Origin of the sequence: Flavobacterium sp. Root420 (assembly GCF_001427905.1) — a bacterium.
In the GTDB taxonomy this organism is placed as follows: domain Bacteria; phylum Bacteroidota; class Bacteroidia; order Flavobacteriales; family Flavobacteriaceae; genus Flavobacterium.
In genome coordinates this window covers 1-115,343 of sequence record NZ_LMEF01000002.1, presented here as the reverse complement: position 1 = coordinate 115,343, position 115,343 = coordinate 1, and the positions used below count along the sequence as shown (strand labels likewise).

Below are 115,343 nucleotides of genomic sequence, written 5' to 3'. Positions count from 1 at the left end.
GAAGAGCTGACCGTCACCTTGAAAAAGGAAGAATTGTAATTTTTGGAGCCGGAACCGGAAATCCATATTTCACAACTGATACTGCTGCTGTTTTAAGAGGAATCGAAATCAATGCTGATGTTATCCTGAAAGGAACCCGTGTTGATGGTGTTTACGACTGCGATCCTGAGAAAAACGCTTCTGCAGTAAAATTTGATTTCATTTCGTTTGATGATGTTCTTAAAAAAGGATTAAACGTTATGGATACTACAGCTTTCACATTAAGCCAGGAAAATAAATTACCAATCGTTGTTTTTGATATGAACAAAATTGGAAACTTACTGAAAATCTGTGAAGGTGAAAACATAGGAACCGTTGTAAATATATAGTCCTCAGTCACAGTTTACAGTCACATCGACTGAACAAACTGAAAACTGAGATTGCAAACTGAAAACTTAAAAAAATGAGTGAAGAAATAGATTTTATATTAGAAAGTACTGAAGAATCAATGAATGGCTCAATTGCGCATTTAGAGAAAGAATTTCTAAATATTCGCGCAGGAAAAGCCTCTCCGGCCATGTTAGGAAGTGTTTTTGTAGATTATTACGGATCTGCAACTCCTCTTTCGCAAGTGTCAAAAATTAGTGTTCCGGATGCAAGAACAATTACATTGCAGCCTTTTGAAAAAAACATGCTTCATGTTATTGAAAAAGCGATTATGATCGCTAACATCGGTTTTAATCCGATGAATAACGGAGATATGATTATTATCAGCGTTCCGCCTTTGACAGAAGATCGTCGTAGAGATTTAGCAAAACAGGCAAAATCTGAAGCGGAAGATGCAAAAATTGGAGTTCGTAACGTTCGTAAAGACGCTAACACTGATATCAAAAAATTAGAAAAAGAAGGTACTTCGGAAGATGTTTGCAAATCTGCAGAAGAAGAAGTTCAAAATTTGACAAATACGTACATCAGAAAAATCGATGAATTATTGGCTGCGAAAGAAGCTGAAATCATGAAGGTGTAATCTGATTCAACACAAAATAAAAATCCGTTTGGTTAATTGTACCAGACGGATTTTTTTATTCTTATTTTTGCATACCAAAATCACATTCTTTTCGTTTTTGAAACTATAACACTCTGTATGAAGCTATTTTGTTTTTTGACTTTGTTTTTTACGCTTACTATTCAGGCGCAATTTCAAATAAACGGAATTGTAACCGATTCAAACAGAAAACCCCTTCCGTTTGCCACAATAACGACTTCAGACAACAACAATACTATTACTGATGTTGATGGGAAATTTGATCTTAAAATTAGTTCAAAAATCAACAATATTACAGTTTCTTATATTGGGTTTCAAACTAAAATTATTGCTTTAGCAGACAATAAAAAGTTTTATTTGATTTCACTTTCTCAAAAAACAGATGATTTAAAAGAAGTTGTCGTTTCTAATGAAAATCCGGCTTTAACCATTATAAAGAAAGTTATTGCGAATAAAAACCTGAACAATCCACAGAAGAAGCTTAGTAGTTTTGAATACAAAACCTACAACAAACTTATTGTAACTGCCAATCCTGATTCTATCGACGGAAGAATTGATTCTTCTGCAGCTTATAAAGATTTCAATAAAAAACAAATCAATATTGATTCATCGGATTATAAATTCAAAGAAATCATCAGCAAACAGCATTTATTTCAGACTGAAAAAGTTTCACAATATCAGTTTGGCAATAATAAGCTCAAAGAAACTATTCTCGGAACTAAAATGGCAGGTTTCAAACAGCCCGTTTACGAAATCATTGCATTTAACTTACAATCTATTTCGATTTACGATTCGAAATACGAATTGTTCGAAACCAAACACCAGAGTCCGATTGCCGATAATGCATTTTCTGATTACAACTATAAATTATTGGACACAGTTCCGATAAAAGGACGAAACACCTATATGATTTACTTTAAAAACAAGAAAAAAAGAAAATCAAATGGTCTCGAAGGAGTTTTGTACATCGATCAGGAAAACTTCGCTGTTGCAAAAGCGGTAATGCGTATAAAAGGTGTTTTGGATATCAGCGGAATTCACGAATTTGAATATGTCCCGAGTCAAAAAATCTGGTTTCAAAGCAATACCACTTTCAAAATTGTAAAAGGGAAAAATGACGATGCTATCAAAATTTTAGGCGGAACAATTCAGTTTGACGGAGATGTAGAAGACAACTTCGAACAAAGGAAAAAATCAGCTTCAGATTTCACCTATTTACTTTCAGAAAGTAATAATTTCGATATTCACTACAACACAAATCCAATAATAAAGAATTCATCACTTTACATTGAAATTAAAGACGATGCCAGCAAAAAAACAGAAGAATTCTGGGACACGTACAGAAAAGAAAGTTTAGACTTAAAAAGCCAGAAAACCTATCAATTATTAGACAGTATCTCGATAAGCAAAAGAATCGAAAAACGTTTAGGTTTAGGACGAAAAATCATAAACGGTTATTTACCACTTGGCCCGATAGATCTTGACTTAAAAAAAATTATCAGTTACAATAATTATGAAGGATTTCGTTTAGGTGTTGGCGGAATTACAAATGATCGTTTTTCTAAAAATTTTAGAATCGAAGGTTACACCGCATATGGAACAAAAGATGGTAATTTTAAGTATAGCTTAGGTTCCGGAGTTTTATTGGATAAATCTACCAACACCTGGTTAAATGGTTCTTATACTGATGATGTTCGAGAAATCGCAAGTACGGTTTTCGCCGTTGACAAACGCGTTTTTAAAATTTACGATCCACGTCCCATCAATATTAGTACTTTTTACAAATACATTAGCTGGAAAGCCAATGTACAAACGAAAATTATCCCAAAAACAGAAGCTGTTTTTGAATTATCACGAACGGACGTTGAACCAAAATTTGATTATCTTTTTAATTTAAACGGGCAATTATATTCGAGTTATATCATGACTACGGCAATGGCCTCAATAGTTTGGGCGCCCTTTAGCGATTTCATGCAAACACCAACCGGAAGAACAGAATCAGACAAAAGATTTCCGAGATTTACTTTTCAGTATACACAATCGCTTCCAAATGTTTTAGAAAACGATTTTACTTTCAGCAAAATAGATTTCAAAACAGAGTATGAAAAAAAGTACTTAAACGGGCAAAAAACAAGTTTGCTTTTACAAGGAGGTGTTGCAATGGGAGATGTTCCTATTACACATTTGTATAACACAATGCCTAATAACCTGACTAAAGAAACCGTAATCCAGCGTATTACTTTTGCCGGAAGAAACAGTTTTGAAACCATGTATTTTAATGAGTTTTTCTCTAGTCAATATGTATTTTTTCAAGTTAAACATGGTTTTGACCGAATTAAAATCATGAAAAAAGTTCGCCCATCACTGGTATTAGTTACAAGAATGGCCTGGGGAAATATGGAAAAACCGGAACAGCATGTTGGACCTGCTTACAAAACTTTAGACAAAGGTTTTTTTGAGTCAGGAATAGAATTAAACCGCATCTTCAAAGGTTTCGGCTTAGGCGGATTTTATCGCTATGGTCCAAATCAATTGCCGAAATTTGATGATAATATTGCGGTTAAGATTTCTTATGTACTTGATTTGGGATTGTAAATCAAATTCCAATTTTTAAATCCCAAATCTCAAGGCTTTTCATTTCGACCTAGGAATGACAAACAATACGTAATCATATAAAAGAGAGAAAAACAAAATCCCAAATTCCAATCGATAAAATTGGAATTTGGGATTTTTTATATTGGATTTTTAAAACCCTTATGGTTTAAGAATCAAAACCGAAGGCGTATTATTCAACCAGGTGCTTTGAGATTCAATCAGTTTTTTCCAGCTGTCTAAACTTATAATCATTAAGTTCTGGCTTTCTAAAAACTCTTTTTTGATCGTTCTGTCATGCATAATCATAATATGATTTGGCGCAATTTGTTCGATAGAACGAATACTTTCCTGAATATCGCGAGTGTTTTTTACTTCACCGCTGGCGTCCAGAACTGTTATTTGCGATCCGTTATTATTGATTAATTTCTTGGCGTATTCAATTAAAAAAGCATCTTCTTTACTAAAAATCGGCATAAAAATCTGATTGACTTCTTCTAAATCTTTATCAATAAAAATTCCCACCGGCATTTTACTTTTTGCAATAATATGACGTGTTCTTTCATCAAAAGGAGAATTTTCAAACAAACCTTCTTTTCCTGTAAACTTATCAATCAAACGATCCGGATTTACGATTCGCGTTGTGAAACCAAGAATCTTTCCAAGTAAAGTTCCATCAAAAATAGATTGTCCTAAACCAACTAATAATAAATCGTACTCGCCTTGATTTGCTGTATCAATAATATCGGTATCGATATCATTTGTCACCTTAAAAACACTTATCATATTTTGATTCAGTCGCTGTGATTCTTCAATCACCGGAACTAACATTTTACGTTCATGATCTTTAACATCAAACGAATGTATCTCAGTACTTAAAGACAAATGCATCGCCGTTACAATCGAATTGTCACCTTGTTTTTTAACTAAGCTGTTCGCAATTTGCAATAGTTTTTTTCCTTTTTCCGGAGTTGCAAACGAAAGTAAAATCTTGTATTTGCTTTTATTTCCAATTTCCTGAGGAATAGCTGTAATTTTATCTTTAAAAATAAAACCGATAAAATCTAAAGCCGGACCGGTCATAAATGTCGTTACCAAAGCCATAATTACCATCATTGTAAAGATTTCAGTTGAAAGAACTCCTAAATCGTAACCGATATTTAAAACTACCAATTCCATTAAACCACGTGTATTCATCAAGGCTCCAATGGCTAAACTGTCTTTCCAGTTTTGTCCCACAAATTTTGCTGCCAACGCACTTCCAAAGAATTTTCCGGTTACGGCAACTGCAATAATTACAGCTGTCACTTTCCATAAATAAGGATCATTCAGCAATCCAATTTGTGTACGCAAACCTGTAAACACAAAGAATAATGGCAATAAAACGATAATGGAAACATCTTCTACTTTTTCAATAAAAATATTTCTGAATTTGTTGTTTTCCGGCATAATAGCTCCAGCTAAAAAAGCACCAAACAAAGCATGAATTCCGATTAATTCCGAAGCATAAGCAGAAAACAAAAGAGTCAAAAAGAAAATGGCAACAACTGGTTTATTCAAACTTTCGCGGGTTGAATTTAAATCACCAACACGTTTTAAGAATGGGCGAACTATCTTCAGCATCACAATTACATACAAAATAGCCAAACCAATAACATATAAAGCGCTCGTAAACGAACCTGCTTTTACGATCGCAATTACAACGGCTAAAATACACCAAGCCGTAATATCATCTGCCGCCGCGCATGTTATAGCAATAGTTCCGAGTTTAGTTTTTTGCATTCCGCGTTCCTGAACAATTCTGGCCAAAACCGGAAAAGCAGTAATACTCATGGCGATTCCCATAAATAATCCGAAAGAAGAAAAAGCTACTCCAACCGGTGCAAAAGTTGCGTATATAAAATAAGCAAGAGTCAAACCTAATGCGAATGGAATTACAATACTGGCGTGGCTGATTACCACTGATTCGTGCGCTTTATTTTTAAGGACTTTTAAATCCAATTCCATTCCGATAACGAACATGAAAAGTATCAAACCAATCTGACTCAAAAATTGCAAGTTTCCTAAAGATTCTTTTGGAAATAAAGCTGCTGAGAATTCCGGAAAATACATTCCGACCAAAGAGGGCCCAAGAACAATTCCTGCAATCATTTCACCAATTACAGATGGCTGTCCAATTTTCCTAAAAACCCATCCAAACAAACGGGCTACTAAAATAATTGTCACAATCTGAGCTAGTAAAATAGCTAATGGATGCTGTAAATTTTCGACCATAGAATGCAGAAAATCATTCCAGTGATTACTTTCTATTTTTTTCTGAACAATTCCGCGACCCACTTCAAGCGAAGCTCCTTTTGAGATTACCCAATATATTAATGCAGTGAAACCACCAATTACAGTAACATAAAATAAAGAGTTTTTAATATTATTCATAACTCGTTTTTTTGATTTATTGCCGCAAATATCAGCACTGAAAACGTAGTGAAAAAGTAAATTTACACCTAATTTTCAATCTATGTAACAAGTCCGAAAAACTTTGTAATAAGTTAGATTTTGACCTTTTTCAAAAAGTCAGAACGATAGGTTTCGCTCAAAATTAAGGTGGTGTTTTTATGATTTTCCTCTAAATGATGCAATACAATTTCGTTGTGATTGAAGAATTTTATTGCCTTTACTGCCACTATCTCTTTTTTATTGATTCGGCAGAAATCGGCTTCAGGCAATTCTTGTAAAAGTGTATCAAATTTGACGTTTTTTAAATTCAGAAAACTGCCGTCAGAAAGCAACACGGTTTTGTCACGACTATCGCTCACTGCTGTTTTGATGTATTGAATTTCATTGAAGTACAACAAGGTTTTTCCTTTATCAGTATTCAATTGAATGAATTTCTTGGCTGTTTCGGGTTTATTAAAACGCTCATAAGCTTTTAAGATTGCTTTTTGTAAACGCTCCAGTTTTACCGGTTTTGTAATATAATCAACGGCATCAATATTAAAAGCCTCCGCAGCGTATTCTTTATAAGCCGTGCAGAAAATCACTAATTTATTGTCTAACATTTCAGCTAGATGCAAGCCGTCAATTCCTGGCATTTCGATATCTGAGATTAATAAATCAAAATCGAGATTCGGAATTTCGGCCAAAAGTTTTTCCGGATTATTAAACGTTTTTACAATTTCTACCTCGGGAATTTGTTCACAAAGCATTTTCAGGTAAGTTAATCCAGGCAACTCATCGTCCAGAAGCAAGCATTTCAGTTTTGTATTCAAGTAAGTCTATTTTAAGATGCGCTATATAAATGTCGTTTTCAACGAATCGGTCAAGTTTGAAATTATTCTTGTAAATAATACGCAAGCGATGTTCTAAAGTCGCGTGGCCAAAACCGCTTCGCTCTTTTTTCAATACTTTTTTATCGGATATTTTATTCGAAACCGTCATAAAAAAAGCATTGTCTTTGAACTCAAAAACAACCGAAATAAAGGCATCTGCACTTTGCAAATCGGCATGTTTAAAAGCATTTTCAATTAAATCTATCGAAATCAGCGGTGCCAATAAAGGCTGTTCATATAATTTGTCTTCTTTATTGATATTGGTTTTTATCTTCAATTCAAAAAGCGGACTGATTTTGATTTTATTGATTTCAATTAAATTCAGTGCAAAATCAATTTCTTCTTTGGCAGTGACGAATTTCTTTTTGCTTTCATATAAAATATAATCCAGAACATTGGCCAGTTTATCTAAAGCAAAATAAGTTTGATAAGCATGCGACTGAATCGAATTTAAAATATTCTTAAACAAATGCGGATTCAGTTTTGATTCTAAAGTCTCTAATTGCAAGTCGTTTACTTTTCTTTCCAGTGCATAAAAACTCTTTTCGGCATCTTCTTTTGATTTTTTTACCTGCATTAATTGATACACCATAAAACAAATGATGATTACCAATAATAAAATTATGGCTAAAAAAATAAACGTGATGGTGTTGTTTTCTTGCATTGATAATTATTTATATGAATAGCTATTTTTTTTTGCCCACGGATTACACGGATGAAACGGGTTCACACAGATTTTTTCATTGAGAATTCATACTTAATAATAAACAGCGGACATCCGTTTAATCCGCGTTATCAGCGTGCCATCACTTTAATGACTAGAAACAAACTTCAACCCAATAATGGAAGCAATTAATGTTGAAAGAAAAAATATTCTCCAAAAAGTTGCCGGTTCTTTAAAAATGAATATTCCAACCAAAACGGTTCCAACAGCTCCAATTCCAGTCCAAACGGCGTATGCGGTTCCGATTGGTAATTCTTGTGTGGCTTTATATAATAAAATCATACTGATCGAAAGACAGACAAAAAAACCTGCCATCCAATATGTTGAAATAATTCCTGTTGTTTCTTTGGCTTTGCCTAAACATGACGCAAACCCTACTTCAAAAAGGCCCGCGATGATTAATAAAATCCAATTCATTTCCGTTTCATTTTTAAATTAAGTACAAATATGGGAAAAAGCTACTGACTAAACAGCAAAAAGCAGGAATTTATCACAAATCCAGCACTTTCAAATTTGTGTTAACATTAAGTAAAATACAATCGATTGTTTATGATTTCGAGCACTTTTCATTACATTTGCATCCATTTTAAAGATTTTATGAAAAACGCTATTTACGTTGGTTTTTGGGAAAAAGTAGCCCGAATTATTCTTAAAAACAGAATAACAATTTTGGTTTTGGTTGCTGCCCTGACAATTTTCCTTGGTTTTCAATGGAAAAACCTTGCTATGACTTATACTGAAGCCAATTTACTTCCTAAAAATCATATCGCAAATAAAGAGTATCAAAAATTCCTGAACAAATTTGGCGAAGAAGGAAATCTGATTGTAATTGGTTTTCAGGATAAAAACTTCTTCACTCCCAAAAATTATGCGGCCTGGAATGAGCTGATGACTGGTTTAAAAAAATCGAAAGAAGTTGATTTAGTCGTTTCTCTAAATGATTTAAAAAAATTAGAAAAAGATACTGTAAACGAAAAATTCGTTCTTAGTCCATTCATTGATCAGAGCAAAACGGTTGATCCGGCTTATTTGAAAACGGTTCAGCACGATTTATTTAACAACTTGCCTTTTTACGAAGGATTGCTTTTTAATAAAGAAAGCGGAAGTGTGCGTTCAGCTATTTACATGAACAAAGCAATTGTAAATACAGCAGAAAGAAAGACTTTTATTTTGGAAAATTTAGTTCCGAAGATCGATAAATTCGAAAAAACAACCGGAATCGATTTGAAAGTTTCGGGAATGCCATACATCAGAACGATCAACGCTGCGGATATGAAAGGCGAAATCGGATTGTTTATCGGCGCGGCTTTATTTACCGTTTCCCTGATTTTCTTTTTCTTTTTCCGTTCGTTCAGAGCAACATTTATTTCAATCTGTATTTTAATTGTCGGTGTAATCTGGTCGTTTGGAACGCTTGGGTTATTTCATTATAAAATCACGATTTTAACAGCTATTATTCCGCCATTGATTATTGTAATCGGAATTACGAATTGTATTTTCCTGATCAATAAATACCAGCAGGAAATTAAACTACATAATAATCAGGCAAAGGCTTTACAGCGTATTATTTCTAAAATTGGGGTTTCGACTTTAATGACGAATTTAACGACGGCGATTGGTTTTGCCACGTTTATGATTACCGGAAATGATTTGCTTTTTGAATTTGGATTGGTGACTTCTATCAATGTGATTTCTGTGTATTTATTGACACTTTTAATTGTACCAATTGTCTACAGTTTCATGCCTGTTCCGGGAGAAAAACACTTATACCATTTAACGAAAACCTATATCTCGACTTTATTGGATTTTGTTGAAAATGTGGTAAGAAATAAACGAAAAGTAATTTATACGATTTACGGATTACTTTTGGTTTTCAGCGTTATTGGAGTGTCGCAAATGAAAGTTTCAGGAAGTTTGATTGGCGAAATGCCAAAAAGTGCTTCTTTCTTTAAAGATATTTTGTTCTACGAAAAAGAATTCAACGGGGTAATGCCGCTTGAAATCATGATTGACACCAAACACAAAAAAGGTGTTATGAAGGCGTCGACTATTCGTAAAATGGATGAGTTGCAGAATACAATTGCCGAAATGCCTGAATTGGCAAAACCAGTTTCTATTGTGAATTTGGTTAAATATTCAAAACAGGCTTTCTATAACGGAAACCCGGAATATTACCAATTGCCGACTTCGCAAGAGCAGACCTTTATTTTGGGTTATGCTAAAAATGCGACAAAAAACAGCAAAGAAAATTTAATGAAAGCTTACGTAGATTCAACCGGACAATATGCCCGAATCACGACTTTCATGAAAGATATTGGTACCCACGAAATGGCAAAAGTCGAGAAAAAATTACATTCAAAAATTGATGAAATTTTTCCGAAAGATCGTTACGAAGTTACCGTTACCGGAAAAGCACTGGTTTTTCAGAAAGGAACATCATACCTGGTTGACAATTTAATTGAATCGTTGATTTTCGCGATTTTGGTAATAGCGATTTTGATGCTTTATTTATTCAGATCATTCAAAATGGTTTTTGCGTCGGTGATTACGAATATTTTGCCACTTTGTATTACATCTGGATTGATGGGTTATTTCGGAATTCCGCTTAAGCCTTCAACGATTTTAGTATTCAGTATTGCGTTTGGAATCTCGGTCGATAATGCGATTCAGTTCATGGCGAAGTACAAACACGATTTAATACAAAGCAACGGAAAAGTAAAAAAATCTGTTTTCAGTGCTTTGAGAGAAACCGGAATCAGTACTTTTTATACATCAGTAGTTTTAATTTTAGGATTTGCTACTTTCACACTTTCCAGCTTTAGCGGAACAATCGCGCTTGGTGGATTAATATCCTGTACATTGGCGTTTGCGATGTTTGCGAATTTATTGGTTTTACCGGCTTTGGTTTTGACTTTTGAAAAGAAAAAAGCTAAGAAAGAGGATTTGGAAGGATTGGAGAATTAGATTTTTTTTCGTCACGAATTCACGAATTAAGCATATCATCTTTGTCAAAGTTTAAAACTTTGACAAAGATAGAAACACAAGCATAGTCTTTGCGAGGAACGAAGCAATCTCATTTGCTAAATCTACACTAATAGTGCGGTTGCTTCGTTCCTCGCAATGACAAAAGAGGACTTTTGAAAACGAGTCCCTAGCCCTGATAGCAGCGGTATCCTTTTTAGGCAATCGGAACTATCTTGTTTACCGTAAATGATCTGCCTAAAAAGATATAGCGGATAGCAGGAAACAGCTTCAAAAATTAATTATTATCGTTTATATTTGCAATTCGATATAAAAACACTGATTTTTATTTTAATCTAAAATCAGAAATCTAAAATCTAAAATTAAAATGAAACACACAAAAGTTAAAGACTTATTAAACAGTACGACGACGCTACAGGAAGTAAATGCAAAAGGATGGGTGAGAACTTTTAGAAATAATCAGTTCATCGCTCTTAATGACGGTTCTACCATTAATAATATACAATGTGTTGTTGATTTTGAAAATACACCGGAAGAAACTTTAAAAAGAATCACGACCGGAGCTGCGGTTTCTGTAACGGGAACTTTGGTAGAAAGTAAAGGTGCTGGTCAGAAATATGAAATTCAGGTGAAACAACTTGAAATTCTTGGAGATTCTGATGCAGAGAAATTCCCAATGCAGCCTAAAAAACACTCTTTAGAATTTTTAAGAGAAAATGCACATTTACGTGTTCGTACTAATGCTTTTGGAGCAATTATGCGTGTGCGTTCGGTATTGTCGTTTGCGGTTCACAACTATTTTCAGCAAAAAGGATTTGTGTATGTAAATACACCAATCATTACGGGTTCTGATGCTGAAGGTGCAGGAGAAATGTTTAAAGTTACCGCTTTGTCTTTTGACAATACACCAAGAACTGAAGACGGAAAAGTAAATTATAAAGAAGATTTCTTCGGAAAAGAAACAAACTTAACGGTTTCGGGACAATTAGAAGGAGAAACTTTTGCGATGGCTTTGGGTCAGATTTATACTTTTGGACCAACTTTTAGAGCTGAGAATTCAAATACTTCCCGTCACCTGGCAGAATTTTGGATGATCGAACCGGAAGTTGCTTTCAACGACCTTGATGACAATATGGATTTGGCTGAAGATTTTATTCAGTACGTAATTAAATACGCTTTAGATAACTGTAAGGATGATTTGAAATTCCTGGAAGGAAGACTTTTAGAAGAAGAAAAATCAAAACCTCAGGCAGACAGAAGCGAAATGGCTTTGTTAGAGAAATTGAATTTCGTTTTGGAGAACAACTTCAAACGTGTTTCTTATACAGAAGCAATTGACATTTTAAGAGATTCAACTCCAAATAAAAAGAAAAAATTCAGCTACATCATTGAAGAATGGGGAGCTGACTTACAATCTGAACATGAGCGTTATTTAGTAGAGAAACACTTTAAATGTCCGGTAATTTTATACGATTACCCGGCAAACATCAAAGCGTTTTACATGCGTTTGAACGATAACACAGAACCAGGAAGAGAAACAGTTCGTGCCATGGATATCCTTTTCCCTGGAATTGGAGAAATCGTTGGAGGTTCTGAAAGAGAAGAGCGTTACGATGTTTTGGTAGAGAAAATGAAAGCCTTAGATATCGATGAAGAAGAATTATACTGGTATTTAGACACCAGAAGATTTGGTTCTGCAACGCACGCAGGTTTCGGTTTAGGATTTGAGCGCTTGGTATTGTTTGTAACCGGAATGACAAACATCAGAGACGTAATTCCTTTCCCGAGAACTCCAGGAAATGCAGAGTTCTAAGAAAAGATTCTAAGGTTCTGAGATACTGAGGTTCTAAGTTTTTTAGAATAGAAATAAAAAAATAATTTTAATCCGAATTTAATTCGTCAATAAAAAGATACTTAGGCTCTTAGTGCCTTAGTATCTTAGCAACTTTTTTTATGCTAAAGCAATTTTTAAATTTAAAATTATCACAAAAATTATCTCCACAGCAAATTCAGCTGATGAAGTTAATTCAATTGCCTACGCAAGCTTTTGAGCAACGTTTATTGGAAGAAATGAACGAAAATCCGGCTTTGGAAGCTGGTAAAGAAGATGAATACGAAGCTGATGAATTCGCTAATGAAGAATACGACGATTATGATGATGCTGAATCTGACAGAATCGAAGCAGACGACATTAATATCGACGAATATCTAAGCGACGACGATACTCCGGATTACAAGACTCAGGTTAATAATTACAGTGAAGACGAAGAACGCGAAACGCCTTTTGCTTCGCCGATTAGTTTTCATCAGGATTTGATCAATCAGTTGAATACTTTTATTCTGAATGATGAAGAGCGTGAAATCGCTGAATTCCTTGTTGGAAGTATTGATGATATGGGTTATATCCGCAGAAGTGTTGCCGATATGGTTGACGACATGGCCTTTACTCAGGGAATTTATACTGATGAAGCAAAGGTCGAAAGAATGTTGCATGTCATTCACGAACTGGAACCTTCGGGAGTTGGCGCGCGTGACTTACAGGAATGTTTATTATTGCAGCTAAAGCACAAAACACCAACCGAATATGTTGATTTAGCGATTGACATTATTGAAAATCAGTTTGATGCTTTTACCAAAAAACATTACGATAAATTATTGCAGAAATATGCAGTTTCGAACGAACAGCTTAAAAAAGCCATTCACGAAATCGAAAGATTAAATCCAAAACCGGGCGGATCGTACACTGGAAATAATAAAGTAACGGAGAATGTAGTTCCAGATTTCGCGATCAGAATTGTGGATGGTGAATTGGAATTGACTTTAAACGGAAGAAATGCTCCGTCGCTGCACGTTTCTAAAGATTATCAGGAAATGATGCAGACGTACAAAGATTCCCGTGATAAATCATCTGCTCAGAAAGATGCGGTTCAGTTTATCAAACAAAAGCTGGATTCGGCCAAATGGTTTATCGATGCGATAAGACAACGCCAGGAAACACTTTTTGTAACGATGAATGCGATTATGCATTATCAGGAAGAATTCTTTTTAGATGGCGATGAAACCAAACTAAAGCCAATGATCTTAAAAGACATTGCTGATATGGTTGGTTTGGATATTTCGACAATTTCGCGCGTAGCCAACAGCAAATATGTAGAAACACCATACGGAACAAAACTAATCAAGGAATTTTTCTCTGAAGCCATGAAAAATGATCAGGGAGAAGATGTTTCGACTTTAGAAATCAAAAAGATTTTAAAAAATACAATTGAAGAAGAAGACAAAAAGAAACCTTTGCCAGACGATCAATTGGCAGAAATCTTAAAAGAAAAAGGTTATCCGATTGCAAGAAGAACGATTGCAAAATACCGTGAACAACTTGATATTCCGGTTGCGAGAATGAGGAAGAAGATATAATCAGACTTTTATAAAATAATAAAACCCGACAGATTTTGAAATCTATCGGGTTTTATTATTTATAAAGAAGCAAGAAATTCCGAAGGAGTCATTGTTGGAATCTCTGAGTTTTTAAAATCTTTTTTATTCCGGGTTAGGATAATCTCAGCTTTATGATGTAAAGCACTAAAATATTGAACTGCATCTTCAAAATCATTAAAGTTTGAAATTAAACTTTTGTCAATCACAATTTCATCAATATTTGAAACATTACATATAATTCTAAACTTTTTTAAAGCTTCTAAAACCAATTTCTCTTCAACATTTCTGGAAACTACATAAACTGCATTTACAAAAGACAAAGATGAAGCCACTAATTTAAACTCTTTATTTTCAGCCCTTGAAGCAATTACAGCGATATCATTATAAAAAGGTTCTCTCTTATCAATCAAATCGATTAATACATTTGTATCTAAAAATAAATTCATATTACTTATATTTTTGAGACAAATAATCCTGACGATCTTTTTTATAATCGAAATCCACTGGAACTTCCCCCTTACCTATACTCAGGCTTTTTATAAAGGAACTTATTTCTTTTGTATTTTCTTTTTTTTCAGATTCAGTTATTGCTTTCAAATAATTTTCGACCAAAAGTGATAAACTATGCTTGTGTTCTGCTGCATATATTTTGGCTTTTTCAATAACACTTTTATCTAATTTCAATGTTAATTTCGCATCCATAACTTTAATATTTAATACGTACAAATATAACAATTTTGTCCGTACAAATAACAAAACCCGACAAATTCAAAATCTGTCGGGTTATATTTTATATAAGAATCTCAAATTATTTATATTGATCCGGTAATATTTTTACTTCAAACAAAAAAACATTCTTTTTGTCTTTGTAACTATAAATCAAAGTATAATCATTGTCACGAAAAACCTGAAGCCGCGGATTTGCTTTAGCCGTACTTATCAGACTTTTTCCGATTTCGTTTCGTATTACATTAACCTCTGCAGTTTGTTTGTCTACATTCAGTAATGTCAAATTATACTGAACTGCTTTTTCCTCCGGTAAATTAGGTAAGCTTACACTATCTAACTGAATTCCTTCCTGAATTTTAAGCAGGCAATTTTTATTATATTTTGCAACCAATTCTGTTATTTCGGTCTTTACTTCTCCTCTACTTTCAGAAAGAAAAAACTGAAAGTAAACCGCTAAAATCACCGCAATTCCAATTACGAGTAATAATAAGATATTCTGCTTTCTTTTATTTTTCTTGTCTTGCATTATTTATGGCTTAAATGGGAATTTAAATCTATTTCTCCTGATTTTTTTTCATTGCATTATAATACGCAGCACGACTCAGCGGTTCATATTCTTCCGTTTCGCCAAGCATTACCAATTTATCATTATCCGTTTTACGGAAACTGTAATTGGCCAGATTTCCGGTTCTAGTACAAACGGCGTGAACTTTAGTTACATATTCCGCTGTTGCCATAAGTGCCGGCATGGGTCCGAAAGGGTTTCCTTTAAAATCCATATCAAGTCCCGCAACTATCACACGAATTCCCTGATTGGCAAGATCATTACAAACGGTAACGATTTCATCATCAAAAAACTGCGCTTCATCAATTCCGATAACGTCACATCCTTGTGCTAAAATTGCAATATTAGCTGCAGCCGGAACAGGAGTTGAACGAATTTCGTTGGCATCGTGAGATACCACCATTTCGTCATGATAGCGGGTATCAATAGCAGGTTTAAAGATTTCGACTCTTTGTTTGGCAAATTTGGCGCGTTTTAATCTGCGGATTAACTCCTCGGTTTTACCCGAAAACATTGATCCACAAATAACTTCAATCCAACCAAATTGTTCTTTGTGATTTACTGTATTTTCGAGAAACATTTTGTATTTTTCTACCTTTAAAAATGAATAGTTTTTATTACTTTGTACTGGTAATAAATCGACGTGAAAAATTGCTGATTTTACACTTTTTCAAAAGTAGAAAATTTTTATCAAATCAGAGATTCGCAATCGCTTATTAACAGAAATAAAAAAATATCTTGTTGATTTCTTTCCGTAATAAAGACATTCAATTACAAAACATATAAATTACCCCTATTCACTATAATTTCTACAGCTATGAAAAAAAAATTGGAAGCCGATTTAATCAGCATTGCACATCGAATTTTAAAACTTAAAAACAAATCCGATATCAATCAATTGTATCTTGAAACGCAGAAATTATATGAGAAACTAGCGGTTTTAAAATTTATAGACGAAAACTTCGACGGTGCAAAACCAACCATCAGCCACAGCGAAATCACTTCTGAAATTGAAACTATTTTTGATAAAGAAGAAATAACTCCGGCGGAAATTAAAGAAGAAACGCCAATTGTTGCTGAAGAAACTGCAGTTGAAGAAACTCCAGAGCCAGCAATTGCAGAAGAAATAGTGGCTGATATTCCGGAAGAAATAACTCCGGAACCGGTTGAAGAAATTATCGAAAAACCGGTTGTTGAAAAAATTGAAGAACCGGAAGCTGTTACTGAAACCGAAGAAGTGGAACCAATCAAAGAAAAGAAAACTCCTTTTGAAGAGCTTTCTTTTACAACCGTAAACGAAGCAAAACCAATTCCGGATTTTGTTCCTGCTTTTGAATTAGATAAATCAGAAGAAAAAATTGAAGAGAAAGAAGAGCCAAAAGAGGAAACTTCATCAAAATCAAATCCGGTTCATCTTGCGTTTGAAGATTTCGGAATTAATTATGCCGATGCGCAGTTTGTAAAGGTAGACAGTTTTGAATCTGTTCCTTCAACTCCTTTTCCATCACTTAATGAAATTCAAGAGACAAAAATTGAAACAGAGGTTCTGGAAACTCCGGCTGAACCAAAAGCGGTAACATTAAATGAAAAACTGGCAAAAGGTTTTCATATCGATTTGAATGACCGAATTGCCTTCACTAAAAATCTTTTCGGAAACAGTTCTGAAGATTACAGCCGTGTTTTGAATCAATTACTGACTTTTGATACGTATGCCGAAGCTCAGGAATTCATAGAAAATATGGTAAAACCCGATTACAACAATTGGGAAGGAAAAGACGATTATGCTGAACGTTTCCTTGGAATTATAGAGAAAAAATTCTCATAAACACGAATTTACTTCGTCTGTCGCTATTGCTCGAGTCACAGATGTACACTAATTTATATTTGTGAAATTTTAGCACTTTAATTATTCGTGTTAATTCGTACAATATGTGTTTAATATTTAAAATTAATTATGTCAAAATTATATATCGTTCCAACGCCAATTGGCAATCTAGAAGACATGACTTTTCGTGCCATTCGGATTCTTAAAGAAGTCGATTTGATTTTGGCCGAAGACACCAGAACGAGTGGAAAACTGTTGAAGCATTTTGAAATTGGCACGCACATGCACAGCCATCATATGCACAACGAGCACAAAACAACCGAAAATTTAATTGCACGTTTGAAAGCCGGCGAAACCATCGCTTTAATTTCAGATGCAGGAACTCCGGCGATTTCAGATCCCGGTTTTTTATTGACTCGTGCTTGTGTCGAAAATAAAATTGAAGTGGAATGTTTGCCTGGCGCAACGGCTTTTGTTCCGGCCTTGGTCAACAGCGGACTGCCAAATGATAAATTTGTTTTTGAAGGTTTTCTGCCTGACAAAAAAGGACGTCAAACCCGATTTTTGGCTTTAGCCGAAGAAACCAGAACAATGATTTTATACGTTTCTCCGCATAAACTCGTTAAAACTTTAGCCGAATTTATTCAGTATTTTGGAGAAGACAGACAAGTTTGTGTTTCGAGAGAATTATCAAAAATGCACGAAGAAAATGTCCGCGGAACAGCAAGAGAAGTTTTAACTCATTTTGAAAAAACAGCACCGCGCGGTGAAATCGTAGTTGTAGTTGCCGGAAAAACAATAATTAAAGAGCCTAAGAAAAGTAAATTTTCGAAGGATGATGACGAAGAATAATTTTCTTCTCGAACTCACCAATTAGCATAAATTAAAAAAAATGGCCACCACAAATTACACAAATTATCACGAATTTAATCAGTGGAAATTCGTGGCAAAAAAACAATACCAACATCATGAGCATTCAAGTCTTTTTAGAAAAAGTAAAACAAACTCCAAACGAAATAACATTCCCGGAAACTATTGCAGTAATTGAAGAAAATTACAATTTTACACCGACCGTTTTCCAAAACGGAACACAACATAACGCTGCCGGAGAAAATTCAGGTTCTTGTAAATTATTTTCTTTTGCCAAATTACAAAACTTAAGCAAAGAAGAAACTTTAGCTTGTTTTGGTGCTTTTTATTTTGAAGAAGTTTTAAAAGATCCAAACGGAACAAACCACCAAAACATTCGAAATTTCATCAACTTAGGTTGGGACGGAATTCAGTTTGAAGGAAATGCGTTAGAATTGAAATAGAAAATATTCTTAATTTGATTAACGAAAGATGGAGGAAAGATTAAAAGAAATCCCAGTTATAATATTTCTAATTATAGTTGGAATTCCTTTATCTATATTATTTTTTCCTATAATTCTAGTGTTTTCCATATTTGAATTTTTTCAAAAAAAACGATTCAAAAATAGATATCGCAATTATTTAGTATCGATTGAAGGAAAGAAATTCTTCTGTTATAACAATCGAAAAAACAATCATCATTATATCGAAAAGAATATTATTCCAAATCTTAGAGACGATATTGAATCTGTTTTTGTTGAGGGTAAACGCATTATAAATGACGACAATCGGGAATACATTTCTCATATGTTATTAAACGTTTCAGATCGAAAAGGTTTTCCATATCTCATCAAAATTAACAATGGAGAAGCGTTAGATAAATCAATGAATACTGAATTTCACGATTTCAAAAGTCAAAATAAAAACCCTGAAGATTTAGTTATCTTAATAAACAACAGTTTCGATAATCTAAAATCAACAATCTAATATCTAAAATTAAAAATGCGTTGGATATTAAAACCAAAACCTTCTGAAGATAAAGTCAAACATTTGGCGCAGGCCTTAAATGTAGAAGATTTTGTAGCGACGCTTTTAATTCAGCGTGGCATTGAAACTTTTGAAGACGCTAAAAATTTCTTTCGTCCCTCTTTAGAACATCTTCACGATCCTTATCTGATGAAAGATATGGACAAAGCAGTTGCCCGAATCGAATTGGCTATTGAAAATCAGGAAAATATTTTGGTTTTTGGCGATTATGATGTCGATGGAACTACGGCCGTTTCTTTGGTTTCGGCCTATTTGAAATCGCATTATCCTAATATTGCCACATATATTCCCGATCGTTATGATGAAGGTTACGGAATTTCTTTCAAAGGAATTGACTTTGCCGATGATAATGGTTTCTCTTTAATTATTGCACTCGATTGTGGCATAAAATCCATTGATCACATCGCCTACGCGAAAGAAAAAAACATCGACTTCATTATATGCGATCACCACAGACCCGGGAATATGCTACCAGATGCGGTTGCGATTTTAGATCCGAAAAGAGAAGACTGCTCCTATCCTTACGATGAATTGTGCGGTTGTGGTGTCGGCTTTAAATTGATTCAGGCCTTAGGAAAAAATAGAAATGAAACCATTGAAGATCTGGTTCCGTATCTGGATTTGGTTGCTACCGCAATTGCTGCCGATATTGTTCCGATAACAGGAGAAAATCGTGTTTTAGCTTACTTCGGATTGAAGGTAATTAACAGCGATCCAAGACCGGGAATCAAAGCTTTAGTACATCAGGTAAAAAAGAAAGTTTTAGACATTACAGATGTTGTTTTTATTATTTCTCCCCGAATCAATGCGGCGGGAAGAATCAAACACGGCAATCATGCAGTTGAATTATTAACTGAATTTGATTTTGATCAGGCGCAGCAATTTGCCTCAGAAATCGAACAATACAACGCTGACCGAAAAGATTTAGATAAAAAAATAACCAAAGAAGCTTTTCAGCAAATTATAGAAAATCAGGAAGAAGAACGATTTTCAACGGTTGTGTTTCAGGAAGACTGGCACAAAGGCGTTATCGGAATTGTGGCTTCAAGATTAATTGAGACCTATTATCGTCCGACTTTAGTTTTTACTAAAAGTGGAGATAAATATGCTGCTTCAGCAAGATCGGTAAAAGGATTTGATGTTTATAACGCGCTTGACGCCTGCGCCGAACATTTGGAACAATTTGGAGGTCATATGTACGCAGCCGGAATGACTTTGAAAGCTGAAAATTATAAAGTATTTAAAGACGCTTTTGAAAGACAAGTAGAACAAACTATTTTACCCGAAATGCGAACTCCGGAAATCGAAATTGATGCCGAAATTAATTTTTCAGACATTACTCCAAAACTCATCCGGATTTTAAAACAATTCGAGCCTTTTGGTCCGCTGAATATGACGCCGGTTTTTATGACTTCAGATATAAAAGATACGGGTTACGCCAAAACTCTGGGTTCTGAAGACGAACATTTAAGGCTTTTTGCGAAACAGCACAACTCCGAAGGGATTGCGGCCATTGGTTTTGGACTCGGAAAAAAATTAGACATTACAAAAAATCAAAATACTTTTCAGCTGGCCTATACCATCGCTGAAAACGAGTGGAATGGAAATGTGTCTACTCAGCTTATGTTAAAAGATATTAGAACAAATGAAAAATAAAGAAAAGAAAAACGACCCGTATCAGGCACTTCGTTTTAGAGAATTTAATATGTTTTTGTTATTGCGTTTTGCAATGGTTTTCGCCTGGTCGATGCAGTTTATTGTCATCGAATGGGAAGTTTACAGTTTAACCAAGAACCCTCTTTCACTTGGAATAATTGGTTTGATGGAAGTAATTCCAGCCGTTTCGATGGCCTTATTTGCCGGCCATATCGTCGACCAAAGAGAGAAAAAAGGAATGTTGGTATGGTGTATTTTAGGATTTTCAATCATCAGTTTTGGATTGTTTTTATTGACCTGGCCTGCAGTTGTCGGTGATGCATCATCTGATCTAATTTTATACTCGATTTACTTTTTAGTATTTCTGGGCGGATTGGTTCGTGCATTTTTAGGACCAACTATTTTCTCTCTATTATCTTTAATTGTACCTAAAAAAGCCTATCCAAATGCTGCCACCTGGAGTAGTTCTGTTTGGCAAATTGGTGCTGTTTTAGGACCAGCGGTTGCAGGGTTTTCAATCAATTGGATAGGAGTTCACTGGTCAATGTGCCTGGTAGTTGGTTTCTCTGTCTCGGCCTTGATTGCCTTAACTCAAATCGAGAAAAAACCAATTCTGAATCCGAAGATTGGCGAACCTGTTATGGAAAGTTTAAAAGAAGGAATCAAATTTGTTTTCAATAATAAAACTATTTTAGGAGTTCTTTCTCTTGACATGGTGGCTGTTCTTTTTGGAGGAGCCGTGGCTTTATTACCAGTTTTTGCACAGGATATTTTAAAAGTCGGCCCTGAAGGTTTTGGAGTTTTAAGGGCAGCTCCGGCAATTGGCGCTTTTATTACGATGTTAATTTCTGCTTACGTTCCGTTATATAAAAAAGCGGGAATGAAACTTTTGATCGCGATTTTCATTTTCGGACTTTGCATAATTGTTTTTGGAGTTTCGACAATTTTCTGGCTGTCTGTTGTAGCTTTATTTTTAAGCGGAGTTGCTGATGGAATTTCAGTAGTCATTCGTCAAACGATTTTACAGCTTAAAACACCGGATCATATGCGCGGACGTGTTGCTGCAGTAAACTCGATGTTTGTTGGATCTTCGAATGAATTAGGCGCTTTTGAAAGCGGTTTAACGGCTAAATTAATGGGAACTGTAACTTCTGTAGTTTTTGGAGGAAGTATGACCTTATTGACCGTTTTAGGCTTCGGAATACAATCTCCTACTTTTAGAAATTTAGATCTTCGAAAAGATATGGAAGAGCATCAAAATATGGAATGATGAAAAAATTATTATTGGCCTTCCTTTTTACAATTTCCCTTTTTGCAAACGGGCAAAAGCTCTACATCAAAACATACGGAAACAAAAAAGAGAAAGTCCTAATTTTTATTCATGGCGGCCCAAGTGGAAACTCCACTTTATTTGAAAGCACAACGGCTCAAAAATTAGCTGATTTAGGATTTTACGTAATTGTTTATGACCGAAGAGGCGAAGGAAGATCTGCAGATCCTGAAGCCAAATTTACTTATCAAGAAGCTTTTCAGGATTTAAATGCTATTTACAAAAAATACAATCTAAAAAAAGCCACCCTTTTAGCGCACAGTTTTGGTGGTTTGGTTGCCACACTTTATACCGATAAATATCCGCAAAATGTGAGCAATCTCATCCTGGCTGGAGCCTTATTTTCACAACAGGAAACTTACGATCATATTTTAAACTCGGTTTCAAAAATTGCAGCAAGCAAAAAAGATACAACCCAATTAGCAAAAATAAATGCAATTGAAAAGCTAAATAAAAATTCTGCCGAATATCGAAAAGCTTGTTTTGATTTGGCAAGTGAAAATAATTATTTCAAAATGCCAAATTCCACTGAAGCTTCAAAGAAACTATATAGTGCTTATGAAGCGAGTGATTTCTTTAAAACTAATATCAGAAATAAAAATGCGCCTTTGCTTTTCTATAAAAATGAAAAACAAAACAATATTGACAGCAGACCATCTTTAAATAAAATCAAGAAAAATGGAATTCCAATTTATGCGATTTACGGAAAAGAAGATGGTATTTTTTCATCGGCACAAATCAGTTCTATAAAAAAGATAGCTGGAGAAAATCACTTTGCTCTATTGAATAATTGTTCACATTATTTATTTGTCGATCAACAAAATCAATTTCTTCAAAATATTAAAAAATGGCTTAAATAAATTTCCATTAAAGCAATATCTATAATAAAATTTATGGCAAGTTATCAAATGAAATCAATTTATTTATACTGTTTAAATTCAAATCACTGAAAATGTTAAACTTAGGATAAAGTGTTTTTGAACCATTAACTTATTTCATTTCTTTATAAGAAAATTACTTGCAAATGAAATATAAAATTACTCTCGTATCCTTCTTACTTACTTTTGGAATAACTGCTCAGGAAAATTTTATATCCGGCGAAATAAAAGACTCCAAAAACAATTCAAATTTAGATTATGTCAATATCGGTATTTCAAATAAAAATGCCGGAACGATTTCAGACGCAAAAGGAAATTTCAATTTAAAATTAAACGACAAAGTCACACCAAACGATACGATTGTATTTTCGCATATTGGTTTTGAGACTAAAAAAATAGTGGTCAGTCAACTAAAGTCAGACCATAATAAAATAATTCTGAATCCTTCTGAAAACACTTTAAAAGAAGTAGTCGTAAAATTCAAAAAGCCAAAATCAAAGCAATTTGGACGAAGCTCAAAAGGTCTTGCTCTTATGCATTCTAATTTTTTCTATGCTATGGATAAAACGATTGATGATCGATTAAGCAGGGAAAAGGGAATGCAATTCAAAATTAAAAAAGATTGCAAAGTCAATGATTTTAATTTCAACATTACCACAAATGATTTTAAATCGGTCAAATTTAGACTAAACTTTTACAAAGTCGAAAGTGATTTACCATCAAAAATTATTATTGAAAAAGACATTCTTTTTGAAGTAAAAGATGGATTTCGAGGCATGTATACTTTAGATTTGAAACCATACGATATTTATCTTGATAAGGAAATGGGAGAAATTGCCGTAACTGTTCAATGGATAGAGAGTGTAAAAAAAGATGAAAAAAATAAATTCTTCGCTATTTCAACTGCCATGTCTCCAACTGAAACCAGTTTTTACCGAGAAAGAAACATGAGTACCTGGTACAAAAGCGGTCAAAGTCTCACCTTCTACCTCAACACCATGTGCCAGTAAATTCTTTTTCAACCATATAACTAAGTATAAGACGATTTAGAATCAACTGCTAAAACTTATATCATTTATATGGTGAAATATTTTTCTCAATTTTATAAGTTTCTATTTAGAATTAATATAAATAATATTTATATTTGTTGAAATAAAGGATTGCAATGAGAGAAATAGAACAATTATACCACAACAATTTTGGAATTGCCTTTTACTGGAAAAAGGAAAACGAAACCATTACAGACAAAGTACAATTGGTTTTTAAAGAAACTGGTTTTTATTTTACGGTTCAGGAACTCAATTATTTTTGTGATTTGATAGAAGACAGCATGATCGAAAATGCCTGTTGTGAAGCTTGCGAATTGAAAAACTCCTGTCACAAATTTTTACTTAAAACTCCTTGCGCACAAATTGACTTAGCTGTTTCTATTAAAGAATTAAAATCGATCAAAGATTTGGTTGAAGGTTCTTTATTCCGAATTGAACTGGATGAATATGTTTACGGAGTTGGAATGAATTAAGAAGCATTCTAAATATTTTAACAACATTTTTTCATAATTGAAATATATTTTGATTTTCTTCAAAAAAAAGTATATTTACGGTAATGAAAAAATTACGAATTCTTTTTTCCATTGCGGTTTTAGCAGTTTTTTTATCCAACTGCACGAACAAATCTGATGAATATATTGATCCTCGCGGAACCGATTATGCAGGATCCGAAAGCTGCATTCAATGCCATCAGACCCAATATGACATGGCCCTCAAAAGTTCGCATTTCAAAGCAACCGCTCCAGCCTCTTTAGAAAATATTTTAGGTGATTTCGATAAAGGAAATCATACTTTCATTTACGATAAAAACACCAAATTAGCTATAGAAAAACGCAACGACAGTCTGTATCAGGTTTTATACAAAAACGGAAAAGAAGTTGAAGTACATCCTTTTGACATTGTATTTGGAGCCAAACATGCACAAACTTCTGTTTATTGGCGCGACGGCAATACTTACGAATTACCAATTTCTTATTATCACTCCATAAAAAGCTGGGCCACAAGTCCGGGATTTCCTGCTGACAAACCTTACTTTGATCGAATGGTGGTTAAAGATTGTTACTCGTGTCATGCCTCAAATGCCAGCAGTCGCATTGTTCAGCAAAATTCTGCTGAGAAAAATGTAATGTCGATGGATGTTGAAGATATAATTGACCCAAAAACAATTGTTTACGGAATTGACTGTGAGCGTTGTCATGGCCCTGCAAAAAAACATACCGAATTTCACCTGAAAAATCCAAACATAAAAGTTGCCAACAGCATTACCAGTTTTAAAACCTTAAACAGACAACAAAAATTAGATGCCTGCGCCCTTTGTCACGGCGGAAATGATGGAATGAAAATGAAATCGCGTTTTGATTTTAAACCCGGAAATAATCTTTCAGATTTTTACAGAAGCACAAGAAGCGTTACAGACACCGCTACTTTTGACGTTCACGGAAATCAATTTCGTTTGATGGCACAAAGTAAATGTTTTATCAACAGCGAAAAAATGGATTGCATTACCTGTCATAATCCACACGAAAATGCTTCAAAGAATTTGGCTCCTTATTCTAAAATTTGTATGAGTTGTCATCAGGCAGGAATAAAACATTCTGATAAAACACTTAAAACAATGTCGGGAAGTTTATTGACCAATAATTGTGTAGAATGTCATATGCCGAAAAAATCATCCGGTGCAATCAAATTTCAGCTTTCTGATAGCAAACAACTATCAAATTATATTTTGAGAACGCACAAAATCGGAATCTATCCGGCCAAATAAAGGTTTATTTTTCGAATTTTTTCAGTTCGAAAGTTTCGCCATCAAAAACACCGTAAGTAAAGTAACCAATCCAGTCGCCCAGATTCACATATTTAGATTCTTCGCCCACAGGAATAATCATAGGTAAATGACGGTGGCCGAAAATAAAGTAGTTGTAGTGTTTAGTTTCAAGTTTACGTTTGGCGTACAAAACCAGCCATTCGTTTTCTTCCCCTAAAAATTTTACGTCTTCGTCACCCGAAATCAGTTTGTTTTTAACCGATAAATATTGTGCTAAACTCACGCCAACATCGGGATGCAACCAACGAAAAAGCCATTTTGAAAACGGATTCGTAAATACCTTTTTCATCCTTTTATACCCTTTATCACCAGGGCCTTTTCCGTCGCCGTGGCCAATTAAAAAGGTTTGACCGTTAAAAGTAAATTCTTTGTTATCATGATACACCGGAATATTCAATTCGGTTTCAAAATAATCATCCATCCATAAATCATGATTTCCTACGAAGAAATAAATCGGAATTCCGCTGTCTCGAATCTCGGCCAGTTTGCCTAAAATACGCACAAAGCCTTTTGGTACAACGGTTTTGTATTCGAACCAAAAATCAAATAAATCACCCAATAAAAAAATAGCTTCTGCATCTTCCTTTACCTCATCCAGCCAGGCCACAAATTTCTTTTCACGCGGCAGACTCAACTCCGGAGTTGGAGCACCAAAATGCTGATCAGAAGCGAAATATATTTTTTTCATTTAGATTTTTAGATTATTAGACTTCTTAGATTTTTAGACTTCTTAGATTTCTGGTTGGAAAACTTTGGACTTTCGACTTTTGACTTTCAACTAATTGTCTGAAGCATACCATTCTGCAAACGACGATTCTGTTTCCTGAAGTTTAAGAGAGAATAATGTAATTCCGACAGGAAGTCTCGCGATGATTCTGTCTGCAAAATCAACTACCATATTTTCACTGGTTGGCTGGTAATCTACTAAAATCACATGATGTCCGCGGTTTTTCAATTCATTTGCCAATTCGATATGCGGTGTCGTTTCGTTAAAAACGGTTGCATGATCAAACTGATCGACGATTTCTTCCTTTACAATTTTCTTTAGATCCGAAAAATCAATTACCATTCCGAATTTCACATTCGATCGGTCCGTAATTGGCGAACCAATAACCGTTACCGATAATTTATAACTGTGCCCGTGAACGTTTTTGCATTTTCCGTCGTACCCGTACAACGCGTGTCCGGTTTCGAAGTTAAATTGTTTTGTAATTCTGATATTACTCATCGATTTGAATTTTAGGTTGCAAATTTACAAATTAATAACCGTTTAAATAATAAATTCCAAATAAAGAAAAATTCCAAATTCCAACCTGAACAACAATTAGATCATTCTCATAAGTAATTTATTATGAAGTAAAATTTGTTAATCTGCGGCGTATAATTTAAACACATAGAAACATAGATTACATGCTTTAAAAAAGGAAATTAAAAAAAGCTCGCTTTTTACACATAGCAATCAATATTTTAAAAATACTTGCCACAGATTAAAGGATTAAAAAGATTAATCTATTAAATCTGTGGCAAAAAATTTAAAGATATAGCTCATGTGTCTTAATACAAGTGAAACAACTTTCAACACAATCCAAACTATTGTCTCTATGTGTTTAAAACTATAATCATTTTAATCTCTGCAATCTGTGGCAAAAAAATTAAACACATAGCTAATGTGTCTTAATACAAGTGAAACGACTTTTTAAACACAATCCAAACTATGTCTCTATGTGTTTAAAAACTATTCACAATTTATTTACTTCTTAAACTGCGTCAAAGCCTCTTTCGCGAAATCAGACAAAACCAATTTCCCTGTAATTGCAGCGCGCTCAATTAATATCGATTCCCATTGTTCTGTACCTTCCCAAATGATTTTCTTCATTTCGAATAAAGCTTCCGGATTGTAGGAACTCAGTTTTTGAGCAAAATTCTCTACCGCAGCATCCAATTCGGCTGCAGTATGTAGCGACGCATAAAGACCTTTTTCCAAAGCCCATGCTGCCGATTTCCAATCTGTTGCTGCCAACGTCATTTCCGTCATAGCCGTTTTACCAATTTTACGTGAAACAGCCGGCTCAATCACAAAAGGCCCAATTCCGATTGCCAATTCCGACAATTTAATGGCGCTTTCAGTCGTAGCCAAAACATAATCGCAGGTTGCAATAATGCCGACGCCACCACCAACTGCTTTTCCCTGAACGCGACCAACGATTATTTTTGAGCAGTTTCGCATCGCATTTAACAAATGCGCAAAACCAGAGAAAAACTCCGTTCCCTGTTCTTCATTCTCTACCTGTAAAAGTTCGTCAAATGAAGCACCGGAACAAAATGCTTTCGAACCTTCGCTTTGCAAAACAATAACCGAAACCGCTTCATTTCGGCTTAAAGCATTAATTTCCAATGTCAACCGATTCAACAATTCACGCGGAAAAGAATTACTCGCCGGATGACCAAATTGCACCGTCGCAACGGCATTATGAAAAGTAGTTTGTAAAGAACCGTTTTGAATTTCTGCACTCATAAAAATAGTTTTGAACGTAAAGTTACGGTTTTGAAAAATAATTTCACCTCAAGCCTTTTGAAATTTGTTTTTTGCCAATTAATTGACTTTATTTGCTAACGCTTTGGGGGATTAGCTCATTTGGCTAGAGTGCTTGCCTGGCAGGCAAGAGGTGACCGGTTCGAATCCGGTATTCTCCACAAAAAAACCGTATTACTTTATTGTGATGCGGTTTTTTTATTTTTAACCGATGAATAAACATATCATTTAAGAATAAAATATTACAAATCGTAAAATTCCAATTAAAAAAATCTATCAGCTTATTTTTCCTTTTAATTCTTAAATATAGATTAAGATTAAAATACAATTTATCAAAATACTATTAAATTTATTACTTCAATTTTGATTAAGACTTATTTAAATGTAAAATAAACACAAATAAATCATAACTAATTCAACATCAAAAAGATATAAATCTTAAATGTAAGTTAAAATTTACAAAATTTAGCATTTTATCATAATTTTTTAAATAAAATACAAAAAATCTCTCAAGAAAGATAAAATTCATTCAAGAATTAACATAAAAAAAATGGGAATTTTCTTTGTTAAGAAAAATAAAGACCTATTTTTACCGAAAATTTAACAAGTCTTTCCATGGTAAAAAACAAGAGCAGTTTGTTGCTCATTATCACTTTCTTATTAATTTTCTCATTAATTTTTTATGTAATTCTAAAGGAGTTTACATCAAAAACAAAAATAGTATACGTTAATAATAGCGAATTATTTGACGGCTTTATAATGACCAAAGAATTAAAAAGCTCCGGAGAAAAAGAATTTATTAGAAGAAAGACAGCTCTTGATAATTTATATACACAAATACAATCCAAATCTATTGGGGCTTCACAAAAAGAAATTTTAATGAAGCAATTTATTCAGGGAAAAGAAGAATTGGAACAATTCAATCAAATCTTCGCAACCAATGAATCTTCAAAAATCTGGTCGCGAATTCACAGCTACACAGAAGATTTTTCTAAAGAAAATGACTATCAGTTAATAATTGGCTCCGAAAATAAAACCACTGTTTTATATGCCGATGAAAAAATGACGGTAACAAAAGAATTACTTATGTACATCAACAAAAGATATGAAGGACTTAAATAAGTTGTTTTGTATTTTTTGTGTTTTTTTATGTTTTTCCTGTAAAAAGGAGACTAAAGATAATTCTAAAAATTCAGAAATAAGAGATCGTTATTTTAACCTTGAAAAAATAGGATGGAAATCTCGTGCTTATACTCAAAAAGCCGACGATATAGATTTTACTGCAATTGAAGTTCCTATTCAATACTATTTATTAAAAGATTTAGGAAATGAAAATCTAATACCCGTTGATTCTCTCTATGAAGAAAATAAAAGAGAACGTATTATAGAATTTACCTTTCAACAAGACGAAGAGAAAGATTTACTTGGTAATGACTTTACAGGAATGGAATACACCGATGCTGTAAAATATATGTCTTTTGGATTAGAAAAAGATTTCTACGTCGTTACTTCAAAAAAAGACACCATTGCTTGTTCAGGGGTAACTTATGAACGCAATTACAAAATAGCACCTTATCAGAAAGTCTTATTGTTTTTTTCAGGAATTGATCCTAATGAAAAAATACAATTAGTCTATACTGACTTCCTTTTTAGAAAAGGAACATTAAAATTTCAATTTAAAGACACCTATACCCAAATAGCCTTATGATTCAGCCAAAAATTAATAAGTTTAAAAAAACTCTTGCTATTTATTTAGCCATGATGATTCTTTTGGAAACATTTCAACCCATGCAAATTTATGCATTAACCGGTGGTCCCTCACAACCGGAATTTGAGTCCTTTACTCCTATTGGAACTTCGGATATGGTTGACTTGGCAAGTGGTGATTTTAATTATAATATTCCAATTATGGATGTAGGTGGTTATCCGATAAACTTAGCTTACAATTCTGGCGTAACCATGGATCAGGAAGCATCTTGGGTAGGATTAGGCTGGGATCTTAACGTTGGACAGATTACGAGACAAATGCGTGGTTTGCCGGATGATTTTAATGGGGATGAAATGATCTATGAAAATAACATGAAACCTAATGTAACTATTGGGTCTGATTTTAATGTTTTTTTCGGTGCATTTGGTGTTAATGAGATCAAGGCAAATGTTGGAATGAGCATTAAGTACAATAATTATGAAGGTTTTGGAGCCACTGCAAGTGGTGGTCTAAGCGCTCAAATTGCTAATAATATAAGAGTTGGAATGAATCTGGAATCATCTGCTTCTGAAGGCGTTTCTGCTTCACCAAGTGTATCGTATGAAGACATAGACAGTAACAAAAAAACAAAAGATAATACTCCAACCGGCAATATTGGTGTAAGCTATAATAGTAGAAAGGGTATTGAAACTATAACTTATTCCGCATCTATAAATCTTAAAAAAGCTTCTATACCAAAGGCGATTGGAGGATTTGCTGCCAGCGGATCTACATCTTTTATTGATGCCTCTTTCACTCCAACAAAAAGGGTTGGTATGGTGTCTTCTAATTTTATTTTTAATTTGAATATAGAAGGAGAATTCTGGGGTATAGAACCTGGAATGAAATTTTCGGGATACAGAACAAGCCAGGGAATAAAGAATTCTGAAAAATATAAAACAGAAAAAGCTTATGGCTTTGAAAACACATACAATGCTTCTACTGCAGACGTTTTAGATTTTAATAGAGAAAAAGACAGAACATTTAATAAAAACACTACTTCGCTTCCTATAACCAACAATACGTACGACTTATACAATATTCAGGGACAAGGTGTTTCGGGAATGTTCAGACCTTACAAATCTCAGGTAGGTTATGTGTTTGACAAAGAAACTAACGATGACAGCGTTGGAGCAAACTTAGGTTTAGAACTTGGTGCCGGAGGTTTAGCACACTGGGGAATTGATGCCACAGTAACTTTAGGTAAAAGCAGTACATCGCTTTGGAGCAATTCAAATCCTGCATTGGGAAGATTTAGAGAGAAAAAAACAGGTAACAGACCTGATTACGAAAAAGTGTTTTTTAAAAATATTGGAGGTAGTCATGTAGATAAGGAATTAGATTTGTTCAATACAAAATTAGGAGGTTATGATGCTGTAAAATTAGGATTGAGCGGTGGTAAATTTTCCAGAAGCACTGATGTGAAATACGCTAAAAACAGTGGCTCAATTGCTTATGCAGGAGTTGTCAAAAGAGAATCATCAAGATTATCCAGAAATCAATCGATACAAAAACTAACGAAACTGGAAGCAAAAAAATTTGGTTCAAAACTCCAGCCAAGTCAATATTCAAGAGATCACCATACAACAGAAATTAGAATTACTAAAGAAGGCGGAGAAAGATATGTTTATGGCAGAGCTGCTTATAACACTATTAAAAAAGAAGTAACTTTTGATGTTAGTGATAAAAAAAGGCCAGCTGAAAAATTAGATTATAAAAATGGATTAATTAATTATGATCCCGGTATTGATAATTCGGCAAAAAATAAAAAAGATGGAGATCAATATTTTAATAGGATAACAACTCCTGCGTATGCCCACTCTTATCTATTAACATCTGTATTATCTACTGATTACCAAGATTTAAAAAATGATGGCCCAACAGATGATGATTTGGGTTCTTATACAAAATTCGAATACGAAAATAAAACTACTGATCATTTATATAAATGGAGAATTCCTTTTAAAGAAAACCAAGCCAATTATGATGAAGGTTTGCGTTCCGGTAAAAAAGATGATAAAGGAAATTATCAATATGGAGAAAAGGAGCTTCTTTATATCAAAAAAATTGTTACTAAAACACATGTGGCTATTTTTCACCTTTCTGAAAGGAATGATGCTTATGGTGTTAAGGATGAAAATGGTGGTCTTGGTCCAGACTCTAAAATGTATAAGTTAGATAAAATTTCTCTTTACTCAAAACCTGAATACCTGGCAGAAGGAGACAAAGCTACTCCAATAAAAGAAGCAAATTTCGAATATAACTACACGCTGTGTCAAGGAATTGACAACAGCATTAATGGTGAAGGAAAACTAACTCTTAGTAAAATTTATTTTACCTATAAGAATTCTAATATGGGTAAATACACGCCTTATGTTTTCAATTACGGATTCAATCCGAAATATGACATGAAAGCTTATGATGTGTGGGGTAATTACAAAGAAGTAAAAGAGGGTGTAAATGAAGCAACAAATGCTCAATTATCTAATGCTGAATTTCCTTTTGTGAACCAAAGCAGTAGAATTCAAGCAGATGAATATGCAAGTGCGTGGCTTATTAAGTCTATTCGTTTACCTTCCGGAGGTCAGATGGAACTCAACTACGAATCAGACGATTATAGTTCTGTACAAAACAAGGATGCCATGCAAATGTTTAAAGTGGTTGGAAGTGGTTCAAAAGATGGGCTTACTGCCGATAATATTTCTAATGGAATTGAAAATAAGACACTTGGGAAATATATTTATGTTGAATTAGACCATAAAATTGATAATGAATTATCTATTACCGACCCAAAGATTCCTCAACTGTTTTATGATAAATATTTAAAAAACGTTGGAGATCCTGGCAATCCGTTATATTTCAGATTCCTGCTAAACATGGTTAATCCGAATCCACCACCAGGTGTAGACGGTACTGATAAATATGATTATGTTACGGGGTATCTTAATACCGAAAAAAATAAAGACAATGTTGTTGATTGTGGTTTTCTTGAATTAAATGGTAAACAGTATGTCGCAATACCTGTTGATTATGTTGGAAAGGGTGATGGTTTTAATGCTAATTCGCATGAAGTAAACCCTATATCAAAAGCGGGTTGGAACTTTGGAAGACAAAACTTAAACAGGTTGGTTTACAGTATGTATAACGAAGAGGACACTACTGATTTGAAAAGTATTGTTATGGAAATGATTGGCTGGCTGCCAACACTTTTGGATATTTTCAAAAGTCCAAATGGTAAATTAGAACAAACTGGAATTGCAAGCAGGTTTATGACCAATAAATCCTGGATAAGACTTATGCAGCCAAGCGGAAAGAAAATGGGAGGCGGTACAAGAGTTAAAGATATCGCTATTAATGACCAGTGGAATGTCATGACCGAAAATGCAGATAATAAATTATATCAGCAATCTTACGGACAAAAATATGTGTATGAAGCAGAAAATGGAAAATCGTCTGGCGTTGCCACTTATGAACCTTTAGGATGCAAGGAAAATCCTTTTGTAAAACCTTTCTACGATCAAAGTAAAAGGGATTTACCGCTTGGTCCGGACAATACCAATTATGTTGAAGAGCCTTTTGGAGAATCTTTCTTCCCTGCCCCTAAAGTTACTTATAGCCGTGTAACGGTTGCGAATTTATCCAGAGATAAGTATAATGCATCAAATGTTGTAACCAGCTCGGTAAAAAAGCATGCTACCGGATCTGTTGTAACAGAGTTTTATACTACTAAAGACTTTCCAACAATTACAGACCGTACTACTCTATCTTTAAATTATGACAAGTCATCAGCATTGGCTAGTCTCCTTAATTTAAAAGTAAAAGATCATATTACTTTATCACAGGGGTTTTCTGTTCATACCAACGACATGGATGGTAAAATGAAAAACCAGCGTGTGTATGGTGAAGGCCAAAAAGATTTCATCTCTGGTGTTGACTATAAGTACAATACAATAACAAACTCCCAAAGTAAAAATGAAGGCAGACTCAATAACACTGTTCAGACAATCGATTCAAAAGGAAATATAGCTTCTAAACTGGTTGGAGTTGATTATGACGTAATAAATGACTTTAGAGAAAACAAATCTAATACTCAAATTCTTGGTGTTCATTATAATACTGCGGGAATACCAATATTCTTAGCTATTATAGTAGTACCCGTTCCATTACCTAGTTATTCTCAGTATGAAAGTCAGATTAGAACAGCTGTGACAACCAAAGTAATTCATACTACAGCTATTCTTTCAGAAAAAATAGCATATGATCTTGGCTCTAAAGTATCAACAAAAAATCTTGCATACGATGCCGAAAATGGAGATGTTTTATTAACTGAAACGATTAATGAATACAACGATAAATATTTCAATTTTAATTTCCCGGCATACTGGAGTTATGACGGAATGAGTCAGGCTGCCAAAAATCTTGGTTTAGAATGGGATATTACCACAACAGGCAATAATCAATATCAATTTACGGGAGACCACAGCGAATCTGATTATTTAATTGATGGTGACGAATTATGGCTTACCGGTCTAGCTCCTGATGGAAAAACTAAAACTATTATGAAAGCCTGGGTAGTTCATGTAACCAATTCTACTTTTAAACTTATTGATGAAAAAGGATTGCTGATTAAACCTGATGTTATTAATACAGCCAAAATAAAAGTAATTCGTTCCGGTCACAGAAACATGCAAATGGCTTCTATGGCCAGTGTAACATCTATGACGAATCCGTTGTATAATTATGACAGCAATAATAATATAACAACAATAAAACCTAATATAGGAAACAATCCTTTCATGTCGACGACATCAGGCAACCGAATTGTTAATGCTTCTGCAGTACAATATAATGATGTTTGGCCTTCGCAATGTGAATGTAATTTACCAAAAATGGTTTTCGAAAATGGTAATCTGGCGTTTGAGTATGAAAAAGAAAATAATACCGCCGAAGAAGACGATGTTATAAAAAAATCATACAACCCATATCTATATAATATTTTAGGAAACTGGAGAGCCAATAAGTCTTATGCGTATTTAACAGGAAGAAATTATACTATAGACCCAACACCTCGTAAAACAGGTTTCTTTAATGACTTTTTCCCTTTTTATGTCTATGATACTGATAAAAAAGTATGGGGAATGACTACCACAAATTATAACAAATGGACTTTTGCTTCTGAGGTTACGCAATACAACCCAACTGGGCAGGAAGTAGAAAATAAGGATGCTTTAAAACGCTATTCATCGGCTTTATATGGTTATAACAATCGTTTTCCGGTTGCTGTAGCTTCAAACACTAAATATACAGAGCTTGCTTCTGATGGTTTTGAGGATTATGATTTGTCTAATTGTGGAAATGCGTCTCACTTTGACTTTCAGGCACAACTAAAAACAAATGACGTTTCTGTATCTAATAAACAATCGCACACAGGAACAAAAAGTTTGAAAATATCGCCAAGTAAAAAAGCTATTCTAAAAAAACAGGTTGTTTCATGTAGTACTGCTGCTACTCCTGCTGTAACCGCTAAAAAATAATTAAGATCCAGATGAAATTAAAATATACATTAGTTTTTACTATAATTAGTTTTTTTATTGCGACTGTTGGCTTTGCTCAAACATATAGTGACAAGGAGATTGGCTTTGATGTTGAGAGAGTTACTGCTTCTTTAAAAGAAAAAGGTATCAATACAAAAGATATTGATTTCGAGATTTCTATATTAAGAAAGGTATATACAACCCAATACATATCCATAAAGAATAATGAAAATGCTGTTTTACAAAAGATAAAATTACAAAAAAGCATCAAATCAACTACAAATAAAACTGTCGCCACTGCTACTGACATCTCTCCAACTGAAAAAGCTGCATTGCAAGCCTTATATAACAGTACAAATGGCCCTAACTGGACCAATAAAAATGGCTGGGACTTTAGTACTCCCGTTACTACTTGGGATGGTAATGCTGGTTGGTATGGGATTACAGTTACCAATGGTACTGTAACAGGTATAAGTTTAGGTCAAAATAATTTAGTTGGTACGATATCTCCTGAAATTGGAAAACTACTCAATTTAGAATTTCTTAGCTTGGGTATAAACCAATTAAGTGGTTCGATACCTGCAGAAATAGGTAAATTATCAAAATTGACTAGCCTTTATTTATATCACAATGAACTGAATAATTCTATTCCTGTTGAAGTTTGTAATTTAGCTAAATTAGAGGCACTTTTTTTAGAATATAACAATTTAACAGGTTCCATACCTCATGAAATAAACAAACTAACTAGTCTTGAGTTTCTTAATTTATCAGATAATCAATTAAGTGGTTCAATACCAGTTGAAATTGGCAGTCTATATTATAATCTTCAGGAAATTTATTTCAGAAACAATCAATTAAGTGGCCCTATACCTACTGAAATTTTACTATACAACCTTGTTTCTCTTTATCTGGATAATAATAAATTAAGTGGTCCTGTACCTAGTAATATTGATCGGTTAAGAAACATTGGTTTACTTTATTTAGATCATAATCAGTTGACAGGTACAATACCTGCCAGTATTGGTAATTTGCCCGAAGCAATACATATTAATTTAAGTAATAATCAATTAACTGGTACCATCCCTATCGAAATAGGCGCATTACCTAAAATACAAATGTTAGATTTATCATTTAACCAGTTAACAGGCTCTATACCTTCCGAAATTGGTAATTTAACATACATCCGTAGTTTATTCTTAAACAATAATGAATTTAGTGGAACAATCCCTAGCAGATTAAGTCAGTTAACTTTCATTGGAAATTTTTATATTAATAATAATAAGTTTCGTTTTGTAGATTTTGCAAATGAATTTGAATCATATAAAAATTTCTATGGGTTTCAATACTCAAATCAAGCCAAGATCGATACAAAAGAGACCCTGAAAGGTAACTTAGGAGGATCGATAACATTAACGATGTGCATTGATAACAGATACACTTCTGCAGACACTTTTCAGTGGTATAAAGGTCAGTATCCTAATGGTGAATTAATCACTAATGCTACTAATAGACAATATACTATTTCGAATTTGACATTTTCTAATTCAGGAGATTATTACTGCCTTTCATCTCACCCACAGATCACTATATTAACAAATCCAAACCAAAACCTTGTTTTAGAGAGACAAATCATTACATTAGATGTTAGTTGTGACTCTAATGTATCTGGAATTATACTGCCTGATTTAAACGAATTTATATTAAATAGCAATATTAATTTTTCTTTTGATACATCTTTTACAAATCTAATTTATGATTGGACATTTTATAATTTAGATGGAACTGTTTCATCTACAGCAACAACTAATACAGTAAATAAATCATATACCGCTGCAGGTTCTTACAAAGTTCGTTTGATAATTACAGATCAAAATGGATGCAAAGCTACATTTGAAAAAACTGTTACCATCAAATGTCCTGCAATTGCAGGAACAATAAAAACATCCACACCAGATGTATTTGTTGGTACAAGCACTAATTTCTCTCTTGAAACTACTGCAACTGATTTAAGTTATAAATGGACATTTACTCAAGATAGTGAATCCACTATTTTTACAACTAAAACCGTAGATTATACTTACATCCGACCTGGAACTAATAATGTTACTTTAGAGGTTACAGACTCAAATGGATGTAAATCTACATTTCAAAAACTGGTATCACTTAAAACAGGATCAACTCTTTGCAATGACATAACACAATTTGGGCGTGCATTTGTTCAGGTTGGAAATGATGCAGATTTATATAAAGCTGCAACTGTTAGCGTAAATCAAACTACAAATGTTACTTTTTCCAGTCAGAACTATGGTCCTGGGGCCGATTTTGAATACAAATGGAGTTTATTAAATGAAAATAACCAATTAGTAGATTCTGGAACTAATTTGAATTTTCCTATTACACCAACACGAGGTGGCTTTTATACAGTTGTTTTAGATCTTAAAGAAAATACCAGTGGGTGTGTTCACCAATTTACCAGAGCAATTATTTGTACTATACCAAACAGCTGCGCACAAACAAACCCTGAATCTACAACTGTAAAAGGATTGGTCATTAATTTATTAAAAAATCTAATGTCACGAGCTATGATGGGCGAAAGTGACGCTCAAATAAATTCAAGTGCTGTTACAGCAGAATTTAATGCTCTAAAACCTTATATAACATCAGGTCCAAAGGATAAAATATACAATTTTGCTTCAACTCGAAATCTTAGTGGTGAGTTTACAAGTGTAGATTTTTCTTTTTCACCTGATAGAATATCTGATATACATGTTTCAGTTCCTCACAGTTTGAACTATGTTCAAGGGATGCCTTTAGACTATTTACAATCGTCAATGATAGAACCAAAACTTTACATTGATCTAAGCCAATATACTTCTGCAAATCAATATTTGGTTTCATGTTTTACACAACAATCTACCAATAAAAGCTTATTAAAACCAAACGATTGTCAATACGGATCTGAGATTAGATATATTGATTTTTGTCCTAATGAATGTGATCCATTGTTAGGAGTAGTTAAAGTAAGTACTGAAAACCCAACTTTAGACACAGCTATTAATTTCTCTCTTGAAACTGCTGCAACTGGTTTAACTTATAATTGGACATTTTATAACGCTGACAATACTGTAAAAGAAAATCAAACATCATCTATTGGTTCTCAAACTTATACAGCACCTGGAAATTATAAAATTGTTATAGTTGCTACCGATTCAAATAATTGCGCCACTACTTTTACAAAAAACATAAATATAAGTTCTTGTGCTGCTGTATCTGGAACAATAAAAACAGTATCTCCTAACATATTTGTAGGAACAACTGCTAATTTCTTTTTTAATACAACAGCAACAAACCTAACGTATCGATGGACATTATACAGAATCGTAAACAGCAGTACAACAACTTTTACTACCAGCACGGCAAACATGTACTATGACACACCAGGAAATTACAACGTTAAACTAGTTGTCACAGACACAAATGGATGTACCAGTACTTTCCATACTACTGCCGTAGTGACGGTAAAACCGCCTTGTGTTACTGTTGCCGGAGATATAAAAACAGCAAATCCAATTATTTATACAAATGAAACCACTACATATTCATTTGATACCACAGCAACAAATCTTACTTATAATTGGACATTTCACAGTTTAAACAACACCCCTCTTGGTACTGCAACAACAAGTACAGCATCAGCGGTTTATCCTTATACAGGTAATTATGTAGTTACTTTAGTCATTGTTGATGAAAACAATTGCATTACTACTATTAATAAAAATATTACAGTAATAGCAAAACATACATGTATTGAAATTGTAGGAGCAATTAAAACTTCAACAGAAAAAATAAAAACCAACAACAATACTATTTTTTCCTTACAAACAACAGCAACTAATATTACTTATAAATGGATTTTTTATAACACAAACTCTGTTGAAATTGGCACCGCTACAACAAGTACGGCAGAATGGACATATACCACTCCTGGCGATTATTTAGTTGCCTTAGAAATTACAGATCAATACGCATGTACAACTAAATTATATAAAACTGTAAAAGTTACTGAACCGGTGGCATGTACGCCTTTAGTTGGTACAATAAAAATGGATACTGAAACTCCTTTCTTATATACATACGCCACTTTTACGTTCGAAACTACAGCTACCGATCTTACTTATACATGGAATGTCAAGATTCCTGAAGATGGAGGATATTATAATGACCCACAAGGAGGTAATCCATTTCAACTTTATCTTCAATATGGAGAAGGAGAGTATACAATAATGTTAGATGTTACGGATTCCAATGATTGTGTAACCCATTTTGAAAAAAAAATTACACCTATATATGATTGTAGTAGGAATTCATTAACGGGCACTATATTTAATCGTAGTAATTCTACTTATTATAGTCCTAAAGTTTTAATAAATAAACCAAATGAATTTACATTTTGGCCTTACAGCGTATGGAACTTAAATGATTTGACACTCAATTGGGAATTAACCAAGCTGGACGATACACCTATAACCACTTTTACGGGAGAAATATTTGTTTTCACACCAACAACATCAGACAATTTAAAACTGAAATTAACAATCAAAGACCGTAATAACTGTCCTCATTATTTTGACAGAGAGTTACTAGTTACGGAGGCCTGCGAATTTAGTGGTGAAGATCTAACCGGATTTATTGCTTTCGAAAATGAGAACAATGCCGAGGTATCAACCATACAAATCAATCAGACAAAAGAGTTAGGATTTCGACCTGATAAGGAAATATCGAGATCTTATACTTATAAGTGGGAAATTTATAATGCAAATGACGAATTGGTAGAGTCAGGAAATCAGGAAAAACATTTATTAACACTAACAACAGCTGGATTTTATAGAGTGAATGTTGCTATTGAAAATGAAGCGGGTTGTATTCTTAATTTTTCGAAACCGGTCAATTGCCTGATTCAGAATTCCTGTACTAATGAAAATCCGAAATCGGAAATTGTAAAAAGCATCTATCTGAATATGTTAAAAAATCTTATCGCAAGATCTCTTACTACTGAAACAGATGAGCACATTAATGCCAGCAGAACCACAGCAGAATTTGAGGCATTAAAACCTTATATCACGAATGGTCCAAGAGACAAAATCTATAATTATACCACCGTACGCAATGAACAGGGCAGACTAACTAGTGTTAGATTCTCTTTTTCACCAGACAGGGATTATGATGTCCAAATCTTAATGAAAAAAGGATTGTGGAATTTCGATTCGGATTATGATGGAACATTAACTCAATTTTCTGCGAATATTGCATCTGAAGTTTACATTGACTTAAGTCAGTATAGCTCTTCAAATGATTTTTTGATTTCCTGTTATGTCCAGAGCGCGCAGCAAATTTCTGTTTCAAACCCGGAAAACCTACAAAGCCCTGAAAGAGCACAAAAAACAAAAAAACTAAGTAAGATATCTTTAAATACAAATGACTGTTATAAAGAATCAGAAGTTAGATATATCAATTTTTGTCCGGCAGAAGCATGTCTGCCAACTGTGGGGGTAATTAAAAGTGGTTTTAGCATCACATATCCATCATCACAAACAAGTAAAAATTCACAAAAACCGAGTTCAAAACTATAACTCATTTAAGATAATAATACAATTTGTTTTTTGCTGAACAAATTGCATAAAAATAAACATATAACTAGATTATGGTCGATCTTAAAATAAAAAAATACTGGATAATTACGCTGTATATGGTGTTTTGTACTTTGACTTCCTTTGCTCAGGACTGTGCACAATATTCATACAATCGATACGGAGAAATATATTTCTCAGATAATTCAGACGGAGACAATAATGGTACACTTATCAATACAGCGACTGATATAACTTTTGGAAGATATAATTCGCCTTTATCAGGTTTAACATACGATTGGAAACTTTATGATATTAATGGTTCTTTAATAAAATCTGGAAATACTATTAATTTTTCTATTACACTGACAAAACTTGAAAAATACAAGATTACACTTCGTGTTTCAGATTCTGATGGTTGTACTAATTATGAAAAAATAATAACAGGCAGAGACCCGAACAATTGCATTATTCCAAGTAAAGACCGTTTTGATAATCAGGTAGCACTCTATTTATCTGATTATCGAGGAGTGGAAGTAAATACAGAAACGACTCTGAGTATTGGTTATGTAAACGGATATTCGGCATCAAATTTCACTTTTGATTGGAAAGCATATAATTCAAACGGAGTGCTAGTAAGTTCTGGAATTCAACCTTCTTTCACTATAACATTTCCAAATATTGAAGAATATAAGGTAGAATTAGAGCTAAAAGACCTTAATGGCTGTATAACTAATTATACAAAATTAGTTACACCTTTAAGTACTTGCGATTTTAATACAGATGATCGTGAAGGATACATCACTAATGACATTACTACTTACAATGAGCTTAGCGTAAATAAAGATCAAACTGCAAATATGTATTTTGTTCCTTATAATTCATCAGAAAATTTTACGTACAAGTGGGAAGTATTTAATTCAAAAGGTATTTCGGTTGCCTCTTCAAATCTTGATATTTTTCCCTTAACTCTGGATAAAGGAGGAAAATATGAAATCCATTTAATAGTTAAAGATACAGTCAAGGGATGTGATAGAAAATTTATAAATGAACTTCAATGTATTATTGATAATTCTTGTACAACCACGAATCCAAAATCTCAGAAAGTAAAAGAATTATATGAGGATTTATTAGTAAGCCTTCTTGCAAGATCAATTCAGGGTGAAACAGATGAACAGATCAACACAAGCGCTCCTACAGCCGAGTTTATTGCTTTAAAACCTTACATCACTAATGGTCCTAAAAATAAAATATATAATTATGTTTCAACATCACGAAATTATACAGAAGTAGATGGCAGAGAAAAAATTTTAGGAGCCCGTTTTTCATTTTCACCCAACAGAGAATATGACGTAAATGCTATTATAGGATGGGGAATTGGATATGACCCAAAAAAAACTACTATAACAAATCTCAAGACAACAATAAGAGATTCTATATATACTGATTTAAGTCAATATATATCTTCTGAGCAATTTATAAAATCTTGTAAAAGCAGATATAGTGGCGGAGGACGAATGAGTAAAAAGATGGATCGTGCCTCTTTAGATTATTGTGACTTTGGTTCAGAAATTAGATACATTGATTTTTGCCCAGGAGAAGTTAACACTTGTGATCCGGCAATAATTGGATCTATAATAACTCCAGGACAGTCTGTCTTCACAAATGAAGATGCCAAATTTACATTTGATACGTTTAACACTAATCTAACTTATACCTGGAGTGCTATATCAGAAGATGGGGAAATTATTAATACAAGTGAACCTGGCATAGACATAAAAACATACACATATAAATTTAAATACGAAGGTAATTATGTAATTAAAGCGGTTCTTAAAGATGAAACAGGTTGTTCAGTGACATTTACAAGATATATATCTGCTAGTGATACCCACTGTGCAAATAATCCATATGGTTTTAAATTTGAAACAGATCAACCTAATTTAATTTATACATGGACAGCTGCTGGCGAAAACGGCACTATTGTTCGTACAGAGACAAATACAACAGGTCTGTTTATTTTTACACCAACTATCCCTGGCAACTATGATATAAGCCTCTCTACTTCTGGTACAGAAAACTGTGATACAGTATTTACTAAACATATATCTATTACCAGTTGCGGTGGATCTGTTTCTTGTACACAAGATAATCCTCTAACCACAAGAGTACACACGCTGTTTATTGATCTAATCACTAAACTTCTTAGTACACCAAATGGTACAGATGTAAATATATATGCTCAAAATGAGATTGCCGCTTTCGTGCCTTACACTTTAGGTAAGGGCGGTAAAATATATAAGTTTATTAATACCAATACTTATATATCCTTCTCTTTCTCTGACGACACATCTAAAAGTGATGTAACCTTGCCTAAATCAGCTACGGGTACAATTACAAGTATTGATTTAAGTCGATATTATAATTCTCAGGCAATAACTTCGGTTATTACTAATTATAGTGATGGTACTTATAATCTTGCAAGCGGAGATGTTGAAAACATTAATTTCTGTCCTTCGCAAGAATGTACACCATTAATTGGAACAATCAGCATTGTAAAAAGAACAGCAAATACAACAAAACCGGTATCTAAAGTATTGCCAGTCAAAACATATACCGATCCAATAGAAACAAGTAAAACGACGACGTCAGGTACTAGTTCAAAAATATAACACACTTACGATAAAACACACTAATTGTTTTAACAAACAAGTAGTTATAAAAAAAGATAATTAGATTATGGTAAACAATCTTAAAATAAAAAAATACTGGATAGCCACTCTTTGCATGGTGTTTTGTTCATTGTCTTCTTTTGCTCAGGAATTAAGCGATGCAACTATAGGTTTTGATATCGCGAGAGCAAAAGCTTCTTTAAAAGAACATGGGGTTAAAGATCAGGATTTGGATCGTGAAATTTCTATCATGCGTGAAGGACAAATACGTCAATATGCTGTAATGAAAAAGATCGAAAATGAAATAGCTGAAAAGTATAAACCACAAAGCAAATTGAGAACTAATACCGCTCGTTCAGCAGCAGTTACAGACGTATCTCAAATTGAGAAAGATGCACTTCTTGCCATTTATAATAGTACAGGTGGAGCAAATTGGACAAACAAAACCGGCTGGGATTTTTCAACACCAGTTGTTTCGTGGGATGATAATACGAAGACAGGCTGGTATGGTATTATCGTTACTAATGGGCATATTACATCATTAGTTTTAAATAGAAATAATTTGGTGGGTACAATACCACCTTCAAATCTTGTACAATTAAGTAATTTACAATACCTCCTTTTGAATAATAATAGCCTAAGTGGAAATATCTCTTCGGATATAAGATTACTAAACAATCTTATAAATCTTGATTTGAGTTCTAATCAATTTACTGGAAGTATACCATCAGAAATAGGACAATTAATAAATTTGCAATCGCTTAATTTATCTCGCAATCAAATCAGTGGCGAGATACCAAGTACAATTGGTTCGTTATCAAACCTTAAAAACATCACTCTATCTGTAAACAAATTAACAGGAACCTTACCCCAAGAAATAAGCAATTTAACGAATCTAGAAAGTTTAAGTGTTGGAAACAATAAATTAAGCGGAAATATATATGTAATTACAACGCTAAGAAATCTTACGCATTTTGACATAGAAACTAATGAATTTACCGGAATCATTCCAACTGAAATAGGATTGCTAAATAAGCTTCAATATATATTTACTGCGAGTAATAAATTAAGCGGAAATATCCCTGTTGAAATAGGACAGCTAACGAATCTTATTTATCTTCGATTATCTCAAAATAATCTAAGTGGAAATATACCTTCAGAAATAGGCCAATTAACAAAACTTACAAATTTAGATTTAAGCGGTAATCAACTAGATGGTTCTATTCCAAAGACAATAGGTCAATTAACTCTGATGCAAGACTTAAGATTTGGCGCGAATAAGTTAACAGGACCAATTCCTTCAGAAATAAATTTGTTGACTAATCTTACAATACTTCACGTACAATACAACAAATTAACAGGGAGTATACCTAGTATAAGTCAATTAAAAAAACTTGGAGGGATTTATTTCACTTCTAATGAACTAAGCGGTAATTTACCTGACTTAACCGGTTTACCTCTTTTTAGATATACCGATATAGGTAATAATAAGTTTCGTTTTGTCGATATCGCAGATCAATATACAAATTACAGAAAGCTATCTCAATTTCTTTATGCACCTCAGGCAAAAACAGATACACCTAAGTCAATAAAGGGATTATCTGGAAAAAGTGTAACAATGACTATGTGCGAGGATAATAGATATATCCCAAATGTAGATACTTTTCAATGGTATAAAGATGGTATAAAAATCAATGGTGCCCAATCAAGAGAATATACTATCCAAAATTTGACTTTGGCTAATAATGGGGTTTATCATTGTATTTCTACTCATCCTGTGATAAGTAATCCCTCTAGTCCATCTTATAATCTTATTTTACAAAGAGAATCAATCACATTAAATGTATCAAATTGTCCAACAGTAGCAGGATCAATAACATCAACCACAGAAAAATTCCACACTAATGCAGAAAACAGTTTCGCATTCGAAACTACAGCTACAGGTTTAATATACGAGTGGTCTGTAACTCCTGCAAACGGAACAGCAACATCAAACACACTAAATTCATACACACATACTTTTGCAGATGCAGGAGATTATGAAGTAAAAGTTGTGGCTACAGATTCTATTGGATGTACTACTACATTTACAAAAACGATTAAAGTAGAAGACAGATATTGTGACAAAGAACCTATTGACTTCGCTTTTAATACTACAGAAACTAATTTAACATACAATTGGACAAGTACAGATTCTGTTGGAAATATTGTGCATAGGGAAACAAACGTTACCGGTCTATATACTTTTACACCGCAAGTTGGTGGAGAATATGTAATCGAATTGGTAGCAAGCAGTGCAACTAGCTGTAAAACGTTGTTTAGTAAAACCATCATTATTGATCAATGTACACCTTATATTTCTTGTACAAAAGACAATCCTCTTTCTCCTGAAATACACCGTTTGTTTATTAATATGATAACCAAGCTGGCAAGTACTCCAACGGGAACTGATGTAAATGTCTATGCTCATAAAGAAATTGCAGCCGTAGCACCATACACAGCAGATTTAAGAGCTAAAATTTACAATTTCACGAATACAAGTGAGGCGGTTAGTTTCTCGTTTTCTGCAACCGCTGCCGAAAATGAAATTTATATTCCTAAATCTGCTTCAGGATCGATTACTGCCATTAATTTAGATAAATACAAAGATGCTCTAACATCAACTATTGTTGCAACTAGTTATACCAGCGGAGCCACTAATAATTCAGACGGACATGTTCGTAATATCGATTTTTGTCCTAAAGAATTGTCGTGTATATCTCACATTGCACTTGTTGTAGACGAGTCTGGTTCTCTTGATCTGTCTGAAATTAATAAAATCAAAAAACAATTGAAATTATTTGTTGCACAACAAGCATATACAAATGACGATATAGGATCTAATATTCACGTTTCGATAACGGGAATGTCAGATAGCGATGCCAATACAAGAACTGATTTTATTGCGCCAACTAAAATGACAGCGAGCAATGTTTATCTGTTCAATGCATGGATTGATAGATTAGGAAAAAGATATGGTGAAACTGGTATAAGCCAGGCTTCCGACTACTGGAAAAGTGGTTTAGATGGAGCTTTAGCCTACACCATGAAACCAACCTTTGTTTTAATGATTACTGACGGTTCACAAACTGCAAACGTTCAGGGATTAAAAGAGACTTTTACAAAATTTGATAATAACAATAAAACGGTTACTGTTCCTAAACTTCCTCACTTATACGTAGTGGGAATCGAAAACGGAAATTATGTTGACAGAGATTCCTATACCAGTAAATTGTCCAGAGATTTAGATCCTAATTATAATCCATCTTTAGCATCAAATAGAAGTATAACAGCCAAAACAACACCATTACTAAAAAAATCATTACAGTATTTACTAGGTCTTTCGACAACGGAATTCCCGGTATCAGATATTAATCAATTTAATGTTGGTACCTACTACGGGCACTCGAATTTTGATTTATTAGCTTCAGACGAAACTTATTTTGCTGATAAAGTTGTTACGGGTCAGTTTGCCTGTGGTATTCCTGCTGTAAAGGATTTTTGTGATGACTGTTTCTCTTTCAAACCAGAACCCGGAAAAGAATATATCCTGAGTGCATGGGTTAAAGAAGAATCAGTTGAACAAGTTAAAACGTATACAAATCCATTAATCAAATTAGTGTTTTACAACAATAAGGAAGCATTGGATATCGAGGCTCAAAAAATTGGCGAATTACCAATAAAAGCAAATGGAGATATTATTGACGGATGGCAGCGAGTGGTTCAAAAATTCAAAATTCCAAATAATACAATTACAATAGGTATTGAGTTAGAAAACTTAAGTCCAAGTATTCCGGTTTATTTTGATGATATCAGAATTCATCCTCTTCAGGGAAGTGTAAAATCATTTGTTTACGATCCTGAAACATTCAAATTAATGTCTGAACTGGATGAAAACAATTATAGTACTTTCTATGAATATGATAACGAAGGAGGTTTGGTTCGTGTTAAGAAAGAAACTGCCAAAGGTGTCAAAACCATTCAGGAAACGAGATCTGGAAGTGTAATCAATACAACAACAACAAATCCTTAAAAGTATGCTCAAAAAATTACTATATGTATGGGTTTTATTCACTAGTTGTTTAGCACATACACAGACGGTAAATCAGGTTTTTCAAAAATTAGCCAAACAATATAGTGAAGCTAAACCTTTGCAATACAAATCAAGTTATTCTTTATATAAAGATTTTGAATCCAAAAAAGTCGAAGAAACATATAAAGGAACGTATTATAAAAATGCAAGTAATGAGATTTACACCAAAATTGGAGATACTGAAATGCTGAATTCAAAAGCAGTGTTTCTTAAAATAAGTAACGCCGAAAAAGCAATTGAAATTTCAAATCCGGTTCCGAATTATGCAGGAGATTTTGATATGAAACCGTTACTTGATGTCTGTAAAATTGAAAAATTTGTTGATTATAAGTCGTATTGGGAAATAACGATGGTAGCGAAATCCTTCTCTAGCCTTCCCTATTCAAAAATTGTGGTTCAGGTTACAAAAAGTTATTTCTTGCAAAAACAAACTTTTTATTACAACACGGCAATCAATTTTTCTAAAGATTATCGAAGTCCTGATCCGCATTATCCGAGGTTAGAAATAATCAATACGAATTTTAACAGAAATCCGGTTAACGCGTCGGTTTTTAATACCAAAACCTACTTTACAACATCGGCTAATAAGCAAATTGTTTTAGTAGAGAGATTAAAAAAATACGAGGTTAACGATCAAAGAGTTATTTCCAATAAAAAATAAAAAATAGATATATGTATATCAACAAGCATCTAATAGCATTTATATTTACACTGTTTTCATTGTTTGCATTTAGTCAGCAAGAGGAGACTTTGGGCGGCAGAAAACAAGGAAATGACCTAAACGGACAACCAACATTAACGGTTGCAGACTCTAAATTTGCAAGTTTGGGCCAGAAAAATGTTTTTACTTCAGTTAAACCTGTGGTATCTATTCACTTTGGTTTTAACGATAATCTGGCAGATTTGGCAGCTTATGCCGCTGTATATTATAGTGAAATTGAATTATTAATTAAGCCTATTGATAAGTCTGGTAATCAAATTACGACTTATGTAGACAATACTAATAAAGTAGTAACATATCCAAATCCTTTTAAGATTACATTAAAAATCAAACATGATAATGTAACGAAAGGAAAATCGTTTAATGATTACGCTGTATATCAATTACCTGGGGTTCACAAAGCTGAAGTAACAGTTCAATCTATCAAATATACAGATGCTAATAACGCTGTTTTAAGTATATCAAATTCTCCTGCATATCTTGCTTTAAAGTTTAATACAGAGCGATACTATAATTTACAGTTGACTGCCAATCAATATACAACGGTATTTCCTATATCACATAATCTTATAAAATATAATGGACTAACAGAAACAACTGTTTCTCAAGCTAGTAATGGTGCCGAAGAATTAATCATCAACTGGACAAAAGATGCTGTTGCTCCGGCTGTTGAATATGAACTTGAATGGACATGGATTGATAACTATGGTAAAGAAGGCGATAAATTAACTCCGCAAGAAATTGCCTTAACAGAACAGGATTTTAAACGCAACAGTACAAGAATTCAAACAAAAGAGGTGAGTTATAGAATTCCTCTTATATATTCTAAAGGTTATTTAGTGTATCGTGTAAGACCTATTGGGCGTTTTCTTGACAATACCTCTAAAAACTTTTATGGTCTTTGGTCAAGTGGCTTAACAGATACATTTGCCAAAGTGAGCGACTGGCCTCAAATGGTCGAAATTGACCAGGCTCACGAATTGGGTAAAAAAAACTGGCAATACCAGGCTTCTTTTGCCGAAGACGGAAAAAAGAAGGAAGTTGTAAGTTATTTTGATGGTAGTTTGCGTAATCGTCAAACCGTAACAAAAACAAATACTCCGGGACAGGAAATCTCGGGATCACAAACCATAAATACACAAGGAAAAGCCATTGTTGGCGAGGTTATTTATGATACTCAGGGAAGACCTGCTATTGAAATTTTACCAGCTCCTGTAAATTCGTCAGGAATTCATTTTTACGATGGTTTAAATAAAAATGCCAGCAATTCAATCTATTCTCATAATGATTTTGATTGGGATAATCCGTCAGTTACAGACTGTACTCCAATTCCTGTTTCGATTATGTCTAATGATAATGGTGCCGGTAAATATTATTCAGAAAACAATGCTACTTACGAAAACTATAAAGATTTAGTTCCTAATGCAGGAGGATATCCTTTTTCTCAGGTAGAATATACACCTGATAATACCGGAAGAATTAAAAGAAAAGGTGGTGTTGGAAAAGACCACCAAATTGGTACCGGTCATGAAATGCAATATTTTTACGGGCAGCCAAAACAAGAAGAACTAAACCGTCTTTTTGGTTATAAAGTGGGAGATTTTTCACGTTATAAAAAGAATATTGTTATCGACCCAAATAAACAAGTCAGCGTAAGCTACCTTGATCCTCAGGGAAGAACAGTTGCAACCGCACTTGTAGGGGATAATCCTAAAAATGCAGACGGTACTCAAACTCTTGTTTCTTTGTATGATGAAACTGATGAGACCCTTCATCTTAAAACAACAACCAATTTATTATCAAACAATGATAAATATGCGTCTGGTAATAATGGTATTCAAGAAGATGGTATTCGATTGAATACTCCTGTTGCTGTGGTTAAAGAAGGAGAAATTAAATTTGCTTATACCTTAACAAAAACAGCTGGTTCATTTGCAGACATTTGTCTTACTGCAAAACAATATCCGTTTGTTTATGACTGGTCAATGGGTTTAAAAAATGATTGTGCAAATGAATTGCTTAATCCTTCGGATAAGTTAACTTCAAAAGTTGGTGATTATAGTTTAAACTCTCCTGCTCCTGTTGCTTTGAATTTCGAAAGAGTATATACAGCATTAGACGGTGGTAATTTTCTAAAAGTAGGGACTTATCCTTTAAGCAAAGATCTTCGCATAGATTATGATGCATTAAACAAATATGCTGATGATTATACTGCCCAATTAAAGTTAGATAAAAAATGTTTGCCTGATTATACCGGCTTAGAAGATGACATTACAGAAGAAGATTGTAATGTAACTTGTAAAAGCTGTGAAGAATCATTAGTGTGCGATAATCTTAGTCCGGAAGAATGTGCTGCTTTTAAACTAAAACTTGCTGCTGATCCTGCCGATCTTGGTAAGGTTGCCGATAGAGAATCTCAGGTTTTAGATGCAGAAAAGCAATATGTGATCAAAAATCTAAATGCATTTTTCACAACAAATACATTCGCTTACAACGGCTCACAATTTACAGGAACAGACACTGATCAAAAAGTTATTGCTCAAAAAGATATTCTTCCAAAAGTAACTTCGTATAAACTTGAATTTAGAGGTCTCTTATCCGGATGTCGCGAACTTTGTAAGCAACCTATTAATGTTTGTAATCTTAATTTAGAGATATTATTGGGCGATGTTAGTCCGCACGGACAATATGGTTCTGTAGATGGTTTAGAATCTGAAGATGATGAGATCAATGACCCTGCATCAAGCAAAATCACAGATCCGTTAAGTGTTTTTAACGACCAAAATCAACTTTTACACGGTGGCTATAAAACGGTTACAGATACCGATCCGGTTACTAATGAAACAGAACAAATAAAGGTTTCAAACTACAATTGGAGAAACCCGTTTGAATCTTATAAAAAAGAAGACGGATCAATATTTAAAATTAGAGTGGAATTAATTGGGGATGGAATTTACAAACCAAGTCTGGTTGACAATGTAACTTTAACAGATAACGATCGTGATCCGGATAGTGATGATCCAAATGTATATTTGGTAGAACCTAAATATTTAGAATATGTAGCTGATTTTGTTCCGTTATGGAAACCAAATTGGGCAAATGCCTTATTGCCCTATCACCCTGAATATCAATATTATGTGTACAATTCGGCAATTTGCGAAAAACTAAACACAAATGGCGATAACTCTGATGGCTTTGATGAAAAACTAAGAGAACTTGATTATGTTGATGGTGAAACCGGAGTGATTGAAGATGTAAACAATAAAATATTTGCAACGACAACAGACGGAATAATTTTAAAATTATTAAACATTGATGCTCAAAATGCAGACAGTGATCCTTATTATACTTCTAAAAATAATTTAGAATCTGAAAACGATTTCAGACTTCGAAAAGATTTAATGAGAGAAGCAACAACTATCAATTTTGAGGGTATTAAGATGGCAAATGGCAAAAGATTGAATATGCTGCAAACTTCTTATTATTTTGCTATTTATACGAATGGAATTGCACCTGAATCAGAATATGAAGATTTCGTAAATTTATCTACAGCAGATTTATTGACAAAAATCAGTACTATTCAGGATCCAATCTTAAAACAAAGAATTTGGACTAATTTCAAAACAAATTATATTTCGTTTAAACAAAAAACGAGAACTGTTTTCTCTCATGTTTATGCTGCTACAAAAAACAACTACAATGATTGTATTGGTAACGTTGAAAGTACTGACACTTTTGTCACTTTGTTCAAAAAATATGATGCGGTTAAATATGTTAATAATAAAACTAATTATCAATGGATTACAGAGTTAATAGACAGTATTCCTGATAATCCTGCGATACCAGCCGGAAGTGAAGGAATTGAATGGGCTTGCTCTGAAGAAACTTCAGCATTATATTTAAAAAAAGAAAAACGTTTTATCCCGGCTGATTTCGGATTTGATTCTTCTCTTGAAGATGCTCAGGTTATTGCTGACATAAAAAACAGCACAGAATCTGCCATGTATATGGAGACAGGAAAATGCCCGATGGCTTCTGAAATGGAATTTTTCTTAAAAGGATTGGTAGATACAACAATACAGCCTGATGGACTATTAATTAGTGGTTTCAAAACCACAAGTATGCCATATTTGACTAAAAATTTATTTAATGCACAGGTTAATCCAACCTTTAATTTAGCAACAGCTTCACAAACTCCAAAAATCAAAACTTTTGAAAATGCAGGAGTCTTGAATATTGGTTTTACTTACTTGGGTAATGATATTGCAACACCAATCGAATTAAGATTTGTGAATAATAATTCATACTATCAGGATGCTTGCGGTAACATTCCGGCTGCACCAAAATGGGAAGATATCGTTGGCTTTAAAAGCTTTTACTACATTCCTGAATCTTACGACAGAGAAAACCAAACATACAAATTCCAGATTATTGGAATTGTAAAAAGAAAAGGAACAATATCTGCTTGTGATGCTCCTGAAGAAGTAATTATCGAAGGAACAACAAAAGCGAGAATAGGCGAATGTGGTTATTTAACAGAAGCTCCTTGTGATAAAAAAGAAAGGTTTGACGAATCGTTTAGAAAATTAGTACTTAACCTGCAATCTGCGGGAACGCTTAGAAATGCTGATTTAGACATTACTGCAAATCCTGTTTTTACAGATGGGTATCTATATACTTATTTAGGTATTAAACAAAATGATGTTGTAAAATGGAAAAATACTCCTGAAGGAGTTTCGATTTCTGTAAACGATGAAAAACGTGTTAACTTAAATCTTGGAAGTTATACTTTAGGATCTGAGCGTATTTCTAATATTGTGATAGGAAATCTTCAGGGAGGTTATAACCTTGTAAGAGTAACAACCAGAAGACTACTATTTTCTACCAGACAGATATCCGCAAAAATTACATCAGGAAATACCAGCAGACCACTTTATTTAACATGTTGTTCTCCTTGCGGCGAATGGGATTTAAATGGTGATGGTTTAGGAGATGCATGCGGTGGCGGTGGAAACTGTGGTACAATTGATACAGACGGTGACGGAATTTTTGACAATTGCGACAACTGTCCTAATACCCCAAACCCAAATCAGGAGCCTTGTAACAACTACACTCCTATTACATCTTGTTCTGTAGTAGCGAATGATGAGCTTACTTACGAGAACAACGTAAAAAATATATTGAACGATTTCTTAATTACAAGAAACCATGAAGTTAATGCTGATGGAGATTTCTACAGATCAGGAAGTGTATCTGGTTATAGTCCTATAAGTACTTTTGTAAGAGATTCTAAATTAGTGTCTCATTTCCAAAAAGAAAGAACAAGATATACAGAGAATAACTTTAAACCTGTTGTAATTGACAAATATTCTATTGTTGCTGAAAATACTTTAGTAAGCATCAACTTTGACGAAAATTCAGGTTCTGTTTACAACAGAAACTTCATTAATTTCTACGACATTAATATAAAAAATGCAAGACGTATAAATTATATAGATGTTAAAAGCGACTTAACATTCGTAATTAATTTTGTTGATAGTCAGGGCCGCACGGTAACACAAAACGGTGGTAAAATTTCACATTATACGTTTACAAAAATTACAAGCTCAGAAGCTAAAGCTCCTGCGGTATCTTTCTGTCCGTTTATGTCAGAAACATATCCGCCAAAAACAGCAAGCAAAAAATCAATGAACAGTGCAGACGATTTATATGTTTCTGTTTCTCAGGATGGACAAATCATAGCTGAAAATAAAATGGCATTGTCAGCTAAATCAGCAAAAACTAGTGTTGTAAAATCAATAGAGGCAGAAACACCAACTTTTAGCTGTTCTGATTTATGTATTCCGAGTGCTGTTGCTCCGGTTGTTTGTGGCACAAAATGGTTAACTTTCAGACAGATGATAAACAGTCTTGTTCCGGATTACAAAATACCTGAGAACATGGATGCTAATGCTACGTATTTCTGCGAAGCTAATTTTGGTTACATCAGTACCGATTATTTACAGTATTTAACAAAACTTGAAATAACAAGTATTCAGAATCCATTGTTTTTAACAATCAGTGAGTTTGGTTCAACTAAATTAAGATACGGAAATACCGTAGCAAGTTCTGTTGTAAATGAATACTATAACTATGTCCAGGCACAAAAAGCAATCCCTACTGAAGAATTATTACTTTGGAATCAATTTGCTGATAAATATGTTATTGATAATAAAATTTGTCCGCCGGCCATAATGGTACCTACATTTAGTTTAGAGATACCTGTTGAACCGGGAACTAAAACACCTTGTGAAATCTATGCCAATACAGTGAAAGCGGCAAACAAACAAGAAATTGAAAATACTTTTTATGCAACTAAAAAAGAAGAGTTTAGACAAAACTATCTAAAAGCAGCTTTTGAGGGATTAACAGAAACCTTAACTCAGACTTCGCTTGACAAAGAGTATCAATATACATTATACTACTATGACCAGGCAGGAAACTTAATTCAGACAGTTCCGCCACAAGGAGTACATAGATTAGCACCAAATTCAGACGCTACAATAAAAGATGTCAGAGAAAATAATCCGGAAAAAGTAGACATTACTGCAATAAATGGCGTACCTGTTGCTCCGGATCATAAAATGCAGACACAATACCGTTACAATTCATTAAACCAATTGGTGTGGCAAAAAACACCGGATGGTGGTGAAACTAAATTTGCATACGATGCCTTAGGAAGAATTGTGGCTTCGCAAAATGCAAATCAGTCAAAAACTACACCTTTATTTAGTTATACAAGATATGATGGTCTTGGCCGAATTATAGAAGCAGGACAATTTGAAGTAAAATCTGGTGTTACAATAAACATCAATGAAAACGGAAGATTAGTTTTTGGAACTTCTGCTTCAAATGATTTAGTTCCTGTTGATGCTGTAGAAGATAAATTCCCTTACAGTCAGGGATCACGTTTTGATCAGGTTACTAAAACTTTATACGATATTCCGGTTGAAAATACAACAGATTGGTTTACTTCTTATGCGGCTGATAACAATCACAAAAGAGTTACTGCTGTAATGTATTACAATAAATTATTGGCAGAAGTAACAGAAATTAAAGCATATGATAAATATGACAATGCCATATTATATGATTATGATGTACACGGGAACGTAAAAGAATTAATTCATCACACTAACAATAATCCTACACTAACAAGCTTAAAGCAGGACCGCAAAAAAGTGGTTTATGATTATGATTTAATTAGTGGAAACGTAAATCAGGTAACATATCAGCCAAACAGTACTCAGGACAAATTTATACACCGTTATGAGTATGATGCTGATAATAGAATCAAACAAGTTTACACAAGTAAAGACAATGTAATCTGGGAAAAAGAAGCAAATTATCTTTACTACGAACATGGTCCATTGGCACGTGTAGAAATTGGAGATAAAAATGTTCAGGGATTAGACTATATCTATACTTTACAAGGCTGGTTAAAAGGAGTTAACTCAGAAAGACTTGGTTCTCAATACGACGCAGGTAAAGACGGATTAGTTGTTGCCAAAGATGCTTTTGGTTTTGCGTTAAACTATTACACCGGAGATTATAAATCAAGATTTAATGTTGCCGATGATAGTACTATAGATAATAATGTATTTAATTTCAGTAAAGGAACTAACAATCTTCAGGGAGATTTTAACTTATACAATGGTAACATCAAAGAGATGGTAACATCATTATTAGGTACAGATCAGCAGCCAATTCCTACCCAGTTTAATTATTATAAATACGATCAGCTTAATCGTATTAAGAGCATGAACTCTAAAGCGATTTCGTATGCTGCAGGAGGCGTGGCTAATACAGCTGTAGAAGGATTTAAAAGCGATTACAGCTATGATAGAAATGGTAACATTACATCTCTAAACAGTTGGGCGCCTTTGGCTAATGGTGCATTAAACACAACCAAAATGGATCAGCTTACTTATAATTATTTAGCTGGTACCAATAAACTAACGCATGTTAATGATGCTGTTCCTAACAAAGATTTTACTAATGATCCTAATAATCCTGACGATACATCATTGGATATTGACAACCAAAATGCCAATAACTATGAATATGACGAAATTGGTCAACTAGTCAAAGATGCCAAAGAAAATTTAGATGAAATCAAATGGCGCGTCGATGGTAAAGTAGAATCGGTTACAAAAAGTAAAGGAAAAACGAATCAGGTTGTTATTAGTTTTGAATATGATGGTTTGGGAAACAGAACTGCAAAAAAAGTAACTACTGCTTCAGCAACTAATACTACTTATTACCAACGTGATGCTCAAGGAAATGTACTAAGTACTTATAAAATGGTTAACAATGGTTCAACTACCAAATACTATCTTATTGAACAGGATATTTATGGAAGCAGTCGCTTAGGAGTTGAAAGAGGCGAAAAAGAAATTACAGGTGATGTTGCATCAGCACTTAAAAATTCAAAAGTAATTTTAACAAACGATAAAAATGCAATTGCTGCAAAAGCTGCCGAAACAACAGGAACCTGGGGATTAGGATTTACTGCTGATGGAGCTTCTGCTTTATGGCCGGTAAATACGAAAAATGCAATTAACTTATTTGATAACAAATCACCAAAAACAGAGGCGGTATCTATAAGTACGCATTTAAAAATTGATGCAAATACACCAGATGTAAATACTTTGGCTGCATTACACGGATCTTCTACTGAAGGAAATTTCCCTGGTGACGGCTCAATATCGTACAGAAGTTCGATTGTAGTTGGAGTTAAAAAAACAGGCACAGGGTATACGCCAACTGTTTCGTTAATAAAATACCATCGTAACCATAATAAGTACAAAAAAGTTATAAAATTAAAAAAACGTACCCGTTACTCTTTTAGAAGTTATGCAAGCGTTGTAGATTATGAAGTAAGACCAGCAGACAGACCAGATATGCCTATTCTATCTATACCAGAAAAAGAATGGGATTTAAAAGCTGATATTAAATTAAATCAGGCAACATCAAATTATGATATTACAATTAATCTTAATGGTAATATATATACCGCAGTTGCTTCTCAGTCTCGTAACATTTTAACGGGAGAAGAAAACAAAGGTTTTGAAAACAACGACTCAAAACTTAAAATCGTAGTACCACAAAATACATTGGGTGGTACAGTTATCGAATATCGTCCGGCAGGAGAAGGTAAAGAAATACGTAATGCTCTTAGATCAGAAGTTTGTGATTTTACTTATAGTATAAATAACGGAGAAGAACCGGAAGATATTAAAGTTAATAAATTTGCACTTGATGAAGGAGGAATAAACACTACTTCAACATCTGACACCAATATTAAAATGACTTTATCCGGTGTTGCTTTTGCTAACACCTATTGCAGCAATCCTGATGAAGACACCGATGGTGACGGTATTATAAATACCCAAGATAACTGTCCGTTTATATTTAATCCTTTACAGGAAGACGGAGATAAAGATGGTGTTGGTGATGTTTGTGATAATTGTATTGCTATAGCAAATGGAAAAGATCAAAAAGACGTTGCCGGTGTGGGCAATCAATTAGACACAGACGGAGATGGTCGTGGAGATGCATGTGATAATTGCATAAAAACACCTAACTTTGATCAAATTGATTCTGATAGAGATCTTGTTGGTGATGTTTGTGATAATTGTAGAGGAAAAGCCAATGCAGATCAAAAAGATACAAATGCAAACGGAATTGGAGATATCTGTGAAGGAGAAGACCAAGGTGAAGGAAACGAAGAAGTGGCATCAAGCCCATTAACTTCATATCGTTTTGTTGGAGATAAAAACTATGAGTTATCGAACCATTTAGGAAACGTACTTTCTGTAATTACAGATCGTCCTTTATTCACTTACAGTGGTCAAACTTATAGCTTCAGTCCAGACGTTCTTACGTTCTCAGATTACTATCCTTTTGGAATGCTGGTGCCAAACCGTCATGAAGATGCGAAAGAGTATCGCTATGGGTTCCAGGGACAGGAGAAAGATGATGAGATTAGAGGAGGTGATGGGAATTCGATGAACTATACATNCCGTCATGAAGATGCGAAAGAGTATCGCTATGGGTTCCAGGGACAGGAGAAAGATGATGAGATTAGAGGAGGTGATGGGAATTCGATGAACTATACATATCGTATGCAGGACACTAGAATTGGTAGGTTTTTTGCCGTGGATCCACTTGAAAAGAAATATTCATACAATAGTCCGTATGCATTTAGCGAAAATAGAATAATGGATAAGATTGAACTTGAAGGTCTTGAAGCAGCAGATCTTATGAAAGATGGTCAATTTGTAAATATGGGCACTCAAGCGGAATTACAATTATTGAATAGTAATGATTATGAAAAATGGGCAGATATGTTAGCATATGAAAAGAGCATACCTCTAATAAACGCTATTTCTCAAGCAAAGGATATTAATATAAGTTACGACCAGAAAATGAAAAATGCCGCTGGAGATTTATTGAATACTGATTATTACGCTGTTAAAATCACTAAATTGCCTACAAATTTTTCTGGTGCCGATTTATATACTCATATAAGACAGAATTTAGGAAACTTTATTGACCCTTCTATATCCGTATTAGAATTTCCTCAATATGATGATTTTTCAAAGAAAAAGTGGCTTAGTAATAATCCTTCAGGAGCTGTTATGTCTTTTGTGGCCGGATTGGATACTGCCCCTGTATTAACGACACTTGCACAGGGTACACATTGGGTTTTTACACCTGTAGTAACTTTTATGGATTTGCAACACCCATTAGCAGGTCATAGAGAATTTGGATTAACAAATAATGGAGATAAATCGTACACCTTTTACACAAGAGGTGTTGACAGACTGTTTGGATTATTTGATACTTTATATAATGCAAAAAATCTAGAGGGATCTGCTTTTTTCAAACAAGCAGATCAAATATGGAACTATGTCATGGATGAAATTGTTAAATTTATTAATAATAACGGTGGTGAAGCAACGAAAACTCATAATTTTAATAGGAGAATTGATTGGGATAAAGACGTTAAAGATGAAGATAAATAACTAATTATGGTATATTTAAATAAAAACACTAGTATAATTTTACTAATTTTATTATTCATAAGCCTAGCGTATAGCTTGTTTTTTGTATTCATGATTGTGTATAATCTGCCAAGAGGCTTTTATAGCTACCTCGATTCTTTTCTTTATGGATATTTTTTGCATATGCCTGTATGGATAATAATCTTTGCAGTTGCCTGGAAATTAAGTAAATATTTCATAAAGTTAAATTATGTAAAACTTAAAAAACTTGTATTCTTTATTGCTGTATGTATAATCTTATGTTTGATTTTATCACATAAGCTACAGATTTACGTAGACTATATTTACATGCCTTTTTTAGTTCTAGACTTCTTTCTTTTTTTTCTTATTTCAAGAATCACTATTAAAAAAATAAAAGATATAAGATAATTTTATAAGTAAAAGAATTAGAGTTTATATTTAATCAAAAAAACTACATATATAAATGTGTAGTTTTTTGATTTTATAAACAAATGATTCTCATTTTGATTGATATTTTATGAAAAAAACTCATCCAATTGTTCCTCTATTCAAACAGTTTATAAAAGAAACCGAAACAGGTAAACGACTTAAAAAGAATGGTGAAAAAATAAAACCAGGTTCGATACAAAATTATTATTATGTATTAAATAATCTAATTCAGTTTTCTAGTGATACAAAATTTGAATTACGCATTTGTGATGCATCCAAACTAGATAAACGCGAACTCACATCTGAGAAAAGTTATTGGAAAAAATTCTATCAAAAGTTTACCGAGTTTTTATACAAAAAAGGTTGTCACGATAATTATGTGGGTGCCAATATTAAAGTAATTCGAGTATTTTTTAATTATTTGAAAAATGATAAAGATATCATTACCGGTGATTTTCAAAGATTATTCTATGTTCGAAAAGAAGAGATTGAAATTTTTGTTCTTTCTCCAGAACAACTAAAATTTTTAATACACGATAAAGAATTTGAACAAACACTTATTCCTAGTCATAAGAGAATTAAGGATATTTTTGTTTTTGGCTGTACTACAGGATTAAGATATTCAGACATTTTTTTGCTGACAAATAAAAACTTCGAACAAATGGAAGGAGATTGGTATTTGAAACTAAAATCTCAAAAAACAAAAACTTTTAGTTTTATCAAGCTTTCGGCTTATGCGGTTACTATTTTTCAACGTTATAAAACTACAAATAATAAAACAACCCTTTTTGGAACTATTAGTTTATTCAATTTTAATAAAAGTTTAAAGCAAATTGGTGAACAGGCTGGTTTTACGATGCCCATAGAGGTTTCTCGTGAAAAACAAGGTAAAACCCAAAAATTAACTAAGAAAACAGATACATCAAAAAACCGTTTTTGCGATAAAATGAGTTCACACATGATGCGACGAACTGCAATTACTACTTTACTTATTTTAGGAATGCCTGAACATTTAGTACGAAAAATTAGTGGACATAGCAATGCGAGTAGCTCTTTCAATCGCTATGTTCATTATGCGCAAGCTTATATGGATAAAGAGATTGAGAAAGTGCATAGTAAATTGGAGAGTTACTAAACTTAAAATCTAATACCAGAATCATATCCAGTATTAGTTTTCCTTATTTTAATTTGTGCTTTTTATAGCTCATCGATGCGGGTGCGAAGTCAGGAGACATTCACATAGCACGTTTACAAGTTTATTCTTTAATATAAACTCTTCGCAAGCGGAGAAGTAATTAATATAAAACTACGCCTTTTAGAGTTGTAGTTTTATATTAAACTTTTCAATTTTCTGTCCAAATTATATTTGTTCTAATCTTTTTATTCATATCCATTTTACTCAGTTACGCGAGTAAAAATTATTCTCTTATAATCTCCTGATCTGTCTAAATAGCAATAAAATGTAATTTCATTATTTTCATCACAGCAAATAGATATCTTGTCTTTTGTGCCATTTTCATTCATTAACAGTATATTAATAACCAATCCATTTTCTTCCAACAACCATTTCCCCTTTTGATCAATAAACGGTAGCCTTTTTGAAAACTCATATGTTCCATCTTCTTTTAATTTAAGAGTTAAATCTTTAATCAATTCAATTTTTTTGGAATCTGAGCTATATTGATTAATTAAATAAATTCCTACGGTCCTTTTTCCATATCCATTTGGATCATTAATTAGATAATAGATTAAACTAGCAAACAATAGCATTATAAACAAGGCAAATAGAAGTACATTAAGATTTTTTTTGCGGTTTCGTTTTTTTATTTTCACTTTTATTCTTTGGTTTATTTTCCTCTAATGACTTTTTTGATACTGTAAAGCTAAATGTTTGACTTATATTTCCAAAAGGTACATTTTCGTTTTCTTTTCTAACATAGGATTTTGGATAGTATTTCTCTTTGTCCCAAAAGAAAAGTTCTTTTCCAAATGCACCTGATGTCAAACTAGTGATGTTAAAAATTTGAACTTGAAGATCATCCTTTTTTGGACTTATTACAATAGTTCCAGAACCAACAAAACCGGTGATGGAGAATAAAGTACTATTCTTATTTGCGTCTTTTGCCAGCTCTGAAAATCCGAATGAGAACTGCTGAGCTGCACCATTACTTGATTTATACTCCTCTAATGCCTTTTTAACAATATCAGAATCTTTAAATTTTGAACTTATTATTCCATTTTCAGGAAAAACATAATTTTCAGGACCTGTTCCGTTAAAGAAATTATAAGTTAATGAGCCTACAACATAAGCCTCGTAATTGTTGAATTTTTTCGAATTAGATTCATCAACAAAATATGATTCACTATTATTAACATACATATTGTATGTATTAGCAGATTCTGTACTCGTATCAGTGATGTATGTGAATCCATTATAAGTTTTTGTATTTAAGAAGCAAGAAGTTCCATCGTCATTATAATCACCTTTTAAAATAGATTGATCCCTTGTCAAAGGTCCATTCATTCTATTTGTGTTTTGAACAGATTGATAAACAATATTTGCAACAGTAGTCATTGCCAGTTCTTCAGATTTACTTGGGATTTTTGGATTTTTATTGGGTTCTTCCCCTTCTAACTCAGTTGTCTTAATAACTCTATTTCCTGAAAAAACATATGGAGACCAATAAGGATACTTAGATAATAACGGATCCACGGCAAAAAACCTACCAATTCTAGTGTCCTGCATTAATCTCATCATCTTTCTCCTGTCCCTGGAACCCATAGCGATACTCTTTCGCATCTTCATGACGGTTTGGCACCAGCATTCCAAAAGGATAGTAATCTAAATCACTTTTAAGTCAATATATAAAAGAACTCACGCAACAAAACAATATCTAAAAAATGCGTCAAAAGGCAATTTTCAGCTTTTCAAAGATAGAAAATTACTGGTATTTCAGTGTTAATTTAATGGTGCAAAAGAGGAATTCTAATTTCGATTCCATAACATTTCTTTATCATTAAAAAACCTACAGAATTTATTTGTAAAAGAATTTTAAAAGTTTATCTTGCCCCAGTTTTATTAAAAAAAATACCACATTGAAAACAAAAGTATTATCCGGCTTTTTACTGCTTTTTTTTAGTCTTTTTTTGGTTTCTTTTTCAGATCCGTATGCCATTAAACGCATTTCTGATGCCAACTTCAGATATGAATTTTACACTACTGATAAAATAATAAAGGTAAAAGACCATAAAATATACTATTGGTTTAAAGGCGGTGCAATTCATAGTGCCGAATCGGGTATTGCCGGAACTTTGCTTCACCATAAATTTCTAAAAATGTATCATAGCAATCAGCTGGCTGAACAAGGTCAGTTTAAAGAAGGCTTAAAAGTAGGAATCTGGAAAACCTGGCATCAAAACGGAACAATTGAATCTGTTCAAAAATGGAAAAAAGGTTTAAAATGTGGCAACTATTTACGTTATGATCAAAATGGTGCTCTTGCCGAAACCGGAAAATACAGCAATGATTTAAAAACCGGTAAATGGGTAAACTTCGAAAAGAAAGATACGCTTGTTTACAAAAAAGGAACTCTTATTATCAAAAAACAAAAACTGTCTAAATCTCAGGAATACAAACTAAAAGAAGAACAGGCTAAAATTGAAAAATCTCAAAAAGAAGCAAAAGAACTTGAAATTACTCAGGATTCTAACACTTTAACTTCATACAAAACGGCAACCAAAGAAAAAGAAAAAGCCGAAAAAGAAAGAATAGCAAAAGAAAAAGCAGCGCAAAAAGAAAAGAAAAAAGCAGCTGATAAAGCTTCAAAGAAAGATTCTAAAATAAAATCTTTCTTTAAAAACATATTTACAAAAAAGCAATAAACTAATGGTCAAAGCTCATAGTTTATTATATGCCATTTACATCTGCTTAATCGTATCCATAATTTGCGGTGCATTGTTGTATTTTGCTAATTTGTACAATCAGCTTAACTTATATTACAATTTACAGGAAGAATTATATATTCAAAACCAATCCGTCGTAAATTTTGCCTTGGGAAATAAAATTATTCCGCAAGAAATTGAAAAAGATGAAAACTCAGGAATAGAAGGACGTTACAAAACCAAATCTTACGGTTTACTCACACTTTTACTGGCTGAATCATCTGTAGGAAATGATACTGTAACCTCAGCCCATTTTGTTGGAAGTTATATTACAGACAAAACTGCTATTTATTTAACCAATATATCCAAATCACTTAGCTATTCAGGAACCGTTACTTTAACAGGAAACAGCGAATTGCCTTCAGATTTTATTGAAACCGCCTATATTAACAACAGCGCAAATAAGTTTACAAATAATGGAAAAATCACCGTTTCGGATATTAGATTACCTGAAATAAATCCTGATTTTGAAAAAATATTTGAGCACACAGACGGTGTAAAAACGGCTTTAAAAGATGTCGAAAAACCTAAAGATTCACTTTATTACAATTCATTCTTTAATGAAACCAAGGATATTTATGTAAACTCGTCACTTTCTAATATTATTTTTAAAGGCAATTTTATTCTGAGATCAAAAGACTCTATCCGAATTCAAAAAAGTACAGTTCTGGAAGATGTTATTCTTATTGCACCAAAAATAACTTTCGAAGCAGGATTTAAAGGAACCGTTCAGGCATTTGCTACAAAAGGTATTGAACTTGAAGAAAAAGTAATTTTGAACTATCCCTCCGTTGTATGTGTTTACAACAAAAATGAAGAAGAAAGCAAAATCGTTATAAAAAAAGAATGTACAATAAGCGGTGCCGTTGTTCTTTTTGGCAATTCCCCTGATGATTTGGACAAAAGCAGTATTGAGATAGCCGAAGAAGGATTAATTTTTGGCGATATTTATTGTAGTGGAAAACTAGCCTTAAGAAGTAATGTTTACGGTTCTGTTTACACCAATCGGTTTTTTGTAAAAACAATGGCTTCGTCTTACGACAATACCATTAGCGATGTCGAAATAAATGCCAACAAACGACCTGCTTACTTTATTTCGATTCCTTTATTTAACAATCAAAAAACGGGCTATGGTATTCTTAAAAAAGTATTGTAGTCTAAAAGCAAACTCCATACTGGAGTCGGTAATCGCGTTAACCATTATTTCGATTTGCCTGTATTTTGCTATTTTGATTTTTGCTTCTGTTTTTACACCCAGAACATCGGCTAAGTTTTACAGCACTCAAAACAAAGTAAATGAACTGTTTTTTTTATCTCAATTAAAAAATGATTCGCTGCAATACGAAACTTCAAATGAAAATCTTTTGATAGAAGAAGAAATTGTAAATGATCATTTAAAAAAGATTTCGGTACAATATAAAGATAGCACACAATTTAAATTCGAAAAAAATTTTTATGTCGAAAACAACCCTTAATCAGAAAAATTTGATTCCGGCATTTTCGATTATAGAAACAATTGTCGGCATGGCTATTACAGCAATTATTATGGGAATATTATTTGTCATATTTAATATCGTAACAGAACGAATGATCGATTTTAAAAATCAGAATCAATTAGTAAACGATTTAAACCGATTAACTTATAGCCTTAATAAAGATATTTTCGAAAAAGAAAAAATGACCAGAATTGATAATGAATTATTTTTTAAAGGATATGCCGGAGAAAAAGTAACCTATAATTTTCAGGAAGATTTTACAATAAGAACTCACGAAACATTTATAGACACTTTTAAAATTAAATTAAAGCAAATCGTTATCGATACTGTCAGGAATAAATCGCAGCAATTATTATTTCAAAAACTAAAATTAAATGTAGAAATTAATGAAAACCCCTCTTCTTTAAATTTCTACAAAAGAGTTTATGCTAATGAATTATTACAAAAAATACCAAAATAATGAGTCTCGATTTAAGCACATATAAAGCACCAAAAGCAGAAAAAACTGATTTTAAATTACCATCAGCTGGTACGTCATTTCAATTTTCGAAAAAACTTTCTGACAAGAAGAAAGAAATTTTTTACAGAGAATTGGGCATGCTGCTAAAATCTGGTGTTGACTTTAAAAAAGCGCTAGAAATTATTAGTAATCAGTCGACTAATAATTTTGAGAGAGAAATTATAATTCAAATTAAAGACAAAGTTATTTCAGGAAGAAGTATTTATGAGTCGATGCGCGAAACAAATCAATTCTCGGCATACGAATATTACAGTATTCAGATTGGTGAAGAAACCAGAAAACTGGAAGAAGTTTTAGGCGAACTTCAAAAATACTTCAATCGAAAAATTCAGATGAAAAGACAGATTGTTTCTGTTTTGACCTATCCGGCAATTGTAATGCTTGTTACGATTCTGGTACTTTATTTTATGCTGAATAAAGTTGTACCGATGTTTAGCTCCGTCTTTAAACAGTTTGGAAGCGAATTACCAAAAAGCACGCAGATTATTATAAAAATATCCAATCATTCAGGTGCCATTTTTACAGTGGTAATTGCTGTAATTATTGGGTTGATCATCACGCATGCCTTGTTGAAGGAAAAAGATTTTTACAGAGCTCTTACCACTAAAATGATTCTGCGAATTCCGTATTTTGGAAACCTGATTAGAAAAATCTACATCTCACGTTTTTGTCAGGCTATGAATTTATTAATTACATCAAAAACAACTTTAATAAACTCTTTATCGCTTACGGCAAAAATGATTGGATTTTATCCCATCGAAATGGCAATTCACGAAATAAAAGAGGATATAACCCGTGGTGCCTCTTTAAACGAAAGTTTAAAAAAACACAATGTATTCGAAAACAAAATGGTTTCGATGGTTGAAGTTGCCGAACAGGTAAATCAGTTAGAAACTATGTTTGAGCGACTTACAGAACAATATAATGAAGAGATTAATCATCAGACAAAAATGATTGGTGTTATTCTCGAACCCATGATAATCATTGTTATCGGAGTAATTGTAGGTGTAATTATGGTGTCAATGTACGCACCAATGTTTGATTTAAGTAAAATAATAAATAAATAGTAATAGTTTCATTACAATTTGTATTTTTGCCGCCAAAGTATTAACATATTTTAATAAATAAATGCATACAAATGTTAGATAAGATCAAAAAATTATTAAAAAATAGCCAAAAAGCTACAATTAAAGCATACTCATTAACAGAGATCTTAATTGTATTATGCATTATCGGAATACTACTTTTAATGGTTTTACCCAATCAAACTTCAGTAATTGGTCAGGCGAAAGCTATTGAAGCACAAGCGATGCTTAATCAGTTGTATGGCCTGGAAAAAAGTCATTTTTACAGACATTCAAAATATTCAAACAGCCTGGAAGAACTAGGTTTTGAACAAGAGCAAACTGTAGACGAAGGCGGACAAGCCGTATATAAAATTGAAATTATTGAAGCCTCAAATGATTCTTTTGTGGCCAGAGCAACCGCAACATCAGATCTGGATGGAGATGGCAATTTTAATACCTGGGAAATAGACAGTAAAAAAATGTTAACCGAAGTAACAAAAGAATAAACTTGAAAATAACTTTACTTTGTTTATCAATTACTTTATTGTTTGTATTTTTTCAGGATTGGAAATACAGGCGCATTCATGTAGTATTACCTGTTGCGATCTTTCTTTTGTCTATTTACATAACACATACAAAACCTCCGTTATTTAAAAACCTCCTTTTAAACGGAGCCTTTTTTCTTATTACATTAATTGTACTTGTTTTTTATATGAGTATTAAAAACAAACAATTCCTAAATCCATTTGAACATTATTTTGGACTAGGTGATTTATTATTTTACATAGCTATTACTCCCCTGTTTATATTGCCAAATTTTATTTTATTTTTTATTCTGTCTATGATTTTTGCTTTGCTGTTACAATTCGTATTTAAAAAAATCATTCACGAAAATACCGTTCCATTGGCAGGATTTTCGGCATTATTTTTATTTATTATTCTGATAAAAGATTACTTATCTATTTATCAAAAACTTACTCTGATATAAATTATGCAGGATATCACCATTCTTTCAGAAAACCAGCATATTGTGTCAAGTGATCTTGCCAATCAATATCGAATATTACCAAAATCTGTTACTGACAATACTCTGGAACTGTATATTGATGATTCTTATAATAACGAAGAGGCCAAAGAAGAATTAGAACTTTTTTTAGGCAAAAACATTGTCTTTACACCTGTTGAATCTTATGAAATAGAAAAAGCACTTTCTATTTATTATAGAAAAGAACGTGGAGATAATTCTAATAAATCATTAAATTTTGACAAAGGAGATTTCCTGGAAAATTTATTGGAAGAAGCCAAATCCTTAAAATGTAGTGATATACATTTTGAAGTTTATGAAAATTCTGCCCGAATTAGATTTAGAATCGACGGGCAATTAATTGAACGCTATAAAGTTGAACGCGAAAATTATCTTGAATTAGTCAACAAAATAAAAATAAAGGCTAAACTTAATATTACAGAAAAAAGATTACCACAAGACGGAAGGATTACTAATGATTCATTTGACATCAGGGTTTCTATATTACCAACTCTATTTGGCGAAAAAATAGTAATGCGTTTATTAGGTCAGGATGCTTCGAATATTGACTTGAGCACACTTGGCCTACAAAAAGAAGAATTGGAACATTATCTGGAAGCTGTAAAAAAACCAAATGGAATTATTTTAATCAGCGGCCCGACAGGTTCAGGAAAAACAACAACCCTTTATGCGACACTGCGATTACTTAATGATAGCCGTAGAAACATAGTAACTGTCGAGGATCCTATAGAATACACTTTAAAAGGAATTAATCAGGTACAACTAAAAGAAGATATTGGCTTAACCTTTTCATCGGCATTAAAATCATTTTTACGACAAGATCCGGATGTAATCATGTTAGGAGAAATTCGAGATTCTGAAACTGCTTTAATGGCGATCAGAGCGTCTTTGACCGGACATTTAGTATTATCAACAATTCATACCAATTCGGCAATAGGCACAATTTCAAGATTGATCGATATGGGCGTTCCCTCCTATTTAATTGCCGAAACCTTAAATCTATCTGTAGCGCAACGATTAATTCGAAAACTTTGTAATAATTGTAAAAAAGAAGCTCTTTTTACAAAAAAAGATTTTCCAATGAATTACCAATTTCCATATGAAATAACATCATATTACAAACCAGTTGGATGCAATCAGTGTTTTCATACCGGATACAAAGGAAGAACTGCAATTTATGAAGTCCTTACAATTGATACGTTAATTGCCGAAGCGATAAAAAACAATACGGTTACTGAATTATTCAGCAACGACGAAAATTACAAATCACTATCAGAAAAAGCTTTTGATATTTTGGCCGAAGGAGAGACGGCTTTAGAAGAAATATATTCTATTTTAATTAACTTATAAATAAATGTTTAAAAAATTAGGTTACGTAATTATTGTACTATTTTTTACAAATAGTATTATTGCACAACAAGATATAAACGAATTAAGCAAACAATTTGATGCTCTTTCTATACAAAAGAAAGGTCTTAATGAAACTATTAAAATAGATGTTTCTGGCTTAACACTTCATGATTTTATTTCTTCAATTGCCGAAGAACATCAACTAAATATTGATGTCGACACTGATTTAAATCAGACTGTATCCAATAACTTTTTTGATGTTACTGTAAAAGATGTTTTTATACATCTTGTACAGAAATATGATCTTGAAGTTTCTTTTATGAATAATATTATTCTTTTCAAAAAAAGAAAAGCCGTCACTATTGTCGCGAAAAAGCTTCCAAAAGTAATTGATGTAAGCTATAGTTCTCAAAATGATTTTCTTTCTGTTAAATTAGAAAACGATACATTATCAGCAGTTGCAAAAGCAATTATTGATAAATCAGGTAAGAATTTAATATTGGCAACCGATGTCAAAAATCTTCGTGTATCTTCTTATATCTTAAATCGTCCTTTTGACCAGGTTATAGAAATGATGTCAAAATCGAATGATTTAATTGCTACTAAAGACGAAAATGGTTTCTATTTTATAGAAAAAAACAAAGACGGAACAATTTCTCTAAACAGCACTAGCCAAAAAGCAAAACAACCAAAAGCCAGTAACGGATTGCCTGGTTATTATGAGGTAAACTTAACTAAAAACGGCCTTTTGTCTGTAAAGGCATATATCGCTGATGCATCTGATTTATTGACCGAAGCCGCAGAAAAATTACATGTTAATTATTTTTTATATAATAAACCTGAAAATGAAAAAACGACACTTTCTGCAGACAACATTACGTTCGACGAACTATTATTTCACATCTTTAAAGGAAAAAAATATACCTATAAAAAACAGGACAATTTATATTTAATTGGAGAAGAAGTTTCTGAAGGATTAAGAGCAACAGAAATAATTCAATTAGAAAACAGGTCTATTGAATTGGTACTTCCTTCATTGCCTAAAGTCTTTTCGGACAAACTTGAAATTAAAGAATTTGTAGAATTAAACGCATTAGTTGCTTCAGGGTCAAAATCAATACTTGAAGAATTAAAACTATATATCAAACAAATTGATAAAATAGTGCCAATGGTTCAAATTGAAGTTATCATCGTTCAATACAATAAATCGCACGATGTCCAAACAGGAATGAAAGCGGGACTTGACAAAATCAATAAACAAGTTACCTCAGGAACATTATTTCCAACAACAGATGTCACTGTAAACTCAACCTCGGTAAACAGCTTAATTGAGGCATTTAATGGTTTCGGAATCTTTAAACTCGGAAAAGTAACTGAAGCCTTTTATCTAAATTTAAAATTGCTTGAAAACAATTCTATCGTCAAAGTAGAATCAACTCCAAAAATTGCTACCATTAGTGGTCACGAAGCGAAGTTGTCTATTGGAGAAACAAGTTACTATTTTGAACAAAGTAACCGTTTAATCAACAGTAACATCGGAAACGACATCTTAAATTCAGGAACCTGGAAATCTACAGATGCCAACTTAAGTCTTTCTATAAAACCTTTCGTTTCTATGGATGAGAATGTAACACTTACTATAGTAGTCGAAAAAAGCTCTTTCTTAGGAAGAGCCGGAGAAACTGCACCTCCTGGAAAAGCAACGCAAAAATTTGAATCTTTAGTCCGTGTTAAAAATGGAGAAATGATACTGTTAGGCGGTTTAGATGAATTGAAAAAAGAAGATTCTGGCTCAGGAACTCCTTTATTATCCAGAATACCAATTATTAAGTGGTTCTTTAGCAGTAGAAAGAAAGGAAAAACCAATTCAAAATTGCACATTTTTATTAAACCAACAGTGGTATATTAATGATTACATTTTTATCTAAAATAATAAAATTAAACAACTTACATGTAATTGGAATCATTAAGAAAGATAATGAGGAAACTTATTATGTTCTTACTGTAAAGAAAAAAGGAACTAAAATTGATATTGTAAGTGCGGTTTCATTTGATACATTTGAAAAAATCGCCCAAAACATTGATCTCAAAATTCCTGTGCTTCTGGCTATCGATGGAAAAGGGATTTTAAACAAAGAAATAAATTTCAATAATGAAACCGACGTAACCTGGTATAAAAACATTGATTTCGAATCAATCTATTATACGAGTTTAATTGGATCTAATAGCAACTTTATCAGTTTTTGCAGAAAAAACATTGTAGAAGAGATCACTGAAAAGTTTCTGAAAAAGGGTTTTCAGGTAGTAGATATTTATGTAGGTTCGTTTTTGTCGGGTTTATTACATAATGCCATAAAAAAGGATTTTATCACATCAAATGATATCGTCCTGCAATTTGAAAACGGAAAAGTAGCAAACTTTACAAAACAAACCGAACCGTTAAAAATAGAAGAATATAAACTAGGAAAAGAAACTATTTCGAGTAATTTCCTGCCCCTTTATGGTATCATTGTACACTTTTTTGTTCCGTTGAAGGAAGTTGAAAAAACAAAAAATGATGCTTTAAATACCGAAGAGATTATTTATAAAAAAGCATTCAACATTTTAGGAATCACAATGCTTGTTGGTTTTTTAACAAGTTTACTTATAAGTTATTTTCTAATACAATATTACGGTTCAAAAAATGCCGAATTGAACCTTCAGAATGTATATTCTAATCAATCCTATCAGTTAATACTTGATCTGGAAAAACAAAAGGAAAACAAACAAAAGCTTTTAAGGGAATCTGGTTTTTTATCAGCAAAATTTCTTTCTTTTTATAGCTACGAAATAATCAAGGAAATTCCACATGATATTTCATTAACCGATTTAAATATAATTCCAATAAACAAAGAAATAAAAGCGAATCAGAAAATAAGTTTTGATGCAAAAACTGTCATTATTAAAGGAGAAACTTTCAATGAATCTTCGTTTAACAATTGGATGGATAAATTGAAAAAAATGAGTTGGCTTAAAAATTTTGAAATTATAAGCTTTAAAAAAGACAAGAAAAATAAATCTCAATTTGAAATAAAAATCACGATAAAAGATGTTTGAGAAATATTCCTATAAAAAGAAATTTACGATACTATTATTAGTCTTTTTTATGCTTTTGATAACGGCATATAAAAGATCTTTTCACACTTTATTCCAGGTAATAAACGAATACAAAACATTGTCTGACAAAACTAACGACATCAATAAAAAATCCAATAGTACAGAGAAATTAATAAAAGAAATTAACTACTTAGACCGTGTTACAGGAAAAGAAGGAGTTACAAAAGAGATTGTTCAGCAAGGAATAATTAGTTTTGCCTCTACAGAGGATCCTGAAATTTCCATTAACGATTTGCAATCCTCTCACGTTTTTTCTGATGAAAATTATCGAATAATAAGCAATCAGCTTGATGTAACCGGAAATTGTAATCAACTAATGTCCCTGGGTTATAATTTTGAAAAAAAGTTTGATTTTTCCAGAATTGTCAGCATGAATTTTTACACGACCAAAAAAAACAATACTTCTGAAGTTTTACATTTAAAAATGATTTTTCAAAATTATGAAAACAATAAATAAAATTATACTTACTCTTTTTACTCTTTCAATAATGTCTTGTGACGATGTTTTTGAAGAAGATATTTCAGATGATATAATAGAAATAGTTTCTCCAAAAGATAAAACTACGATCGAGAGCAACGTTGTTAATTTTCAATGGAATACTCTTGAAGGAGCAAAAAAATATCGCTTGCAGGTATTCGATCTGGACGAAACAATCGTTGTCGACTCTTTGGTAAGCAAGACCAATTTAACCTGTCCCTTGCTAGCGGGAAGTTATAAATGGAAAGTTAGAGGAGAAAATTTTGCCTATGAATCAAACTATTCAAAGACTTCAACTTTCTCCATGATGATATCTGATGATTTGGCCAATCAACAAGTTGTCTTGTCGAGCCCTGACAACAATATTTATAAAAATACCGCCAACATTACACTAAAATGGCAAATACTGGCCGCCGCTACAAGTTATAATGTCGAAGTACTAAATACAACCACCGGCGAATCTGTTTATAAGGCAGAAAACATGACCGAAACATCTCTTGTGTTAAGCAGTACAAATTTGGTAAAAGATGCAACTTATCAATGGAAAATAAGAGGAGTAAACGGTATCAGCCAAACAGCACAATTCTCTACAAGAACTTTTATGATTGATACGGTTGTTCCAAACTTACCGCAAAACAATCTTCCTGCTACAAATGCTGTAATTACAAATAATCAGGCAACTACTTTTAGCTGGATTTCGCCAACAGACACAGGAACTATTCAATCACCTCTTTTATATACTATCGAATTTTCAACTACAAATACTTTCGCAACTATCTTTTTTACAACAAACAATGCAACTACATCGTACCAGTACACCTTTAATACAATTGGCGATTATTACTGGAGAATTAAAACGACTGATTCTGCAGGAAATATTAGTACATATAGTACCCCATTTAAGGTGACAGTAATTTAAAATAAAATGGTCAAAAAGAAAATCAATATTATCTTAATAATTATAGTTTTAGTACTATGGGGATCTGTATTTTACAAAACAATCAATCAATATTTCTTTGCAAAAGAAATAGCTGTAAATACGGTCTATTCCTCTGACAAAATAGAATTCAATCAGATTAATAAGGATACTTTTGCATTAGAAAAAGTATCACGAGATCCTTTCTTAAACAAACAAACTCACGAAGTTGTTTCCTATCCAAAAAAATACCATACAAATAATACTCGAGCTGTAACTAAAAAAGCAAAAACCGTCGCAATACAACCTCGTGAACTAATCGTATGGCCACCAATTTCTTATCATGGTTATATAAAAGATTCACGTGGAGAATTGGTAATCATAAAAATCAACCAAAAAATTTATCGTTTACGAAAAGATGCTCTTATACAAGGCATTATACTAAAAAAAATATCCAGCGACTCACTAGAATTAGATTTTAATAAAGAGAGAAAAATAATCAAACGTTTTAAAATCTAATTAAATTCAGGAGCAGAAAATTTTGTTTTCAAAAGACGACCCGTCCCGCTCTCCCTTCCAATCTTTTGCGTCCGCCGCGGCGGACACAAAAGGATTTCCTCCCGAAGCCTCAGGACTATCGGGACTAGATTAGCCGTTTTTGTTTTTATAAGATCTTTGAGTTGGGATCTTGAAGTAAATTTATTTTAGCACACTATTTACTTCAACGACTTCAAAATCGTCATTATTTTGAAATAAGTGTTTTAATATCGGAATATGTCCTTGCCCAAATATTAGTATAACATATTTGTCATCTGCCGTTATTTGATTCATTACATTAGCGTAAATCGCTAAATTCCTCAAATACCAATCAGAAACTGCTTCGGCACCAATATAATTTTCTCCTGCTCCAACTTTTGCTAAATATTTTAAGTACAATGATAAATTCTTCTTCAAAAGCTCCTCTTTGTTTATATATTTTAGTATTTCTGTTATTGAATTTTGTTTTACTACACCATCAAATTCAAGTTTTAAGTTATTAGCATTAGTACCTAATTCACTTAATAAATACAACTGATTTTTTTCTTTAGCAGTTACAGCAACTAAACTGTCATGTTTCATTCCATAAAAAATATCTACGCAATTGATATGTTTTAAATTTAATTTTTTAGCCAATCTAAAACCAATTTGCTCTCGTTCAGAAACGGTTAATTTATACCTATTTTCTGAATACGCCTTATACAAACTATCAATTTGCTTTTGTTGATTAAATAGTTTTTCGATCATCACTTTATCAGCATTTGTTCGTTTTAAAGTTTCAGTCAATTCTTCCAGCTCCTGCTGTCTCTTAGGAGCTAAAAAATCGTCTGTCTTTAATTCATGCGCATCTAAATGAGGTGTTTCGAAGTGAATTGTCCCAATTAATAAGATTTTAGTTTTATGTTTAGATGCTTGTCCAAAACTTGTAGTTACTAATAAAAGCGTAATTAAAAATGTAGAAATTGTTTTAATGAAAGTCATTTTTTAGTTTGTTTTTATCGTTGTCGTTCTCCCAAATTACCACCAAATTAGGGCTATAACCCCAAAATTGTTTTTTACATTTATGTTTAACCTAAATGTATTAGCGCCTTCGTGGCAAATAACCCTACTTAATCAAAAACCCCAATCGGATCGATCCATAAAAATAACCTGAATTGGTATTCGTTTCAGGATCTTTCAATTCACGGCCTCGGTAAAGAAAAGAATAAGAAATATTGAAATTGTTATGGCGGTATTTCAAACCAAATTCGGCGTTGAAACGAAGCGGTTCCAACTCAAAAGTCACCGGACTGGTGTCGCTGAACATACTGCCTTCTATAGTAGCATCGTAAAATTGGTAATTGACACTTGGCATCGCATAAAAGTAAAATTCCCTCACATTAAATTGCGGTTGAGAACTCACAGAAGCGTCATGCAAATTAGAATCATAAACAGGAAGTAATTTTTTGAAACCTATTCTGGCTAAAAATCCTGTAGAAACACCATCAAAAATAGTCCCCAAATTCGCTTCAGATTGAAAATGAAGATCTACAAAATCGTTGTGTTTGTCTGGAAATAATTTCTTCGAATACATGACATGCGCCTGTACGGCAAGTGCATTATGAAGCTGATTTTCCCAGCCATAAACTTTTTTATAACCAATAATATGGTGAAAACTTTCCTGGGTTTCGCGGCCAAAAGCATTTGGCCCCATATAACCCAATTGAAAATCGGTCTTTAAAACGGATTCACTGTTATAGAAAAAACTTCTTCCGGCCTCGGCAAAAAGATATCCGGTAAAAGGCCGATCATTAATATCAACAGCCGTTTCATTAATAAATCTCGGATTGTAAATGTATTGTCCAACGCGAAATTCGGTAATCTTTTTATTGATTTTTTCGTTTTCGTTTTTGGATAGATATCTGAAGAAAAGTTCTAAACCGTTCGTATAATACATATCGTTTTTAGACGAAGTGTATAAATCATTATCGGAAATAAAACCAAATTCTTTTGTTTTTCCCTGCCCAAAAGATAGCGCTGTGGTTAGAACCAGAAATACAAAACCAATCTTTTTATTTCGCATTATAATTTATTTTTCCAACGGCACGCATTTCTCGAACAATTCGCTCTTTACGTCGATTGATATAACTTGATGAACCTGTTGCTTTAAATTTTCTCGGGTTTGGTAATATTGCTGCAATTCCGGCTGCCTGCATGGCAGTTAAACTGGAAGCATCACGACGGTACCAATGTTCTGTCGCCGCATAAGCTCCGTAAACACCATCGCCCATTTCGATACTGTTCAGATAAACTTCCATGATGCGTTGTTTCCCCCAAATAATTTCGATTAAAACGGTAAAATAAGCTTCTAAACCTTTACGGAAATAACTTTTTCCCTGCCATAAAAAGACATTTTTGGCGGTTTGCTGCGAAATGGTACTTCCGCCACGAATTCGGCGTCCACGTTCGTTGCTTTTGTAGGCTTTTTGAAGCGCCTTAAAATCGAAACCATTATGATATAAAAAAGTCCCGTCTTCACTGGCGATAACCGCTTTCTGCAAATTCATCGAAATTTTCTCAATAGGTTCCCAGTCGTGATCAAAGTAAACTTCCTTTCCGCCTAATTTATTTTCGATAGCACGAATCACCATTAAAGGTGTAAAAGGTACCGGCACATATTTAAAAATGATGACTGATCCGATCGAAAGTCCGAAAAACCATAAAAACAGTTTAATAAAAAACCATTTTACTTTCTCGCCAAACGTTCGATTGGTTTTCTTTTTCGCTGCTGGCTTTGGTTTACTTGCGGTTGTTTTTTTTGGTGCTGGTTTTTTGGTTGCTGCCATTATATTAAATCTGCTAATTCTGTTCCTATTAAACTGCCTATTGCTACGCCCATTCCGCCTAAACGCACTCCACAAAACACGTTTTCAGACAGTTGCGAAACAACAGGATTTTTACTGTTCGCTACTCCCATAATCCCGCTCCAACGATGCGCGATCTGGAAATCCTGATTTGGTAAAATTACATTTTTCAGCAACTCTTCCAATTTATTTTGCACAATTTTCGTCTGTCCAAATTCGGTTGTGTTTTCGGTTTCAAAATCTAAGTTTCGGCCCCCGCCAAGTAGGATTCGGTCGCCTATATTTCTGAAATAATAATAACCGCGATCCAAATGAAAAGTGCCCCGAATATCTAAATTCGGTATTGGTTCTGTAATTAAAACCTGGGCTCTCGCTGGTTGAACTGCTCCTTTTGTTAACGTATTTGCAAAGCCATTTGTTGCGAAAAGTATTTTTTTTGAAATAAAACTAAAATCATTCAATGCAATTTCAACCTGATTCCCAAAATCAGTATAACCTGTTACGGTTTGCTGATTCAAAATTAAAATATCAGCAGCAACAGCTTGTTTCAGCAATTCCTGCATCATATTTCCCGTATCGATCTGCGCTTCAAACGGATTAAAAATTAAATAGTCCTGTATGTTTCCAAAACCAAAACGGTCTGTTTCTTTGGCAAAAACATCAGCTTTAAAAAGTGGTTTTAAAATTTCGTTTATAAAAGGCAATCTCGAAATACATTCTCCAAAACCAAGATCGTCTTCTTTCAAAAACAACTCATATCCGCCGTGAGGTTTAAAATCAATTGCCGAATCTCCCAATCTTTTTCGCAGTAACTGCAATCCTTTCCAACGCTTTTCTATCAAATTAACAACATCTTCTTCTGAATGTGTTTTGAGATCTTCCATAATTTCAGAGAGACTTCCGAAACAGGCAAAACCGGCATTTTTCGTACTGGCACCCTGAGGTAACATTCCTCTTTCTAAAACTAAAATTTTAGCCGTTGAAAATCTTTCGCGCAAGCGTAATCCTGCGTGCAAACCTACGATTCCACTTCCAACTATGGTATAATCAACATTTGTAAACCAGTTTTTTAATTCCCAATAACTTAATTCCATCTTTGACTTAAATTAAATTCCAATCTTTTAAATTCCAAATTCCAATTTAGGAAATAAATTTAAAACTTTACTTTCAATCGCCACGAATTCACGAATTTTCATTTTCAAAGATTATCAAAAAAAAATCGTGAATTCTTGGCTTTGTTTTTTACCACAAATTACACAAATTAACGCAAATTTAATTAATGGAAATTCGGGTAATTCGTGACTAACTTTTAATATTTGTCTCCCGCAGATTTTGCAGATTTTATTTGATTTAATAAAAAAATCTGCGTGAATCTGCTCAAATCTTTTTAAATCTGCGTGAAAAAATAATTCGTGAATTCGTGGCGGAAAAACGTTAGTATAAACTTTGGGATTTTTAACATTTTTTGGGATTTGGAATTTAACTATTTGGAATTTAAATGTTGTATTTTTAGCCCCACGAATATTAGAATTTTATTATGAAAAAAGTATTATTTACAACCTTAATAATGATGAGTTTAAACGCTATCGGACAGAATGTGATGTCACCAGAATTGTTATGGAAATTAGGAAGAGTGACGGCACTTGGACTTTCGAAAGATGAAAAAAATGTTGTTTTTAAGGTTTCTACTCCTTCGATAGAAGAAAACAAATCGTCTTCAAAATTTTACATCTTGCCGGTGAATGGCGGAACTGCAACTGAAATTAAAGACACCAAAACTGTTTTGGCCGACAAAAATATTTCGCCTGACGGAAAATTTTTAGTGTACAATGAAGAAGTAAAACTGGAAAAGGTTTTAGGAAAAGATTTTTATCCAAGCCTTGACAAATCAGATGCTCAAATTTATGATGGTTTAGATTATCGTCATTGGGATACCTGGAACGAAGGGAAATTCAACCACGTTTTTTATAAAGAAAACAAAGAAGGTACAACCGGAATTGACATCTTAAAAGGTGAAAATTTTGATTCTCCTCAAAAACCTTTTGGAGGTGACGAAGATTATATCTGGTCTCCAGACGGAAAAAGCATCTTATACGTTTGCAAGAAAAAAGCAGGAACACAATATGCTATTTCTACAAATACCAATATTTATGAGTACAATTTAGAGACTCAAAAAACAACTAACAGAACCGAAGATAATTTAGGTTACGATACTGCACCACAATTTTCTCCAACAGGAAACTTAACCTGGCTCCAAATGAAACGTGATGGTTACGAAGCGGATAAAAATGACATTATTGTTGAATTTAAAGGAATCAAAACGAACTTAACGGCCAATTGGGACGGAACTGTAGATAATTTTATCTGGAGTAAAGATGCCAAAAACGTTTATTTTGTAGCACCAGTTGACGGGACAAAACAACTTTTTGTGGTGAATTTTCCGGGATTGACAAGAATCGCTATTCAGGTTCGCCAAATTACAAAAGGTGATTTTGACGTAAATGATTTAGTTGGTTTCGCGGGAGATGATATCATCGTAACAAGAAATGACATGAATCATGCACCGGAGATTTATTCTTTTAATTTGAAAAAAAATACCTGGAAACAACTTTCAAATGTAAATACAGATACCTACAAAACATTAGCTTTAAGCAAAACAGAAAAACGTTATGTTACCACGACTGACGGTAAAAAAATGTTGGTTTGGGTAATTTTGCCTCCAAATTTTGATGCTACAAAAAAATATCCAACCTTATTATTCTGCCAGGGCGGACCACAAAGTGCGTTGACACAATCGTATTCTTTCCGTTGGAATTTTTCACTAATGGCCGCTAAAGGTTATGTAGTTGTAGCTCCAAACCGTCGCGGTATGCCAGGACATGGAGTTGAATGGAATGAGAAAATCAGTAAAGACTGGGGCGGACAAGTTATGGATGATTACCTTTCTGCGATTGATGATGTTGCCAAAGAAAGCTACGTTGACAAAAGCCGTTTAGGTTGTGTTGGTGCAAGTTACGGAGGATATTCAGTATTCTATTTGGCAGGAATTCACAACAACCGTTTCAAAACGTTTATTGCACATGACGGAGTTTTTAATACCGTAAGTATGCTGGGAACTACTGAAGAAGTTTTCTTTAACAATTGGGATTTTGGCGGTGCTTATTGGGAAAAAGATAATGCTATAGCTCAAAAATCATATACCACTTTTAACCCGGCAACTTTGGTTCAAAATTGGAATCGACCAATTTTAATTTTCCAGGGAGGAAAAGATTTCCGTGTGCCAATTGGACAAGGACAAGAAGCTTTTCAGGCTGCTCAATTAAGAGGAATCAAAAGCCGATTTGTTTATTTCCCTGATGAAAATCACTGGGTATTGCATCCGCAAAATGCTCAGGTTTGGCAAGGTGAATTTTTCAAATGGCTGAACGAAACGTTATAATTTACGAATAAGAAATATTTTAATAGCCGCAGATTTATATAATCTGTGGCTATTTTATTTTTCAGACCTTTTAATTATGTAAAACTTTTGATTTCGATTCTCTTTTTAAAACAGATTTTTTTGAATAAATTGCAAGGAATTCGAATTTAAAAAACATCCAAATCCCTACAATAATAACATGGAGAGCAAAAAAAGTTACACGGCCATTAAAGTGCTTTTCAGCTATGTTGCATTACTGGCTTTGGTTGTGACAGTCGGATGGTTTTTATATTCTGAAAATGTAGTTTATAACAAACTGGAAGATAAAATTGCCTTAGAAAAAACCAAAATTTTAAGAGTCAGCAAATTATTTTCGAACGTATATAAAACCGAAAGTTTAGCCCGAAAAACAATTCAGACCAACTCTGAAAGGGATTTTAAAAGTTACCTTACTGAAACTGATTCTTTACGCTCCAGAATTGACACTTTAAAACAAATCGTAACTACACAATATCAAAAAACGTTGTTGGACAGCGTTAATTATTATTTATCTGAAAAGACAAAGAACATTCAGCAATTAAAAGCGATAAAAAACAAAGCTGATGATGAAGTTTCGGTAAATACTGCTATTGATGAAATCACCAAAATGGAGTTTAAACTTCGAAAATTAGAACTTCAGGATTTTACTAAAAGCCCAAATCAGCTTGGAAGTTACCAGCGAAATGTGCTTCAGAAATATGTCGATTATCTAAATCAGAATATTCCGGACGACAGCACCAATACGTTAAGCAAACAAGCTTCTGATTCTATCCTGGCCAATTCGAAAAAGCTTTTGAGTAATGTAAAACTAAAGGCAGAAAAGAAAAAAGAATCACTGAATTTTGAAGAAAATAAATTGCTTAAAAATGAAATCGCCATCTCTGAACAACTCCGAAAAGTGCTTCGAATTATCGAGAGAGAAATCATTATCAACTCAATTAAAAACAATTCTTTAAAAGAAAAATCACTTAAAAAAGTCAATGAAATTGTAACGGCTTCGGCTATTATTGGTTTGATATTAACGTTGTTTTTCTCTATTTTAATTGTGAGCGATTATTCGAAATCGCAAGTTTATAAAAGACAGCTCGAAATTGCGAATTTCAAAACGAGGAATTTATTAAAAAGTCGCGAGCAATTGATCTCGACCGTAAGTCATGATTTAAAAACGCCTTTGAGTACCATTGTAGGTTATTCGGAACTTTTAGGCAATTCTGATGTGAATACAAAGCAATCTTACTTCATTAAAAACATTAAAAATTCATCGGAATATATTACCCAATTGGTTCAGGATTTATTGGATTTCTCTCAAATCGAAGCAGGGAAAATTACCATTGAAAAAGTACCTTTTTTATTGCCTGAAATTATTGATGAAGTTGCCAAAAGCATTCAGACCGTTTACAAACAAAAAAACATCGAACTTACTATTAATGCTGATGAAAAGCTGAACACGAAAATTGTTGGGGATCCGTTTCGACTGAAACAAATCTTAAGCAACATTATAGGGAACGCCTACAAATTTACAGAAGAAGGTTTTATCAGAATCAGTGCTTTTATTGCTGAAAATGATCAATTTTTCACGATTATAATTGAAGATAGCGGGATAGGAATTGAAAAAGAAAATCAGAAATTGGTTTTTGAAGAATTTGCACAAGCTAATGAAGGCATCGAAAAAAAATACGGCGGAACAGGTTTAGGATTGTCAATCTGCCAAAAAATAATTTCTATTTTAGGAGGAACTTTACAGCTTGAAAGTGCATTCGGAAAAGGAAGTACTTTTGAAATTCAGCTGCCGTTATTGTTTGACAGCAGTACAAATTCGATTCCTGAAGTTAAAAAAAGAATCATCCGCAATACTAAAAAGCAAACTTTCATTGTGATTGATGACGATATTAATCTGCTCAATTTAACCAGCGGTGTTTTAAGAAAGGAAAATCATCAGATATTGTCTTTCAACAGCGCAATTAAAGCGTTGGAAGCTATTCAGAAAACGAATTTTGATTTTATCATAACTGATATTCAAATGCCGGAAATGGATGGTTTCATGTTTCTTCAAAAACTTAAGAACACTTCTATTTACAAAAATCAACCGGTAATAGCTTTAACCGGAAGAACTGATTTAGCTCCGTCTGTATACGCAGAAGCCGGTTTTACAACTGTGGTTAAAAAACCGTATTCGCCAAAAATATTATTGGAAACCATTCATCTTATTTTAGAAAATGATACTTTGCCTGTGGTTGATATTAATGACAATGAAGAAAAAATGGCCACAAAATCTTACTCCTTAGAAACACTAAAAGACTTTTTAGGAAATGATAAAAATGCCTTAAACGAAGTTTTAAAATCATTTATAGAAAGCACCAATGAAAATCTTGGATTTTTAGAAACTGCCATTGAAGAAGAAAATGTCCCGGAAATAAATGCTATCGCGCATCGAATTGCGCCAATGTTCAATCAAATTGAAGCCTATGAAATTGGCGGGATATTAAAAGTTTTAGATAAAAATGATTTTGAAATATCTGATTTGAAAGATATTTTTAAGGCTTTAAAAGCTAAAAATGAATCACTTTTTAACGCGCTGGAAAAAGAAATTGTTTAAAAAATATCGCCGCAAGCCAATCCAAAGAGATAATTTCAAAAATTTAATTTGTGGAAATTTGTGTAATTCGTGGCAGAAATTCAGCTTTATAGCAACAAAGGCTTAATCGATATTGTATTGCTTTAATTTATTATAAAGTGTCTTTCTTGTAATTTTAAGTAGTTTAGCTGCTTCCGATTTATTATTCTGAGTTCTTGAAAGCGCATGAATAATCGTTTCTTTTTCATTTTCTGACAACGAGAAAGTTTCATTCGAATTTTGTGGGTTGATTTTCTGAACCTGAAAAAACTCCGCTGGCAAAACATCGCTTTCAATATAATTCCCTCTTGTTAGCAGCGTGGCGCGTTTTACGCAGTTTTGCAACTCACGTAAATTCCCTGGCCAATTGTATTTTTGAAAAATAGCAACTACTTCTGGTGAAAATCCGATAATTTCTTTATTCAGTTGATTATTGGCTTTTTCAAGAAAATATTCTGCAAAAACCATTAAATCTTCTTCCCTGTCTTTTAACGAAGGTGAAAGAATCGAGAATTCGTTGATTCTATGGTATAAATCTTCTCTAAAATCACCGTTTTTTACTGCCTCACGTAAATCTTCATTTGTAGCAGTTATGATACGGATATCGACGTTAATTTCTTTATTGCTTCCAACAGGCTTAATTTTTCTTTCCTGAAGTGCTCTCAACAACTGTATTTGATTTTCATAAGAAAGATTTCCTATTTCATCTAAAAACAAAGTCCCACCATTTGCTGCTTCAAAATATCCCATCTTGTCGCTGATTGCTCCGGTGAACGATCCTTTTAAATGTCCGAAAAATTCACTTGCAGCTAATTCTTTTGGAATTGCGCCACAATCTACTGCGATAAAATTATTGTTTTTTCTGGTGCTTTGCTGATGAATGCTTTTGGCAATAATTTCTTTCCCTGTTCCACTTTCCCCAATAATCAAAACCGACATATCTGTGGGACTCACCAAATGAATGTGATCTAATAATTTTTTGGAAGCAACAGAAATACCTCTGACAAATTCATTTTCAGATGAAGTAGCTTCTTTCTTTTTCGGAGCTTTTATTTCTTTCGTCTGAACTTCTTCTTCTATTTCAGAATTTTTTAAAGCATTTGTAATAACCAATAAAACCTCATCAGGATTAAAAGGTTTTGAAATATAATCGGCAGCACCATTTTTAATGGCTTTAACCGCAGTATTTACATCTGAATATCCCGTCATAAGAATCACAGGGATTTCAGGGTTTGAAGTTTTAAATTCAGACATCAGTCCTATGCCGTCAGAATCAGGCAAACGCAGGTCTGTCAGAATCAAATCGAAAGATTCTTTCTTCATTGCCAATCGGGCTTCTTCTGCCGAGAAAGCAACGGTTACATCGTATGCTTTTTTTATTAGAAATTTCTCTAATAATTTGCAGAACGAAATATCATCTTCTATCACTAATATCTTTGACATCTGTTTTTAGGGTCTTTTTTGCTAAAATAATACTATTAAACTTGTATTTTCATAAAATTATGCAAAAAAAAAGAGATTGCACGTCGCAATCTCTTTTTTACCAAAAACATAAATCTAATTCACCTAATTATATTTTCAACCAATTGCCATTGACATCTGAATAGACAGTAGCCTTTTGGTCACCAACTGATATTTCGAGTTTATACTCTTTTTTTTCATTTGTATACGCTTTCACTAGCTTTGCGCCAGGGTAAGCTGTTTCTAAAGCTGTCTTCACTACAGCCGGAACTGCATCAGGAGCAACTTCTTTATATTCATCCTGAACATTGACAGCAATCTTTACAGGTTCAGCTTCTGTAGTTGTTGCATGTATTGATAAACTTCCCAAAATTATAGCTGCCGATAAGATTAACTTTTTCATAATGTTCTTTTTAATTATTTTTTAATTATGTTTCCTGAAGCATCTGTAAAAAAAGTATATTTTTTACCTTCTTTCGAAATTTCAAGTTTGTATTCTTCCTTAGCATTTTTCCATGCTTTTTCTAGTTTAGAACCTACAAACGATTTTTCAATTGTTGATTTTACAGCGGCCGGAACAGCATCTGCAGCAACTTCAGTGTATTCATCCTGAATATTTACTGAAACAATTGAATTTGTTACAACCTGAGTTGCTGCATTCATTGACACACCTCCTAAAAGGATAGCTGCCGATAAGATTAACTTTTTCATGTTATGGGGATTTTATTGGTTACTTTTTAAGAATGTTTCCTGTCGCATCAGTGTAAACAACCGATTTTTCACCTCTTACGGTAATCTCGATTTTATACTCTTTTTTGTCGTTTACATATGCTTTGTCAAGTTTAACTCCTGGATAAGCATTATCTAAAGCTGTTTTAATAGCTGCCGGAACAGCATCAATTTCTTTATACTCATCCTGAATTTTTATTGTATGCGTTATTGTATTTGTTTGATCAATAACTGCTGCCTGTGTTGACAACCCTCCCAATAGGATAGCTGCCGATAAGATTAACTTTTTCATAATAATAGTTTTTTAGTAGTTAATGATTATTTTTTAACCCAAGATCCGTCTGCATTAGCATAAAGAGAACCTACTTTGTCTCCTACAGTAACTTCTAATTTATATTGAGAAGCTGCATTTTTGTAGGCTTTAGAAAGTACTGCATCCGGATAAGCTTTTTTAAGCGCATCTGTAACTGCAGCTGGTACTTCTTCCAATTTAATTTCTGTATATTCGTCCTGAATTGAAATAGTTTTTACGATTGTATTTGAGATTGGAGAAGTTGAAGCAAATGATGTTAAACCTCCCAAAACGATTGCTGCTGATAAAAATAAATTTTTCATGATATTTAATTTAATAGTGTGTATAATAATTTTTTAAACTTTAAACTGAATCTCTATAGATTATTTTTTAACCCAAGATCCGTCTGCGTTAGCATAAAGAGAACCTACTTTGTCTCCTACAGTAACGTCTAATTTGTATTCTGATTTTGCATTTTTATATGCTTTAGAAAGTACTGCATCCGGATAAGCTTTTTTAAGCGCATCAGTTACTGCTACTGGTACTTCTTCCAATTTAATTTCTGTGTATTCGTCCTGAATAGAAATTGTTTTTACGATTGTATTTGAAATTGGTGAAGTTGAAGCAAATGATGTTAAACCTCCCAAAACGATTGCGGCTGATAAAAATAGATTTTTCATAATAGTTGTATTTTAGTATTCGTAATTTTATTTTAGTATTGCTAATTTGAATAAACATAAGTTTATTTTAATAGATTTTACTTTAATTATTAATTATTTTTTAATCCATGTTCCGTCTGCATTTGCATAAAGAGAACCTACTTTCTCTCCAACAGTAACATCTAATTTGTATTCTGATTTTGCATTTTTGTATGCTTTAGAAAGTACTGCATCCGGAAATGATTTCTTTAAAGCTTCATTAATTGGAGCCGGTACTTCTTCTAATTTAATTTCTGTGTATTCATCCTGAATTGAAATCGTTTTTATAATAGAAGTTGTTATTGGAGAAGTTGATGCGAATGAAGATAAACTTCCTAAAACGATAGCGGCTGATAAGAATAAATTTTTCATAATGTAATTTAGTTTAATAGTTGTTTACGCTTTAGATAATGAAATTATTATGCCGTAAGTCAAACACAACATGCCAAATCCTTCAAACCCTTATTTTTAAAGGCCTCAACCTAATTGTGCCAAAATTTAGAAATTCAAAAAAGTGTGTAATTTTAAAAATGAGTGTGTAAAAAGTATACACTTTTAGTGTTTACCAAGCCATTTTTAAAAACAAAACCCGACAAGTTTTGAAATCTGTCGGGTCTAATATTTTTATCTAAAAATAAAAAAGGCTGCCAAAATTGACAGCCTTTATAATTATTCGATTGGATTCATTTTAAAAGTATCCATAAATGCAGTTGTATAATCTCCTGCAATATATCTTGGATCATCCATTAATTGTCTATGGAAAGGTATTGTAGTTTTCACACCTTCAATTACGAATTCATCTAAAGCTCTTCGCATTTTGCTGATCGCTTCTTCACGAGATTGTGCCGTTGTAATTAACTTAGCAATCATCGAATCGTAATTCGGCGGAATACTGTAACCAGAATAAACGTGAGTATCTAAACGAACTCCATGTCCTCCTGGCATATGAAGCGTAGTAATTTTTCCTGGTGAAGGGCGAAAATCGTTATAAGGATCTTCAGCATTAATACGACATTCAATAGCATGTAATTGTGGTAAATAGTTTTTTCCTGAAATCGGAATTCCGGCAGCCACCATAATTTGCTCACGAATCAAATCATAATCAATAACTTGTTCTGTAATTGGATGCTCTACCTGAATACGTGTATTCATTTCCATGAAATAGAAATTTCTGTGTTTGTCTACAAGAAATTCTACTGTTCCTGCGCCTTCGTATTTAATAAATTCCGCAGCTTTTACAGCAGCTTCTCCCATTGCAGCACGCAATTCGTCTGTCATGAATGGAGAAGGTGTTTCTTCAGTTAATTTTTGGTGACGACGCTGTACTGAACAGTCTCTTTCAGAAAGGTGACATGCTTTTCCGTATGAATCTCCAACAACCTGAATCTCGATATGACGTGGTTCTTCAATAAGTTTCTCCATGTACATTCCGTCATTTCCAAATGCAGCAGCAGCTTCCTGACGTGCACTTTCCCAAGCCTTCAATAATTCCTCTTCTTTCCAAACGGCACGCATTCCTTTTCCACCACCACCGGCAGTTGCCTTAAGCATTACTGGGTAACCAAATTCTTTAGCCAACTTTTGTGTTTGTTCGAAAGATTCTAATAATCCGTCAGAACCTGGCACACATGGAACTCCTGCAGCTTTCATTGTCGCTTTTGCAGAGGCTTTATCTCCCATTTTATCAATCATTTCAGGAGCTGCACCAATAAATTTGATTCCGTGCTCCTGGCAAATTTTAGAGAATTTAGCATTCTCTGAAAGAAATCCATATCCTGGATGAATTGCATCTGCATTTGTAATTTCTGCAGCAGCAATAATATTTGACATTTTCAAATACGATAAGTTACTCGGAGGAGGTCCGATACAAACCGCTTCGTCAGCAAACTTTACATGTAGACTTTCCGCATCAGCTGTAGAGTAAACCGCTACAGTCTTAATTCCCATTTCTTTACATGTACGAATTACACGAAGTGCAATTTCTCCTCTATTCGCAATTAATATTTTTTTAAACATCTTTTTAAAATTAGATAATTAGATAATTAGATAATTGGATAATTAGATTTTAAGTACTCTCGAAAAAGTCTAAAATCTAAAATCTAACGATCTAAAATTAAGATGGATCTACTAAGAATAAAGGTTGATCAAATTCTACAGGAGACATATCGTCAACAAGAATTTTTACAATTTTACCTGAAACTTCTGATTCGATTTCGTTGAATAATTTCATTGCTTCAATTACACAAAGAACATCACCTTTTGAGATAACACTTCCAACTTCAGTGAAAACTGGTTTGTCTGGAGACGGTTTTCTATAGAATGTACCAATGATTGGAGATTTAATAGTGATAAATTTCGAATCTTCAGCCGGAACAGACGCTTCACTAGTTACATTAACAACAGCCGGAGCGGTTTGCTGAGGAGCAACAGCTTGCGATAATGCTTGCTGAGCTGGTAATTGTTGTACATAAGTAGTTTCAGTTACGTTTCCTTCTAAAGTTGTTCTGATCGTGATTTTCACATCGTCCATTTCCAACTTTACTTCTGCAACTCCCGAATTTGCTACAAATTTGATTAGGTTTTGAATTTCTTTTAAATCCATAATGATTCGTTTTTAGTTTTAATTTATTTTGTATCGTAAGCCCATTTAAGGTAAATAGATCCCCAAGTGAATCCACCACCAAAAGCGGCTAAAATAATATTATCTCCTTTTTTGAATTTGTGTTCAAAATCACTTAGTACTAATGGCAAAGTTGCTGAAGTTGTATTACCATATTTTTCAATATTCATTAATACTTTTGAATCTTCAAGATTCATTCTGCTTGCAGTAGCATCAATAATACGTTTGTTTGCCTGATGTGGCACTAACCAGTCAACATCTTCATTAGTCAAATTGTTTCTTTTAACGATCAATTCGCTAGCGTCAGCCATATTAGTTACAGCATATTTAAAAACGGTTTTCCCGTCCTGAATAATATTGTGTTGTCTGTTTTTAACGGTCTCTTCTGTAGTTGGGATTAGAGAACCTCCGGCAGAAATTTTAAGAAAATCGCGCCCTACACCATCGCTTCGTAAGTACTCATCTTGTAAACCTAAGCCTTCATAATTTGGTTCGAATAGAACAGCACCTGCTCCATCTCCAAAAATAATACAAGTAGATCTGTCTGTATAATCTACAATTGATGACATTTTATCGGCACCAATTAATAAAACTTTTTTGTAACGTCCTGACTGTATATAAGCTGCAGCAGTAGACATTCCGTATAAGAAACTTGAACACGCTGCCTGCAAATCATATGCAAATGCATTAGTAGCTCCAATTTCTGTTGCAACATAAACTCCTGTAGAGGCTACCGGCATATCGGCAGTAGCTGTTGCCATTATTACCATATCAATCTCTAAGGGATCAATATTAGCTTTTGCTATTAAATCTTGTGCTGCTTTTATGGCAAGAAACGATGTTCCTTTGTGAGCATCTTTAAGAATTCTTCGTTCTTTAATTCCGGTACGAGTAGTGATCCATTCGTCATTAGTATCGACCATTGTTTCCAATACTTTATTTGAAAGTATGTAGTCAGGAACATAGGCTCCAACAGCGGTAATTGCGGCTGTGATTGTATTCATTATATTTTATTATTTCTTTTCAGATACAGGATATTTGAAAAATTTTTAAAAGACTTGAAAATTACAAAAAAAAACGAAATTAATTTGTAGATAATTTCTTAAAAAAAGAAAATTATAACCAACAAAAAAAACTCTCACTATGTGAGAGTTCTAGTATAATTTACAAAAACGTATTAAGCAACCGCTACAGATTTATCGATAACAACTTGCCCTCTGTAATACATTTTACCTTCATGCCAGTAAGCTCTGTGGTATAAATGTGCTTCTCCAGTAATAGGACATGTAGCGATTTGAGCTACAGTAGCTTTATAATGTGTTCTTCTCTTATCTCTTCTTGTTTTCGAGATTTTTCTCTTAGGATGTGCCATTTTACTATATTATTTATCCGTTAATAGTTGCTTTAATTTGTCCCAGCGCGGGTCAATATCTTCTTCTTTTTTACTCTCTTCTTTTTCTTCTTTGACTTCTTTTACAGTCAGTTCATTTAGTTTTTTTAAGGCTTCAGTTTGTAAACTTCCATCTTTAACTCCCGGATGAACTCGTTTTAGTGGTACCGAAAGAGCAATCATTTCATAAATGTATTGTGCAACATCTAATTCATGCTCTCCGTGTGGCAAGATCAACAACTCTTCATTGTCATTATTGAATTCATCTCCAAAACGAACAATTAATTTCATTTTCCCTTTTATAGGAAGATCAAAATCTTCGCCTGTTAGATCACAAGGCACATTTACAGTTCCTTTATGTTTGAATTCCAACTCTAACATGTTGCTTTTCTTATCTAAAACTAAACTCACTTTGATATCTGAACTTTGAAATTCGTCGTAATCAAAGTTCTCAAAGAACGCGTTACTTATTTGATACTCAAAATGGTGTTTTCCCAGCTTCAACCCCATAAAAGGAATTAAAAATTCTTTTGATTTGCTCATCTTAACATCAATTTGACCAATTCGTATCTAAAACTCAGATATCTGAATTGGGGTGCAAAGATATAAAATTATTATAAAACTAATAATCTTATTCACCTTTTTTTGTTTATAACTGTTTTTCTTTTATTTTAAGAGGTTTTTGGCTAATCTCCTCATACTGATTACGCGAACGATAAATGTCAATCGCGAGATAAACTGCCTCCTTGAATGAATTGAAATCTGCCATGTCTTTTCCAGCAATATCGTACGCTGTACCATGATCTGGCGATGTTCTTACTTTATTTAAACCTGCTGTATAATTCACTCCTTTTCCAAAAGACAATGTTTTAAATGGAATCAATCCCTGATCATGATATGTTGCTACAATAGCATCATATTTTTCATATTGACCGCTTCCAAAAAAGCCATCAGCAGGAAAAGGACCAAAAACCATCGTTCCTGCTTCAAATATTTTCTTTAAAGCTGGTTTCAAAACTAAATCATCTTCTTTTCCTATAACTCCTCCATCACCTGCATGTGGATTTAATCCCAAAACAGCAATTTTCGGTTTTACAATACTAAAATCCTGAATCAAAGATTTTCTAACTGTTTCGATTTTTCTTGTAATTAATTCTTCTGTCAAATGAGACGAAACTTCATTTAACGGCACATGATCTGTAAGCAAACCCACTCTCAAATTATCCTGAACCATCATCATCAAGGCATTACCTTCTAATTCCTGATCTAAATAATCTGTATGTCCCGGAAATTTAAATTCTTCCGACTGGATATTGTATTTATTGATAGGAGCCGTAACTAAAACATCGATTTCATCTTCCTTCAAGGCTTTAGTTGCTGCAACAAAAGACTTTATTGCATATTCCCCAATTTTCTCGTCATTTGTTCCTAAATTAATATCAACCCCTTCCTTCCATAGATTTAAGACATTAACTTTTCCAGGCAAAACCTGATCTAATTTATCTACACCATGAAACTGAATTGTTGAAGTGATACTTTTTTTAACAAATGAAAGTATTTTGGCATTTGCAAAAATAACCGGCGTGCACATTTCTAACATGCGAGAATCTTCGAACGTTTTAAGTATAACTTCGCTTCCAATACCGTTTAAATCTCCAACTGAAATTCCAACAATTATATTTTCTGCTTTTTTATTCATGAGCTCAGATTATTTATTACTAATTTTGATGTGCAAATTTAGTAAAATAAAACAACAATGTTTACAGGAATTATAGAAACCCTTGGAAGGATTCACGAAATACAAAAAGACCAAAATAATCTTCACATCACAGTCGACTCCTCCATTACAAATGAATTAAAGATTGATCAAAGCGTTTCTCACAACGGAATCTGCCTGACAGTCGTAGCCATAAAAGATTCATATTATACCGTTACGGCTATTGACGAAACTATTTTAAAAACAAATATTGGAGACTGGAAAACAGGCGATATCATAAATCTGGAAAGAGGAATGAAGCTTGGAGACCGCCTTGACGGACATATTGTACAAGGCCACGTAGACCAAACCGGAACCTGTATTAAAATTGAGGAAGCAAACGGAAGCTGGAATTACACTTTTGAATACGACAAAAACCTCAGCAACATTACCATTGAAAAAGGTTCTATTACTGTAAACGGCGTTAGCCTGACAGTTGTAAATTCTAAAGAGAATGAATTCAGTGTATCCATCATACCTTATACTTTTGAAAATACTAATTTCAAAAACTTTAAAGTTGGTACGAAAACAAATTTAGAATTTGATGTTGTTGGAAAATATATTTCAAGACTTTATTCTATCAACAAATAGAACAGAATTGATTTCATAAAAAAAGAGCTTCAGTTTACACTGAAGCTCTTTTTATTTTATTCTTATATATAACAACCATCCCTAATAGTAAGGCAGCTATTATTAAAACCAAAAGATTACTATCAATAGGTCCTCCAGGAGGCTCAACCGGTCCTGGATCCAATGGATCAGGTAGGTCTTCAGCAAAAGCACTACATACGTTAATTAATATCAAAAAAAACGTAAAAAAAACTGTCTTTATTACTTTCATAAGTTTAGCATGCTAAAAACAAGCACAGTATTTAAATTAGACTTGGGGTCTTTTATTTGAATTTCCTACAAAAACAAAGCTTCCATCGAAATTCATTAGCAAATGTAGAAGTTTTTACCAAAATTACAACCTTAATCACAAAAAAAAGCTTCATAAAAATTTTATGAAGCTTTTTTACTACGTGGTCCCACCTGGGCTCGAACCAGGGACCACCTGATTATGAGTCAGGTGCTCTAACCAGCTGAGCTATAGGACCGGTTTGAGGATGCAATATTACTACTATTTTTTATTCACTGCAAATATTTTAAGATATGATTTCTATTTAATTTTAAATTGCGACACCTCTGTTTCTAAACGTAATTGATTTTCAATGTATTATTTCTTAATTAGTAAATGATATTTTTTACTTTATTTCCTGACAAAGCTCCACCAAAACCCCGTTTGTATTTTTTGGATGCAAAAAAACCACCAATTTATTGTCAGCACCTTTCTTCGGAACTTCATTTATCAACACAAAACCTTCGTTTTTTAAGCGTTCTATTTCCGCATAAATATCTTCAACATCAAAAGCGATGTGATGAATTCCTTCTCCTTTTTTTTCCAAAAACTTAGCAATTGGGCTTTCTGGATTAGTTGCCATTAAAAGCTCAATTTTATTTGTCCCTGTTTGAAAAAAGGAAGTCAAAACACCTTCGCTTTCTACCTCTTCTTCTTTATATGATGGAACTCCCAGTAATTTTTCGAACAATACATTAGCATCATTCATATTTTTTACTGCGATCCCTATATGTTCAATTTTATTTACCATCTTTTTAATTATATAAAATACAAAGATACAACTACAGCTTATTGATTAATGTACGTTTTAAAATAACCACATTCCGCAATGATATCCTGATAATATTTTGTATCTGAATAATCCTTTTTTAAAGCTTTGAATCCGTTCCAGGCGATAAAATTAATTTTATCATCCTCAACATTCCACCAGTTGGTTACGTTATTATACTTATTATTGTAATAATCGTTACGTTCGCACTTTGATAATAAATAGATACATTTTGCTTTTTGCTCTTTTGTACTAGCCGCCTCAAATGCTTTTTGATAATACATTTTTGGAAGATCACAATTCGTAATCATTTTTTTCATTGAATCCCTAAACGAATACGGACTTGAACCATAACCTACAATACTAATTTCATAAAAAGTTCTGCCGTTTCCAAAATGGGTGATATTATAAAAAGCATTTCCTAACAGCAAACTATTGGTATAAACCTCTTCTTTTTGAGCCAATTTATCTTGCATAGATTTAATTGTACTTAAAAACTCTATTTGAGAATATTTTTTCTTTTGATAGGCTGCATGTTCGCAATCGTGACAATCTTTAATATTCCCGTTAAACGGATTTCCTAAGAAAGTATAATATTGAACCGAATCTGTTTCTTTAATAAATGCAATTGCTTCAGGTATTTTATTTTTAAAAGTAGCCTGAACCGCCTGGAAATTATTGATATCTTTTAACTTCAAACTGTAAATACCGGCACCAATTTTTTCTATTTCAGTTTTATTGTTCTTACTTAAAAAGGATTTCATTGCTAAAAGGTTCTTTTCATTATCATAAAATGCATTTCCATCATTCCAATAGCTATAACGCGATTCACCAAATATCTCTGTCATAACCGGATTACCATTTGCTTTGTAAAGTGCTGCTAAATAACTTCTGCTCCATGAAGAAGCATTTTGATAACGAAATTCCCCTCCTTTATATGTTTTAGGAAGTTCCTGATATAACCAATTCAAATCAGCCAGAATTGTTTGTTCATTTTTATCGGTTAACTTATCAATCTTGCTCATATTATTTACAAAACGAAGCAATCTAAGCTGGTATTTCGCCAGTTCTGTTTTAGGCATTACTTTTTCTGCTTTGTCAAAATTAGTATCCGCATTGACATAATCTCCTTTTAGTGTTTGCAAATATCCCAAAGCAATATTCCACAAATAAGGTTTTTCAACATTTCCTGCTGTGGTAATTTTCGAAACTAAATCAAAAGCTTTTTTATCGATTTTACCTTTGTTTATTTCTTTATTTTCAGCAACTGAAAGCTTTTTTGCCGGTACATTTTCTTTTGCACTTTCTTCAAAAGAATTACTGATATTCTGTTCTTGTTTGTTTACCATTCGCGTAAGCAAATAATTCAGATGTTCACTTTTTGGATCTAATGCATAAATTTTATCAATGGCTTGCACCTCATCTTTGTAGTATCCATGGATCGCCCAAAGTGCCGCTTTTTCTTTAATATCTTTTGCCATCGCTAATGATTTGTTCCAATCTGCTTCATTTTGAGGATGAAAACTATAGGCCGTAACAACTCTCATTTCAGGACATTTATCAAAAACCTGGGCGTATAAATAATTGGATTCCGAATATTTTTTCTGTTGATATTTTATTCCCGCCACATAAGAAAGTGCTCGATAATACAAAATATTTTTAGAAACTGATTTTTCTGTTTTATTAAAAAATTCAACTGTTTTTGGTTTATTGCTACTATAAAAATAAGCTTTGACTGTTAGAAACCAATACCTGTTTTTCAGAAATGCATCTGATGTTGTGTTATACACATTTTCGATGGACTGAATCATTTTCAAATCATCAAAAGTTTTAGCCACGACAGGATCATAACTCCAATAATCTTCATTGATAGAAACGGTTTCAATCTTTTGCGCCAAATACAAAAACTCAATAAAACTTTTAATTTTATCTTCTTTTAAATTAATCTTTTTACCCCATTTTAAAGAAGTTGGGTTCGCTTTTTTAGTTTTAAAGAAAACATGAAGATCTGTGATTTCTGTTTTGTTTTTCCCGGCTTTACTTTCATCGGAATATCTTGGTGTAAGATCTCCAATTAAAAAATAACTGACACTTGCCGTGTCCATTTTTGTTTTCAAATAATTTTTCCAATCCGATTTTATGTCTTCATTAAATCTTGAATTATGCTGGGTATCAAATCCAATTCCATAAAAAACATCTCCCGACAAAAAAAGTGGCGAATAGGATTTGTCTGTAAAAGTTTCAGGAGTAAAATTTGAATTATAGCCAAAAAAGTCCCAATCGTCTCCACCTCCGCAAGCATAAATTATTCCGTAAACAGTAAATAAAGCTACACTAGAAACAAGAAACAACTTGTTCAAAAATATTCTTTTCATAATTTTTTAAATTGAATTCGTCTAAATCGTAAAATATAATTTCCTTCGGAGTATTTGCCAAATTTTCACTCAACTCCTCTCCCATTATTTTTAAATCTTCAGCAGAAATTGCTTCAATCTTCAGCATATCTTCTTCTTCGTAAAAAAATCCATTTTTATAATTAGACTTTTTTACTTTAAAAAACAGGGCATTTATCTGTTCAAAATTCCTATCCTTTTTAAGCTGAGCAACATTCAGCTTAGAGCGCAAGCCAATCACTTTTTGATTCCTGATGTGAATTGCCCAGGAATAAATTGGCAATGCAATATCAAGATGCAAAGGATATTTCTTCAAACTTTTGAGATATTTTTCTGCTATCTGATGGTTGTATATAGAATTTATGGAATCCGGAGCAATAGTTCCCATGTTGTAATACATCAAAACACCCGAATCAACATTTGGGATTTTAGTCCTTTTAAAATATTTAACCTGATGTAACCGAATTGTTGCCGAGAGTTTTTTATAAGAAAGCTTCTTAAAATGTTCTATAAACTTCAAATAATTTTCTTTACTGGCCAGTGTCCAGTCGCAATCAATTTGAATTTCATTACAAACTATATTGTTTTTAGTATTAATCTCGTTTACTAAATGAAGCGTTTTCTCAGCTAAATTCTTAATATCAATATTTGACTTTAACATGACTTTATTTTGAATAAAAATCACCGGAACAATATCAAATTTAGTAATGTTATCCTGAAAATGTATTGGGCTAACCGGAATTGGTTCTGTCGTTTCTGGGTGTAAACCAATATCAAAATATCGAATATAAAGTTTCTCAACGTTATTATCTTTCAAAACCTCTTTTTCTGTTTCAGATAATTTAAAGATCGTTTTCCAATAATAAAACGCAATAATTGGCTTATCATTTTTACTGCAGGCGGTTACTAAAAAAACAAAGAAAATCAGAAAAGACTTTTTAATCAAAACAGAGGTAAATTATATTTTTTGAACTCAAAAGTAAGAAATTATATCAAATACCCATTTTGAAAATTAAGAAATATTAAAAACGTAATAGCTCCAAATCCTAATAAATAGATAAAAAATTTCGCTTAAAGCAAATATAATCGTTATTTTGTGCAATCAAATTCAAAAACTGTTATGTTGAAAAACAACTTTAAATATATTCCATTTTTACTGGTATTTTTAATGATGAGCTGTGCCAAAAGAGGGAGCATCACCGGAGGATTAAAAGACACTCTGGCTCCTGTTTTAAAATACAGTAGTCCAAAAAATTTCAGCACCGATTTTAAGGCAAATGAAATTATTTTGACATTTGATGAATATGTAAAACTTAAAAACACCAATAAGCAATTGATTATTTCGCCGCCCATGAAGCACGAACCAATCATTTTGCCAACCACTGCAAGTAAAGAAATCACTATAAAAATTTTAGATACTTTACAGCCCAACACTACATACAGCATGAATTTCGGGCAAAGTATTGCCGACAATAATGAAGGAAATGCACTTAATCAATTTAAATATGTTTTTTCAACCGGATCTTATATCGATTCGCTTTCGATTGGCGGAATAGTAAAAGATGCTTATGAAAAAAATGTAGATAATTTTGTTTCGGTTATGCTATATGAAGTCAATGACAAATTCAAAGACTCTGTAGTTTACAGGGAATTCCCAAGATACATCACCAATACATTAGATAGTTTACGAACTTTTAAATTAGAAAATTTAAAGGCCGGAAAATATCTTTTAGTTGCCTTGAAAGACAAAGGAAATAACAATAAATTTAATCCAAAAGATGATAAAATTGGTTTCATAAAACATTACATCACAGTACCAAATGATACTCTTTTTGAATTAGAACTTTTTAAGGAATCACAACCTTTAAAAGTCTTGAAGCCAATACAGGCCTCCGGAAATAGATTATTCCTTCCGTACGACAGCAAACAGGATTTCACCAATTCTAAACCTAAAGTAGTCCTTAAAAACAAAGATGAAATTCTGGAATCTATTGTAACCAGATTTCCTAAAAAAGACTCCTTGCAAGTTTGGTACAAACCGATAAAAGTCGACTCTTTGTCTATGGAAGTTAGTAATGAGAATTACAATAAAAAATTTACATTTAAGATTAAAGACCTGAAAAAAGACACTTTAAATATCACTGCAACACAAAGTGGCGTTCTTAATTTCAGGGACCGATTTACATTAGAATCAGCAACACCTTTGGTAAAATTTGATAAATCAAAAATCAAGCTGACGAATAAAGATTCGGTGGCTGTCGATTTTACAACTGAATATGATGAATTCGACCAAAAACTATTTGTTGACTTCAAGAAAGAACCTTTAGAAAAATATAAGTTCATCTTTCTGCCAGGCGCTTTAACCGATTTTTACGATAAAACAAACGACACTTTATCGTATAAATTAACTACTAAGGAATATGCTGATTATGGTAATTTGGTTTTGAATTTAAAAAATGTGAAACGCTTCCCTATTATTGCTGAAATAACCAATAAAAAAGGAGATGTTGTGCTCGCCAGCCAATATTCCGAAGGACAAACCAAACTCACATTTGATTTAGTTGAACCTAATGCCTTTACGCTTCGAATAACTTATGACGACAATAAAAATAAAATTTATGACTCGGGGAATTTCCTAAAGAAAACCTATGCCGAAGAAGTATTTTATTATCAAAAAGAAGTTGACGTACGAACAAATTGGGATGTCGATGAAACTATTGATATGAGTATCCCATATAATCCTGAACTGGAGAAAAAAGAAGAAGACAAAAAGAAAAAGGATGCAGTAAAAAAGAGCAAAGCCTTTTAGATTTTAGCTTCAAAAAATGGATAACGACTTAATTGTGAAGGAAACCTGGCTTAAACGAAATTGGAAATGGTCAATTCCGGCAGCTATAGTATTTATTTTTATTCTTGGGCTTTTATTGACTTCAAATTCCCAAGAAAACATAACTGATATCGTTCAGGCTTATTCCGACAATTCACTTTATGAAAAAGCGATTGAGAAAGCTAATTCCAATAAAAGAATATTGCAAACTATTGGTATAATTCAACCGATAGATAAATTAGCCATCCTAGAAGGAAATGCTGTTTACACCAATAGCAATAATTCAGTTGAATTATCTGTTCGCATTAAAGGCGACAAAGGAATTGGCAAATTAGATATTACTGCCGATAAAGTTGGAAAAAAATGGAGATACAAAAAAATTATTATGCGAAATAAAAACCCGAAAGAAGAGATTGTGGTTCTAAACGAATTTTAAATATTTATTTGAAAAACATCTTTATCACTCAAAAAATCAAGCTTTTTTCGCATTTCCAACATTACATTTTTATCTAATTCAACGATAAAAACGCCTTCTGTTTCTTGCGGTTCCAAAATATAATTTCCTAAAAAATCAACTACTTGCGAATGGCCGATATGTTCATAATTGTGGGCATCCAAACCAATTCTGTTTACACCAACAACATAACTCAGGTTTTCAACAGCACGTGCTTTCAATAAAATATCCCAGGCATTTGTGCGTACTTTTGGCCAATTGGCAACATATAAAAGCAGATCGTAATTCTCTACGTTTCTGGCAAAAACTGGAAATCTCAAATCGTAACAAACCTGCAGGCAAATTTTCCAGCCTAAATAATCAACAATTACTTTTTCGGTTCCGCCAGTATACGTTCGATCTTCACCGGCAAGTGTGAACAAATGACGCTTATCATAATATTGAATTTCTCCGGAAGGAAAAACAAACAACATTCGATTGTAATACTGATTATTCTCGGTGATAATCAGACTTCCTGTCACAGCACAATTTCTCTGTTTTGCAACGGATTTCATCCACAGAATTGTTTCCCCATCCATAGCCTCGGCCATTGCTAAAGCATTCATGGTAAATCCGGTAGAAAACATCTCAGGCAGAACAATCAAGTCAACTTCTGAATCGATTTGATTCAGCTTTGATTCAAAGTTATTTCTGTTTTTTAAAGCGTCTTCCCAATAAAGATCTGATTGAATAAGTGTGATTTTCATCTTTCAAAAATACGAATTTTAAGATAAAAAATATTTTTTTCATAAAAAGCACTTTCTGCAAAAATTTCTCAAAACACCTCTAAAACCGCAAGTCTTTTAGAATTAAAAAATACTTCAATAAAAAATATTGCAAAAAATATGCAATTTGTGCAAAAAAAATGCAAATGTGAAAAATTAATATTTATATTTGATCGCCAATAAAAAACCAAAAAAAAAAACATGAAAACCAAAGTATTATGAAAACAAAGCTAATTTCATTAGTGTTTATTGGGGGAGTCATCTTCTCAGCAAATGCAAAAGAGGCTGCAATAAAAAAGCATCTTTTTGAACAAAAAAGCAACCAAGTTGAAATCACGGGTCAAGTTTTAGGTCAGGATGACGGAATGCCAATTGCCGGAGCTACTATTTATGCCGAAAGCAATAGTAAACTAGCAACAATATCTGATGAAAACGGAAAATTTAAATTAACTGTTCCAGAAAACGAAGCCCACGTTATTGTAACCTACATGGGCTACGAAACTTTATCTTTTGCTTTAATTAAAACTACTGATTTAGTCATTAGATTAAAGTCTGCTGAGAATGTTTTAGACCAGGTTGTAGTAACCGCCCTTGGTGTTAAAAAAAGCAGCAAAGCTATTGCCTACGCAGTTACGGAACTTAAAGGAACTGAATTTACAAAAGCTAAAGAAACCAATATCGCCAATGCCCTGGTTGGAAAAATTGCCGGTGTAAATGTGAGCAGTACCGCAACGGGGCCAAACGGTTCAAGCAGGGTTATTATTCGTGGAAACGGTTCATTAAACGGAAATAACCAGCCAATGTACGTTGTAAACGATTTGCCAATTGACAATACCCAGCTTAACCTTCCGGGAATTGGAAATGGTGCAGGTTCAACCAGAATCAACGTGGATAGAGGTGACGGAACATCAGTTATAAATGCTGACGATATTAAAACCATCACTGTGTTAAAAGGAGGAACTGCTGCCGCATTATACGGTGCAAATGCCGCAAATGGTGTAATCTTAATTCAGACTAAAAGAGGCTCTGCCCAAAAAGGAATTGGAGTAGAATACAATACTTCATTTACTTTTGAAACACCATCGATCATACCAGATTGGCAGTATGAGTATGGTTCAGGAGCACTTGGAAAAAAACCAACTACACAAGCAGAGGCCATTGCCGATGGCCGTTGGTCGTGGGGAGCAAAAATGGACGGAACAGATGTAGTTCAGTTTGACGGAGTTGCAAGACCCTATGTTGCACAAAAAAACAACATTAAAAACTTTTATGATACCGGAACAACTTTTATAAATTCAATTGCTTTAGCGGGCGGAAGTGAAAAAGCTACAGGCCGTCTTTCGTTCTCGAATATGGACAATGAGGGTGTCGTACCCAATTCAGATTTTAATCGTAAAAGTATCAATATTGCCAGCGACGTTAACTTAACCAACTGGTTGAAATTTGATATTGTGGCACAATACAATATCGAAAAATCAAATAACAGAACAACCGTTTCAGATGCTGAAGCCAATCCAAACTGGGCAACTTATATGATTGCAAACACCGTTGACATTAGAAACCTCTCTCCTGGTTATGATGAAAATGGAATTGAAGAAGCCTGGAATCCGGTTGCCGTGGCAACAAATCCATATTACACGATTAATAAAATCAAAAACAGCGACACTAAAAACCGTTTCATAGGAATGTTGAATGTAAAGCTGAATTTTACACCTGAATTATTTCTTCAGGGAAGAATTGGACAGGATTTCACTAATTATGAATTCTTTGGATACATTCCAAAAACAACTTTAAACAATCCGGTTGGATATGCGCAAGGTTCAAGAATGAAAATTTCTAACCTGAATTCTGAAGCAATTCTTAATTATACCAAGAAAAACATTTATGATGATTTCTCTTTAAACGCTTTAGTTGGAGTTAACTCCCGTACCAATGTAAGAGACGAAATCAGAGTCGAAGGTTCTAATTTTGTACTAGATGATTTTTATGCTCTGAGCAATCTTTCGACACTAACGTATAGTTATCCTTACGGAAAAACAAAAACAAATTCAGTTTACGGCGCAGCAGATTTCGATTATAAAAACATAGTGTTTTTGAACGTAACGGGGCGTCAGGATTGGTTTTCAACACTTTCAAAAGACAACAACAACGTATTTTATCCTTCAGTCGGAACGAGTGTAATCCTTTCGGATATCGTAACAATGCCAGACTGGATTTCATTTACAAAACTTAGATCTTCATGGGCTCAGGTTGGAGGCGCAACACCAGATCCTTATGCATTGAATCAATCTTATTCAATGATTCAGGGCGGACATAACGGTCAGCAATTACAAGGGCCGACGAGTTCAAGAGTTCCTAATGCTACTTTAAGTCCGTTGACATCAACTACTTTTGAAGTTGGAGCTGATTTAGGTTTCTTCCGTAATCGTTTAAATCTTGATTTTGCCTGGTACAATCGCGCTACTACAAATGACATTGTTGAAACTACCATTTCAAATGCCTCAGGAGCCAGTACTGCTTTATTAAACCTTGGAAAAATGAGAAACAAAGGGGTTGAATTATTATTAAGTGGAAAAATTATTAACTCAAAAGATTTTTCGTGGGATGCTAGTTTCAACGGATCTTATAATGAAAACACCGTTGAAGCACTGACAGATCAATTAACATCTATTACAATGGCGACTTCTGTAAACGGATATGTAACGATAACAAGTGATGTCGGGCATCCTTACAGCATTATTAAAGGTTACAAACCTCGTAAAGATGCGAACGGAAATACCGTTTATAATGTAAGTGGCGGTTCTGCGACTATTGCGCAAGGTCCGCTTGAAGAATTAGGCCAGGGCGTTCATCCATGGGCAGCCGGATTTAGTAATGAATTCAAATACAAAGCGGTTTCATTTAGCTTTTTAATTGATGGAAAATTTGGAGGCAGCTTGTATTCCGGAACTGATTTATACGGAACACGTATGGGATTAACTAAACTAACTCTGGAAGGACGTGAAAGTGGATTACCAATTAAAGGGGTTGACACAAACGGAAATCCGGTTGATATGGTAATTGCACCAGAGAATTTAAGAACGTATTACGATGGCTTAAGAAACATTTCATCCACCTTTATTTATGACGCCAGCTTCATAAAATTAAGACAGGTAATTCTGGGCTATCAATTGCCTCTTGAAAAAATCAAAGGTCTTTCTAAACTTCAGGGAGCTTCTGTTTCATTTGTGGCAAGAAACTTATTCATTCTTTACAAGAAAACACCAAACGTAGATCCCGAATCTGTTTTTAGCGCCGGAAATGCTCAGGGTGTAGAACAATTTGGAGTACCAAAAACCAGAAGTTTCGGTTTAAGTTTAAATGTGAAATTCTAAAATTAAAAGACATGAAAAAGATAACCATTTTATATATAACAGGTATACTTTTAGGAAGTATGACCTCTTGTACCAAGGATTTTGAAGAAATCAACACGAATCCGAATGTAGTTGAAAAACCAAATCCGAATTACATTTTTAGCAAAGCGCAATTAGACGGCTTGAATAATAATTATTTTTTCACCAACATTCTTGAATGCGGCGGAATGTTACAACATTATGCTACTTATAAGGAAGCCTCTGGTGTAGGTGATAAATATTTAAGTAATGAAGTTTATTATTCTGCTTATTTTAATCAGGTTTATCCATTGGCATTAAATGAAACAGAAATTGTAATTAATGCTGTAAAAAGCAATCCCAACGATAGCAACAAACTAAATATTGCCAGAATCTGGAAGGCCTATTTATATCACAGAATTACAGATTTGTATGGTGATATTCCCTATTCTGAAGCTGCAAAAGCAAATAGCGAACAAATCTTTCTTCCAAAATATGATACTCAGGAATCTATCTACAAAGATTTATTAAAAGAACTTGACGAAGCCGCGATAGCACTTGATGCTACGAAACCAAGTTTTGGCGGAGCCGATTTTATCTATAATGGCGATGTAGCAAAATGGAAAAAATTCTCTTATTCTTTAATGCTTCGTTTAGGATTACGATTGACTAAAGTTGATCCGGCTTTAGCTAAAACCTGGGTTACCAAAGCTATTGCCGGTGGTGTAATTTTAAATGGAATTGATAATGCCATTATGAAATACACGGATGGTCCAAATGATTTCAATAGAAATCCTGTTGGTTTTGACGCGAGAAGACAAGATTTCACAGCAGGATCTTTTGGCCAAAAAAATGTTGAAGGAGGAAAATTAGCCAAAACTTTCATCGATCTATTAAAAGCAACTGCCGATCCAAGAATTAGTGTCTATGCCGGAGTTTGGCAGGGGACAGTGCAAAACACAACGCTTGTAGTGCAAAAAGGTTTCCCGAACGGAACTAAAACTGCGCCAACAGCTATTGAACAAGCTACTTATTCTGAACCTAATCAAAGTACTGTTTTCAAATATGATGCCCCATTAGTTCTTATCAGTAATGCAGAAACCAATTTATATTTGGCAGAAGCTGCTGCAAGAGGTTGGTACACTACAGAAACAGACAAAGATTTATATGAAAAAGGTGTAAAAGCATCTTTCTTAAATATGGGAATTTATGGTGCAGCTTATGCTATTACAGATGCAACACCTTATTTAACAGCAAATCCATTTAATACTACAGGATCATTTGAAGCAAAAATGAATCAGATTCATACTCAAATTTATGTAGCATTATTTGTTGACGAGCAGGAAATTTATGCTAACTGGAGAAGAACGGGTTATCCGGTTTTGGTTCCGGTAAACTTTCCCGGAAATGTTACAAATGGCACAATCCCAAGACGTTTGAAATATTCAACGAGCGAATATTCTGTAAATTCAACTAACTTAGCAGAAGCAGTTAAGCGTCAGGGAGAAGACACTTTTACAACTAAAATCTGGTGGGATAAATAATAAAACAAAGAGATAAATGAGCATTTTAATTCTTACGGCATGCATTGCGTTTTTAATCATTCAAATAGCCTGGTTTAAAATAAACCCGTTTATTTCCTTTATTATAACAGCTTTATTAGCAGGTCTTTTTTTAGGCCTGCCAATAAACACTTTGTCACAAACGGTTCAAAAAGGTTTGGGCGAAATGTTAGGCTCGATCACTCTGATTATTGTTTTCGGAACCTGTATCGGTAAACTTACCGTTTCATCAGGAGCCGCCAATGTCATTGCCAAAACTGTTATGGGATGGACAGGCAAAAAATATGTTCGTTTAGGATTAATGATTACCGGATTTATTGTCGGGATACCGCTTTTTTATAGTGTTGGATTTATTTTGTTAGTACCACTAATCTTTTCAGTAGCCCATCAATTTAAACTTTCAAAAGTATATCTGGGAATTCCAATGCTGGCGTCACTTTCAGTAGCACACGGTTTTTTGCCTCCACATCCGTCTCCAATGGCGTTAAGCAGTATTTTGAATGCTGATATTGGACTTGTTTTAGTTTACGGAATTATCATCGCCATTCCGACCATTTTTATCGCAGGCTTATTGTTTTCTAATTTACTTAAAAACATTAAATCTGAATCTGATCATGAAATTCTAAATGTTGAAGAAGTTGTAAATGAAGGAAATCAACCCAGTTTCGCGCTTAGTTTATTCTCTTCTTTATTTCCGGTTTTCGGCTTAACAATAACTTCAATTTTACCTTTACTTTCAGATAATGAAACACTGCTAAACATTTGCAAAACAATTGGTGAGCCAAGTATGATCATGTTGATTTCGCTGCTTATTTGCACCTACACTTTAGGCATCAGAATGAACCGAAGCATTCCATTAATAATGGATGATTATGCCGTGGCCATAAAAGATGTTGCTTTAATTGTTTTGATTATTGGCGGTGCCGGAGCTTTGAAAGAAGTGATGACCGTAAGCGGTGTGAGCGAAACTATTGTGTCGACTTTAACCCAAACAAATATTCATCCTTATTTATTGGCCTGGATGATGGCTGCTATTATTCGTGTCTGTGTGGGTTCTGCAACAGCTGCCGGTCTAATGACTGCCAGCGTTTTACTCCCTTTACTACAAGCCAATAACCTAGACCCTAACCTATTAGTTTTATCCGTTGGCGCCGGAAGCTTAATGTGTTCACATGTAAATGACCCGGGCTTTTGGATGTTCAAGGAATACTTCAATGTCAGCCTGAAAGATACTTTTAAATCATGGACTGTTATGGAATCGTTAGTATCTGTTTTAGGAATTGTTTTCGTTTTTATTTTAAACTCTATAATACATTAATATCATGAATTTATTGCCTCAGGAAAAATTTGAAACCCTTGGCTTATCCTTACCGCCAGCGCCTCAACCTCTTGGTATATACAAACCTTATTTAGTCGACGGAAAATATCTATATCTCTCAGGGCACGGACCAGTTCGTGATGACAAATCTTTAATTATTGGAAGAATTGGTGACGACATCGATATTGAAGAAGGAAAATTAGCCGCAAGACAAGTCGGTTTAACAATGCTTTCGACAATTGTAACCAATTTCGGGAGCCTGAACAAAGTAAAAAGAGTTATAAAAGTATTGGGAATGGTCAATTGCAATGGTGATTTCCTTAGACACCCATACGTTATCAACGGTTGCAGCGAATTGTTTGCTGAAGTGTGGGGACAAGAAAACGGAATCGGAGTACGAAGTGCCGTAGGAATGGGTTCTTTACCAGACAATATTCCCGTTGAAGTTGAAGCTGTTTTCGAATTATATTAAAAAGTTATGCCACAGATGTCACAGATTATATTGATTTTTTTTTCGCCACGAATTAATTACGCATATTGATTTAGAAAAATTCGTGAATTCGTGGCGGAAAACTTTTAATCCTTAATCATTTAATCTCTGGCAAAAAAATTAAACGCATGACAAGAAAACGGAATCGGAGTACGAAGTGCCGTAGGAATGGGTTCTTTACCAGACAATATTCCTGTTGAAGTTGAAGCTGTTTTCGAATTATATTAAAAAGATTTTTTTAACCACCAATTACACAAATTTTCACAAATTATTTTTTACATACTGATTTGTGAAAATTTGCGGAATTTGCGGTTAAGAACTATATGAATCTAAAATCTGTGGCAAAAAATTAAACACATAGAAACATAGATTTAATTATAACTGTTTAGAGGATATTTTAAAAAGCTAGCTTTCACACATAGTTATGTGTATTAATGCAAGTGAAACGACTATTATGCGGTTTCAAAAACTATGTTTCTATGTGTTAAATATTAAGCGCTACGTTTATCATCATTTGAATCTATAAAATCTGTGGCAAAAAAATTAAAAAACATGAATACAAATACACCACAAACAAGAATTGCAACTTTCGGAGAATTATTACTTCGAATGAATGTTGCTAATGGAAATCGGTTTACACAGGCCAGTGAAATAAAAGTTCATATAGGCGGTGCCGAGGCCAATGTTTGTGTTTTGCTTTCTCAACTCGGCATTCAAACCGATTATATTACGAGATTACCCCAAAATGATTTGGGACAACTAGCTTTAAACGAACTTCAGAAATACAAAGTAAATACCTCAAAATGTATTTATGGCGGAGAACGTTTGGGATTGTATTTTGTCGAAGCCGGAAATCAAATCAGGCAATCGCAGGTTATTTACGATCGTAGTAATTCTTCGTTCGCAACTATCCAAAAAGATCAAATTAACTGGGAATTGGCTTTCGCCAATGTTACTCACTTCCATTGGTCAGGAATTAGTCCCGGCGTTTCTTATGAAGCAGGTTTGGTATGTAAAGACGCTATTCTTTCGGCACATAAAAAAGGTTTACCCATTTCTTCTGATTTTAATTATCGCTCGAAATTATGGCAATACGGAAAACATCCATCTGAAATTATGCCAGATTTGCTTCAATACAGCACCATCACAGTGGCCGATTTAGATGCTATTGAAATTTATTTCGGAATTAAAACCGATAAAAATGAATCCGATACAAATCGTTTTCAGAAAACATATGAATTATTAAAAGAGAAAATGCCATTTCTAAAAACGCTTGCAATGAGTTTTAGGAAATCAGATGGATTAGCACATTTATACAAAGGTATGCTGCTTCACGAAGATCGTTTTTATGAAACTAAGGAATACAAAATACATTTAGTCACCGACCAAATTGGATCCGGAGATGCCTTTAACGCAGGATTATTATATGGATTGTCCAACAAATTATCCGGGCAGGAATGCATCGATTGGGCAACAGCCTGCGGCGTTATCAAACAAAGTATACACGGAGATTTTGCCATGAGCAATCCGACAGAAATAAGTCATTTTATTGCGAATGGCGCAAGTAACAGAATCAATAGATAAATAGAATTAAGAATATGTACAGCATTTTAAAAGCACAAGGCGTACTTCCGTTAGTAACACAAATCAATATCGAAACAGCCAAAATAGTGTTGCAATCTGCGGCTGATGCTGGGATAAAAATTATCGAGTTTGCTGCTCGGGCAGATAATGCGAAGGAAGTATTTACTCAAATGATAGCCTTTAAAAAAGCAAATAATTTAGATGTAAAAATTGCAGTTGGTTCTATTTTAAGTGTTATCGATGCTGAAACATATCATCAATTAGGAGCAGACTGTATCGTTTGCCCTCACACCGATTTAGAAATTGGCAATTATTGCCTAAAAAATAACATTTACTGGATTCCAGGCGCAGCAACTTTAAACGAAGTGCTTCACGCTAATAAATTAGGCGCTGAAATTGTAAAACTTTTTCCTGCTGATAAAATTGGCGGCCCAGGTTATGTAAAAGCAATAAGAGCTCCGTTTCCAAATTTAAAAATAATGCCAACGGGCGGCGTAACGCTCGAAGAAAGCAACTTAAAAGCTTGGTTTAAATCTGGTGTTGTTTGTGTTGGAATTGGTTCTAATTTATTTTCGAAAGAGATGCTTTTGAATTTAAATTATGAGCAATCGCTTAAAGCTTTTCAAAATTTAATTGAAGTTGTCGAAAAAACAAGAAATTAATCATGCAAAAAAACTGGTGGAAAATTAATTCCGAAATCAACACAGATACTCCATTTTTGGCCGTTTACGAAGATCGTATCCGCTTTAATCTGGAAAGGCTCATTGGCGCCGTAAATGGTGACACTCAAAAATTAAGACCTCACATCAAAACCCATAAAATTGGAGAAATTCTGGAGCTGTTTAAAACATACAACATCAAAAAAGTAAAATGTGCTACCATTTCCGAAGCCGAGCTTGCCGCACTTCATGAAATTCCGGATGTGCTTCTCGCCTATCAGCCTGTCGGTGTAAAAAAAGAGCGCTGGATCTCCTTGATTCAAAAATATCAGGAAACGAATTTTTCAACTATTGTCGATAATTTAGAATCGGCGAAAGCCTTAAATGAAATTGCAGGAGAAAATGATCTTAAACTAACTATTTATTTAGATCTAAACACCGGAATGAACAGAACCGGAATTTCGATTTCTGAAAAATGGGATGACTTAATCGAAGCTATTCTTCTACTAAAAAACATTCATTTTGAAGGAATTCATATTTACGACGGGCATTTAAAAGGAAGCGTTGAAGATCGAAACCTCGTAGCTTCTACTTCATTTTCAATTATTAAAAAGGAAATCGAAAAACTGCAATCAAAATTCAATTACAAACTAAAAATGGTTGCCGGAGGATCAAATACGTTTCCGTTTTACGCCACTCAGGAAAATGTAGAATGCAGTCCCGGAACTTTTATTTTTTGGGATTCCAACTATCAAACTAATTTACCCGAACAAGAATTCAAACCCGCTTTAGTGATTGTTGGAACCATTATTTCAAAACCAACAAATTCAACCGTTTGTATCGATATTGGTTATAAAGCGGTCTCTTCTGAAAACCCAATCGATAAAAGATTAGTAATTTTAAATGATGAAAATCTAATTCCGATTTCGCATTCAGAAGAACATTTGATTGTAGAAAATCGAGGTAAAAATCAGTATGCAATTGGAGACACAATTTATGCTCAGCCTTATCATGTTTGTCCAACTTGTGCACTTTACGATACAGTTCAGGTAATTAACAAAGAACATCAAATTTGCGATCAATGGCTAGTTGTTGCACGAAGCAGAAAAATTAATATTTAAAATAATATGTTTATAATAGACGCCCATTTAGACCTGAGCATGAATGCGATGGAATGGAATCGAGATTTAAGAAATGACGTTGCAACATTGCGTCATTTGGAAAAAGGAATGACAGATAAACCAGATCGTGAACGCGCAACGGTCTCGTTTCCGGATTTACGAAAAGGAAATATCGGCATCGTGGTCGCTACTCAAATTGCAAGATTTGTAAAACCCGGCAGTATTATTCCCGGTTGGAATTCTCCTGAACAAGCCTGGGCTCAGACGCAGGGACAATTGACCTGGTACAAAGCCATGGAAGAAGCCGGCGAAATAGTTGCTATTACCGATAAAAAATCACTTCAAAAACAAATTGATTTATGGAATGACGGCACTCCCAACGATAAAAAACCAATTGGTTATATTTTGAGCTTAGAAGGTGCTGATTCTATTATTGATATTTCCTATTTAGAAAAAACATACCATTACGGATTAAGAGCTATTGGTCCTGCGCATTATGGCCCGGGTCGCTACGCAAACGGAACCGATGCTACCGGAAAAATGAATCAAAACGGTCTTGATTTATTGAAAGAAATGGAGCGTTTGAATATTATTTTGGATGCCACACATTTATGTGATGATGCTTTTTGGCAGGCTTTAGATCATTATAACGGGCCGGTCTGGGCAAGTCATAACAATTGCAGAAGTTTAGTGGATCACAACCGTCAATACAGCGACGAAATGATTAAAGCTTTAATTTCGAGAGGAGCTGTAATTGGAGGAGCTTTAGATGCGTGGATGTTGGTTCCGGATTGGGAAAGAGGTGTTTCAACTCCAAAAGGTATGAATTGCAATTTAGAAACGGTTTTCAAACACATGGATCACATTTGCCAATTGGCTGGAAATGCAAATCATATCGGAATTGGTTCTGATCTTGATGGTGCATTTGGAACGGAACAATCTCCGTATGATTTAAATACAATTGCCGATTTACAAAAACTCGTTCTTATCTTTAAAGAAAAAGGATATTCTGATGCCGATTTAAATAAAATCTTTCACCAGAACTGGATTAATTTCTTAATGAAAAAATGGGATTAAATAAAAACTAAACTTGGAACTGCCTTCTTATACAATTGTAATTTTTCATCGTTAGGATCAACTTCCGTGACCACGTAATCAACTTCAGATAAGTTGGCAATTTTCATTTTTAGAACAGTATCGAGTTTTTCTGAAATAGTTAAAATCGCTGTTTTTTCAGAAGCCTGAATCATCGCTTTTTTTACCTGAACGGTTTCCCAGTCAGAATCTGAGAATCCGCCTTCGATATCTAAAGCATTGGTTCCTAATATTAATAAATCGACTTTAATATTGGCCAATTGATTATAGACATCACCGCTCACGCACATTTGACTGTAAGAGGAAATACTGCCGCCAATCATTATAATTTTCACATTGGGTTTGTCCAGAAGTTCAACTGCAGATAAAACAGTTACGGTAAAAATAGTAAGATTTAAATCATTAGGAATTAAGCGAATGAACTCTCTGATTGTAGTTCCGCCGCCAATTAACAAAACCATTCCGTCGTGAAGTAAACCTAAAGTTTTTTGCGCAATGATTTGTTTGGATTCGCCAGCATACGTTTGATTGGATGAAGAATGGTGATATGCTTTAGTCATCGCCCCACCTTTTACCTTAATCAATAAGGATTCTGATTCAAGTTCATTAATATCACGTCTGACAGTATCTTCTGAAACAAATAATTTAGTCGAAAGTGTTTCAAAACTTACGCGGGTATGCAAGTTAATCTCTTTTAAAATAAGATTTTTACGTTCTTCCTTGCTATAGTTTACCACTTCATTATCATTGTTCATGCAAATTCACTTTTATTGGAAACAAATGTAAACAATAAATGCAATATTATTGCGAAACAAATTACAACACAATGTAATAAAATAGTTGATTAGCCTATTTTAAAGCCATTTAAACTCAAATAAGATTTGCAAAAAAAATGCAATCTAATTTACAAACGATAAATTTGTTTAACAAACCAGAAACCAACCATGCTAAAAAATATATTCCTTCTTTTGGTCTTTTGCTATTCCATCGGAAATGCACAAACATCCTTTGAAAATAGTTCTATAATTCCGGCTCCAAATTCATATAAGGCAAATGGCGATAGTATTAGTTTAACCGGGCAGATAAAAATTTCTTTTGAGAAAAATAAATTTAGTACCAAAGAAAAAAAGACTGCTACTATTTTTGAGTCTGCTGTCAATGCAAATACACCGAATAAAAAAAGCAATATCGAAGTTTTATTCATTGCCAAAAAACCAGCTTCATCAGAAAAAAAAGAAGCTTATGAAATCAAAATCACTTCAAAAAAAATAACAGTTACCGGAAGTGAGGAAGGATTATTCTATGCCGTTCAGAGTTTGCTGCAGCTTTTAACCAATAAACCAAAAAATCAGGACATAAAATTACCTTGTATAACCATCGAAGACGCGCCACGATACACTTACCGCGGATTACACCTCGATGTATGTCGACACTTTTTCACTGTCAATGTTATAAAAGATTTTATAGCACAAATGTCCAGTTATAAATTAAACAACTTTCATTGGCACCTAACAGACGATCAGGGCTGGAGAATTGAGATCAAAAAGTATCCAAAATTAACTGAAGTCGGATCTAGAAGAGCACAGACTTTAGTGGGAAATAAATTCGAAAGATTTCCTTATTTTTTTGACGGAAATCCGTACGGAGGTTTTTATACGCAGGAAGAAATTAAGGACGTTGTTAAGTTTGCCGAAGAGCATTATGTAAATGTAATTCCGGAAATCGAAATGCCGGGTCATGCAACTGCAGCAGTTACTGCTTATCCGAATTTATCCTGTTTTCTAGACAGAAATTATAAAGTTGTAGAATACTGGGGCGTTTTTGACGATATTTTTTGTGCGGGAAAAGAGGAAACATTTATTTTTTTAGAAGATGTTTTGACGGAAGTTATGGCTTTATTTCCGAGTAAATACATTCATATTGGTGGCGATGAATGTCCGAAAGCGAGATGGAAGGAATGTCCGAATTGTCAAAAAAGAATTGCAGCTTTAGGGTTGAAAGACGAACATGAATTACAAGGTTATTTAACCAAAAGAATAGAAAAATTCCTGAACGCAAACGGCAGACAAATTTTGGGTTGGGATGAAATGCTTGAAGGCGGATTGGCACCTAACGCAGCCGTAATGTCTTGGAGAGGCGAATCTGGCGGAATTAAAGCTGCCAAACAAAAGCATCTTGTTATCATGAATCCCGAGCAAGTTTTGTACTTAGATTACAATCAGGGTTATTCACCACAAGAACCTTTAACGGTTGGAAGGTTGGTTACTGTTGAGAAAATATACAATTACAATCCAACTCCTGTCGATAGCCTGACCGTTGAGGAGCAAAAATACATTTGGGGTGTTCAATCGAATCTTTGGTCGGAATATCTGACGAGTCCGGCGAAATTAAATTATCAACTTTACCCCAGAATGTTTGCATTGGCAGAAATTACCTGGACAGAACCTCAAAACAAAAATTACAACAATTTTGTTTTGAACCGAATGCCACATCACATCGAAAAATTGGAAGCTCAAAAAAGATTGTATAAAGTGCCTGCTCCTTTTGGATCGACCGAAACCGCTTTAATCGCTTCTAAATATATTTTAGATCTAAAACCAACTATTAAAAATGGAAAAATTTTCTACACCATTGATGGCTATAACCCAGACGAAACTGCAGAACTTTACGAAAAACCGGTAACAATAAATATTCCGAAAGGCGAATACCGAATAATTAAAACGGTGCAGATCAGCGAAAGCGGCAGACGAAGTTCAATCAGCAAAATATTGGTTAGAAATCCGGAAGTAAAATCGGCATTAGCCATAAAACCAACTAAAAACGGTTTAAAATATGACTATTTTACCGGAACTTTATTTCAACAGGTCCAGGATTTAGAATTAGCAAAACCTGTAAATTCAAGAATTTTTAATGGCGCAATCAGCAGCGAAAAATGGAAAACAAAATTAGAACGTTATATCGGCTTAAAATTCGATGGATATATCTATATTCCGGAAACGGGAAATTATACCATTTCAACGCTTTCAGATGACGGATCTAAGCTTTTTATAGACAATGAATTAATTGTCAATAACGACGGCATTCATTGGCTTAATGAAGCGTATGGAGCTGTAAAACTTGAAAAAGGTTTTCACAAGATCAACATCAGTTATTTTGATCAGATTGGCGGCACTACTTTAAGTTGTTTTATCCAGCAGGAAGGAAAGGAAAAAAAAGAAATAAATGCTTCGCAATTGTATTACGAATAAGCATAAAAAAAGCATTCGCCGCGACGAGGGCACTGAAAAACATCCCTTATTTTAATCAGGTTTATTTTTTAGACAACAAAAAAACGCTTATAACGGGATTTAAAAAGATCCGTTGTAAGCGTT

General features: G+C 33.4%; 87 protein-coding genes, 2 tRNA genes and 2 pseudogenes (1 of these 91 running past the window's edge). 54 read left to right on the top strand and 37 right to left on the bottom strand.

Going from position 1 to position 115,343, the window contains the following annotated elements; genetic code table 11:
• The 3 genes from pyrH to ASC72_RS04035 form a co-directional block, all read left to right on the top strand.
• A protein-coding gene (pyrH, locus tag ASC72_RS04045; RefSeq protein WP_056187192.1) for a UMP kinase crosses the window boundary here: on the top strand, nt 1–368 show its 3' portion. The gene continues 340 nt to the left of window position 1, outside the view; the window shows 368 of its 708 coding nt (coding positions 341–708); its start codon lies beyond the left edge, outside the window; its stop codon occupies nt 366–368.
• A gap of 74 nt (nt 369–442) precedes the next feature.
• A complete protein-coding gene (gene frr / locus ASC72_RS04040) occupies nt 443–1,006 on the top strand; it encodes a ribosome recycling factor (protein ID WP_056187190.1) in 564 nt (187 codons plus the stop codon).
• 117 nt (nt 1,007–1,123) lie between these two features.
• The gene (locus ASC72_RS04035; RefSeq protein ID WP_056187187.1) at nt 1,124–3,619 is read left to right on the top strand and encodes a DUF5686 family protein; all 2,496 of its coding nucleotides are present in this window, start codon (nt 1,124–1,126) and stop codon (nt 3,617–3,619) included.
• Between the two features lie 159 nt (nt 3,620–3,778).
• Here ASC72_RS04035 and ASC72_RS04030 read toward each other — a convergent pair whose 3' ends face one another.
• From ASC72_RS04030 to ASC72_RS04015, 4 genes are all read right to left on the bottom strand, one after another.
• Entirely contained in the window at nt 3,779–6,049 is a 2,271-nt protein-coding gene (locus ASC72_RS04030; RefSeq protein ID WP_056187184.1) for a cation:proton antiporter, read from the bottom strand.
• Nucleotides 6,050–6,162: 113 nt separating this feature from the next.
• On the bottom strand, nt 6,163–6,882 hold the full coding sequence (locus tag ASC72_RS04025; protein WP_056187182.1) for a LytTR family DNA-binding domain-containing protein: 720 nt from the start codon (nt 6,880–6,882) through the stop codon (nt 6,163–6,165).
• Nucleotides 6,845–7,606: a sensor histidine kinase gene (locus ASC72_RS04020; protein WP_056187178.1), complete on the bottom strand. Its 762-nt coding sequence runs from the start codon at nt 7,604–7,606 to the stop codon at nt 6,845–6,847. The genes ASC72_RS04025 and ASC72_RS04020 overlap by 38 nt, the downstream gene beginning before the upstream one ends.
• Nucleotides 7,607–7,753: 147 nt before the next feature.
• Nucleotides 7,754–8,083, bottom strand: coding sequence for a multidrug efflux SMR transporter (locus tag ASC72_RS04015; protein WP_056187174.1), 330 nt, complete (start codon nt 8,081–8,083; stop codon nt 7,754–7,756).
• 180 nt (nt 8,084–8,263) lie between these two features.
• Here ASC72_RS04015 and ASC72_RS04010 point away from each other — a divergent pair, with 180 nt between their 5' ends.
• From ASC72_RS04010 to rpoN, 3 genes are all read left to right on the top strand, one after another.
• On the top strand, nt 8,264–10,630 hold the full coding sequence (locus tag ASC72_RS04010) for an RND family transporter (protein WP_056187171.1): 2,367 nt from the start codon (nt 8,264–8,266) through the stop codon (nt 10,628–10,630).
• Between the two features lie 385 nt (nt 10,631–11,015).
• Nucleotides 11,016–12,461: an asparagine--tRNA ligase gene (gene asnS / locus ASC72_RS04005; protein ID WP_056187167.1), complete on the top strand. Its 1,446-nt coding sequence runs from the start codon at nt 11,016–11,018 to the stop codon at nt 12,459–12,461.
• Nucleotides 12,462–12,601: 140 nt separating this feature from the next.
• Nucleotides 12,602–14,062: an RNA polymerase factor sigma-54 gene (gene rpoN, locus ASC72_RS04000; protein ID WP_056187163.1), complete on the top strand. Its 1,461-nt coding sequence runs from the start codon at nt 12,602–12,604 to the stop codon at nt 14,060–14,062.
• Between the two features lie 59 nt (nt 14,063–14,121).
• Here rpoN and ASC72_RS03995 read toward each other — a convergent pair whose 3' ends face one another.
• The 4 genes from ASC72_RS03995 to ASC72_RS03980 form a co-directional block, all read right to left on the bottom strand.
• Nucleotides 14,122–14,529 (bottom strand): PIN domain-containing protein, encoded by a 408-nt coding sequence (locus ASC72_RS03995; protein ID WP_056187160.1) that lies wholly within the window; start codon nt 14,527–14,529, stop codon nt 14,122–14,124.
• 1 nt (nt 14,530) lies between these two features.
• Nucleotides 14,531–14,785 carry a DUF6364 family protein gene (locus ASC72_RS03990; protein WP_056187157.1) on the bottom strand — a complete coding sequence of 85 codons (255 nt, stop codon included), beginning with the start codon at nt 14,783–14,785 and terminating at the stop codon, nt 14,531–14,533.
• Nucleotides 14,786–14,891: 106 nt separating this feature from the next.
• The gene (locus ASC72_RS03985) at nt 14,892–15,338 is read right to left on the bottom strand and encodes a hypothetical protein (protein ID WP_056187155.1); all 447 of its coding nucleotides are present in this window, start codon (nt 15,336–15,338) and stop codon (nt 14,892–14,894) included.
• A 28-nt stretch (nt 15,339–15,366) separates the two neighbouring features.
• Nucleotides 15,367–15,957, bottom strand: coding sequence for a thymidine kinase (locus ASC72_RS03980; RefSeq protein ID WP_056187153.1), 591 nt, complete (start codon nt 15,955–15,957; stop codon nt 15,367–15,369).
• A 237-nt stretch (nt 15,958–16,194) separates the two neighbouring features.
• On the opposite strand from ASC72_RS03980, the gene ASC72_RS03975 reads away from it, so the two are divergent.
• The 10 genes from ASC72_RS03975 to ASC72_RS03930 all read left to right on the top strand — a co-directional run bounded on the left by ASC72_RS03975 (nt 16,195) and on the right by ASC72_RS03930 (nt 25,776).
• A complete protein-coding gene (locus ASC72_RS03975) occupies nt 16,195–17,202 on the top strand; it encodes a hypothetical protein (RefSeq protein WP_056187150.1) in 1,008 nt (335 codons plus the stop codon).
• Between the two features lie 129 nt (nt 17,203–17,331).
• Nucleotides 17,332–18,054 (top strand): 16S rRNA (cytidine(1402)-2'-O)-methyltransferase, encoded by a 723-nt coding sequence (gene rsmI / locus ASC72_RS03970; protein ID WP_056187147.1) that lies wholly within the window; start codon nt 17,332–17,334, stop codon nt 18,052–18,054.
• Nucleotides 18,055–18,170: 116 nt separating this feature from the next.
• Nucleotides 18,171–18,515 carry a HopJ type III effector protein gene (locus tag ASC72_RS03965; RefSeq protein ID WP_056187143.1) on the top strand — a complete coding sequence of 115 codons (345 nt, stop codon included), beginning with the start codon at nt 18,171–18,173 and terminating at the stop codon, nt 18,513–18,515.
• Between the two features lie 28 nt (nt 18,516–18,543).
• Nucleotides 18,544–19,038 carry a hypothetical protein gene (locus ASC72_RS03960; RefSeq protein WP_056187141.1) on the top strand — a complete coding sequence of 165 codons (495 nt, stop codon included), beginning with the start codon at nt 18,544–18,546 and terminating at the stop codon, nt 19,036–19,038.
• Nucleotides 19,039–19,053: 15 nt separating this feature from the next.
• Nucleotides 19,054–20,754: a single-stranded-DNA-specific exonuclease RecJ gene (recJ, locus tag ASC72_RS03955; protein ID WP_056187139.1), complete on the top strand. Its 1,701-nt coding sequence runs from the start codon at nt 19,054–19,056 to the stop codon at nt 20,752–20,754.
• Nucleotides 20,744–22,024 carry an MFS transporter gene (locus ASC72_RS03950; protein ID WP_056187134.1) on the top strand — a complete coding sequence of 427 codons (1,281 nt, stop codon included), beginning with the start codon at nt 20,744–20,746 and terminating at the stop codon, nt 22,022–22,024. The genes recJ and ASC72_RS03950 overlap by 11 nt, the downstream gene beginning before the upstream one ends.
• Entirely contained in the window at nt 22,024–22,944 is a 921-nt protein-coding gene (locus ASC72_RS03945; protein ID WP_056187465.1) for an alpha/beta fold hydrolase, read from the top strand. The genes ASC72_RS03950 and ASC72_RS03945 overlap by 1 nt, the downstream gene beginning before the upstream one ends.
• Nucleotides 22,945–23,108: 164 nt before the next feature.
• On the top strand, nt 23,109–23,972 hold the full coding sequence (locus tag ASC72_RS03940) for a carboxypeptidase-like regulatory domain-containing protein (protein WP_056187130.1): 864 nt from the start codon (nt 23,109–23,111) through the stop codon (nt 23,970–23,972).
• 155 nt (nt 23,973–24,127) lie between these two features.
• Nucleotides 24,128–24,484 (top strand): hypothetical protein, encoded by a 357-nt coding sequence (locus ASC72_RS03935; RefSeq protein ID WP_056187127.1) that lies wholly within the window; start codon nt 24,128–24,130, stop codon nt 24,482–24,484.
• An 83-nt stretch (nt 24,485–24,567) separates the two neighbouring features.
• Nucleotides 24,568–25,776 (top strand): cytochrome c3 family protein, encoded by a 1,209-nt coding sequence (locus tag ASC72_RS03930; RefSeq protein WP_056187124.1) that lies wholly within the window; start codon nt 24,568–24,570, stop codon nt 25,774–25,776.
• 4 nt (nt 25,777–25,780) lie between these two features.
• Here the strand turns inward: ASC72_RS03930 and ASC72_RS03925 are convergent, their stop codons facing one another.
• From ASC72_RS03925 to ASC72_RS03915, 3 genes are all read right to left on the bottom strand, one after another.
• Nucleotides 25,781–26,524 carry a UDP-2,3-diacylglucosamine diphosphatase gene (locus tag ASC72_RS03925; RefSeq protein ID WP_056187123.1) on the bottom strand — a complete coding sequence of 248 codons (744 nt, stop codon included), beginning with the start codon at nt 26,522–26,524 and terminating at the stop codon, nt 25,781–25,783.
• 90 nt (nt 26,525–26,614) lie between these two features.
• Nucleotides 26,615–27,064, bottom strand: coding sequence for a 6-carboxytetrahydropterin synthase (locus tag ASC72_RS03920; RefSeq protein WP_056187120.1), 450 nt, complete (start codon nt 27,062–27,064; stop codon nt 26,615–26,617).
• A gap of 522 nt (nt 27,065–27,586) precedes the next feature.
• On the bottom strand, nt 27,587–28,351 hold the full coding sequence (locus ASC72_RS03915; RefSeq protein ID WP_056187119.1) for an enoyl-CoA hydratase/isomerase family protein: 765 nt from the start codon (nt 28,349–28,351) through the stop codon (nt 27,587–27,589).
• Nucleotides 28,352–28,456: 105 nt separating this feature from the next.
• Here ASC72_RS03915 and ASC72_RS03910 point away from each other — a divergent pair.
• The 10 genes and pseudogenes from ASC72_RS03910 to ASC72_RS03860 all read left to right on the top strand — a co-directional run bounded on the left by ASC72_RS03910 (nt 28,457) and on the right by ASC72_RS03860 (nt 61,435).
• Nucleotides 28,457–28,530, top strand: a tRNA-Ala gene (locus ASC72_RS03910).
• Nucleotides 28,531–28,984: 454 nt separating this feature from the next.
• Nucleotides 28,985–29,491, top strand: coding sequence for an OmpH family outer membrane protein (locus tag ASC72_RS03905; protein ID WP_056187115.1), 507 nt, complete (start codon nt 28,985–28,987; stop codon nt 29,489–29,491).
• Nucleotides 29,475–30,077 carry a hypothetical protein gene (locus tag ASC72_RS03900; protein ID WP_056187110.1) on the top strand — a complete coding sequence of 201 codons (603 nt, stop codon included), beginning with the start codon at nt 29,475–29,477 and terminating at the stop codon, nt 30,075–30,077. The genes ASC72_RS03905 and ASC72_RS03900 overlap by 17 nt, the downstream gene beginning before the upstream one ends.
• Nucleotides 30,074–35,650, top strand: a complete 5,577-nt coding sequence (locus ASC72_RS03895; protein ID WP_056187108.1) for a hypothetical protein — start codon at nt 30,074–30,076, stop codon at nt 35,648–35,650. Before ASC72_RS03900 ends, ASC72_RS03895 begins: the two co-directional genes overlap by 4 nt.
• Before the next feature lie 11 nt (nt 35,651–35,661).
• A complete protein-coding gene (locus ASC72_RS03890; protein ID WP_056187105.1) occupies nt 35,662–41,280 on the top strand; it encodes a PKD domain-containing protein in 5,619 nt (1,872 codons plus the stop codon).
• A gap of 71 nt (nt 41,281–41,351) precedes the next feature.
• Nucleotides 41,352–43,949, top strand: a complete 2,598-nt coding sequence (locus tag ASC72_RS03885) for a hypothetical protein (RefSeq protein ID WP_056187102.1) — start codon at nt 41,352–41,354, stop codon at nt 43,947–43,949.
• A 67-nt stretch (nt 43,950–44,016) separates the two neighbouring features.
• The gene (locus ASC72_RS03880) at nt 44,017–48,021 is read left to right on the top strand and encodes a leucine-rich repeat domain-containing protein (RefSeq protein WP_082564230.1); all 4,005 of its coding nucleotides are present in this window, start codon (nt 44,017–44,019) and stop codon (nt 48,019–48,021) included.
• Nucleotides 48,022–48,025: 4 nt separating this feature from the next.
• Entirely contained in the window at nt 48,026–48,742 is a 717-nt protein-coding gene (locus tag ASC72_RS03875; RefSeq protein WP_056187097.1) for a hypothetical protein, read from the top strand.
• 11 nt (nt 48,743–48,753) lie between these two features.
• A pseudogene (locus ASC72_RS24745) lies at nt 48,754–58,864 on the top strand (thrombospondin type 3 repeat-containing protein); the annotation flags it as partial.
• A 1,524-nt stretch (nt 58,865–60,388) separates the two neighbouring features.
• On the top strand, nt 60,389–61,435 hold the full coding sequence (locus ASC72_RS03860) for a tyrosine-type recombinase/integrase (protein ID WP_056187086.1): 1,047 nt from the start codon (nt 60,389–60,391) through the stop codon (nt 61,433–61,435).
• A 260-nt stretch (nt 61,436–61,695) separates the two neighbouring features.
• Here ASC72_RS03860 and ASC72_RS03855 read toward each other — a convergent pair whose 3' ends face one another.
• Together ASC72_RS03855 and ASC72_RS03850 are read right to left on the bottom strand one after the other, a co-directional pair.
• Complete coding sequence (locus tag ASC72_RS03855) at nt 61,696–62,133, bottom strand: hypothetical protein (RefSeq protein WP_131725775.1); 438 nt, start codon at nt 62,131–62,133, stop codon at nt 61,696–61,698.
• A complete protein-coding gene (locus ASC72_RS03850; RefSeq protein WP_056187080.1) occupies nt 62,096–63,100 on the bottom strand; it encodes a hypothetical protein in 1,005 nt (334 codons plus the stop codon). The genes ASC72_RS03855 and ASC72_RS03850 overlap by 38 nt, the downstream gene beginning before the upstream one ends.
• A gap of 296 nt (nt 63,101–63,396) precedes the next feature.
• Between ASC72_RS03850 and ASC72_RS03845 the strand changes: the two genes are divergently transcribed.
• The 13 genes from ASC72_RS03845 to ASC72_RS03785 all read left to right on the top strand — a co-directional run bounded on the left by ASC72_RS03845 (nt 63,397) and on the right by ASC72_RS03785 (nt 74,789).
• Entirely contained in the window at nt 63,397–64,182 is a 786-nt protein-coding gene (locus ASC72_RS03845) for a toxin-antitoxin system YwqK family antitoxin (protein ID WP_056187078.1), read from the top strand.
• A gap of 4 nt (nt 64,183–64,186) precedes the next feature.
• Entirely contained in the window at nt 64,187–65,398 is a 1,212-nt protein-coding gene (locus tag ASC72_RS03840) for a hypothetical protein (RefSeq protein ID WP_056187075.1), read from the top strand.
• Complete coding sequence (locus tag ASC72_RS03835; RefSeq protein WP_056187073.1) at nt 65,373–65,717, top strand: hypothetical protein; 345 nt, start codon at nt 65,373–65,375, stop codon at nt 65,715–65,717. The genes ASC72_RS03840 and ASC72_RS03835 overlap by 26 nt, the downstream gene beginning before the upstream one ends.
• Nucleotides 65,698–66,198: a type II secretion system protein J gene (locus ASC72_RS03830; protein WP_056187070.1), complete on the top strand. Its 501-nt coding sequence runs from the start codon at nt 65,698–65,700 to the stop codon at nt 66,196–66,198. Before ASC72_RS03835 ends, ASC72_RS03830 begins: the two co-directional genes overlap by 20 nt.
• Entirely contained in the window at nt 66,198–67,325 is a 1,128-nt protein-coding gene (locus tag ASC72_RS03825) for a type II secretion system F family protein (protein ID WP_056187067.1), read from the top strand. The genes ASC72_RS03830 and ASC72_RS03825 overlap by 1 nt, the downstream gene beginning before the upstream one ends.
• 71 nt (nt 67,326–67,396) lie before the next feature.
• Nucleotides 67,397–67,831 carry a type IV pilin protein gene (locus ASC72_RS03820; RefSeq protein WP_056187064.1) on the top strand — a complete coding sequence of 145 codons (435 nt, stop codon included), beginning with the start codon at nt 67,397–67,399 and terminating at the stop codon, nt 67,829–67,831.
• Nucleotides 67,832–67,833: 2 nt separating this feature from the next.
• Nucleotides 67,834–68,313, top strand: a complete 480-nt coding sequence (locus tag ASC72_RS24740; protein WP_157849257.1) for a prepilin peptidase — start codon at nt 67,834–67,836, stop codon at nt 68,311–68,313.
• A gap of 3 nt (nt 68,314–68,316) precedes the next feature.
• Nucleotides 68,317–69,720, top strand: coding sequence for a GspE/PulE family protein (locus ASC72_RS03810; RefSeq protein ID WP_056187055.1), 1,404 nt, complete (start codon nt 68,317–68,319; stop codon nt 69,718–69,720).
• A 4-nt stretch (nt 69,721–69,724) separates the two neighbouring features.
• Nucleotides 69,725–71,629, top strand: a complete 1,905-nt coding sequence (locus ASC72_RS03805; RefSeq protein ID WP_056187052.1) for a type II secretion system protein GspD — start codon at nt 69,725–69,727, stop codon at nt 71,627–71,629.
• Nucleotides 71,629–72,816 carry a PilN domain-containing protein gene (locus ASC72_RS03800; protein ID WP_056187050.1) on the top strand — a complete coding sequence of 396 codons (1,188 nt, stop codon included), beginning with the start codon at nt 71,629–71,631 and terminating at the stop codon, nt 72,814–72,816. Before ASC72_RS03805 ends, ASC72_RS03800 begins: the two co-directional genes overlap by 1 nt.
• Nucleotides 72,809–73,333: a hypothetical protein gene (locus ASC72_RS03795; RefSeq protein WP_056187047.1), complete on the top strand. Its 525-nt coding sequence runs from the start codon at nt 72,809–72,811 to the stop codon at nt 73,331–73,333. Before ASC72_RS03800 ends, ASC72_RS03795 begins: the two co-directional genes overlap by 8 nt.
• Entirely contained in the window at nt 73,317–74,273 is a 957-nt protein-coding gene (locus ASC72_RS03790; RefSeq protein ID WP_056187045.1) for a hypothetical protein, read from the top strand. Before ASC72_RS03795 ends, ASC72_RS03790 begins: the two co-directional genes overlap by 17 nt.
• 6 nt (nt 74,274–74,279) lie before the next feature.
• Nucleotides 74,280–74,789 carry a hypothetical protein gene (locus ASC72_RS03785; RefSeq protein ID WP_056187042.1) on the top strand — a complete coding sequence of 170 codons (510 nt, stop codon included), beginning with the start codon at nt 74,280–74,282 and terminating at the stop codon, nt 74,787–74,789.
• Between the two features lie 180 nt (nt 74,790–74,969).
• Here the strand turns inward: ASC72_RS03785 and ASC72_RS03780 are convergent, their stop codons facing one another.
• From ASC72_RS03780 to ASC72_RS03765, 4 genes are all read right to left on the bottom strand, one after another.
• Nucleotides 74,970–75,788, bottom strand: coding sequence for a DUF5694 domain-containing protein (locus tag ASC72_RS03780; protein ID WP_056187039.1), 819 nt, complete (start codon nt 75,786–75,788; stop codon nt 74,970–74,972).
• Between the two features lie 124 nt (nt 75,789–75,912).
• A complete protein-coding gene (locus tag ASC72_RS03775; RefSeq protein ID WP_056187035.1) occupies nt 75,913–76,869 on the bottom strand; it encodes a lipid A deacylase LpxR family protein in 957 nt (318 codons plus the stop codon).
• Nucleotides 76,859–77,632 (bottom strand): monofunctional biosynthetic peptidoglycan transglycosylase, encoded by a 774-nt coding sequence (gene mtgA / locus ASC72_RS03770; RefSeq protein ID WP_056187031.1) that lies wholly within the window; start codon nt 77,630–77,632, stop codon nt 76,859–76,861. Before mtgA ends, ASC72_RS03775 begins: the two co-directional genes overlap by 11 nt.
• Complete coding sequence (locus tag ASC72_RS03765) at nt 77,632–78,744, bottom strand: FAD-binding oxidoreductase (protein WP_056187029.1); 1,113 nt, start codon at nt 78,742–78,744, stop codon at nt 77,632–77,634. Before ASC72_RS03765 ends, mtgA begins: the two co-directional genes overlap by 1 nt.
• A 443-nt stretch (nt 78,745–79,187) precedes the next feature.
• Here ASC72_RS03765 and ASC72_RS03760 point away from each other — a divergent pair, with 443 nt between their 5' ends.
• Nucleotides 79,188–81,089, top strand: a complete 1,902-nt coding sequence (locus tag ASC72_RS03760; protein ID WP_056187026.1) for a S9 family peptidase — start codon at nt 79,188–79,190, stop codon at nt 81,087–81,089.
• Nucleotides 81,090–81,267: 178 nt separating this feature from the next.
• Entirely contained in the window at nt 81,268–83,703 is a 2,436-nt protein-coding gene (locus tag ASC72_RS03755; protein ID WP_056187023.1) for a hybrid sensor histidine kinase/response regulator, read from the top strand.
• 102 nt (nt 83,704–83,805) lie between these two features.
• Here the strand turns inward: ASC72_RS03755 and ASC72_RS03750 are convergent, their stop codons facing one another.
• The 13 genes from ASC72_RS03750 to pdxA all read right to left on the bottom strand — a co-directional run bounded on the left by ASC72_RS03750 (nt 83,806) and on the right by pdxA (nt 92,610).
• Entirely contained in the window at nt 83,806–85,164 is a 1,359-nt protein-coding gene (locus ASC72_RS03750) for a sigma-54 dependent transcriptional regulator (RefSeq protein WP_056187021.1), read from the bottom strand.
• A 127-nt stretch (nt 85,165–85,291) separates the two neighbouring features.
• Nucleotides 85,292–85,585, bottom strand: a complete 294-nt coding sequence (locus ASC72_RS03745) for a hypothetical protein (protein ID WP_056187018.1) — start codon at nt 85,583–85,585, stop codon at nt 85,292–85,294.
• Between the two features lie 14 nt (nt 85,586–85,599).
• On the bottom strand, nt 85,600–85,893 hold the full coding sequence (locus tag ASC72_RS03740; RefSeq protein ID WP_056187015.1) for a hypothetical protein: 294 nt from the start codon (nt 85,891–85,893) through the stop codon (nt 85,600–85,602).
• Nucleotides 85,894–85,912: 19 nt separating this feature from the next.
• The gene (locus ASC72_RS03735) at nt 85,913–86,203 is read right to left on the bottom strand and encodes a hypothetical protein (protein WP_056187012.1); all 291 of its coding nucleotides are present in this window, start codon (nt 86,201–86,203) and stop codon (nt 85,913–85,915) included.
• A gap of 26 nt (nt 86,204–86,229) precedes the next feature.
• Complete coding sequence (locus ASC72_RS03730; protein ID WP_056187008.1) at nt 86,230–86,526, bottom strand: hypothetical protein; 297 nt, start codon at nt 86,524–86,526, stop codon at nt 86,230–86,232.
• Nucleotides 86,527–86,586: 60 nt separating this feature from the next.
• On the bottom strand, nt 86,587–86,883 hold the full coding sequence (locus ASC72_RS03725) for a hypothetical protein (protein WP_056187005.1): 297 nt from the start codon (nt 86,881–86,883) through the stop codon (nt 86,587–86,589).
• A gap of 93 nt (nt 86,884–86,976) precedes the next feature.
• A complete protein-coding gene (locus tag ASC72_RS03720; protein WP_056187001.1) occupies nt 86,977–87,273 on the bottom strand; it encodes a hypothetical protein in 297 nt (98 codons plus the stop codon).
• 297 nt (nt 87,274–87,570) lie between these two features.
• Nucleotides 87,571–88,917, bottom strand: coding sequence for an acetyl-CoA carboxylase biotin carboxylase subunit (gene accC, locus ASC72_RS03715; protein WP_056186998.1), 1,347 nt, complete (start codon nt 88,915–88,917; stop codon nt 87,571–87,573).
• A 97-nt stretch (nt 88,918–89,014) separates the two neighbouring features.
• Nucleotides 89,015–89,503, bottom strand: coding sequence for an acetyl-CoA carboxylase biotin carboxyl carrier protein (accB, locus tag ASC72_RS03710; RefSeq protein ID WP_056186996.1), 489 nt, complete (start codon nt 89,501–89,503; stop codon nt 89,015–89,017).
• Nucleotides 89,504–89,526: 23 nt separating this feature from the next.
• Nucleotides 89,527–90,525 carry a beta-ketoacyl-ACP synthase III gene (locus ASC72_RS03705; RefSeq protein WP_056186992.1) on the bottom strand — a complete coding sequence of 333 codons (999 nt, stop codon included), beginning with the start codon at nt 90,523–90,525 and terminating at the stop codon, nt 89,527–89,529.
• 173 nt (nt 90,526–90,698) lie between these two features.
• Nucleotides 90,699–90,893, bottom strand: a complete 195-nt coding sequence (gene rpmF, locus ASC72_RS03700; protein WP_007137315.1) for a 50S ribosomal protein L32 — start codon at nt 90,891–90,893, stop codon at nt 90,699–90,701.
• Nucleotides 90,894–90,902: 9 nt separating this feature from the next.
• Nucleotides 90,903–91,454: a DUF177 domain-containing protein gene (locus ASC72_RS03695; protein WP_056186989.1), complete on the bottom strand. Its 552-nt coding sequence runs from the start codon at nt 91,452–91,454 to the stop codon at nt 90,903–90,905.
• A 106-nt stretch (nt 91,455–91,560) separates the two neighbouring features.
• Nucleotides 91,561–92,610, bottom strand: coding sequence for a 4-hydroxythreonine-4-phosphate dehydrogenase PdxA (gene pdxA / locus ASC72_RS03690; RefSeq protein ID WP_056186985.1), 1,050 nt, complete (start codon nt 92,608–92,610; stop codon nt 91,561–91,563).
• 57 nt (nt 92,611–92,667) lie between these two features.
• Here pdxA and ASC72_RS03685 point away from each other — a divergent pair, with 57 nt between their 5' ends.
• Nucleotides 92,668–93,258: a riboflavin synthase gene (locus tag ASC72_RS03685; protein ID WP_056186982.1), complete on the top strand. Its 591-nt coding sequence runs from the start codon at nt 92,668–92,670 to the stop codon at nt 93,256–93,258.
• A 34-nt stretch (nt 93,259–93,292) separates the two neighbouring features.
• On the opposite strand, the gene ASC72_RS03680 is transcribed toward ASC72_RS03685, so the two are convergent.
• The 5 genes from ASC72_RS03680 to ASC72_RS03660 form a co-directional block, all read right to left on the bottom strand.
• Entirely contained in the window at nt 93,293–93,508 is a 216-nt protein-coding gene (locus tag ASC72_RS03680; protein WP_056186979.1) for a hypothetical protein, read from the bottom strand.
• Nucleotides 93,509–93,690: 182 nt separating this feature from the next.
• A tRNA-Ile gene (locus ASC72_RS03675) sits at nt 93,691–93,764 on the bottom strand.
• 147 nt (nt 93,765–93,911) lie between these two features.
• Nucleotides 93,912–94,316, bottom strand: coding sequence for a methylmalonyl-CoA epimerase (mce, locus tag ASC72_RS03670; RefSeq protein WP_056186976.1), 405 nt, complete (start codon nt 94,314–94,316; stop codon nt 93,912–93,914).
• 38 nt (nt 94,317–94,354) lie between these two features.
• Entirely contained in the window at nt 94,355–96,709 is a 2,355-nt protein-coding gene (locus tag ASC72_RS03665; protein ID WP_056186974.1) for a hypothetical protein, read from the bottom strand.
• Nucleotides 96,669–97,673: a hypothetical protein gene (locus tag ASC72_RS03660; RefSeq protein ID WP_117595763.1), complete on the bottom strand. Its 1,005-nt coding sequence runs from the start codon at nt 97,671–97,673 to the stop codon at nt 96,669–96,671. Before ASC72_RS03660 ends, ASC72_RS03665 begins: the two co-directional genes overlap by 41 nt.
• 174 nt (nt 97,674–97,847) lie before the next feature.
• On the opposite strand from ASC72_RS03660, the gene ASC72_RS03655 reads away from it, so the two are divergent.
• Together ASC72_RS03655 and ASC72_RS03650 are read left to right on the top strand one after the other, a co-directional pair.
• The gene (locus ASC72_RS03655; protein ID WP_056186973.1) at nt 97,848–99,536 is read left to right on the top strand and encodes an Ig-like domain-containing protein; all 1,689 of its coding nucleotides are present in this window, start codon (nt 97,848–97,850) and stop codon (nt 99,534–99,536) included.
• 16 nt (nt 99,537–99,552) lie between these two features.
• Nucleotides 99,553–99,990, top strand: a complete 438-nt coding sequence (locus tag ASC72_RS03650) for a cytochrome c oxidase assembly factor Coa1 family protein (protein ID WP_056186970.1) — start codon at nt 99,553–99,555, stop codon at nt 99,988–99,990.
• On the opposite strand, the gene ASC72_RS03645 is transcribed toward ASC72_RS03650, so the two are convergent.
• A complete protein-coding gene (locus ASC72_RS03645) occupies nt 99,987–100,754 on the bottom strand; it encodes a nitrilase family protein (protein WP_056186967.1) in 768 nt (255 codons plus the stop codon). The two genes, ASC72_RS03650 and ASC72_RS03645, sit on opposite strands and share 4 nt — an antisense overlap.
• 236 nt (nt 100,755–100,990) lie before the next feature.
• Between ASC72_RS03645 and ASC72_RS03640 the strand changes: the two genes are divergently transcribed.
• The 9 genes and pseudogenes from ASC72_RS03640 to ASC72_RS03605 all read left to right on the top strand — a co-directional run bounded on the left by ASC72_RS03640 (nt 100,991) and on the right by ASC72_RS03605 (nt 111,954).
• Nucleotides 100,991–104,146 carry a SusC/RagA family TonB-linked outer membrane protein gene (locus ASC72_RS03640; RefSeq protein ID WP_056186965.1) on the top strand — a complete coding sequence of 1,052 codons (3,156 nt, stop codon included), beginning with the start codon at nt 100,991–100,993 and terminating at the stop codon, nt 104,144–104,146.
• An 11-nt stretch (nt 104,147–104,157) separates the two neighbouring features.
• Nucleotides 104,158–105,687: a SusD/RagB family nutrient-binding outer membrane lipoprotein gene (locus ASC72_RS03635; RefSeq protein WP_056186961.1), complete on the top strand. Its 1,530-nt coding sequence runs from the start codon at nt 104,158–104,160 to the stop codon at nt 105,685–105,687.
• 16 nt (nt 105,688–105,703) lie between these two features.
• Entirely contained in the window at nt 105,704–107,023 is a 1,320-nt protein-coding gene (locus ASC72_RS03630; RefSeq protein ID WP_056186958.1) for a GntP family permease, read from the top strand.
• A 4-nt stretch (nt 107,024–107,027) separates the two neighbouring features.
• A complete protein-coding gene (locus ASC72_RS03625) occupies nt 107,028–107,495 on the top strand; it encodes a RidA family protein (protein ID WP_056186957.1) in 468 nt (155 codons plus the stop codon).
• A gap of 150 nt (nt 107,496–107,645) precedes the next feature.
• A pseudogene (locus ASC72_RS24455) lies at nt 107,646–107,741 on the top strand (RidA family protein); the annotation flags it as partial.
• 324 nt (nt 107,742–108,065) lie between these two features.
• Nucleotides 108,066–109,097 carry a sugar kinase gene (locus ASC72_RS03620; RefSeq protein ID WP_056187461.1) on the top strand — a complete coding sequence of 344 codons (1,032 nt, stop codon included), beginning with the start codon at nt 108,066–108,068 and terminating at the stop codon, nt 109,095–109,097.
• Nucleotides 109,098–109,111: 14 nt separating this feature from the next.
• The gene (locus ASC72_RS03615) at nt 109,112–109,759 is read left to right on the top strand and encodes an aldolase (protein WP_056186954.1); all 648 of its coding nucleotides are present in this window, start codon (nt 109,112–109,114) and stop codon (nt 109,757–109,759) included.
• 2 nt (nt 109,760–109,761) lie between these two features.
• Complete coding sequence (locus ASC72_RS03610; protein WP_056186952.1) at nt 109,762–110,877, top strand: D-TA family PLP-dependent enzyme; 1,116 nt, start codon at nt 109,762–109,764, stop codon at nt 110,875–110,877.
• Between the two features lie 6 nt (nt 110,878–110,883).
• Nucleotides 110,884–111,954 carry a dipeptidase gene (locus tag ASC72_RS03605; RefSeq protein WP_056186949.1) on the top strand — a complete coding sequence of 357 codons (1,071 nt, stop codon included), beginning with the start codon at nt 110,884–110,886 and terminating at the stop codon, nt 111,952–111,954.
• Here the strand turns inward: ASC72_RS03605 and ASC72_RS03600 are convergent.
• Nucleotides 111,951–112,727: a DeoR/GlpR family DNA-binding transcription regulator gene (locus tag ASC72_RS03600; protein WP_056186945.1), complete on the bottom strand. Its 777-nt coding sequence runs from the start codon at nt 112,725–112,727 to the stop codon at nt 111,951–111,953. The genes ASC72_RS03605 and ASC72_RS03600 overlap by 4 nt on opposite strands.
• 189 nt (nt 112,728–112,916) lie before the next feature.
• On the opposite strand from ASC72_RS03600, the gene ASC72_RS03595 reads away from it, so the two are divergent.
• Nucleotides 112,917–115,220, top strand: a complete 2,304-nt coding sequence (locus ASC72_RS03595) for a family 20 glycosylhydrolase (RefSeq protein WP_056186942.1) — start codon at nt 112,917–112,919, stop codon at nt 115,218–115,220.
• Nucleotides 115,221–115,343 lie beyond the last annotated feature (123 nt).

Bases quoted from the DNA above. Each gene is read 5' to 3' on its own strand.
- ASC72_RS03950 (WP_056187134.1), top strand. From the start codon at position 20,744: ATGAAAAATAAAGAAAAGAAAAACGACCCGTATCAGGCACTTCGTTTT.
- ASC72_RS03940 (WP_056187130.1), top strand. From the start codon at position 23,109: ATGAAATATAAAATTACTCTCGTATCCTTCTTACTTACTTTTGGAATA.
- ASC72_RS03640 (WP_056186965.1), top strand. From the start codon at position 100,991: ATGAAAACAAAGCTAATTTCATTAGTGTTTATTGGGGGAGTCATCTTC.
- ASC72_RS03945 (WP_056187465.1), top strand. From the start codon at position 22,024: ATGAAAAAATTATTATTGGCCTTCCTTTTTACAATTTCCCTTTTTGCA.
- ASC72_RS03705 (WP_056186992.1), bottom strand. From the start codon at position 90,525: ATGAATACAATCACAGCCGCAATTACCGCTGTTGGAGCCTATGTTCCT.
- ASC72_RS03905 (WP_056187115.1), top strand. From the start codon at position 28,985: ATGGTAAAAAACAAGAGCAGTTTGTTGCTCATTATCACTTTCTTATTA.
- ASC72_RS03960 (WP_056187141.1), top strand. From the start codon at position 18,544: ATGGAGGAAAGATTAAAAGAAATCCCAGTTATAATATTTCTAATTATA.
- pdxA (WP_056186985.1), bottom strand. From the start codon at position 92,610: ATGAATAAAAAAGCAGAAAATATAATTGTTGGAATTTCAGTTGGAGAT.
- ASC72_RS03735 (WP_056187012.1), bottom strand. From the start codon at position 86,203: ATGAAAAAGTTAATCTTATCGGCAGCTATCCTATTGGGAGGGTTGTCA.
- ASC72_RS03925 (WP_056187123.1), bottom strand. From the start codon at position 26,524: ATGAAAAAAATATATTTCGCTTCTGATCAGCATTTTGGTGCTCCAACT.
- ASC72_RS03800 (WP_056187050.1), top strand. From the start codon at position 71,629: ATGATTACATTTTTATCTAAAATAATAAAATTAAACAACTTACATGTA.
- ASC72_RS03605 (WP_056186949.1), top strand. From the start codon at position 110,884: ATGTTTATAATAGACGCCCATTTAGACCTGAGCATGAATGCGATGGAA.
- ASC72_RS03630 (WP_056186958.1), top strand. From the start codon at position 105,704: ATGAGCATTTTAATTCTTACGGCATGCATTGCGTTTTTAATCATTCAA.
- ASC72_RS03595 (WP_056186942.1), top strand. From the start codon at position 112,917: ATGCTAAAAAATATATTCCTTCTTTTGGTCTTTTGCTATTCCATCGGA.
- ASC72_RS03840 (WP_056187075.1), top strand. From the start codon at position 64,187: ATGGTCAAAGCTCATAGTTTATTATATGCCATTTACATCTGCTTAATC.
- ASC72_RS03900 (WP_056187110.1), top strand. From the start codon at position 29,475: ATGAAGGACTTAAATAAGTTGTTTTGTATTTTTTGTGTTTTTTTATGT.
- ASC72_RS03890 (WP_056187105.1), top strand. From the start codon at position 35,662: ATGAAATTAAAATATACATTAGTTTTTACTATAATTAGTTTTTTTATT.
- ASC72_RS03930 (WP_056187124.1), top strand. From the start codon at position 24,568: ATGAAAAAATTACGAATTCTTTTTTCCATTGCGGTTTTAGCAGTTTTT.
- ASC72_RS03665 (WP_056186974.1), bottom strand. From the start codon at position 96,709: ATGAAAAGAATATTTTTGAACAAGTTGTTTCTTGTTTCTAGTGTAGCT.
- ASC72_RS03985 (WP_056187155.1), bottom strand. From the start codon at position 15,338: ATGCAAGACAAGAAAAATAAAAGAAAGCAGAATATCTTATTATTACTC.
- rsmI (WP_056187147.1), top strand. From the start codon at position 17,332: ATGTCAAAATTATATATCGTTCCAACGCCAATTGGCAATCTAGAAGAC.
- ASC72_RS03765 (WP_056187029.1), bottom strand. From the start codon at position 78,744: ATGGAATTAAGTTATTGGGAATTAAAAAACTGGTTTACAAATGTTGAT.
- ASC72_RS03835 (WP_056187073.1), top strand. From the start codon at position 65,373: ATGGTATTCTTAAAAAAGTATTGTAGTCTAAAAGCAAACTCCATACTG.
- ASC72_RS03680 (WP_056186979.1), bottom strand. From the start codon at position 93,508: ATGAAAGTAATAAAGACAGTTTTTTTTACGTTTTTTTTGATATTAATT.
- ASC72_RS03860 (WP_056187086.1), top strand. From the start codon at position 60,389: ATGAAAAAAACTCATCCAATTGTTCCTCTATTCAAACAGTTTATAAAA.
- mtgA (WP_056187031.1), bottom strand. From the start codon at position 77,632: ATGGCAGCAACCAAAAAACCAGCACCAAAAAAAACAACCGCAAGTAAA.
- ASC72_RS03995 (WP_056187160.1), bottom strand. From the start codon at position 14,529: ATGAATTTATTTTTAGATACAAATGTATTAATCGATTTGATTGATAAG.
- mce (WP_056186976.1), bottom strand. From the start codon at position 94,316: ATGGTAAATAAAATTGAACATATAGGGATCGCAGTAAAAAATATGAAT.
- ASC72_RS03745 (WP_056187018.1), bottom strand. From the start codon at position 85,585: ATGAAAAAGTTAATCTTATCGGCAGCTATAATTTTGGGAAGTTTATCA.
- ASC72_RS04015 (WP_056187174.1), bottom strand. From the start codon at position 8,083: ATGAATTGGATTTTATTAATCATCGCGGGCCTTTTTGAAGTAGGGTTT.
- ASC72_RS04030 (WP_056187184.1), bottom strand. From the start codon at position 6,049: ATGAATAATATTAAAAACTCTTTATTTTATGTTACTGTAATTGGTGGT.
- ASC72_RS03740 (WP_056187015.1), bottom strand. From the start codon at position 85,893: ATGAAAAAGTTAATCTTATCGGCAGCTATCCTTTTAGGAGGTGTGTCA.
- ASC72_RS03920 (WP_056187120.1), bottom strand. From the start codon at position 27,064: ATGAGTAATATCAGAATTACAAAACAATTTAACTTCGAAACCGGACAC.
- ASC72_RS03695 (WP_056186989.1), bottom strand. From the start codon at position 91,454: ATGAGCAAATCAAAAGAATTTTTAATTCCTTTTATGGGGTTGAAGCTG.
- ASC72_RS03975 (WP_056187150.1), top strand. From the start codon at position 16,195: ATGAAAAAAAAATTGGAAGCCGATTTAATCAGCATTGCACATCGAATT.
- ASC72_RS03610 (WP_056186952.1), top strand. From the start codon at position 109,762: ATGCAAAAAAACTGGTGGAAAATTAATTCCGAAATCAACACAGATACT.
- ASC72_RS03685 (WP_056186982.1), top strand. From the start codon at position 92,668: ATGTTTACAGGAATTATAGAAACCCTTGGAAGGATTCACGAAATACAA.
- ASC72_RS03625 (WP_056186957.1), top strand. From the start codon at position 107,028: ATGAATTTATTGCCTCAGGAAAAATTTGAAACCCTTGGCTTATCCTTA.
- ASC72_RS03760 (WP_056187026.1), top strand. From the start codon at position 79,188: ATGAAAAAAGTATTATTTACAACCTTAATAATGATGAGTTTAAACGCT.
- accB (WP_056186996.1), bottom strand. From the start codon at position 89,503: ATGGATTTAAAAGAAATTCAAAACCTAATCAAATTTGTAGCAAATTCG.
- ASC72_RS03790 (WP_056187045.1), top strand. From the start codon at position 73,317: ATGAAAACAATAAATAAAATTATACTTACTCTTTTTACTCTTTCAATA.
- rpoN (WP_056187163.1), top strand. From the start codon at position 12,602: ATGCTAAAGCAATTTTTAAATTTAAAATTATCACAAAAATTATCTCCA.
- asnS (WP_056187167.1), top strand. From the start codon at position 11,016: ATGAAACACACAAAAGTTAAAGACTTATTAAACAGTACGACGACGCTA.
- ASC72_RS04035 (WP_056187187.1), top strand. From the start codon at position 1,124: ATGAAGCTATTTTGTTTTTTGACTTTGTTTTTTACGCTTACTATTCAG.
- ASC72_RS03780 (WP_056187039.1), bottom strand. From the start codon at position 75,788: ATGACTTTCATTAAAACAATTTCTACATTTTTAATTACGCTTTTATTA.
- accC (WP_056186998.1), bottom strand. From the start codon at position 88,917: ATGTTTAAAAAAATATTAATTGCGAATAGAGGAGAAATTGCACTTCGT.
- ASC72_RS03795 (WP_056187047.1), top strand. From the start codon at position 72,809: ATGTTTGAGAAATATTCCTATAAAAAGAAATTTACGATACTATTATTA.
- ASC72_RS03880 (WP_082564230.1), top strand. From the start codon at position 44,017: ATGGTAAACAATCTTAAAATAAAAAAATACTGGATAGCCACTCTTTGC.
- ASC72_RS03720 (WP_056187001.1), bottom strand. From the start codon at position 87,273: ATGAAAAATTTATTCTTATCAGCCGCTATCGTTTTAGGAAGTTTATCT.
- ASC72_RS03810 (WP_056187055.1), top strand. From the start codon at position 68,317: ATGCAGGATATCACCATTCTTTCAGAAAACCAGCATATTGTGTCAAGT.
- ASC72_RS03980 (WP_056187153.1), bottom strand. From the start codon at position 15,957: ATGTTTCTCGAAAATACAGTAAATCACAAAGAACAATTTGGTTGGATT.
- ASC72_RS03730 (WP_056187008.1), bottom strand. From the start codon at position 86,526: ATGAAAAATTTATTTTTATCAGCAGCAATCGTTTTGGGAGGTTTAACA.
- ASC72_RS03805 (WP_056187052.1), top strand. From the start codon at position 69,725: ATGTTTAAAAAATTAGGTTACGTAATTATTGTACTATTTTTTACAAAT.
- ASC72_RS03875 (WP_056187097.1), top strand. From the start codon at position 48,026: ATGCTCAAAAAATTACTATATGTATGGGTTTTATTCACTAGTTGTTTA.
- ASC72_RS03885 (WP_056187102.1), top strand. From the start codon at position 41,352: ATGGTCGATCTTAAAATAAAAAAATACTGGATAATTACGCTGTATATG.
- recJ (WP_056187139.1), top strand. From the start codon at position 19,054: ATGCGTTGGATATTAAAACCAAAACCTTCTGAAGATAAAGTCAAACAT.
- ASC72_RS03615 (WP_056186954.1), top strand. From the start codon at position 109,112: ATGTACAGCATTTTAAAAGCACAAGGCGTACTTCCGTTAGTAACACAA.
- ASC72_RS03620 (WP_056187461.1), top strand. From the start codon at position 108,066: ATGAATACAAATACACCACAAACAAGAATTGCAACTTTCGGAGAATTA.
- ASC72_RS03645 (WP_056186967.1), bottom strand. From the start codon at position 100,754: ATGAAAATCACACTTATTCAATCAGATCTTTATTGGGAAGACGCTTTA.
- ASC72_RS03965 (WP_056187143.1), top strand. From the start codon at position 18,171: ATGAGCATTCAAGTCTTTTTAGAAAAAGTAAAACAAACTCCAAACGAA.
- ASC72_RS03785 (WP_056187042.1), top strand. From the start codon at position 74,280: ATGGTCAAAAAGAAAATCAATATTATCTTAATAATTATAGTTTTAGTA.
- ASC72_RS03915 (WP_056187119.1), bottom strand. From the start codon at position 28,351: ATGAGTGCAGAAATTCAAAACGGTTCTTTACAAACTACTTTTCATAAT.
- ASC72_RS04010 (WP_056187171.1), top strand. From the start codon at position 8,264: ATGAAAAACGCTATTTACGTTGGTTTTTGGGAAAAAGTAGCCCGAATT.
- ASC72_RS03935 (WP_056187127.1), top strand. From the start codon at position 24,128: ATGAGAGAAATAGAACAATTATACCACAACAATTTTGGAATTGCCTTT.
- ASC72_RS03655 (WP_056186973.1), top strand. From the start codon at position 97,848: ATGTTGAAAAACAACTTTAAATATATTCCATTTTTACTGGTATTTTTA.
- ASC72_RS03635 (WP_056186961.1), top strand. From the start codon at position 104,158: ATGAAAAAGATAACCATTTTATATATAACAGGTATACTTTTAGGAAGT.
- rpmF (WP_007137315.1), bottom strand. From the start codon at position 90,893: ATGGCACATCCTAAGAGAAAAATCTCGAAAACAAGAAGAGATAAGAGA.
- ASC72_RS03725 (WP_056187005.1), bottom strand. From the start codon at position 86,883: ATGAAAAATCTATTTTTATCAGCCGCAATCGTTTTGGGAGGTTTAACA.
- frr (WP_056187190.1), top strand. From the start codon at position 443: ATGAGTGAAGAAATAGATTTTATATTAGAAAGTACTGAAGAATCAATG.
- ASC72_RS03830 (WP_056187070.1), top strand. From the start codon at position 65,698: ATGTCGAAAACAACCCTTAATCAGAAAAATTTGATTCCGGCATTTTCG.
- ASC72_RS03895 (WP_056187108.1), top strand. From the start codon at position 30,074: ATGATTCAGCCAAAAATTAATAAGTTTAAAAAAACTCTTGCTATTTAT.
- ASC72_RS03600 (WP_056186945.1), bottom strand. From the start codon at position 112,727: ATGAACAATGATAATGAAGTGGTAAACTATAGCAAGGAAGAACGTAAA.
- ASC72_RS03825 (WP_056187067.1), top strand. From the start codon at position 66,198: ATGAGTCTCGATTTAAGCACATATAAAGCACCAAAAGCAGAAAAAACT.
- ASC72_RS03850 (WP_056187080.1), bottom strand. From the start codon at position 63,100: ATGCGAAAGAGTATCGCTATGGGTTCCAGGGACAGGAGAAAGATGATG.
- ASC72_RS04020 (WP_056187178.1), bottom strand. From the start codon at position 7,606: ATGCAAGAAAACAACACCATCACGTTTATTTTTTTAGCCATAATTTTA.
- ASC72_RS03650 (WP_056186970.1), top strand. From the start codon at position 99,553: ATGGATAACGACTTAATTGTGAAGGAAACCTGGCTTAAACGAAATTGG.
- ASC72_RS03820 (WP_056187064.1), top strand. From the start codon at position 67,397: ATGTTAGATAAGATCAAAAAATTATTAAAAAATAGCCAAAAAGCTACA.
- ASC72_RS03750 (WP_056187021.1), bottom strand. From the start codon at position 85,164: ATGTCAAAGATATTAGTGATAGAAGATGATATTTCGTTCTGCAAATTA.
- ASC72_RS03755 (WP_056187023.1), top strand. From the start codon at position 81,268: ATGGAGAGCAAAAAAAGTTACACGGCCATTAAAGTGCTTTTCAGCTAT.
- ASC72_RS03990 (WP_056187157.1), bottom strand. From the start codon at position 14,785: ATGGATGCGAAATTAACATTGAAATTAGATAAAAGTGTTATTGAAAAA.
- ASC72_RS03775 (WP_056187035.1), bottom strand. From the start codon at position 76,869: ATGCGAAATAAAAAGATTGGTTTTGTATTTCTGGTTCTAACCACAGCG.